Raw genomic sequence first — 113,733 nt, 5'->3', positions numbered from 1 at the left:
CTGGAGTTCAGACGTGTGCTCTTCCGATCTTTAACTCTTATATATAGAACAAATTACTACATAAAAATGATTCTTGGATTTATAGCTCCATCAACATTTGGCTCTTATTCAACATTTGGATATGCAGCACCCGCTCTTCCATTAATTATAATTCTTTTTACAATGAAAGATAAAATTGCTAAACAGATAAAAATATTCCTTTCCATAGGAATAATATTCTTTCTTTTTCCAGTTTTCGGATGTATATTCAATGGTTTTTCATATGTTTCAAACAGATGGGGATTTGCATTCAGTTTTGTTATTGCAATAGGTATTGTTTATGCAATTCCAATAGCTACAAATTCCAATTTCAAGGAAATAAAAAATATTCTTATCACTTGTTTTGCCATCAGTTTTTTTGTTTTTGCTCTTTCACTTGTAAGCAAAGATGTTCGAGAACAGTTTTTTCTGGCGTATATTGTTCTTTTTTTATGCACTTTACTTCTATTTATCTTCTATTATTTTAAGAAATCAACAAAAGTACTCTATTTTGTGATGATTATATTTTCTGCAATTTTTCAAGGAAATTTCAGATATGCACCAAAAGGTTTGGATTATCTGCATAACACTCCAACTCAAAAACAATTTTCCCTATTATTACAAGAATATACGACTCCTATAAAAACAAATGACAATGACTTTTATAGAATTGAAACCTCGAATTTACAAAGTCCAAATGTTCCTGCCGTTATCGGAATAAAAGGAACAACATACTATTGGTCTATAAATAATGGACTTTTATATGATTTTTATAAAGAAAAGAATTTAACTGGAAATGCATTAAGTTCACACGGTCTTGAATTACATTCAGAACTTTTCAAGCTTTTCAATGTAAAATATTATCTCGTTCCAGAAAACAAGGAAAATGAAATCCCGCAATTTTTTAAAGACACTGGAGAAAAATATCTTGAATATAAGATATTTAGAAACACAGAATTTTCGCCGTTTGGCTTGGCTTTAAGCGGTGAGCATATTGAAAATGTAAAAATAGGCTGCAACACACTTGCTGCAGAAGCAAATTTCTCAAATGACAGCAGTGTTTTTCTTTCTATTCCATATTCTAAATTCTGGAAAGCAAAAATTGATGGAAACAAAGTTGAAATAAAACTTGCAAAAACAGCTTTTATGGAACTTGCTATACCAAAAGGAAATCATAATATAGAATTAACTTATACAAATAATTATTCTATTTTGGGGGCAATTGTAACTGCTATAGCATTTTTTGTTTTTTTGATTTTAAATATAAAACGAAAAATAAAGGTTAATAAAAATTATGAAAATCATTCTACTAATTTTAAAAAAGAAACTCTTCAACAAACTTTCTAAAATATGTAGCTTCATAATCCCAAATTCTGTAATAGAAAAATTCATTGAAAAAGATTTTTCAGCAATTATAGAAAAATACAGGAATCATACAGAAGAAAGCCGATTTTTTATGAAAGAAAAATTTTCTGAAAATGTTGGTAATATATGGATATTCTGGTGGCAGGGCTATGACGCCGCGCCACTTCTTGTAAAAAAATGTATTGACAGCATAACAAAAAATGCAAAAAATCATCCAGTTGTTTTAATCACAAAAGAAAACTGGAAAAATTATGCAGATATTCCCGATTACATCATAGAAAAATTAAAAAAAGGCATTATCACCCTTACCCATTTCTCCGACATTCTCCGTATGGCTCTTATTTCCAAAAATGGCGGGCTTTGGCTTGATGCAACAATTTTTGTGTCGAGAGAAATTCCTGAGTATTGCTTTGAACTTCCGTATTTTTCAATTCACTATGAAAATTCAACAAGCAAAATCGCGAAAGGAAAATGGACAGGTTTCTGCCAAGCCGGACAAAAAAATTCGATTATACACAGTTTTTGCCGCGACATATTCTTCTCATATTGGGAAAAATACAGCAAGCTGATTGATTATTTTTTCATTGACTATGTAATGCTTACCGGATACAACAATATTCTAGATTTCAAGAAACTTGTAGATTCCGTGCCGCTCAACAATCAAGGCATAAAAGAACTCGACAAACATTTTAATGATGAATATTCAAAAGAACTTTTAGACAATATTCTATCCAAATCCACCTTTTTCAAACTTAACTGGAAAAGGGATTATAAAAAAGAGATAAACGGCAAAAAAACTCTTTACGGATATTTTTTAGAAGAGAATGAAACAAAACAGCCTTTTTCATGTTACAATCCTGAATAAGTGAAGAAAAATCCCAATAAAATCCATTTGGAAATAAATCATGCAAAACGAACCATTAGTATCTGTAATTATTCCGACTTACAACAGAAGAAATACAATTTTAGCCTCGGTAAACTCTGTCTTGAATCAGACTTACAAGAATATCGAGCTGATTGTCGTTGACGACTGCTCGACTGATGATACAATCAGTATTCTTGAACAAATCAATGACAAAAGGCTGAAAATTATCAGACACTCTGAAAACAAAGGGCAAAACGCGGCAAGAAACACTGGCATAAAAGCAAGCACTGGAGAATATATCGCCCACCACGACAGCGATGATATATGGCGTTTAAATAAACTAAAAGTTCAAATAAATAAGTTGAAAGAAGTCAACGCTGATGTTCTGTGCTGTCAAACTGCTGTAAACGATGAAGATACTCACAAATATTTATATAATCATCCAAATGAGAAATTAGTAAAGGAAGGTCTTATTTCATATAAGCAATTATTAAAATACAACTGTACTACATCCCAGACAATCATTGGAAAAGCAGAATGTTTTAAATATGTTCTATTTGATGAAAACCAACCTAGATTTACAGACTGGGCACTCTCCCTTGATTTAGTAAAAAAATATAAATTATATTATCAGCAAGCAGTTCTTGTTGATGTCTACCAGCAAAAAGATTCCATAACAAAAAATCCTCAAAAAGGTGTAAGAGGAATGGAAATGCTTTTTGAAAAACACAAAGAGGCAATTCTTTCTGACCCGGAAATTGTCGAAAGTTTTTTTAGGAAAAAAGCATCTTTTGTCTGCAAAACAAGGAAAAATCCAAAAGATGAGATGAAAATAATTTTCAAATATAATCCAAATGCTGCAAACTTTGCAAAATATTTGCTGGCTGTTTTTAACCTTTATAAATTACTTTTTAAAATTAAAAACAGCTTATAAGATTTTTATTGAAGTTTTTGAATCATAGCCCAAAGGCTTTCAGCTGAATTGAAATTTTCAGGAATAATATCAGCTGGCGTAATTTCAATATCAAACGCATCATTTAGCTGAGAAATCAATTGGACAATGTCAAATGAGTCAAGAACAGCATTGTCAATAAGATTTTTTTCCGTAGAGAAATCTACATCAGGTTTAAGCTCTGTAAGAATTTCAAGTAATTTTTCCATAAATCAACCATCCTTATTATTATGAATTTATTTTATATGTTTCAAAACTTTGTCTTAAAATTTTATATTCCATTTTATCATAGGAAATCACACACGGCAACGCATGGCTTAAAAACAAATAAATGCCTTCTGTAACAGAATACGCGCCAATGTTTTTAAAAACAAGGAAATCGCCTATAGCAGGAGAATCAAGCGACAAACATTTTGTAATCACATCAGCTGTTGTGCAAAGAGAACCGCAAATTTCAAAACTGGCACATTTATCAGATTTCGCGTCAGTATTATTTTTTACAAGAGAAACAGGCGGAATTTTCATTCCCATTATCTGGCCATAATAATTCAAATGATTTATGCCGCCATCTATCAAGCAATAATTTACATCATTTGTAGATTTTATATCCATTATCTTTGAAACATAAAATCCGCAGGAAGATGCGATAAAGCGTCCTGCTTCAATTGTAAATTTATATTTTGATTTTTCCAATAAATCTGCAACAACATCAAAATCATTATAGTTTTCAGAAAAATCTAGCTGCGCAAAATAATCAAATGAAAATCCAGGACCATATTCTATTTCATTGAATTCAATTCCGGACATTTTTTGAAGGTTATCGCAATAATCCTGAATATATTGAATTTCACTTTCTATTTTTTTTAATTTTTTTTGAGTGCCAGAAAAATAATGAATTCCTCTAAATTTTACATTTTCAATATTTTTCAAAATTTTCAGTGCAGACAAAACATCATTTTCTGACATTCCGAACTGATTTCCGCTTGAAAGCCTGATTAAAACATTTTGAATATAATCGCCTTTTTCTTCTTGTGCAACTTCACTTAAAAATCGGCAATGTTCAAGAGACTCCAGCGTTATTGTGTTAACGTGCATTTTCCACGCAGTTTTTATATCTTCTTTTGTTTTTACTACGCCGGAAAAAACAATCTGCATGGGATTTACTTTGTATTCACGGCAAATAGAAAGTTCCCCAGGAGAACAAACTTCAAAAAGAATTCCTGAATCCTTTAAAGCCTGAATTAAAAAAGCGTTAGATTTTATCGCATAGCAAAGATCGGCATTTTTAGGAAGCTTATTATTTAACAGTCCAATTCGATTTTTTAATATTTCAAAATCAAAAAGATAAAAAGGCGTTCCATATTTTTTTGCAAGTTCCTTAAAATCATGATTTTTCATTTATTAATCCTTTTAAAACATTTTTATCAATTTTTCCATTTTTTGTTACAGGAAATTCTTCAATAAAAAGAAAATCAGCAGGAATCATGTAGGCAGGAAGAATTGACTTCAGTTGAGAAACTATTTCTTTCTTTTCAGTTTGAGTGCCTGTATAAAAAGCCGTTATTTTATTTTCAAAGAAAATACAGCAAGCCCTGGATATTGTGCATATTTTTTCTATTCCTTTTTCAATTTCAGACAGCTCAATTCTGTGTCCCATATGTTTTATCTGGTTGTCTTTGCGGCCAAGATAATAAAGATTGCCGTCTTTTCCATAGCGGCCAAGATCGCCTGTTTTATAGATTCTTTCAAAATATTTTTTATTCAACGGATTCTGAATAAAAACTTCATTCGTTTTGCTATTATTTATATAGCCAAGTGAAACACAAGTTCCGCTCACGCAAATTTCACCTTTCGTTTCAGTGTCATTTTCTGCTATAAGATTTTCATTTTCATCAATGAGCAAAATTTTTTCATTAGGAAATGCTTTTCCGATTGGAATATCATAATCATCTGGTATTTCATCTGGAATTATAAAATATGAGCAGTTGCAGGTTATTTCTGTAGGTCCAAAAAGATTAACATATTTCGCATTGGGAATATATTTTTTCCATATTTTCAGCTGTTTTATAGGCATAACTTCACCTGAAAACATAATTTTTTTTATTGATGTTGGGACTTTATAAGAAAATCCATTTAAAGTTGAAATTATGCACAAAGCAGAAACTGCCCAAATAAGAGTTGTAATCTGATTTTCGCAAAGGAAATCCAAAAGTTTTACAGGAAATGAAAAATACATTTTCGGAATAAGATAAACGGAAGCGCCTGTAAAAACTGCAGAAAAAATATCTTTTACTGAAACATCAAAATCAAATGGGGCTTGATTAGCAATTCTGTCATCTGAAGTTATTTCAAAAATTTCAGTAAAACAACTTATAAAATCAATAACAGAACGATGGGAAACGACAACAGCCTTGGGAACTCCAGTTGAGCCAGATGTAAAATTTGCATAAACGGGTTCTACATCTATTATATTATTACGTCTTTTTTCATTATAGCAAATATTTTCCGCCAGCAAGTCTTCTATAAAAAGCGGCTGTGCACAAAGGTTCTGAACTTTTTTCTCTCTTTTTTTATCTGTTAGAATGAATGGAGTTTCAAGAGTTTTTATCATTAAATTTAAACGTTCATCTGGAAATGAAAAATCGAAAAAAGAATAAAAACAGCCAGCATATAAAGCAGCAAAAAATAATTTCACTGTAACAACTGATTTTTCACACATGACAGGAACAGCTGTTCCCTTTGGAAAATATTTTGCAATTGCACCAGAAAGAGATTTTGATTCATCAACAAGAGATTTCCAAGTAATAGAATAATTAACATCTGCAAACGCAACTTTATCAGGATATATTTCAGCTGTTTTTTCAAGATAATCAAGAACTGTATATTTCATTTTACAAGCATCCTTATTTTATTAATTTCAGATTAATACTGCGCATACATAAACACAGGATTTGACGGAGAAAATGACATAGAAAGAATAACGAGTATTAACGGAACATAATATGCGCTCCACCTAAATGCAATGTTTTTCTTTTGTATCGCAGTATACAAATCGACTTTATTTTCCTTTAGAAAACTTGTTATAAAAACAATAATCGAAGCTGAAATTATTAAAACAAGTTCAGATTCTACATATCTAAAACTACCGAAAACACTTTTTAAATAAGCTTGTGATTTGTAAATTTCTAAAGTGCCAAAATTAAAAAATGTCCGCTTCAAATACAAAAAGCATTTTTTAACATCTGTTATCCTGTCAAAATATGCGCCTATGTTAACAACTATAAAAGTTCTGACTATTTGAAAAACAACAAAACTTTTACTTTTTACATTAATATGAAGAATAGAAGATAATTTTTCAAAAGCCGGCTTAAACAAATCACTAAAAGCAATTACAAGACCATTATACAAGCCCCATAAAACAAAATGAAGTTCCGGCCCATGCCAAATTCCAACAAGAAGAAAAACCACAATATTTGCAATTCCAGCAGGAACAGTGCGCGCTAAATGCTTGCCAATTTTTTTGCCGCCATGCGCAGAAAAAAACTTTCCAATGTTCTGCATAAAATGAGTTAATGCAAGCGGATAAAAAACATAGTCTTTCATCCATAATCCCAAACTTATATGCCACCTTCTCCAAAAGTCCGCCAGGTTTCTTGCAAAATACGGCTGCTTAAAGTTCGGGTGCATTTCAAGCCCAAACAATTTTGAAATTCCTAGAACCATATCTATTCCGCCAGAAAAATCAGCATATTGATAAATTGAAAAAGCTAAAATTCCAAAAGCAATCAAGCTGCCAGGAAAATTATCATAAGGATGATCAAGAACAGAAGAAATTCGAGTATAAAGCAAGTCAGCAATGCAATATTTTTTCATTGCACCAAACAAAATCAAAAGCACGCCATGCTTGATATTTTCAAAATCAAAATTATGCTCTTCTTTAAGTTGAGTTCCAAGCTTATCAAAACGATTGATTGGTCCCATGATAAGCTGCGGAAAAAACGAAACAAACGTAAAATATTTCAAGAACTTCTTTTCATTTTCATATTTTCCATTATAGACATCCATAAAATATGCAGTTGTCTGAAACGTATAAAATGAAATTCCAAGAGGAAGAAGAATGCCTCTAAAGCCGGAAAATTTCAGGAAATCAAAATTAAGTAAAAAACAATTGCCCAAAAAAGAAACAAATGCGTTCCAATATTTTAAATATGCCAAAAGACCAATATTTAATATTAGAACTATCAAAAGAACAATTCTTTTTATATGTTTTATATTTTCTCTTTCAACTTTAAAATCTTCTTTTGTTAAAACAGATTTTTTTTCTCTAAGCAAAAGATTGTATGATGTTATTTTTTTAGCTCCATAAAAAGTTAAAAAAGAACTAAATAAAATAAAAATAAGATTTACAGCTCCACTAAAAGCATAAAAGACAACGCTGGAAATTAAAATACAAATCCATTGAAATTTCTTTGGAAGTTTATAATAACAAAAAAGTGAAATTACAAGAAAAAAACAAAATGACCAAGTTCTAAAATTCATAAAATTTCCAAATTAAAAAGCTGTGTAGTCTTCTATAATAGTGTTATTAAGGATTCCGTCATAAAAACTTAAAATTTTTATTTTTCCAGAAGTTGCGGCAGGATAAACTATAATATTGTTGCTAGAATTTTCAAAAAGAATCTCTTCTTTTCCATCGTACAAAGCATAAACTGTATAAGTCACAAGCCCTCCCTCATGATTTATAACTGGTTTTATTTCGATTGATTTTTTATCAGGAGATTCTTTCAGCATTAAACCATAAATTTTTGGAAGCTGATTTTCAATTTTTTCAGAATAAGTTTTATAAAAAAGTTTGTCAGTTTCTATTTTTCCATTAAAGAAATCGCAAAAAACAGATGTAAATTTTTCTATTCCTGTTTTGTTCAGGTGATTGTCATCGCTGAAATCACAGTCTTCAAGATTTAAAAATTCTGGATGGCAAAGATTAAAATCATAATAGTCGTAACCAAGTTCATTTAAAAAAGAGCGTAAAAAAGAAACATATTCATCGTAATTGCCTTTTTCCATAAGGTAAAAATCGCTGCTTGGATTTGAATAGAAATCAATGCTTATATTGTTTTCTTTGCACAATTTCACAATTTTTCTAATAGTATTTTTCCATTCATTTGAAATATTTTTAACAGGGATTGGTTTTTCAAATCCAGACGAAAAAGTTCCATTGGCAATAACTTTTCTATCAAAAATACAACCTTTTCCTGTATAAAAATCTTTTCCAGAATATTCATACCGATAATAAGAGCCGTCTACTTTTGACTTTACTGTTTTAAAAATAACTGAAGGATTTAAATCCAGCAGCTTGTCTTTTCCAATTGGCAAAAGTGAATTCAAATAATATTTAGGACTTGTTACAGTAAGAAGATATTCAAGTTTTACCAATGGATCTTTCAAATATTCCGAAACTAAATAAGCGCTTGTAGAAGGTGTTTTCTGAAAAAACGGAGTTTCACCTCTGCCGGCCACAGCAAAATCCATTTCCAAGAAAACTTTTTTTATTTTATATTTTCTTACTGCCGCGGATAAAATGGCATAAGTTCCATCTATGCCTTGAGAAGGTGTTCCTGTGCAAAATGTATTCAAATTGAATTTTTCATCAGCTAATTTTGGATAAATTCCGTGGCTTACATGAGATGCGCCGCAAAAAATCACATCAATATTTTCTTGATTATTGAATTCATGCATAAGAATTCGAGTATAAGCATCAGAATCATTCTTAATAAAAAAAGCTATTATTGAAGACAAAACAAAGAAAATAATTCCGAACAAAACAATTTTTACTGAAAGGACAAAGCGTCTCTGCATAATAGAAGAAATTATAACACATTTTTCATTTATATAAAAGAGCAGAGCATTTTTAATTTTCTAATAATTATCCCACTTGAAATCGTCAAAATCTTTTATCTGAACTTCGTATTTGTTGCGGAAAAATTTTTCTATGCTGCGGATTGAAAGCGGCGTTTTGTTTTTGTAATTCGGATTCAGATAAATGTAGGCGGAATACAGGCTCTTGTAGTATTTTGAGCGCACGCTGTTGTCATCAATAAAAACAATTCCAGCAATGCTTTTTGAAACATCGCAGACTTTTATTTTTTCAGTTTTATAGGCGGAAGAGTAATCTTTTGCAGGAAAATCATTTTTTGCAAGTTCCATAAAAGTGCGGCGGCTTAACGAGCGGTAAAAAATATTGTTGAAATTTCCAAAATCCACGGTTTCTTCGTTAAACCAGGGATTTTTTACCATTGTTATAAGCGAATATTCGTTGTCCACAAGCTTGTTTCCGTAGTCAAGAAATTTATATCTATAAGCCTGAGCCATTGCAAACGGAGAATAGTCTTTTACAGTCAAAAGTTCGCCCGGCCAGCTGATTCTAAAATTAAACGCCAGTCCTGAGTCAGAAAAATACGAAACAAAATTCTGATTTTTCTTCACTGCATTTTTCAAGATCCGCTCAATCTCGTGCCGCTTTGAAACAAGAGAATTTTTCACATCAAGATAATCAAGACTTGAAAGGTTGTCCACACCTATTAAAATGCTTTTCTTAAATTCTTTTGCAGCATAACTTTCAACCGCTTCAAAAATCCGATCAAAAATAATCTGATGCACGCAGTTGAACGACTTGACATCAGTAAAAAGCTTTTCACTTTTAAGCGAAAGACACAAGTCAATGTCGATTTTTTCCTTCTGTCCGTTTATAGCCGGAATGCTTTCTTTATGTCGCTTTATTTCAAGAAGATTTATATAAGAAATTCCAAGGAATTCTGAAAACTGCGAATAAAAGTCCAAAGCCACAAGCTCGCTGTAAGGTCCTGCCCAGCCTGAATCTTTCGCCTCGCCAAGATTTTTTACACGCTCGCAGATTGTGTTCAGCGCGATTTTGTTGTCCTTGAATTTTTCATTAAGCCGGGTAAGACGATTTATAAAATTAAAGGCAAACATATTCAGCGGATAAATATTGAGAGGCTGAATGCATTTGTTTGTGTTCCGCTTTTTCTTGATGATTTTTCTTACGCCAAAAATATCGCGGATTATTTTTTCAAGATTCTCAACATCTGTCATAATAAAATCCTGTACCCTAAAACGCATTTTGTCAAACAAATTATTTTGAACATTCAAGAACAGAAGAATACAAAAAAGCCCCGGAATCTTTCCAGGGCTCAAAAATTATCTTGCGTATTCAATAATGCGGGTTTCGCGTATCATTGTAATTTTGATTCTTCCAGGATAACGCAAGTCAGTTTCAATCTGCTTTGCAATCTGCTTTGCAAGATCTTTTACCTGCTCATCTGGAATTTTATCATTGTTTACAAGAATACGAAGCTCACGTCCAGCCTGAATTGCATAGGCCTGCTCTACTCCGTGGAATTTCTTTGCAGTTTCCTCAAGATTTTCAAGACGTTTAACATAGTTATCTACAGTCTCACGTCTTGCTCCAGGGCGGGCTGCGCTTATAGCATCGGCAACCTGAACAATAACAGCTTCTATTGTCTGAGGCTCGCAGTCATTGTGGTGCGCCTCAATCGCATTGACCACACGAGGATCTTCGCCCATCTTGCGTGCCATTTCCGCACCGACTTCCGCATGGTTCTGGTCGCTGTCATTTTCCGCGCCTTTTCCAATGTCATGTAACAAAGCAGCACGTTTTGCAAGTTCCCTGTTCGCGCCAACTTCAGCGGCAAGAAGGCTTGCAAGCTCAGCAACTTCCTTTGAGTGCGTAAGAACATTCTGTCCGTAGCTTGTTCTAAAGTAAAGGCGGCCGATAGCTCTTATCGCTTCCTGGCTCATGCTGTGCAGACCAAGCTCAAACAAAGCCTTTTCACCTTCCTCATAAATCTTCTGCTGAATTTCGCGGGTAACCTTCTGAACAATCTCTTCTATACGAGCCGGATGAATTCTTCCGTCGATAATAAGACGCTCCAAAGCCACACGCGCAATTTCCTTTCTTACAGGATCAAAGCAACTGATAACAACGGCTTCCGGCGTGTCATCAATAATAATATCAACGCCAGTCAAAGTTTCCAAAGAACGGATGTTGCGGCCTTCGCGTCCAATAATGCGACCCTTCATTTCGTCACTTGGAAGAGAAACTGTCGCGACTGTGATTTCGCTTGTAGTTTCTGTTGCAATGCGCTGAATGGCGGAAACAAGAATTTCCTGCGCTTTTTTTTCTGCATTAAACTGAGCTTCCTGATCAATCTTGTTCAGCAAAGACTGAGCGTCATGGCGGGCGTCATTTTCAAGGTTCTTGATTATAAGAGCCTTTGCTTCTTCCGCAGTAAGCCCCGAAATTCTTTCAAGCTCCACCCGAAGCTTTCCTTCTTCTTCAGAAAGAATAGCCTCGCGCTTGTGAAGCTCCGCTACATTTAAAGCAAATTCCTTGTCGCGCTTTTCAAACTCCTGATTCCGTTGTTCCAGAAGCTCTTCTTTTTTGTTTACACGGCTTTCATAACGCTGTAGTTCTGTACGGCGTTCACGGTTCTCCCTTTCCTGCTGATTACGGTCCTGAATGAGTTGTTCTTTTGCCTGAAGAAGAATCTCTTTTTTCTGAGCTTCCGCTTCTTTTATTGCATCTTGTTTAACGCGCTCGGCTTTTTGCTCCGAGGCGGAAAGTTGAAATCTGGCATAAACCCAGCGAATTGTCCATCCAAGAAGTATTCCTGCTACAGGGAGAACAATGAACAATATCAAATTCATTGACATTTCATTTTCTCCTATCATTTAGTTAGAATAATTGATTTATTATAGTAATATATAAGAAAGAGAATGTCAAATACTATAGTTTATTATATAGAAGAAAATAACTTTTAAAAGCCAAATAAATCTTGAAAATCTTAAAAAGACGAATTCTGAATTTTATACTTTACTGTCATTATCTGGCTTGACCCGACAATCCCATAGAACTAAAGATTCCCGTGTCAACGTCCGCCTTGCGGCGCACTGCACGGGAATGACAGTCAAGTTAAACAATGGTTTTTAATAAAACTCAACTTTCAGACTAACTATTTTAGTTGAAGTGAGAAACTCCATCGCCGCTTTCGCAGTCAAAGAATGAAGCTTCGTATCCTACAACTTTCTTGTATTCAGTCTGGACATTTTCAACAAACTGCTCAACTTTGTCTTTATGAACAAGCGCAATTCCGCAGCCGCCAAATCCAGCTCCAGTCATTCTTGCTCCGATGCATCCGTCCTGTTTCTGGGCAGTTTCCGCAAGAGTATCAAGCTCAATTCCTGTAACTTCATAGTCATTTTTGAGGGACTCGTGGCTTTCGTTCAGGAGTTTGCCGAGTTTTTCAAGATTTCCGGCTTTTAATGCGCTAACGGCGTCTTTTACACGCTGATTTTCATAGACACAATGCTTTGCGCGGCGGACAAGAAGTTCATCTTTTATCAAAGCTTTTAAATTTTCCAACTGCTCTGGAGAAAGCTCGCACAACGCGGAAATTTTCACGCCTCCGTCCTGAAGAATCTTCAAGGCCTCCTCGCACTGGCTTCTGCGCTCGTTGTACTTGCTGTCTGCAAGACGGCGCTGCTTGTTTGTGTTCATGACAACAAATCTGTAGTCTCCAAGCTCAAGCGGAACATATTCATATTCAAGCGTGTTGCAGTCAAGGACAATTGCTGTATTCTTTTTTCCTGTGGAAATTATAAACTGATCCATAATTCCGCAGTTTACGTTCATAAAATTATGCTCGCTCATCTGGCCAAGCTTAGCAATTTCAACACGGTCAATTCCAAAGCCAAAAGTTTCGCTTACAGCATAGGCAAAACCGCATTCAAGGGCAGAAGAAGATGAAATTCCGCCGGCCGCAGGAACATTGCTTACCATGAGAATTTCAAATCCGCAGTCAAATTTAAAGCCTTTTTCCTTCATCTGGGAAAGAATTCCGTTTAGATAGTTTGCATATCCGTTTTCCTTGGCATATTTAAAATCGTCATTTATGTCAAATTCATATTTTCCAGGAAATTTAAGGTCGTTGTAGACAACTTTTGTGTCATTGCGTTTTCTGATGGCAACATAAAGATAGCGGTTTATAGCAGCAGGGAAAACTTTTCCGCCGTTGTAGTCAATATGCTCGCCTATAATGTTAATTCTTGCTGGTGAAGAAAAAATCTTTACAGAATCTTCTGTTCCGCCGTAAAACTTTACAAAATCAGCAGGAAGCGAATTTGGATTATACAATTCAGCCATTTGAAACCTCGCAATTCAAAAATTAAAGTGAGTTCTTAAAGATGACTTTATGATAACAAAGAATTTTTCAGTTAGCAAGTTAAAGGAAAAAGCAAAGAGCAATCAGTTGCGCAAAATGAACAGAAGTATTTTTTTTACAATGAAACTGCGCCATAAATGCTTTTAACTCTTGAATTTACTGAATCTTTTCACTAAAATGTTAGTTCACACTGTTTAGTGTGGAAAACTCATATCGGAGGAAAAAATTGGTCAAAATCAGACTAAAGAAGATGGGCACAAAAAAACGCCCAGACTACCGCATTGTCGTCCTTGACGCAGCAAAACCACGTGATGGCGCAACAATCGAAGAAATCGGACAGTACCATCCAATTGCTGCAGAAGGAAGCCAGACTTCTTTCAATGAAGAACGCGCCAAATACTGGATCAGCGTTGGAGCTCAGCCTACAGAAATCGTAAAAAAGATTTTCAGACAGGGCGGATTGGCTGCTGACGGAACAAAAATCACCAAATAAATTACAGGGAGCACAACATGGAAAAAGACCTGATTGAATTTATTGCAAAGTCATTGGTCGATGATCCAAATGCAGTCTCTGTAACGGAAACCGAAGGCGAGCGCGGACCTGTTCTTCAGTTAAGCGTTGCACAAGGTGATATTGGCAAGGTTATTGGCAAATACGGTCGTATTGCAAAAGCTCTGCGTACTGTTTTAAGCGCAACGTCAAATAAAGACGGAAAGCATTACAGCCTGGAAATTCTGGACTGATGGCATCGAATGCGATGACAGAGCGGTTTGTAGTTGGCATTGTCCGCGGTTCCCATGGAATAACGGGCGAATTCAAAGTAGAAAGCACTTCCGGCGAGTACGGGCATTTTGCAAGTATGGAAGAAGTGGCTTTGACAGACGGAACAGCTGAAAAAACTTTCAAAGTTGAATCAACAAAGGAAGCGGCGTCCACTCTGTACATGAAACTAGCTGGAATAAATTCACCTGAAGAAGCTGCAAGATACAACAGGTGGAAAATCGTAGTTCCACGCAAAAATGCTCATAAACTGCAGAAAAATGAGTGGTATATCGAGGATTTAAAAGGATGCTCGGTATGGTATAAAAAGGAAACGGCGGATAATACCGCACCGGCAATTGACGAAAATTCAGTTGTTGGAACAGTCACAAACGTAATGGAAGGCGGATCAGGTTATCTCGTTGAGATTTTGCTGTCCGAGGCTTGCAGTTTTTTGGACGATTCGGTTAAGCTGAATAAAAATGGCAGAGCAAGAACAGTTTTTGTTCCATTCAAAGACCAGTTTATTGGCAAAGTCGATATTGAAAATAAAACTATGCAGCTCATGCACCTCTGGATTCTGGAGTAATTCCTATGAAATTTACTGTGCTGACCTTATTTCCTGAAATTCCGCGCGCTTTTTTTACAAGCTCGATCATGGCGAAAGCGGTAGAGAAAGGAATTATTGCCTACGATTTGGTCAATATCAGGGATTTTGCCTTTGATAGACACCACACTTGTGATGACGCTCCCTACGGCGGAGGCGCTGGACAGCTTTTGCTTCCGGAACCTCTAGGACTGGCATTGGACAGTGTAGAAGCATACAAAAAGACGAAGCATGTTATTTATGTTACGCCAAGCGGAAAGCCTTTTACACAGAAAAAAGCCCAGGAACTCAGCCGGAAAGATGAAATTGTCCTGATTTGTGGACGATATGAAGGTATCGACCAGCGGATTATTGACTGCTACGTTGACGAGGAAATCTCCATAGGAGATTACGTAATGTCCAGCGGAGAAGTTGCCGCTACAGTTATTGTAGACACGGTTTACAGGCTTGTTGACGGCGTAATAACCAGCGAATCTTTGGATGAAGAAAGTTTTTCAGGCAGCCTTTTGGAATATCCCCAGTATACAAGGCCGAATGTATACAAAGGCATGGAAGTGCCGTCTGTTTTAAGCAGCGGAAACCATGAAGAAATCCGAAAGTGGCGGCTTTTTAAGAGCCTTCAGAAAACCTTGCGGAACAGACCAGATCTGATTCAAAAGGCAAGAACTGACGGTACTCTTACAGAAGAAGCAGAAAAAATGATCGGGACGCTTACGGACTTTGTAACATACAAGAACGACCGCAAGCAAAAAAGCAAGCTGCGTTATGTTCAGTCAAGAACAAAAGACAGCGGCAAATAGGAGATAAAAATGGATCTTATAAAGACTATTGAAGAACAGCAGAAGAAACCTAACGCAGAATATTTCAGCGTAGGAGACACTGTAAAAGTTCACTTTGAAATCATCGAAGGAAAAACAAAACGTATTCAGATTTATGAAGGTCTTGTTATTTGCTTCAAGAACTCAGGAATTTCAAAGACATTCACAGTTCGCAAGACTAGCTATGGCGTTGGAGTTGAGCGTGTATTCCCTGTAAACAGCCCGCGCATTATCAAGGTTGAAATTGTTCGCCTTGGAAAAGTTCGCCGCTCAAAGATTTACTACGTTCGCGACAAGGTTGGAAAAGCTGCAAAAATCAAGGAGCTTCTCGGACCAAAGGCAAACGCAAAACTTGCAGCAGCTAAGGCAGCAAACGCAGCAGAAGACAAAAAAGAAGCTGCAATCAACGCAGAGCACAAGGCAGAAGAAGCCGCAGCATCTGCAGCAGCAAAAGCAAAGAAATAAGATTTTTAAGGAATTTTACATTCTTACAGCTTAATTCAAGGGAAGATACATTTTGTGTCTTCCCTTTTTTTGTCAATATTTATAAAATTAATGAAATGTCCTCAGCAATCGAAAGCATAAAAAATGCCTACATTCAAAGTCAGAACATTCCGCAGAAAAAATTTGCCGCCGGAGACGAAGTTTCTGTAAAAGTTATAAAAAATCTTGGAAACGGAAACTACACAGTTTTTCTGCAAGGCGCAAAAATCAATGTAAAAAGCAAAATTCCTCTTTATGAAGGAAGCTCATTCAAAGCCACACTCGAAATAGGCGCAGATTCAAAAATCATTCTAAAGACAGTTTCAGAGCAAAAAAATGCGGATTTTTTCCCACGCACACTATTAGAATTTTTAAATTCAGCAGGAATTGAAGCGGATTCGGTTGTGTTAAAAATTGTCCAGCAGATGATTCAAAGCGGCGTAAAACTTGACAAAGCAATAATCAGAAAAGCAAAATCAGTTTCATCTCTATTTCCGGGAAAAGAAAAACAAGCGGCGGAAATTTCTGCAATGCTAATGGAAAAAGGAATCGAGCCGGAAGAAAAATTAATAGAAAAGTTTTTGATTTTAACAGAACCCAGCAATTGGAAAAATTCCGGCAACAGCGAAAAAAACAGTGCAAAAAGCGACGAAAACTTCTTAAAGAAAATCTACCAGGAAATTCCAGAAAACAAAGGCGGAATTCTTACGCTCGCAAACCATTTAAAATCAAGAGACGGCACGGGAAAGCACTGGATAGTCCTCCCCTTTTTGTGGCAGCTTGAAAAAGACGAAGCAAAAGGCCTAATAAGAATTTTAATTGATTTTAACAAAAAAATAACAGAAAAAATACAAATAAATTGCGAATTTGAGTGGAAAAAATTTTTTTTTGTGTTATATTTAAATAAGAGCAAGGTTACGGAAGTGCGGTTCTGTACATTACCGTCGCTTTTGACCTCTAACATTCATTCTGAGGAAGAGCGGCTTGGAGAATTGCTTTGTTCCGGCATGAACGGCGATTCTGTGACAGTAACCTATTCCGCCTTGGCTTTTTCTGACAGTCTTTGCACTGATTCAGAACTTTTCCTGCCATTCAAGGATTCTGCTGTATGAAACAGATAAGAAATTTTTTCGCAGTATCCTTAAAATATCCTGAAAACGCAGACGCGCCTTTTATTTCAGCCAAAGAAAGCGGAATTCTCGCAAAAAAGATGGTCGAAATTGCGCATGAAAACAATATTCCAGTTATAGAAAACGACATTGCGGCAAATGTTCTTTCAATGCGGCAGATTGGCGAATGCATTCCAGAAAGCACATGGGAAGCGATTGCAGAAATTTTCGCTTTTATAAAAAATATGGAAAAAGCCCAGTGAAAGAATCCACGCGGACAAAAGGAATAACAGGCGAAGAAAAAGCCAGGGATTTTTTAATCCAAAACGGATATTCAATTCTTGACAGAAATTTCAGAATTCGGGAAGGAGAAATCGACATAATAGCGGAAAAACAGAATTTTTTAGTTTTTGTGGAAGTAAAAAGCCTTCCGCTTGGAAATGCTGAAATTCTTGCGCATGAGCTCAATTCAATAAAACGAAAAAAGATTATTAAAACTTCTAAATGTTACCTGAAAAAACATCGACAATATAATAACAGATTCATACGCTATGATGTAATAGCAATTGATGTTCCGGGGCTGGATCCGGTTTATCATATTGAAAACGCTTTTTCGGAGTAAATAATGCAGGCTGTAAACAATGCAACGCCAAATTCAGCACTTTCTCCCCGCATAAGGGAGCTACAGAAAAAAATTCAGGATGAAAACTATATAAATTCAGCCGTAGACAGAATCGCGCTTATAATGAGCCGCCATATTGTAGAATTTCATATAGAAAAAAAATTGTAATTGAACTATAATTCATGCCATGCGAAGAGACAGACATTCAAGAAAACACATTGGAAACTGGAAAAACAATAGTAACAATAGAAGGGATTTTGACGAGCGGAAAAATTTTCAGCCTCCGAAGCCAGTATTTCGTCCTACAATAAAATCTGTGTCGCCGGAACAAATTCAGCATGATGAAGAAGCCATAAAAAAATTCAAATCGGCAAATCAGCCAGTATGCTCAGTCTGCGGACAAATTATCCGGGATATTTCGACCGCAATAAACAGCAAAGGCGCGGATTCTTTAATTCACTTTGACTGCGCAATTGAGCTTATTTCAAAAAATGAAAAAATTGAAACTGGCGACAAGCTCACGTACATCGGGCAAGGCAGATTCGGAATTGTTCATTTTGCAAGTCCAAGCGACACAAAGCATTTTTCAATAAAAAAAATAATCGACTGGGAAGAAAAAGACAAGAAACCTGAATGGCGCAGCGAGATGGCTGACCTTTACAGCAAAATCAAATAATTTTTGAATATATTCAGCCAGAAACTGTTTTTGCGGTTGAAAGAACTTTTAGAATTCTATATAATATTTTGCGTCGCCGGGATGGTGGAATAGGTAGACACAAGGGACTTAAAATCCCTCGGCAATTTAACCTGCCGTGCCAGTTCGATTCTGGTTCCCGGCAAACAGCAGGCAGCTTGAAAACTTCAGGCTGCTTTTTTTTTCGAGGTTTAGAAATGTTTTCAGACACGCATTTTCACTTTCATTATCTGGTTGAAAATAACTCACAAGAATTCGGAACTGAAATTCTTGAGCAGATGGCAAAAAACAGAATTTATTTCGGGCTTGACATTGGCACAAAATGCTCGGACTTGGCTGAGCGCGCGCAAATTCTTGAAAACTGCCTGGAAGAAATTCCGGATGTGAATCTGCAAAGCAAACTGAAAAAATCGATTTTCTTTAGCTCAGGAATTTGGCCTGATCCAGATTCAATAAAGGAAAGAGAATCGTGCCTGGAAGAGCTTAGGGACAGCATTGAAGAATTCAAGGAAAGTTCAAGTTGCTTTTCATCTCATCTTGCGGCGATTGGCGAAGGCGGAATTGACCATCATTGGAATCCAAGCGGACCAGACGGACGCAACGAATCGGACTTTGACAAGGAAATGTTCTTTGGCGAAAAAGAGCTTTTTGAAATGCAGTTGGAACTTGCAAAGGAACTGGATCTTCCGTTTATTGTGCATTCACGGGACGGATTTGAAGACACGGTCGATGTGCTCCGCACGGCAAATTACAACAGAGGAATTATCCACTGTTTTTCTTACGGACTTAGCGAGGCAAAAACATTTCTTGACTTGGGCTGGTATCTTGCATTTGGAGGCGCAACCACATATACAAAAAAAGCAAAAATGGACGAGCTTATAGAACTTTTGCAATATGTTCCAAAAGACAGAATTCTTCTTGAAACAGACTCTCCATATCTTGCGCCAGTTCCGATGCGCGGAAGCGAAAATAATCCGCTTTTAATAAAATACACTTACGAATTTATTTCTGAAAAAATAGGATTAAGCGTAGACAAGCTGAATAAAATTGTAGACGACAACTGCAGCGAGCTTTTCAAACTGAAAAAATAAAAAACGCCGGAAGAATCGCAATGAAATTTTCCGGCATTTTAATCAGATAAGTTTTGAAAACTGTCTCTTACTTTATGAGAAGCTCTGCATAAGCTTTCAATGCGCCTTCCATTTTTCCTGAAAGAACTGATTTTGCAAGAGTTTTTCCGAGCTGAACACCTTCCTGGTCAAAACTGTTTACATTCCAAAGGAATCCCTGGAACATAACTTTGTTTTCATAATGAGCCAAAAGCGCGCCAAGAGTTTTCGGGCTAACCTGCTTTCCGTAAATCAAGCTAGAAGGACGTTCTCCGGCAAAGAATTTGTTTGGATTCTCGTCATTTTTTCCGCAGGCAAAAGCAACAATCTGAGCTACAACATTTGCGCAAAGTTTTGTCTGGCTTGTGGAATCTTGAATGACAACATCTTTTCCAGTTTGATTTTCTTTAAATGCGATAAACTGAAGCGGAATTATATTTGTTCCCTGATGAAGCAGCTGATAAAAAGAATGCTGACCGTTTGTACCAGGCTCACCGAAAATTACAGGACCTGTTACATAGTTTATTTTTTCGCCAAAACGGTTTACGCTTTTTCCGTTAGATTCCATGTCGAGCTGCTGAAGGTGAGCAGGAAATCTTGAAAGCGCCTGAGAATATGGAAGAACAGCTGTTGAAGGATATTCCTGAACATTGCGCTCATAAACTCCAATCAATGCGTCCATCAATGCAGCATTTTTTCTTACATCTTTTTCAGTTGCAAGCTTATCTTCTTCTGCTGCACCTTTTAAGAAATCATCAAAAACTTCAGAACCAAACGCAAGGCTCAAAATTGCTCCGCCGACTCCAGAAGAAGAAGAATAGCGTCCGCCGATATAATCGTCCATAAAAAATGCTTCAAGATAATCCGGGCTTTTTGCAAGCGGAGAAGTTTCGCTTGTTACAGCAATCATGTGCTTGCTTGGATCTAGGCCGGCATTTTTCAAGAAATCCTTTACGAAAGATTCATTTGTCAAAGTTTCAAGTGTAGTTCCGCTTTTTGAAACGAGAATAAAAATTGTCTTTGAAAGATCTATAGACTGAAGAACAGACGCCGCGTCATCAGGGTCAACATTCGAAATGAAGTGCGCATCCATTTTGAAATTTCCAGTCTGCTTTGCCCAGTTTTCAAGAGCAAGGTAAATTGCGCGAGGTCCCAAGTCCGAACCGCCAATACCAATCTGACAAACAGAAGTAAATTTTTCGCCCTTCTCGTTTACAATTTTTCCAGAATGAACTTTTTCAGCAAAGGCAGCAATTTTTTTCTGCTCGTTTATATAAAAATCACGCTTATTAACGCCGTCTGCAACAACATCTTTTCCGAGCTGTCCGCGAAGAAGCTGATGAAGAACCATTCGTTTTTCGCCAGTGTTGATTACATCTCCGTTGTACAAAGCTTCAAATTTTTCCAAAAGCTGGCTTTCTTTTACAAGCTCTTCAAAAATTGAAATTATCTTGGAGTTAACTTGCTTTGCCGCATAATTGTAAACAAGTCCGTCTGCCATCTGAATTGAATATTCAGCGACACGCTTTGCAGCTTCTGCCCCTGAAAGCTCTTTTGCAACTGAAACACAGCCTTTTAAAGCCTGAAGTTTTTTAAAGCTTTCCAATGTGTCTAAGTTATTCCATGCAATATTTGACATGATGATAGCCTCTTAAAAAAATGGTTTGAATCCAAGTATACCAAAAAAAAAAATTATATGCTAGAATGGCAAAATCTTAATTCACAATAAACAATTGTCAGTTCTGGAGAATTAGTTAAAAATGAATTTCTGCAATATAAAAAAAGTATTTTTGCTCACAGCAATTTTTTTTGTTTCAGCTTTAAAAATAAATTCACAAGACGCAAGCGGATTTCTTCCTGATGAAATTTTTTTAAGAACAATGACACAATCCTATTGCAAGTATTTTGATTTTACAATTATAGATGGAAGAATTTATGCAAAGAAACCAAGCGAAAAGAAATGGAAACTTTTTCTAAAAACCGGGCTGCCCTATTCTAAAATGGACACAACAGACCTTGACGAATTTCCAGTTCCAGAGCGAGTTACAGAAATTTCCGCAGATGGAGACAGCCTTTATGTTTTTGACAACAACGGAATTCTTTATACAGTTTTTTTAGACAGAAGCGCACCGGAATCGCCTTTTAAATGGAAAAGAGCATTTGGATTTCCAAAAGGAGAAAACGGATTTTTAAAGCAAGATGAATTCACAAAAAACAAACGGGCATGGTCAATGGGCTGCCGCAGAAAAGACGTTTTGTACCACACAGATATTTACGGAAACGAACATCACTACGGAACAATGGGACTTGAAACAATTTACTTTTTGACAGAAGACGGACTGCACATAAGATTCACAGACAGCGGTCTTCCTGCTGATTTTAGCCGGCAACTTCAAGTTCCTCAAAATGGCAGATTTATTTCAGAAAGTTTAAGTGCTTCCGCAGACACAATTTTTTTAATCGGCGCGAAAGGAACAATGTATACAAGGCTTGTAGACTTTGACACAATGGGCTGCGATCCAATGTGGTTTCAGTATACTTACGATAAACTTGAGCAAAAGAAAAAGGGAAAGAATTATTTTTCAAACTATTCACCATGGGCATTGCCAGCGGAAGACTGGTTTGAACAGCCAAAAATTCAAACTGAAGGAAAAAGCAGAATTTCAAAAATAATAAGCATTGCGCAAAACGGCCAAGGAAACGGAGCTAGAATTTTAAGAGTCGCAGGAACAGACAAAAACGGCAACACAGGTTTTTATGAAAAAAATATTTTCGCCTCTGAATGGAAATTTGTTGAAAAAGAAATTTTTTTAGAAGAAAGCGATTTTCTGGATTCATCAAAAAGTGAACTTGGAGAAGAAGCTGAATTTTCATACACAGGAAATCTCATAATAAATGATTCAACAAAAGAAAATTTCAAATGCAGTTTAAAAGGCATTTCATTGATGAGCGAAGACAAATGCATTTTTGAAATCAGCGATGGCGAACAGACATTTTCATGCACGCTTTTTCCTTTAGAAAAATGGACTTATCCAAAAAGAAAAAATCCAGGATTCGATGGAACTCCAAGAAATTATTTTATAACCGCAGAATTTGACGAATCTGAACTTGAAAACTATTCCGGGGAATTCAAAAAAATAATAGATGAAATTTTTAAAAATAAAAACCACAATCTTTTTGCATTTACAGGCGAAGGCACAAAAGAATATTTTGAAATCGGCATAAATACGAAAAGACCTAAGCTGTTAAAAAAGCCATTTTCATCAAAGTCTGCAAAATACTTTTTTATAATGAACCGGGAAGGAATTGAAGAAATTCCAAAAATTTCAGAATTCGCATTGCCGCTTTTAAAAGATTTCAAAAACGAAAACCTGCTGCTTGAACAAGGACGAACTTATTCAATACAAGAAAGAAGTCTTATCCAAAGCAAAATAAATGAAAACATAAAATACAGAGAGCTTTTAAACTCTGATTTAGAGCAATTTGAAGAACTGAAAAAAACTGCACGGCACACTAGATGGGGATATTCTGCGCTGGATTTTATAACAACAATAACTTTTTTGAATAAAATAAATTTTCCCAAAATAAAGCAGCTTTCAACTTACGGAGCAGATTTGCTTGCGACAAATTTTTCTTCATTTGAAGAACTTGTTCAATATAGAAATTTTGTTTATAGAAGAGTCATTGAGCTAATTGATCTTAGGATTGAAAACTACGAAAAACTAATTCAAGATTTTGATAGCAATGAAATATTCAGCATCTTAAATTCGAATTTAAAAAATTCCTTTGCAGAATACTTCGACGAAGTTTCGCTTCCTAAAAAAATGGAAAAGAAAATCACAGAAAACAATATTATGATTGAGCAATTCAACGATGTTTCATATTTGCCTGCGTATTATTTGAAAACCCAAAACGGAACAATTGTAACTATAGTTTTAAAAGACAGCGCAAAAAAAATTTTAGAATTCTTAGTTAATGAAAAAAAATTTTCAAATTCTCCATTAGTGCTCAATGCAGAATTTATTTCCGCAGAAATTTCAGAAGCTGATTTAAAAGAAAACAAGGCATTCAAAAAAATTTCTGATAAAAAAGGAACAATTGAATGGAATGGAAAAACTCTCAAAATTCTCGCCGGAAAAAAAATTTTATTTGAAGGAACATTATAAAAAAATACCTTGACACAAAATGTATATTTATTCATACTTATGCATATTCCGAGGTGCATTTTGAAAGACAGACTTTTGAGACTAAAGACAATTCGAAAATTAATAAAAAACAACAGAATAGAAAGTCAAGATGAGCTTTTAAATCATTTACAGAATGAAGGATTTGAAGTTACGCAGGCAACACTTTCCAGAGATTTAAAGCTCATGAAAGTTGGAAAAATAAGCGACGGGCATAACGGATATGTCTATACAATTCCGGAAGATGAGATTGAAAAAGAAAGCGAGCAAATTTATATACGAGATTTTTTGCGCGGATATGTAAGCATTGAAACAAGTGGAAACATAGTTGTAATAAAAACTTTTGGCGGACACGGAGACAGTGTTGCAAACGCGCTTGATGCAATGAATCTCAATGAAATAATCGGAACAATAGCAGGAGAAAACTGCATCTTTGCTTGTCTTAGAGAAGGTGTACAAGCAAAAAATTTTCTTGAAAAACTGAAGGAAAAAATTCCAGAACTTGAAATTTAAAAAAGCTCCACATAAGTTTTTCCAGTGCCGCCCTCTTCCGGTCTTGCAAAATAAAATTCTTTTACAGAAGAGCAATGATTTAGATAATCACTTACAGCCTGTTGCAATATTCCATTTCCTTTTCCATGTATAACAGAAAATTTTTTAAAGTTATTAATCACACATAAGTCAAGCTGATGCTCAAGAGATTTTATGGCATCTTCAGCTCTCATTCCTAGAAGCCTAAGCTCAAATTTTGGAGACTCGTTATTTTTTTCATTTTCGGAATCTCGTTCAATCACAACAGAAACACTTCTATCAACAATTTTATTTTCCAAAGGAATAATCTGGCTCTGCGGAAAATTCATTTTCATAGAACCAAACTGAATTTGCCAAATTTCATTTTTAACTTTTCTGACAAGCACACCTTTTCGTTTTTCATTTCCTACAAGAACTTCTGTGCCTTCTTTTAACGGCTCTTGTTTTTTGATTTTTTTTACATTGGAATTTTCAACTTTTAAAACAGACGCATTTTTAAATGCTTCAGAATTTGAAAGCCTGCTTTTTGTTTTTTTATTTTTAGAAGAGAATGATTTTTTTTCTTTTAAAGATGAAAGCTTAATTCCATTCTGCAGAATTTTATTTTCTTCATTTTGAAGTTCAGAATTCTCTTTTTCCAAAAGAAGTTTTTTATCTTCTATATTTTTTTCTTGCTCATCAATTTCTTTAGTCGCATCAGAAATAAATTTTCTAACACTCAAAGTTTTTTCACGGGTAATTTCACCTTCTCTTAGAACTCGTACTAAATTTTCAAGCTTGCTTCTCATTTCCTGCAAGAATGCAGAACTTTGAGAATGTTCAAGCTGATTAAGCTCAATTTCTTTTTGGAGCATCTTTATTTCACGTGAATGGATTTTCAGTTCTTTTAAAGAAAGTTCTTCCTGTTTTTCTTTTTGACTTTTTATAAGCTCTTCAAGTTCAATGTGCTTTTCAGTCAAACCTTTTATCAATGAACTTACATCTGCCTGCTGATTTGAAATGTAGCTTTTTGCCTGCTCAACAATTTTTTTCGGCAAGCCAGAATTTAAAGCTATATCAATCGCATGGCTTTCCCCAGACATTCCAACAAGAAGCTTATAAGTCGGGCGCAAAGATTCAGCATTAAATTCAACAGAAGCATTAACGCACTTTGAATTTGTGTATCCGTAATTTTTTAAAACTCCGTGATGCGTTGTAACAAGAACAAAAGAATTCTTTTCAAGCAAAGAATCAAGAACCGCCATCGCAATCGCTCCGCCTTCAAGTGGATCAGTTCCTGTACCAAGCTCATCTAACAGCACGAGACTTTTTTCATCGGCGTTCTCCAGAGCAAGCGCAATATTTTTCATGCGGCTAGAAAAAGTACTCAAAGATTCATCTATTGATTGCTCATCTCCAATATCTGCAAAAATAGAATTGAAAAAAGGAAGTCGTGTGTCTTCATCAGCAGGAATAGGAAAACCAGCCTGATTCATCAATGAAAAAAGCGCGACTGTTTTTAATGTTACAGTCTTTCCGCCTGTGTTAGGACCTGTAATAATCATAACATTTTTTCCAAACATAAAATTAATTGTTACAGGAACAGCTTTTTCTGCCAGAAGCGGATGACGGGCATTTAAAATCAGCGGAGGCAGTTTTTCAGTATCACAGTTTTCTGCAAAAACTCCATGGATTTCAGATTGATATTTTGCAGCGGCACAAGTTGAATCAAGCAGCAGCATTGAATCATGGCTTAAAACAAAATCAGAACAATATTCTCTTAAACTGTCTGAAAGCTCTTTAAAAATTTTATTAAGCTCAGATTGCAAATTAAATTCTTCCTGAACAAGCTGATTGTTTGCCCGCACAATTTCTTCAGGCTCGATATAAAGAGTTTGCCCGGAAGCGCTCACTTCATGCACAATTCCTTTTATAGAACCTCTGTGATCTGAACGGACAGCAAGAAGCTCACGGTCAGCTTTTAACGCCGGAACATTATTTTGCAATGCTGAATTCAAAGTTGAATCAGAAGTATATTTTTTTAATGCATATCCAATTTCCTTGTGGAGCGATGCAATTTTTTTTCTGATTTCCCTGATGGCCGGCAAATCTTTTACTTCGCCAGTTGAAATATCGATAACAGAAAAAATTTTATTTCTAGCATTTTCCAAGGAAGGCATTGACTGCGTAATTTTTAAAAGTTCTGGAATTTCAAGTTCAAGCGCAGCAGTTTTTATGCAGTTACAAGTTTCATCCGTGTAAGTGCAAAAAAGTCCAAGCGCAAAAATTTGCTCATGTGAAAGAGATGCGCCTTCAACTTTTAATATTGAAAAAATTTCTTTTACAGGCGGCCAAGATTTTAATGCGGAAGGAAATCGTGAATTTAAATAATTATTCCATTCACGTCCCAAAGATTTCAGTTTTGAAACTTTATCAATATCAGAAGAACTTTCCCTTGAAAGCAAAAAAAATTTGCCTTCTTCACTTGCCGCAAGAGACGCAACTTTTTCTCTTATTCTATAAAAATCAAAATCACGGGCAACCTGCCCTTTCAAAAAAATATCTTTTTCGCAACTCATAAATATTTTAAGATTTCTTCAGGTTTATCAGCAAGTTTTTGCGCTCCGGAATTCAAGAGAAAATTTCTGTCTCTAAATCCCCAAGTTACACTTATGCAAGGAATCCCTGTATTTTTTGCAGTCTTTATATCAACATCAGAATCGCCTACGTAAACAGTTTCATCTTTGCCAACTTCAAGAATTCTCATAACTTCCAAAACAGAATCGGGAGCAGGTTTTCTATTTCTGCCTTCAATATCTCCGACCGCAGTTTCACGCTTTATTATGGAAGAAAAATAGTATTCCGCAAGTTCTTTTACTTGAGCGTCCGGCTTATTTGAAACAATTCCTGTTTTTATTTTCAAGTTATGCAAAGTTGAAATCAAATCCAAAATTCCATCATAAGGGCGGGTTTTGTTCTGCCAGTTTTTTGCGTAGTTTTCTTTCATTAGCAAAACTGATTTTTCATATTCAGGATTTTCTTTTCCACAAGGAATTGCAAGTTCCATAAGTTTTGCGATTCCGTTTCCTACAAACTGCCGGACTTCATCTATCGAGCGCAATGGAAAATTCAACTGGCGCAAAGTTTCATTGCAGCTGTCAGCCAAATCATCAAGAGTATTAAGGAGAGTTCCGTCCAAATCAAAAATTACAGCTTTTGTCATTTTAACTATTCTTCTTCAAAAATGAAATTATAAAGCAAACTAAAAAAAATGCGGCGTTGACTAAAACAATTGAAGCTCCGCTAGCCGAGCCAGTATAATACGAAAAGCAAAGTCCTGCAATTCCGCCAGCAAGAGAAATCAATTCAGAGACAATCAGATAGCGTCTTGAAGTTCTGCTAACAAATCTAGCCGAAGCAGCCGGAAGCACAAGCATACTGTTAATCACGAGAAGTCCGGTCCATCGTATGCACACAGAAACAATCACAGCTGTAAGCAAAGCAAAAATTTGTTCTATAAAAATTGTTTTTATTCCGCGGCTTTTTGCAAATGAAGAATGAAGGGAAACAATCAGCATTTTGTTGTAGAAAAAAATCCAAACTGCAAGAAGTGCAATTGCGCAAAAAAATAAAAAAAGAATTTCGTTTGGCTGAATGCTAAGAATGTCGCCAACAAGATATTTTTGATACTTTGAAAAATTTCCGCCGGCAGACAAAAGCACAATTCCAAGCGCAACTGACGTTGAAGAAAAAACTCCAATAATCGTGTCGCTGGAAGATTTTCCTTTTGACTTCACCATGATTATAGAAAATCCGAGCAACATAGAAAATAAAACCATGGAAATTGTAACATCACGAATTCCCAAAATCACGCCAATCGCAATTCCAGTCAAAGCGGAATGTCCAATCGCATCGCTAAAAAAACTCATTCTATTTGAAACAACATAAGTTCCCAATGCGCCAAAAAGCGGACCTGCAATAACAATGGCAAGCAGAGCATTTTTCATAAACGCAGGAGACAGCCATTCAAAAGGAAAAACAAAATCCAAAAAAGAATAAATCAGCTGCATAAATTTCACTCCGATTTTTCATATTCATCAGGAAGCATAATGTGCCCGAAAACTTCCATAAAATCTTTTTGATGGTAAACGTCTTTTACAGTTCCAACAACTGCGCTGGCATTATTTATAAAAACAACTCTGTCAGCATGGCGCGCAACCAAATCCAAATCATGGCTTATCAAAAGAATCGTTATGTCAAAATCACGGCGTATCGAAGAAACAAGCTCATAAAAAGATTTCAGCCCCACTCTGTCAACTCCGCTTACAGGCTCATCTAAAAGCAAAATATCCGGCACAGGATTTATCGCAAGCGCAAGCATGACACGCTGAAGTTCTCCGCCAGACAAATCACAAACTCTACGTTTTAAAAGCTGATGGGAATTTGTGCATAAAAGAATTTCAGAAGCGGCTTCAATATCTTTTTGTCTATGCTTCATCCAGACAGGTCTTTTAGAAGTGCAAGCCAAAACTAAATCTTCAACACAAACCGGGCTTCCCGGCTCAACAGAAAGAGTCTGAGGAACATAGCCAAACACAGGTTTAGTCGTAGTGTAAGGAATTCTTTTTCGGCAAGTGCAAAAACGGTCATGGTCAGTTGTGTGATCCTTTCCGCAATTTCCAGCGCACCTTTCGCCTTCAAAAATTATATTTCCTGAATGAGGAATTGTATTAAGCAGCGCCTTCATAAAAGTTGTTTTTCCCGCGCCGTTTCTTCCAACAATCGCAGTAAGCTCGCCGCAATGCAAATGAAGATTTATATCTTTTAAAATATATTCACCGCCAGCTTTTACACTTAAGTTTTCTATCCGTGTGCAGCAGACATGAGATTTTCCAACAAGGCAAGGCATTATTTTTTTTCCTCTGAAAAAGCATTCATCAAAACTGAAAGATTTTTTTCCATGCCTTCAATATATGCGTTTTTTTCCAGCTGGCCATTCACACATGGATCAAGCTCATAAACTGAAAGCCCGGTTTCCTTTCCAATGATTTTAGCTGCGCTGGAAGAATACTGAGGCTCTGCAAAAAGAGCGACATCCTCGCCTAGGCTTGCAACAGATTTTATTCTTTCAATTATTTTTGCCAGTTCCTTTGCGCTCGGAACAGTTCCCGGCTCTTGCTCAATAACTGCTGAAATTTCAAAACCGAATTCTTTTGCAAAATAAGGAAACGCTTCATGGAAAGTTATAATTTTTTTTCCGGCAAAAGAAGCCAGAGAGCTTTTCATTTTTTGTTCAAGAGCATTTAATTTTTCTATATACGCCAAAGAATTTTTTTTGTAGCTTTCTGAATTTTTTGAATCAAGCGCACAAAGTCCTTCTGTTATTTTTTGCACTTCGTAAATCGCGCCTGAAACGCTCACCCAGACATGAGGATTTCCGTCCAAAAGCTCAAAACCATCAGAAGCGACAATAAGCGAATTTTTTTTCATGGAAAAAGCCTTGTCAAAAAAATCTTCCATTCCGCTTCCGTTCACAACAAGAATGTCGCATTTTTCAATAAGCTTCATGTCGCCAGTTGTAAGCTGATAATCATGCAAGCAGCCAGTTTCAGCAGGAGCTAAAAGCGAAACTTCAACATTGTTAATTCCGTCCGTCAAATTCAAAAGCATTATATAAATCGGATAAAAAGATGCCGTTATTTTTATTTTTTCAGAATCAGCCGAAGCAGAAACCTGTTTTTCCGACAAAGAAATTTTCCAAACTGAAAAAAAGGAAACAATAAACACAAAAAAACATATTGTAAAAATTAAGGTTATTTTAAGAGATTTCTTTTCTTCCATAAAGTATATTCTATCTGAACTAAGCATTATTTACAATAAGACAAAAAATATCTATAAATAACAATTTGTTTTTCAGAATAGCTTAAATTTTAGTTGACGTATATATAATTTCAGTTCATAATAAAATTGAATCTTTGAGGAAAAAAATGTCGAATCAAATTGTCACAACAGGAATTTCGTTTTTCGGAGCAGGCACTTTAAAAAATTTCAATGAAGAAATAAAAAACAGCGGTTTTCAAAGAATTTTTATCATAGCAAACCCAGAATTTCAAAGTGCATTAAAAAAAATTTCCTCAATGCTTGCAAAAAATAGAATCGTATACAGCATTTTTGACAGAGTAAGCCAGGCGGCCTCTCTTTCCGACACCAGAGCCGCATTGAACGCAGCAAAAACGCTCAGGGCAGACGCAGTAATTTCAGTGGGCTCAAAATCAGTTTCAGATATTTCAAAAGCAGTATCGCTTCTTCTTTCAAATCCTGAAATTTCAGATCCAAGAAAACTGGAAGGAAAAGCAAAATCAAAAAACAAAGCAATTCCGCTTTATATGTTTTTTACTTCAATCGGAAACGCATGGGACTCTAGCCACGTTTTTATTTTAGAAGATGAATCACAGCGGAAAAAAATCGAATGTTCAGACGTAAATGCAATTCCAAAAGCAGTTTTTTTTGACACGGAACTTGCTTCCATTGCGGACAAAAATGATTTTTCAATTTCGGCAGCTTCACTTTTGATTTCTTCCATTGAATCGCTTATCTGCAAATCTTCATGGGAACTAACCGACTTTTTTGCATTAAAAGCAATAAAGTTGATTTCGGAAAATGCAATTTTGGCTTCAAAGGGAAATTCAAAGGCAATAGAAAATATGCTTTATGCGCAGTACTACACTGGCATAGCTTTTGCAAACGGAGGCGCGGCATTTGCAACAGCAGCTTCACTTTCTATAGAAGCGGCATTAGGCATTTCTTTTTCAAAAGCCATAGTTCCAATATTCAAGGAAACAATGGAATTCAACGCAGCTTCAACAGGACAAAAATACAAAGACATCGCAGTAAATATGGGAGCAAAAGTTTCATCTTCGGCTTATCCAGAATCATTTAGAAAAACCGCGATAACTTCTGTTGAAAAATTTTTCAAAGAACTTTCTGTTGCAAAAAAAATTGAAGAAGTAAAAATTTCAAAGGAAGACGTTTCGTTTATTCAAGAAAATATTTTAAAAAACAAATATACAGAACTGAATCCAAAAACTGTAACAAAAAAGAAAATTGCGGATGTTTTAAAACTGATTTCCTAGAAAATAGCAGAAAAAGAATTTTTGCAGTCATTGATAACTTCAATAAATGGCAGCAAATCATTTTTGTCAGTTTTCATTGTTGCTAAATAATCTTCTGGTTTTAAAATTAAATTTTCAGGCTCAGACTTTGATAAAATATAAAAAGTTCTGGCAATGTCAAATTCTTTGGGTCCTTTGCAAGAAAAAAGAAAATTCGAGGCAAACAAATTTTTATTTTCATCAATGAAAATATTTTCCGGACAGAAATTTCCGTGGCAAAAAAAGTTTCCATCTGGAAGTTTTTTTAATTTTCTTATAACAGAAGAATTCTCTTTTGAATTTCCGCCCAAAATAAAAAGAAGCAGTTCTTTATAACTTGCAAGGCTTTCCGCATTTAAACTCAAAAGTTTTTTATGAAGCAAAACAAATTTGTCAGAAAAAATATTTTTATCAGCTTCATGCAAAATTTGTGATGGAAATTTTGCACTGTAATTTTGAAAAACAATTCCAAAGCATCCGCTTATTTTCAAAAAATCACAAGGCATAAATTTTGAAATATTTTGATTGTATGCAAATTGGGAATTTCTAAAATCCATCAATGCAAATTCTTTAAAAACATTTTCATTGAAAAGCTTTAAAATCCGCTTCTGGTCAATTTTAAAAATCTTAAAATATTTTTTTTCTTCAATAAAATTTTCTTCTGAAATAAAATTTAAATAATCAGTTTTAAATTTGCTGACAGAAATTCCGTCTCCGGTTTTATAAAATTCAGTTGAAAATTCTATATTTTCTTTTAAAAAATTCACATAGCGTTTTATTTTTCTAACAAGTTTTTTTGTGCTATAGCTTTTTGCAAGATTCTGATTTTCAACAATTCCATGAAACAGCAAATTGTCGCTTATGATTGCACCGTCTGGATTTAAATTTGCCTTGAACTTTTCAAAAAATTTTTCATACTGAGCTTTTGCCGCATCAATAAAAATCAAGTCAAATTTTTCATTTATATCGCAAGAAAGAGCATCGTTGTTTATAATTTTTATTCTGTTTTTTAAACCGCATTTTTCCACATTTTGGATTGCCTGAATAGTCCGGTCTATGTCGATTTCAATTGTTGTAACTTTTATGTTTTCATCAACAAGCGCAAACTGAATAGCAGAATATCCAACAGCCGTTCCAATTTCCAAAACTGATTTGACATTATGACTTTTTATAAAACTGCAAATAAATTCAGACGTTGCATCCTGCATAATGGGAACGTTATTTTTATGCGCAAGAGATTTTATTTCAAGCAAGAATTCCGCTGACATTTCTAAACTGCCCTTCCAAGTCTTTATAAATTTTTACATCCCTGAATCCCGAATCTTCCATTATTTTTTTAGTTTGCAAAGCATTGTATTCGCCAGTTTCCAAAATCAAAATTCCGCCCGGAATCAAAAAATCAACTGACTGAAAAATCAAGTTCCGTATAATTTCAAGACCATCGTCAAGATTTGTAAGATTTCCATTTAAATCAATGTCGCCGCACAAAGCAAGTGAAGGCTCTCCTCTTCCATCTTTTAAGAGCTCAACAGTTTGCGAATACGGAATGTATGGCGGATTAGAAACAATGACATCAAAAAGACCTTTTCTGCTATGCCCCAAATTTTCAAAAAGATTGCTTTGAACAAAGACAGTTTTTTCAAAAGCGAATTTGCTAAGCAAACGCAAAGAATTTTTTTTTGCAATATCAAGAGTATTTTTGCTTATATCCGCAAAAACAAGTTTGGGAAGCAACGGCTTGGGAATTATTTTTTTTTCCTCGATAAACTTTAAAATGCTGATTCCAACACAGCCGCTTCCAGAGCACATATCGCAGACAGAAGGAATTTTGCAATCTGAAGATGCATGAAATTTTTCTTCAATAAAGTTAACGGCATTTTCAACAAGCAGTTCTGTATCAGGTTTTGGAATAAGAACATTTTGGTCAACTTCAAAATCATATCCAAAAAATTCTTTTATTCCTGTAATATATGCGACAGGCAAGCCAGTTTTTCTTTTTTCAATTGAAGAACAAAAAAATTCTTTTTGCGGTTCAGAGAGTTCTGTTTCAGAATGAAAAAGAATAAAAGTCTGATCACATTTCAAAATCCATTTTAAAATAACATCAGCATCAAGGGCAGGACTTGGACTGGATTTTAATTCTGATAATGCAAACTTTCTGGCTTGGCTTATTGTCATGTCTTTAAATTTCAACTTACAAGATCAGAACTGTCTTTTAACTGCTCCTCTTTTGCATAGACATTCAGCGCATCAAGCATTTCATCCATGTTGCCCATCAAAAATGAAGGCAAATTGTGCAAGCTCAAATTTATGCGGTGATCTGTAACTCTATCTTGAGGAAAATTATAAGTGCGGATTTTTTCACTGCGGGCACCGCTTCCAACCATGCTTTTTCTTGCATCTGCACGTTCTGACTGACGCTTGCTTTCTTCAAGATCGAAAAGACGTGCACGCAAAACTCTAAACGCCTTGTCTTTGTTTTTATGCTGGCTTTTTTCGTCCTGCTGAATAACAACAATTCCAGTAGGAATATGAGTCAAGCGGACTGCGGAATCTGTTGTATTAACACACTGACCGCCCGGACCGCCCGCACGCATAACGTCAACACGGACATCTTCTGGCCGAATTTGAATTTCAGTTTCTTCCGCTTCCGGCAAAACGGCGACAGTTACTGTTGAAGTCTGAAGACGTCCCTGGCTTTCTGTTGCAGGAACACGCTGAACACGATGAACTCCGCTTTCCCACCTTAAAGTTCCATAAACAAATTTTCCAGCAATTGATGTTACAATTTTATTGAATCCGCCAACTGCAGTTTCCTGAGCTTCCATCGTTTCCGTTTTCCAGCCTTTGCGTTCTGCAAGGTGCATATACATTTCCCACAAATCACGGACAAACAAGCTAGCTTCATCTCCACCAGCAGCACTTCTAATTTCAAGAATAATATTTTTTTCATCAAGAGGATCTGGCGGAATCAGCTTAAGTTTTATTTCTTCTTCCATTTTAGGCTTTTTTTCTTCAAGCTCTTTCAGTTCTTCTCTTGCAAGCTCCTTCATGTCGCGGTCTTCCTCTTCTGTTATGAGGACAGTCGCATCTTCAATTCCTTTTAAAATTTTTTTATATTCATCATAAAGCGACATAAGTTCTGTAAGCTGCTGATGCTCGCGCATTGTTTCTTTGTATTTTTTCTGATCCTTAATTAAAGAGGCATCTCCAACAAGTTCTGAAACTACATTGTAACGGGCAGAAAGATCTTCAAGTTTTTTTATCAAATCCATAGTCTATAAAATATATCGAGTTTCCGTGAAAAAAGCAATGAACTGTAAAATTTGAAATGCAGCAAAAATGTTTATTTAAAATTCAAATTTTTTATGTAAAGGCCTTCAAATGATTTATCCTGCGCAAGATCTACATGAACTGAATTTTCTGCAAGCTCGCAAGCGGATTTTCTTAAATCTAAATTTAAAAGCAAAATTGAAGCTCCGCAAAGAGAAGCATTTCCAGCGGCAAAAGTTTTTTCAGAAAGAAAACTTGGAATCATTTTTACAGCGCAGGCATCCTTTATATCAAGAAGCGAACCGAAGCCTCCAGCCAAATAAAGAGTTCCAGATTTGCATCCTGATTTTTCAGAAAGGATTTCAAGTCCAGTCAAAACAGCTGATTTTGCAAGCTGAAAATTTCTTATATCTTTTTGGCAAATATAAATTTCGTCCTTAAGAATTATCTTTTCTCTTTCTGAAACAAACGAACCAAAAGAATCTATTATTCCGCTTTTTACAAATTCTGAAACTGCGCTTAAAATTCCAGTTCCGCAAATTCCAATTGCTTTTCCATTTCCAAGAATATAGGATTTTATTTTTTTGTTTTCGAGAATTTCAATTTTTGCAATCGCACCTTCTTGCGCAGGAATTCCGCATTCAATTCCATAGCCTTCAAATGCCGGTCCTGCAGAAGTTGAAGCGCAAAAAATTTTATTTGAATCCGCAGAATAAACGCAAAGCTCGCAGTTTGTTCCAATATCAGCAAGAAATTTATTTTTATCTTTTTCCAAAAATCCGCAGGCAATCATTGCGCAAACCGTGTCGCCGCCAACAAAAGATTCAACGGCAGGTGCAAAATAAAAATCGCAGTCAAGTGGAATGGTTTCAAAATTCCAAAGCTCATTTGCCTGAACTGAAAATCCAAATTTACTTGGAAGTGAAAAAGGAAACTGAGCAAGTGAAGCCGCGGAAATTCCAAGAACAAAAGATTCCATTGCGGTGTTCCCGGAAATTACAATGCGCTTTAGCACTGCCCGTCCACGTCGATTTTCAACAAAAAAATTTTGAGATGAAAGAATCAGTTTTTTTGAAATTTTTTCTATTTGAGATAAAATTGATTTATGAAGTTTTTCCAAACCAGAAGGCGAACTTGAAAATGAAATTCTTGAAACAACATCGCTTCCAAATTCAACCTGGCAATTTTCTTCTCCAGCAGAAGAAACAAGAATTCCATCTTTTAAAGTAAAAAGATTTGCAGCTATAGAAGTCGTTCCAATGTCAAAAGCAATTCCAACAAAATTCAGCGGAAGAGAATTATCACCTTTTAAATTTTCAAGACCAGAAAAATCAGCAAGGACAGAAATATTTTTCTTTGATTCCGAGCCTTCACATAAACCGCAGTGCCGGCAAACTGAGCAAATCACTTAAAAAAACAAAACTCCAAAAACTGCGCCAAAAGCAACAACTACAACAGGATGAACTTTTGTTTTAAATAGCACAATCAATGAAACTGCAAAAATAACAAGAGCCGGCAAATTGAAAATCTGCAGAAATCTAGATTCAGAATTTTGAGAGCCTAAGTTTAAAATCGCCAACGTAAAAACCTGAACAAGAACGCACAAAACAAGTCCGCTTGTAACTGGCCGCAAAGTTTTAAATACTGATTTCACCAAAGGCTTTTCCTGAAACTTTGAAAAAAATTTAGCAATCAAAATAATTGTAACAATCGATGGAAGAACTTCACCAATCGTTGCAATGATTCCGCCAGAAATTCCATAAAGTTCTGTTCCAATATAAGTCGCAATGTTTATTCCAATCGGACCAGGCGTGCTTTCGCTGATTGCAAGCATGCTATAAAATTTTTCCGCAGAAATAAGTCCGTACTGATTTACAAGAACATTTTGCATAAAAGACGCCGCAACAAGTCCGCCGCCAATCGCAAAAAATCCAATATACATGAAAACAAAAAACAATTGCAAAAGAGTCATTTTTGGATTCCTTCACCTGAATTAAATTTCTTTGAAACTGCAAAAGCAACAGCGCCAATAAAAGCCGCGCTCAAAATAACTAAAACTGTATGCGCATGAAAAAAATAAATTGAAACAAACGAAGCAAAAAACAGCAAAACGCTCCAAAGACTTTTTAAATTTTTTTTGCAGAGATTAAAAACAGCGTAAGTAAGCAGAGCCGCAACCGCAGCATTGATTCCCTTCATTGCTTTTTGAACCCAGCTGATTTGCTCAAAGTTCGAAATGAATTTTGCGATTATAGTTATTATGATTACTGAAGGCGTTACCATTCCAAGCGTCGCGAAAATTCCGCCGATAGTTCCAGCACGCTTATGTCCAACAAAAGTCGCCACATTTACCGCAATGATTCCCGGAGTTGTCTGTGCAATTGAATAGTAATCAAGAATTTCATCCATGGAAACCCAGTTTTTTTCGTTAATCAGTACACGTTCCAAAAGAGGAAGCATTGTAAGTCCGCCGCCAAAAGTTACAATTCCGATTTTAAAGAAAGTAATAAACAAATCTACAAGTTCTTTGAACAAAGCCATAATGTTTTTATAATATAAAAATAAACATGAACTGACAAGAAAAAAGCTGCCCTTTTGCTTTTTACAGCCATAGGACAGCTTTTGCAATGCAGAAAAATTAGCACTCGCAGATTGGAACGAATGTTTCAGCTTTCAAAGAAGCTCCGCCAATCAAGCCGCCGTCAATATCAGGCTGAGCCAAAAGCTCTGGAGCATTTGAAGCTTTCATTGAGCCGCCATACTGAATTATAACTTCATCGGCAACTTTCTGATTGTAAAGTTTTGCAATGTATCCACGGACAAATTTGTGGATTGCCTCGGCATCTTCTGGAGTTGCAGTTTTTCCAGTTCCTATTGCCCAAACAGGCTCATAAGCGATTGTAACACGCTTCATCTGCTCTTCTGTTACGCCAGCCAAATCTGCAGAAAGTTGGAATGCGCAAACCTGCTCTGCGTTTCCTGCCTCACGGTCAGCAAGAAGTTCTCCAATGCAAAGGTCAACTTCCAAGCCTTCATTTAAAGCGCGACGAACTTTTTTGTTGATAAGCTCATCAGACTCACCAATTTCGTGGCGGCGTTCTGAATGTCCAAGAATTACACACTGAACTCCGAGATCCTTGAGCATTTCTGTTGAAACTTCGCCTGTGTGAGCTCCGTTTGCAGTCGCAGCGCAATCCTGAGCCGCAAGAATAATGTTTGATCCTTTTACAACCTGACTTACAGCATCAAGGTAAACAAAAGGAACACCAATCATAAATTTGTTTGTCTTTCCTTTCAATGCGGAAACCAAATCCGATGCAAGTTTTACAGCTTCCGCTTTGGAAGTGTTCATTTTCCAGTTTCCGGCGATATAATGAGTACGTGCCATAATCAAACTCCTGTCTAAAATTTAATGACAATAATTTTACACCAACAAAGAACTAAAATCAATTGCATAAAGATGAGCATTTGCAGTATCGGAAAAACCATGTGTTTGAGCGCATAATGAAACAATAAATTGTTTTCAGCGGCGCTTTTATTCAAATCATCGGGCTACGACTTTGAGTCACAGGAACATTCAGCACGTAAAAGCGGAAACTATGATTTCTCATTTCAGATTGCCTCTGAATAAAAAAACTCCGTCTTAAAATCTCAATTTCAAGACGGAGGCTCGCTAAAGCAAATTTAAGATGAATACGCCTACTTACTCTGTCGGGCGTTTCTTAAGTTTCTTGCTTTTAAGAACAGCCTGACCTTCACCAACCTGCTGCTCCATCATAGCGCGGACTTTCAACGGCAAGCCAAACAAAGTAATAAAGCCCTGGGCATCTTTGTGGTCATACAATTCACCAGTCTTGAACGAAGCAATGCTTTCATTATACAAACTGTATTTTGAATAAGAGCCAGCTCCACGGATTGCGCCTTTACACAACTTGAGTTTTACCCAGCCAGTAACAGTTTCTTCTGTCTTGTCAACAAACGCCATGCAAGCATCAAACAAAGTTGTAAACCATTTTCCATCGTAGATAAGTTCTGCAACTTTTATAGAGAGCTGCTGCTTGTAATGGTATGTGTCGCGGTCCAAGCAAAGGTGCTCAAGCATTCTGTGCGCAAAGTAAAGAATTGCTCCGCCTGGAGTTTCGTAAACACCGCGGCTCTTCATTCCTACACAGCGGTTTTCGCAAATGTCAACAAGACCAATTCCGTTTCTTCCGCCAATTTTATTAAGCTCAAGAAGAAGCTTAAGAGCATCCATTTTTTTGCCGTTAACTGCAACTGGAATTCCTTTTTCAAAATCAATCTTAACATATTCGCCGGCTGCAGGAGCTTCTTCAGGCACAACTGTATTTTTAAGCATGTGCTTGTAGTTAGGCTCATTTTCTGTTTTTTCAAGCTCAAGACCTTCATGGCTCAAGTGCCAGATATTTTCATCGCGGCTGTAAGACTGATCCTTTTTCATAGGAACTTCAAGCTTGCGGTCTTCAAGATATTTGATTTCAGCTTCGCGGCTGTCCATGTTCCATTTTGGATCACGCCATGCAGCAATAACTTTCAAGTCTGGAGCAAAAGCCTTGATTGCAAGCTCAAAGCGAACCTGGTCATTTCCCTTTCCGGTTGCTCCGTGGCAGATTGCAACAGCCTTTTCCTGACGTGCATATTCAACAAGAATTTTTCCAATAAGAGGACGCGCAGTAGATGTTCCAAGAAGATATTCATCTTCATAAATTGCATTCGCCTTCAAAGCCGGCCAAACATATTCTTCAATATATTCCTGACGAGCATCTACAACATAGCAAGCGGAAGCTCCAGTTTTCAAAGCGCGGGATTTTATAGCCTTCCAGTCATCGCCCTGTCCAACATCAATGCAGACAGCAATAACATCATAGTCATAGTTTTCTTTGAGCCACGGAATGATAACAGTTGTATCAAGACCGCCTGAATAAGCCAAGACAACCTTGTCCTTTTTTGATGCCGCAGATTTTGCAACTTTTGTTGTTGCCTTTACAGCTTTTTTCGCAGTGGATTTTACAGCCTTTGCTGCTTCAGAAACTTTTTCTTTAACTGCCATAACAACGCCTCTTATAAAGAATTTTTCAGTAACTTTATTTCAGTTTAAACAATCCTCAAACAAAATTACCGTATGCATAGAATATACATTTTTATGAATAAATATGCAATATCAAAATGAATAAAAAACGAATGCGGCTTGAACTGTAAAGTGCTTTTGTTTTTCCTCTAAAGGCAAATCCTGCGGAAGCGATGATGTCTGCCGTCTAAAAGAGCCGTACTTAAACGCTCCGTTTTCCTTAAAGCAGCAAGTGCATTCTTTGCTCACAAAAATATTTCCATCTGGAATGCCGATTTTTCTTAAAAGATAGAGATTCGCATCCGTAAGGCTCAATGAATATTTATTCCCATCAATTGAAGAAACGCAGCTGCTTCCAAAGTTTTCTGAAAAATATTCAGCGCGTTTTTTATCAATAGAATAACAGCAAGAATTTATATGCGGTCCCAAAACAAAGCACAAGTCATCAGGATTGGAACCATATTTTTTATTCAGCATATAAAAAGCTTCTGCCGCAATTCCAGTTCCTTTCCAGCCGGAATGGAGAACGCCAAAAACATTTGAATTTTTATCATAAACAAAAACCGGCATACAGTCCGCAACAGTTACAGCAGGAACAATAAATTTATTTGAAGTAAGAATTCCGTCTCCCTTCTTTTGAAAAATTTCATCTGCGCTAGAAACTTCATATACAGTTTTTGAATGAATAAGCTCCGGCTGCAGGGCTTTTCTTTTTTCAGCGCAAATAGAAGAAAAAAATTTTTCACGCACTGGATTGGTTTCGTTCCATCTGAACCGCATATTGCCAGATTCCAAAACCGACATTCCCCATAAAGGTGCAGATGCCAATGGCTTTCCGTTATAAAAAAAATGTCCTGTTAAAAAGTTCATACTGAAATATTTTCCATTTCTATAATTGCCTGCAAAACTTCAGACGCAAATTTTATGCTGTGCGCAAATTTTTCAAGATTTTCCTTGAACTCCTTATTGTCCGCGCCCATTATCTTGTTTAAGTTCGCAAGCGGTCCATAGTAAACAGTTGACTTTTCGCCAAGCATTGCAAACAAAAGGTTTTCAAAGCCAGTAAGAAATTTTGCAAACGAATCCGCCAAGTCCAAGGCATTTCCTTCAATTTCAAAAAGAATGCTGCGGAGCTTTTCCTTGTCCGGCTCTTTTTCAGAAGAAGCATAATGCGCAATTTCAGAACCGTATTCTCCAGAAGACGAAAGACGCTCAACAAGAAAATCATTTTTTGTGATAATAGAATTCAATGTGGAAATCATGTCAGAAAACTCATACATATTTTCCTTTATTGAAAATTTTCCTTCCAAAGTAATTGTGCTCAAAAGCTGCTTGTATTTTGGAAACTCATTCTTCAAATAATAACTCAAAAAGCCAATCGAGCTTTCATATTTTTCTGTGTAGTCTCCGCTGATTTTTTTCCATGGACGCGAAGGATATTTTGGGAAGTCTTCAAGTGAAAAATAAACTTTGAGTTTTTTCTTTACCTCCGATTTTTTAAAATCCTTGTTCCACATTTTAAGCCGCTTATCTAAAACAACTTTCCACTGCTCCTTGAATTTTTGAAACCACAAGTCGCTGTAGCTCAATGGTAGCGGAGCATAAAGGGAATTTTCAAAAATCACTTTTCCAAATTTTTTAAGCGGAATTTTTTCTGCAAACATATTCAGTAAAGAAATTTCCGCGGACGACGATTTTACTTTTTCTGCAATTTCCTCATAGGAAGAAGCCGAGCAATTCCATAAATCTTTCTGCGGAGTTCCTGTAATAAAAAGAACTGAAAGCGTAGTGTCGGAACATTCAAAACGTCCCAAAAGAATTCTTGCAAGACTGTCAAAATCATCTTTTATCTGTGAAAAAGAACAAGTGCGCCCGGAAGAGCCGGAAGAAAATTTTGACATGACAGTGCCAAGCGGAATTTTCACAAACATTCTAAGCCGCTCAAATTCACGCGCGCAGGAAGACATTTGAATTTTCTTTTCAGAAGGAATTTCAGAAATTATTCCATCAAGCTTTGTAAAAAGAATATTTCTTATGTCCGCGGGCAAAGGCTTTTCAAAAGAATAGCTGTAAACATCGCATGAAGATTTTATCTCTTGAACAACTTCCGGCATTACATTAAAACCAAGCAAAAAATAAAACAAACCTGTGTCCTGCTCAAGCGAATCAAAAGAGGGCTTGAAAAATTCACGCACACGCTTTAAATCCAAAAGACCGGAATAAAATCCAGAAAGAAGAAGCTTGTTTTTGCAGTCAATTACATCAGGAAAATCGTGCTCCAAATTTTTTGAAAGCGAAGACACAACAGAATTATTGTAAACAGTTTCAATGCTGGAATTCAAAAACAAAGATTTAAGCCATAAAATGAATCTGAACAAAAGTGGTTCCTGCCTAAGTTTTTCTGAAAGAGTCAGCTTGTCCTCTCTTCGCTTTTCTTGTTCAAGCTGATTGTCAGATTTTTCAGAAGGAAACGAAACGTCAAGTTTGTCCTGCTGAATCTGGCTCAAAATATCAGAGCGTTCTTCTTTTGAAAGATTCGACGCAAGAACTTCAAAATTGCTTTTTGCTGATAAATTTTTATTTTCCATAATCTAATTCTATTCTATGAAAAGAAACAGGAAATGTAAAGATTTTATTTTCTATAAGAATATCTAAAAAAACGCTCCCAAGAATGCAAGGGAGCAATGATAATGATTTTTTATTTATTTTTCAAGAACTTCTTTTATGATGGCAAGACCTTTGTCAATTTCCTTGTAGCCAATATTCAAAGGCGGAACAAGGCGCAAGACATTTTTTCCTGCTGTAGAAAAAAGCACACCTTTTTCAAGGCAAAGTTTTTCAACTTCCACAGGATTTTTTGAAACCTGAATTCCAATCATAAGACCTTTTCCGCGAACATCTTCTATGCAAGGCAGATTCCAGTTTTTTACAGTGTTCTGAATATATTCGCCTTTTTCAGAAACAGAAGACAAGAATCCGTCCTTTAAAAGCTCATGCAAAACCACACTGGCCGCGCTGCACGCAAGAGGATTTCCGCCGAAAGTTGACTGATGATCTCCCGCCGCAAAAACATTTCCTTTTCCACGGTAAAGACAAGCACCCATTGGAATTCCACCGGCAATTGCTTTTGCAAGCGTTACAACTTCCGGTTTTATCTCAAGCTGTTCGCTCGCAAGAAGCGTTCCTGTGCGTCCCATTCCTGTCTGAACTTCATCGCAGATTACAATTGCGCCTGCTTTTCTTGCAGCTTCCGCAGCAGTCTTTGCCCATTCCTTATCAAGAGGAAAAACACCGCCCTCGCCCTGAACACATTCCATCATCAAAGCGGCAGTCGTGTCATCAAAAGCATCTTTCAAAGAATCATAATCGTTTGGCTTTATAGTTTTAAAACCTTCAACATAAGGCGCAAAAGTTTCCGGGTGAAAAACATCCTGACCAGTCGCAGTAAGAGTTGCCATTGTGCGTCCGTGGAAAGAATGCTCCAGCGTTACAATAGTTTTTCTTTTTGCGCCGCCGCTAAGCTGACCAAATTTGCGGGCAAGTTTTATCGCAGCCTCGTTTGATTCCGCGCCGCTATTTCCAAAGAACACGCCTTCAAATCCTGTAGCATTCAAAAGCTCATCAGCATACTTTACGCCGATGTCGCTAAGAAAATAATTGCAAACATGAATCTGCTTTTTCGCCTGACTAGACACAGCTTTTATAAGAGGCTTAAAATTATGTCCCAAGCTATTCACTGCGATTCCTGCAAGAAAATCAATGTACTTTTTTCCATTTATATCTGTAAGAACAGAGCCTTTGCCGCTCTTAAAAACAACATCAAAAGAACCGTAGTTATTTAAAACCTTTTTGCTTCCCATTTTAACCTCTAGTAAATCATAGTTCCAATTCCGCGGTCGCTGAACATTTCTATTAAAAGTGAATGCGGAACACGGCCGTCAATAATATGAGTACGCGGAACACCGCCATTTCGTGCAAGCATACAGCACTCAATCTTCGGAATCATTCCGCCTGCAATTATTCCTTGTTCTATATATTTTTCAACATCGCCAATATGAATCCGCTGAATCAAAGACTTTGGATCATTCACATCTTTTAAAACGCCAGGCACATTTGTAAGCTGGACAAATTTTTCAGCATGAAGAGCCACGGCAATTTTCGCAGCGGCAGTGTCTGCATTTATGTTGTAACGGACATTGTCTCCATCGCAGCCCAAGGCAACAGTAGAAACAACAGGAATAAAATTCTGCTCCAAAAGCGACTCAAGAATTTCCGGGTTCACTTCTGTAACTTCCCCGACAAAGCCCAAGTCCTGCCCGTCTTTTTGAATTTTCACAGCCTTTAAAAGTCCGGAATCAACTCCGCTCAAGCCAACAGCCTTTCCGCCGTTTTCAAGAAGAAGAGCAACAATGTCCTTGTTCAGTTTTCCAGTCAAAACCATCTGAACAATTTCCATTGTTTCCGCGTCAGTGTAGCGAAGTCCATTTATGAATTTGCTTTCCTTGCCGACTCTTCCAAGCATATTGTTGATTTCAGGACCGCCGCCGTGAACAAGCACAACATGGATTCCGATTGTGTTTAATAGAACAATATCTTCCATTACGTGCTTTTTTAAGTCAGCATTAAGCATAGCGTTTCCGCCGTACTTTACGACAACAACTTTTCCGACCCAATGCTTAAAATACGGAAGAGCCTGAACAAGCACATCAGACCAATGCGCATTGTCAAGCCGAGGATCAATTTCTTCTATATCAACTTCATTTGTATTCAATTTCTTGCTCCATGTTTTAGGTTCTGTAATCGCCATTTATTTTAACATATTCATAAGTCAAATCACAGCCCCAGGCAGTTCCGCAGGCAGTTCCGTCCTGACATTCAATGTTGATTTTTATTTCCGCTTCCTGAAGAACTTTTTTTGCCACTGCCTCGTCAAAGTCAAGAGGAACTCCGTTTTCAAAAACTTTAAGCGAAGTGCGTTTTCCTTTCTGCTCGCCGATAAAATCAGTTGCTCCAGTACGCATTGAATTTTCCGCGCTTTCAAATGTTATAGAAGTTTTTTCAGGTGAAAAGTCAAATCCTGAATATCCCATTGCGCACAAGAAACGCCCGAAGTTCGCATCACTTCCGAAAATAGCAGCTTTTGCAAGACTTGAACTTATAACGGCTTTTGCAAGACCACGCGCAGTTTCAATATCTTTTGCCCCGGAAACATTGCATTCAATCAGCTTTGTCGCGCCTTCTCCGTCTCCTGCAATTTTTTTTGCCATCTGAGTGTTTATAGCATTCAAGGCTTCATAAAAAAGATCAAAGTCTTTTCCTTCGCAAGTGATTTCATCATTTCCTGCCATTCCGTTTGCAAGAACAGTCAGGCTGTCGTTTGTGGAAGTATCGCCATCAATTGAAACACAGTTGTAAGTTCCGGCAACAGATTTGCGAAGAGCTTTTTCAAGCATCTGGGAAGAAATGGCGCAGTCAGTTGTCATAACGCTAAGCATTGTTCCCATGTTGATATGAATCATTCCAGAGCCTTTTGCCATTGCCCCGATTCTTACAGTTTTTCCGCCGATTACAGTTTCTACAGCGCATTCCTTGTAATGAGTGTCTGTTGTCATTATTGCAGTGCGGGCTTCTTTGTGCCCTTCCTTAGAAAGTCCGTCTTTTAAAGCCTGAATATTCTTTTCGATTTTTTGAACAGGAAGCTGCTTGCCGATTACACCTGTGGAATAAACAATAACATCGCTAGGATTTATTCCAAGAACATCAGCCGCAAGGTTCGCCATTTTGCGTGCAACCTTCGCGCCCTGTTCTCCTGTGCAGGCATTTGCGTTTCCTGAGTTTGCAATAACAGCCTGAGCTTTTCCGTTGGCAATATTTTCTTTTGTAAGCTTTACGCTTTCTGCCTTGACTTTATTTTGTGTAAACTCGCCGGCCACATTGCAAAGCTTTTCGCTAAAAACAAGCGCAAGATCGTTTTTTGTGCTGCTTTCCTTTATCTTGCAAAGCATTCCATTTGCTGTAAATCCTTTAGGAGCTGTAACTCCGCCATCAATAAACTGCATTTTTATACACTCCTTTTACAAAGTTTTGCATAATTATAAACTTTTTCAGCACAATGTCAATAAAACCAGCAAGCGCACAAAGAAATAAAATTATAGAAAATATCATATAGTTGACGAAAAACCGTTTTCGTTAGATACTAGCCCAAATAAAATTCTCTAAATCACATTTTATCGAGTTCAACATGACAAAAAATCTAAACACACAGACTGGAAAATACCGTTCAGTAATTTCCGTAGACAAAGAAAAATGCGTAAACTGTCAAAGTTGCATTGCGGTTTGTCCTGTAAAAATGTGCAACAACGGAGCAGGAGACCACGTTGCCTTTGACGAAAAACTTTGCATAGGATGCGGTTCTTGCATTGAAGCCTGCACTCACGGAGCAAGAAAAGGAATTGACGACGCAGAACTTTTCTTTGACTCTCTTAAAAAGGGTGAAAAAATCGTGGCGATTGTTGCGCCTGCCGCAATAGTCAGTTTCCGCGGAAAAGATCTTGAACTGAACGGATTTTTAAAGTCGCTTGGTGTTGAAGCAATTTTCGATGTAAGTTTTGGCGCGGAACTTACAACAAAATCTTATGTTGAATATATAAAAAGTAAAAATCCAGACTGCGTAATTTCCCAGCCTTGCCCTGCGCTCGTTTCGTTCATTGAAACTTACCGTCCAGAACTCATAAAATATCTCGCCCCTGCCGACAGTCCGATGCTTCACTGTGCAAAAATGATAAAAGAATTTTACACAAAATACAGCGGATACAAAATCGCGGCAATTTCACCATGCTATGCAAAACGGCGTGAATTCGATGAAACCGGAGTGTGCGACTACAACGTAACAATGCGCTCAATCCAGAAATATATGGAAGAAAAAAAACTTAAGCTCGACTCGTTCCCAAAAGTTGAATACGAAAATCCTGCCGCTGAACGTGGAGTTCTTTATTCAACTCCGGGCGGACTTATGAGAACGGCAGAACGCTTTGTTCCGGGCATTTCTGAAAAAACACGCAAAATTGAAGGAAACCCAAAAGTCTTTCATTACCTTGCAAAATTTTCAGAAACGAATAAAAACAAAAAGCCTTGCTTTACTTTAGTTGACTGCCTTAACTGCGAAAACGGATGCAACGAAGGAGCTGGAACTACAAACCAAGGAATGCACCTTGACGAAATGGAATCCTTTGTAGAAAACAGAATGCAAGAGCGCCGTTCGTACTGGGAGAAAAAAGGACACAGCAAAAAATCCGCTCTAAAAAAACTGAACAAGGCAATCGATGAATTCTGGAGACCTGGACTTTACGACAGAACTTATGTAGACAGAAGCGCGTATTTCCGACAGACAATCAAAGAGCCTTCACAGGAAGATATTCAGAAAATCTACAAAGATATGCACAAAAAAACAAAGGCGGACATTTTAAACTGCGGCGCCTGCGGATATGAAGACTGCGAACAGATGGCAGTTGCAATTTACAACGGACTGAACCGCCCTGAAAACTGCACTCATTACACAAACATTTTAAAAGATATAATGAACGAGCAGCATCAGGACGAAGTAAAGAGATCGGTACGCAAAGTTGTTGAAGCTGGAGCAGAAAAACTTACAGAAAACGGACGCGATGTTCAAACTTTAACAGATGCCGCGCGGGACATGACAGAAAGCGTTTCAACTTCATCTTCCGCTGTTGAAGAAATGATTGCAAACATAAATTCTATAAACACAATTCTTGAACACAACGCAGAATCCGTTGGACTTCTTGACGGAGCAACAAGAAAAGGAATGGCGGGAATTGAAAACGTAGCCGAGCTTGTTTCGCAGATTGAAGAGAACTCAAACGGACTTAGCGAAATGAGCAGCGTTATTCAGAAAATTGCAAGCCAGACAAATCTTCTTGCCATGAACGCCGCAATCGAAGCAGCGCACGCCGGAGATTCTGGACGTGGATTTGCAGTTGTAGCAGACGAAATAAGAAAGCTCGCTGAAAGTTCAGGCTCACAAGCGCGCAAGATTTCTGATGTTCTAAAAAATGTAAAGCAGCTGATCGATGCAACATTCAAGGACACTGGAGATGTTCAAAAAGAATTTTCCGAAGTTGTGCAGCTTTCTGGAACTGTTGTTGAGCAGGAGCAGACTGTGCGCCGGGCAATTTCAGAGCAGAACGAAGGCGGAAAACAGCTTTTGCAGGCGGTAGGAACGATGCGCGAGCTTACTCAAACAGTAAAGGAACGCACAGAAAAGCTTCTTACCGACACAAACGCAATAAAAGAAAGCATTTTGGAACTAGGAAAGTAAAACTTTCTAAATCGAATGCCGAGGGTCTTGTGTTTTACTGTCATTATCGGGCTTGACTCGATAATCTGCTGAAAAGAATAACTTCTGGGCGATATTCAAAGTGCATATTGTCCCAGATTGCCCACTTTCCTCCCCATAAAAATCCGTTGCTTTCAAAAATTTCAATTACCTTTTGCGGCGACATCCATCTTCTTTCAAGCGGAAGCTTCATCCAGTTGTCGCCGTCAATGTCTCGCCTCCACGCCCAGTATACATTTTTCTGTTTCCAGCCTCTTGGGAGCAAATCAAGCGCAAGTCCAAGACTATGAAACGAACGATTACCAGAATCGCTTATATTCCGCCAAGAATAGCTGTCCGCGCTTAAAAGTGTGTCTAAAAATTTTTTTACTTCCGCGTCAGACTTCGAAACCTCAAGAATTTCCTTTTCAACTTTTGCAAGAGGTTCTCTAAGGCGTTCATGCGCATTTGATCTTTTTCCAAGAAACGGAATTTTTTTTATGTGCTGCTCAAGTGAAACTCTTGTCTTGCAGTCATACACAAAGTCGTAAAAAAATGGAGGCGTTCCCTTGCCGCTTGTTCTGTTTTCTGGAGAACTGAACCGCCGAATTCTTTCAATGTCCTCGTCTGTAAAATCCGCCGGATCACGCAGAACAAAGTCGTATTTATATAGAAAAGAATTGTACAGATTTTTATTTTCGATTTCTGATTCAGGCAAAAACATTCCGTCCGCCCAGAAAAATTCCGCAGTCCTCTCGCCAAGCGAAAGTGAAATTTTCCAGTCGCCTGCAAACGCATTGTATTCGCTTTTAAACTGAATATCAGGATAAGCCTTTTTAAATAATGAAAGCAGCTCAGGCTCTTCATATTTTAAATTAAACGCAGAAAACGAAAATCCAAAGCAAGGAAAAAACAAAAGCAAAAATAAAAAACAGCGGATAAAACAACTAGAAGAAAATTTCATTCTTAAAATTTAGCATTGAAAATACCGGCAAGTCAACTAAAAAAATATGTGGAAAAAAGATTAAAAAAATTTCAATCTACAAGCATTTCTTTTAAAATCTTTTTTACTGCCAAAATTTCTTTTTTTGATATTTGTCCAAGTCTTTTTACAAGACGGATATTATCTACAGTTCTTATTTGATCCAAAACAATCCAGCCATTTTTTCCTTCAAATTTCACAGGAATTCTTGTCGGATATGAATGAGATTTTGTTGTCATAGGAGCAATAATTACAGTGCTGATATTATTATTCATTTCATCTGGAGAAATTACAAGGCAAGGACGCGTTTTTTTTATTTCATGCCCAACAGTTGGATCTAAGTTTACAAGATAAACATCATATTGATTTATTACCATTCCCATTCAAACTCCGCTGAAAAAGGAATATCATCCATTATGTCATCTTCATTTTCGTGCATTTTGCAAAATGCTTCCGCCCAACCTTCACGAGGATTTTCTTTTATTGGAGTAAGCAGGATACCTTTGTCTGTTACTTTCATATCCATTTTATCTTTCACTAAAAATTTATCCAATATCATTTTAGGAAATCTTATTCCACGAGAATTTCCAATAGGAACTACAGAAACTACCATAAAAACCTCCCTGCAAAACCAATGTAATTATAAAGTAATAACTGCCAAAATGTCAAATTTCTACCATACAAATAAGTCGGCGCAGTTGCGTTCCCCTCCGGAAACATCGATTGCCTGCCCTGTGCAGAATTTATTTATCGCAGTCATAAAATAAATCCAGTCAGCGGCTTCTTCCGCAGTCGCCCAGCGTTTTAGCGGAGTTACGTCCAAGATTTTTTTCCAAAGCGATTTATTCTGAACAACAGGCTCATTAAGTTCCGTAAGAATTCCGCCAAAGCACAAGGCATTGCAAGTTGCCCGGTATTCATTTGCAAGCCGAATCGCGCAGTTTTTCATGTAGCCCACAACTCCAGCCTTTGACGCGGCATAAGAAGCAAACTCGTTCCCTGTAAGCGCTGAAACGGAAGCATTGAATAAAACAGATTTTATTTTTTTCTGAAACGCATATTTTTCTGTAACCGCTATTGTTCCAATAAGATTCACTTTTATATCATCAAGACTGAAATTGCTGGCAGTTTGAATTCCAGCATTGTTCACAAGAATTTCAACACCATTTATTTCAGGAAGAGAATTTTCTTTTGAAATGTCGCAAACAAAATGTTTATAGCATTCAGCATTCTTTACAGAAAAATCGCCGCTTATTGAGTCAGGGCACACATCAAGTCCAATGACTTCATTTTTTTCAGCAAGAAACTTTAAGGCGCACGCTCTTCCGATTCCCCTGCTCGTTCCTGTGATTAAAACTTTCATTTTGCATTAGCCTTTTTGTATTCAATATATTCCTGCCCGACTCTTTCTTTTTCCCACTGGCGGACAACTTTATATCCCAAGCCGGAAAAAAACACTTCGCCCAAAAGCTCAAATCCAGCCCCAATCGCCGAGCACACAAAAACTTGAATCCAAGTCCAGCCAAAGAAAACTTTTGAAACAATTGTGGCAAAAATAAAATTGTCAACAAGCTGGGCTATTGCGGTTGAAATATAGGAGCGAGATGCAAATGAAAAAAATCCGTCTGACTTAAAAAGGCTTCCGATTGCGCAGTTAAGAAGAGCATTTACAACTGACGACGAAACAAACGCGACAGACGAGCCAAGCACAACATACCAAGATCCTGCAAAAGTCGCATTGAGCGCGTCATTAACAAGTGAATTCTCAGAAGCATAATATTCGCCCCACTTTCCCGGAGTCTTTGCAAGCAACGCAAATGAAACGCAAATAAAAAGATTCACAGCAAGAGCAACAAGGGAAATTTTTATTGATGCCTTGGCGCCCCATCTTTTGCAGATTACGTCCATGCACAAAAACATAATCCAGCTGAATGCAAATCCGCAGTCAAGCGCAGCATACTTAAAAGTTACAAGTTCTTTGTTCGCCATAAGATTTGCACAGACAACGGACAAAATAAAAATTGAAACTGTGAGTGAAGGAATGTTTCTCAAAAGAATTTTAAAGTCGTCAGCTTCACGGGAAACAAAAGAAAGGAATTTTTTCATAAAATGTCAGCGGAAACAAAACCGCCAGCCTCCATAAGAATTTTAATTTATAAAGCGCAGGAGAGTTATGAGGAATCATAAACTGCGCAACACAAATGTAATATTTTTCTACAAAAAATTCAAGGCACATCTAAAATACAATTGCCACAATTTCTATTTCCGCTTCATAAATTCGTTAACTTAAACTGTCTATATATAAACAATAACAATTTTTCCTCTCACCATACCGCTGGTGATTTTTTGATGACCGTTTGCGAGTGATTTTTGTTTACACAGGATTTTTTTGTGGTATCTTAAAAGCGTAAACGCAAGGCAAAAGAAAAATGACAGGCGCAAAAAAAATTGCAGTTATTTTTCAATCCGGTCTTGCAAAATCTTTGGAGGTCTATATGCAGTTGAAATTTTATTATTGCAGACACTGCGGAAAAATCATCGCCATTGTAAAGGACTCTGGAGTTCCAACAGTTTGCTGCGGTGAAGCCATGCAGGAACTTGTGCCAGGAACAACGGACGGCTCTACAGAAAAACACATTCCTGTAATTAAAGTTGCGGGAAACACTGTTTCTGTTACCGTAGGCTCAAAGCTTCATCCATCGGAAGCAGAGCATTACATCGAATGGATTTTGCTTCAGACAGACAAAGGAATTCAGCAAAAATGGCTTCGTCCCGGAAATTCTCCAAGCGTAGATTTTGCAGTTATGACAGGAGAACGAGTTGAGGCAGCTTATGAATATTGCAACATTCACAGGCTTTGGAAAGCGGAATATTAATTTACGGAGGATTTTTATGAACACAACCACAACTTTAACTTCAATGCTGAACACACAGATTCAAAAAGAATTTGAATCAGCTTACATTTATCTTGGATTCGCGGCTTTTTTTGATATGAAAGGACTTGCAGGATTTTCTGAATGGTACAAGCAGCAGGCAAAAGAAGAGGAAGAGCATGCAATGAAAATTTATGACTACCTGTGCAAAGTAAATCAGCCGGTAGAACTCATGCCGATTGGCGCGCCAAAGAACAAGCCGGAAACAATTTCTCAAGTTCTAAATCAAAGCCTTGAGCATGAGGAGTACGTAACAAATCTTATAACCACGCTTTATTTTCAAGCTGAAAAAGAAAAAAACTTGTTTGCAAAAAATTTTCTTAACTGGTTTATAAACGAACAGCTTGAAGAAGAGCAAAAAGCAAAGGAGCTTATAGACAAGTACAAAATGTTCGGCTCAACACCAGAAGGTCTTTATGCGCTTGATAAAGAACTTGGCGGACGGCAATAAAAAGATGCAGCATGGAAACTAAATCTGGCGAAATGTTTTTTCTGAAGATTTTCTTCCCATGCGCTCTTTTTTGAACAAATCTATTAGCTGCTCACGGGTAATGTTTCCGTTGCGCTCACGAGCCGCCTTGAGTTTTCTGTACACGGTGTTTTCGCTAAAGCCTTCAACTTCTTTTTGATATACTTTTCCATCGCAAAGCTGCTCAAGAATTTTAACTTCATCTTCATAAAGAACAAGCCGCTTGCGCTCAAACTGATTTTCAAGAACAAAGAAAACGCTTCCAACAAACCAAATGCTGCGGGCAATATGAATCAAAAAATGAAACACGCTTTCACCGTTTATAGAAAAAGCAACACATACTGCCGCAAAATAAAGAGACATTGCAATATATTTTATCTGCGGTTTTATCATAATTACGATGCACACAATAAATAAAGCCGTAAAATTATTGAACAAAAATGTTTTTTCAAAAGCAATCATAAAAACAAGAATCGTTGAATAAATAAGATAAAAGTAAGAAAAACATTTCCGCTTGAAAAAAGCCGCAGTTGGAATATAAAGAAAATTCATAAGGGCAACAATCCAAGTTCCGGCGAAAAATCCTTCGTTAAAACCTTTCCATACATAAAGCGCGCAAAGAACTCCGGAAAGAATGCTTGTAAACAAAACAAAATGGTCGTTCAGAAAATCAGTGAACACGCTGGACTTCATAATCCCTCCCCAATAAAAATGGCAAATGAACAGTAAAAAAGATTCGCGCTCAGTCCTGAATAAGACACAGAAAAAAACAGTAAATCTGAATCACTACCTAAAAAATCTTCTATATTATTATACTTAAATAATAGCACTTTGCCATAAAAGTTCAAGGGAACAAATGCGCAATTCAGAAAACTTTATAAAAAAATTTTTTTCTATTCACTTTGTCCAGCGGAATTTTTTATCAGCAGTTCAATTTCTGCACGGGAAGGCATTACTGAAAGCGAGCCTTTTTTTGTTGTTACAAGCGACGAAGCTGCATTTGCAAATACAAGCATTTTTTTCAGACGCTCTGCAGAAAAAGTTTCATATCCACCGCAAAGAATTTCGTGCAAAACACAAGCGCAAAAAGTGTCCCCAGCTCCAGTCGTGTCGATTGTCTTTACATTTGAAAATGTTTCGGCTGATTCATGCAAGGAAATTTTTCCGTCAGAGTAAAATGCTTCGCTTCCGTCCTTGCCCTTGGTAACTGTAATCAGCGGAATATTGAATTTTGAGCGGAGCCAATTTACGCCATCAAAAATAGATTTTTTGCCTGAAACAAATTCAAGTTCTTCCGCCGCAATCTTTAAGATTTCACATTCTGAAAGTCCGAATAAAATTTTTTCTTTTGCCTGATTTTCATCTTCCCAAAGCAGAAGCCGCAGATTCGGGTCAAACGAACGGAGCACGCCGGATTTTTTTGCTGTCTCAAGCGCAAACTTTGTGGCATCAAAGCAAATTTCATTTGTCATTGATAAAGTTCCAAAGTGAAATATTTTCGCATCAGAAATCAACTCTGGTTTTAATTCAGATTTTTCAAGCATTGAATCCGCGCCTTGATTTCTATAAAACGAAAAACTTCTGTCGCCGTCATTTGAAGTGTGAACAAAAGCGAGCGTCGTTTTGTATTCTTTTGAAAGCACAAGATTTTCAGTTCCAATTCCAAGACTTGCAATTTTTGACTGGAGCATTTTTCCAAACATATCGTCTCCGACTTTTCCAACAAACGAAACTGAATGCCCGAGTTTTGCAAGCATCGCAAGAACATTGCACGGAGCACCTCCAGCGTTCGCTTCCATAAGCCAGTTTCCCTGCGCACTTATCCCGTTCTGAGTAAAATCCACAAGAAGCTCTCCCAACGCAACAACATCGTAATTTTTCATTTTGCAAATCTCCATAATTTAAATTTTAAAAACTTTATATTCCGCGCGGATATTTCCAGAAACTGACATTTCAAGCACCGCGGAATTTTCAGAGCTAACAAAAGCATCTGGAATAAGAAAGAACGCATTTGTAAATGCCGACTCTCCGCCATTAACAAAAACTTCAATGGAGCAAGTATCGATCAAAATTCGCATGTAAATCTTTTTTCCGTGAACTGATTCTTCATGGCTGAACGAAGACGGCGGAAGCTTCATTTTGCGGAAATTTATTTTTCCTCCTCCGTCAACAGAATTTCTTCGGTCAAAGAAAAGAGTTTGTTCCACAAAGTCGCAAGTGAATTCCACAGAAAACTTTTTGCCGGCAACTTTTCTGCTTAATACAAGAGAAAATTTTTCATCTTGATTTTTGCAGTCAGCTGAATTTTCAAAAGCAGAAAAAAATTCAAGTTCAATGTCGCCATGGGAAAATCCATTTTTTATAAAACTAGAAGTTCCAGAGACAACACCGCATTCGCATTTCTTTCTATATAACAAAAGCTCGCGCACAGGATTCTGAAAAAGTTTTCCGTTTTTAAATTCAAGCTCTCGGGGAAAAGTCATCATTCCAGACCAAAGATAATTTTTAGGTGTAATGTACGATTCCCAGTTTTGCATCCAGGCAATCATTATTCTTCGTCCGTCAGGAGCAAGGCAAGTTTGCGGTGCATAAAAATCAATTCCGCCGTCAATCTGCGCAAAATTAAGAGAATTTTCAGTCCGCATTTCGCGCTCAAAAACAAATTCCGGTCTCTTAAGAATTCCTGTCATGTAGACACTGTTGTTTCCGTCGTGAAGCCCATTATCAAAATCAGCCTTCATTTCCTGCGGAGAAAAAATCACAACGTCTTTTCCGCCCAATTTAAAAATATCAGGACACTCCCACATTCCGCTTTTTCCGCTGCTCTTGTCAATCACCGAAACAAATTTCCAGTCAAGAAGATTTTCAGAGCGGAAGCAGACAAGCGCGCCTTTTCCGTCTGGCAATTTGAGAACGCACGCCATGTAAAATTTTTCGTCCTCGCGCCACAACTTTGGATCTCGGAAATCTCCTTTCTGAAATTCAAATGGAACATCCGCTGCGGAAATTACAGGATTATGAGGAAATTTTTTGTAGCAAAGTCCATCGCCTTCCGCCAAGCACTGGTTCTGCAACGTTTCGCCTTTTGCATTTTTGGAAACTCCTGTATACACAAGAATGTGCCGGCCTTCAAATTCAATCGCAGTGCCAGAAAAACAGCCCTCACAATCCGAAGCAGAATCAGGAGCAAGAGCAGGCTCAAGAATTTCCCAGCGCACAAAATCCGAAGTGCAAAGATGTCCCCAGTGCATCGGTCCCCACTGCGTTGAATACGGATGATACTGAAAAAACAGATGGCACTTTCCGCCGAAAAACGAAAAGCCGTTCGGGTCGTTGCACCATCCCGCTGGAGAAAACGCATGAAAAGCAGGAAGCAAAAATTTCTGCTGCTGGGATTTTAAACTTTCCTGAATTTCATTTTGTTTTTTTGCGGCAGCTTCAAGCGTATAATTTTGCATGGGGCAGCTCCTGTAAAAGAGAGTTGTAAATTAAATTTAATGACATTATTCCTACTGAACAAGATTCCCGCGTCAAGCATGAAAATGACAGTTAAGATAAATATTATTATAACATCGTTCAGAAAAAATTTTCTATAAATTGTATGGCAGATGAAAATTGAAAACGTCCGGTTCCCCACAACGAATCATGAAAGAACCGGGCGAAAATTGAGGTTCCTACAACGTTGTTATTCTTTTATTTTTACAGCGCTGCTGACGGACTCCAAAAATTCCTTGCGGGTAACGCTTGCGGAAATGTAGTTTGTTTTTATTACAACTTTGTATTCTTTAGAAGAATCCAAAGTTTGCGGCACAAAGAAATTCAGTTCTGCAGGCTTGTTGCGGAATACTTTTGAATCGTCAATTCTTGTCCAAGTGGAAGAATCTTCCAATTTTTCATCTGAGCTAATAGCCGCAAAATAGATTCCGCTTTCTTCGCTACCAAGCTTAAGGTTTGCGCCGGTTATTTTTGCCGGTGCACCTAACGAAAGAACATTCTCTTCTTCAGTGCTGATGTCTGCCACAGAATCAATTTCAGGAGACTTGTCGTTGTAGACGATTTTATCAATGCTAAGATTCTGCAAAGAAGAGCTTGTAAGTTTTGTAGGAGAAAACCTTACCTTGAACTTTCCGTTTTGCGAAACTTCAGTTTTTGACTTTGCAGAAACTTCCATTGCAATGTACATAGTTCCAAGGTCAAGAATGTTCACGGCTTTCCCCTGTTCAAGAAATTTTAAGATTTTCTTCTGCAGAAGAATTGCGCAGTACTGCAGAATAAACGGGTCAATCCCTTTGTTTTCTTCCGCAATCTCTGAAAGAATGTTTCTGAAGCTTGCCTTATTGCGCGTTACAGTAGCGTAATAAGTTCCGTCTTTTTTCAATTTGTTTTCTTTTAATGTTATGCTCACCAAGGATGAGCTGTTTTCTAATGTAGAAATATTTTCCATTTATATATCCTTCTTCAACTTATGGCGTGAAGAGCCTTTTGATTTTTTTGCCATGCGGCAATGTTTTAGCCGGCAATTTTAACAATCTAATTTTACCGGCACGCTGTTCTGGCTCTTGCAAAAAGACAGAATAAAAAGTAGGATATACAAAGTTATTTTTTAGTTAGGCATATCCTGACTTAATATTGCAAAGCTTGAATCTATTGGCGTAGGTTCAAGTTTTTTTTTGCAAGAGCACCGGCAATTCCATTGTGCATCCGCTTCCTCCTTAAAAAACAATATTTCTTTTTCATTTTAGACCGCCTCCAGGAAGTTCTTATTTAAGGCAGGACTTTTTGCATTTTCTTCCTTTAGCAAATTCAGGAACTGTTTTCCTACATTCTTTATCAGAATGAAAAGAAGCGAAAGAACTGGCTTTAGCACATACTCGTCCAGAACCTCCTCCTGTGTTCTGCCCTTTGTGATTTCTTCCGGAGAGAACAAAAGCCGCATTATCGAATCAGTCTGAAACTCATGCTCCTGAATCTGCTCAGCCTTGATTTTTGAAAGCTCCTTTTTGAATTCCGCGCACTCAAAAATTCTAATGAATCTCAAGATAATCGACTGGATACAGTGCACTACCTCATGCGCAACCGTAATCACGTCGATATAGCTTCCATTCTGCGCACCTTCGTAGACATCGCTTCTTATGACAATCACGTTCTGAGCCGCATTGTAAAAAGCCGCAACGTCTTTTCCATGATTCCACAAATCCTGCGGCTCAATAAGATAGTTGAAAGTCCTGTCAAAACGGGGAATTATGTTTTCCATTACAAAGAGCGGGTCAAACTTCCTGTTCGTGGCGGCCGTGCAAAGCAGGTGGCTCCAGAAAGAAGCTATTTTAATCTCGTTTTCAGAAAGAACTAAAGTTTCTGAATATTTTACGTCTTTTAATTGTGTCTCATACTGCACCACTTCCATTTTTCTCTCCCGAAGATTCCGCCTGAAACTTTTCAAGCAGCTCTTTCATCAGCTTGACCTGCGCTTCTGTAAGCTTTGAAAAATCCTTGGCAAACATTACAGCTGTCTCAAGATATTCGCTTGAATCCTTCTGCTCGCCAAGGGGAACATTCACACTGCCCTTTGACTGCGCCTGCGCTTCTTCAAGCTCCTGTTTTTCTGCCTCTGAAAGACCGTATTCCTTTGAAATCTTTTCAACAAAAGAGTCCGGAATTTCACGCAGACCGTTTTCAATTGAAGAAAGGTAAGCCGCGCTTACATCTAGCCGCTTTGCCATATCTCCAAGAATTTCCGAAGAATCAATTCTTCTTTTTCTCAAAATTTTTCCAAATGCCGTTACTCCCATAAATGTACCTCTCGTTCTAAGGCTTTAATGAACCTTTTGGATTCTTTCTCGTTTAGCATCTAAGTAAAATATATATCAGTTTTATAAATAAATCAAGCAATTTATAAAATATTTTTCACAAATTTGTAAATATTATTAAAAAAAGAAACCTTTTTAACTACAGACAAACTGTACAGCAGCTACAGACTGACTGTATAGCAAGCCCAGTCAAACTGTATAAGCGGCACAGACAAACCGGGGCGGCTATACAGTATGATTGGGGCGTAAGCACAATCTGGCTGGGGCTCTTATACAGCCAACCTGGGAAATATGTACAGACAGAATGGGAGATGGAAATCGGTCATAAAAAATAATAAGCCCTACTTTAAACCAGCAGTATCATCAAAGCAATTCTTAAAGATTGAAAACTTGGCATTTTCATCAAGTGAAAAATAATTTCTGAATCCAAGTTCTGCATTATATCTTTTTATTACAGAGCGAAACATTTCTCTTTCATTTTTTATAAGAATATTTCTGGAAAGCTGCGCAAACCATTTTGAAATTTCAAAAATATGCTCTGGCAATCCTCTGCTTCCAGAACGTTCATACAATTCTGCAATTTCAGCATCATTCAGTTTTGAATAGATTTTTAAAGATTCTTCTGAATCAGAAAAAAGATAATATCTCCACCATTGTGTCCCAAGATAATTTCTTCTTTCTGAGTAAAAATGTTCTTTTGAATTTCCCCAACGCCAAAACACGACATCAGGCAATAATTGCAAATTTAAAAACTGCCACATAGGAAGTGTTGCAGCAACAGAAGGTGTAATTTTCATTTTTTCATAAATTAAGCTTCCAAGCTCTTTATCAAATTTCAGTTTTAAAGAGTTGCCAACATTATGATTAATATCACCAAAACCGTATTTTCTAGCAAGAGCAATTACATTCTGCCGCAATAAATCAAGTTCCTCATACAAAACCATATCTCCAACTCCTGGAGGAACAAGCTTGTTTTCACTTAATTCTTCAAAAACAAATACTCTGCTTTCTAATTTTTCATATATTTTTTCCGGCTCGTCATCAATTACAGGATAAACTCTGATTATATCTTCGTCATTCATCTTATTCATCTCCAAAAACATATTCCTGAATTGCCGTATACAGAGAATTTCTTTGCTCTTCGCCTTGATTTACCATTTCTTTTAAGGAAGCCAAATTCTTTTCTGGAAAGTACCTTTCTTTTACTTCATTCAGAATTTTTGAATAAACAGCGCGTAAAGTAAAAGCATTTTCCTCAAATGACTCTGAAAGCTCATCAAGTCCGTGTTCCTTATCAAGAGCATCAAAAACAATAGTTCTATACACATCAAACATAATCATTTTCAACAGATAATTTGCGGCAACATCATTCTCTAAATCTGAATTTATCTTTTTGAAAAGCGGATGTTCTATATTAAAAAATAAAGTGTATGCCGCATTAAAATTGCTGTCCAAATCAATATATTTTTTGCGGAGATAATACAAGGCATTTCTTGCAATTCCAGAACGCTCCTTAAAAGAAACTGCTTTTACAGGAAAAAGAGCTTGACCGCCTTCAAGATACAAGAGCACAGAAGTTCTGAATATAACCGATCCTTTTTCTGTTGCAAATTCTGACTTTTTCTCTAATTTATCTTCAGAAGAAATTGCCAGAACCAAAGAAATTTCTGTGTCGCCCGCAATTTTAGTTCCTGGAACAATGCAAGAAAAATTATATTCTTTTACGTTTTCGTTTCTTTTATTTTCATACTTTTGAACAAATGCGCAGCCTTGCAGTGAAGTTCCGTTTCTTCCCGATAAAGAGTTCCATAAAATATAAAATGAAGCTTCTGCATTTTTAGAAATAAAAGAATCAAGCTCTTTTGCTGAAACATATAGATTACAGTTTATTTGTAAATCCGCGTTTTTTTTCCAGGATTTTATTTCGTGTGACGCAGGTATTGGACGCCCGTAAACCTGCCATTCAGCCTGAATTATTCCAGATTCCAGAGAAACAGTTTTATAAGTATATATTTTATTGTGCATCAACTTCCTCCCAGTCAATTTTTAAATCAAACGAACAGTCTTTCTGGCATCTTATCTTAAAATAACAAATTTCTGGAAATTTAAATATCTTTGGAAACCTTGCATCTGTCATAGAAATCGTGCCATCTTTATCTTTTTTATATGTTCCGGAAAACTTTAGGTAACTTCCATTATCCTCAAAATAGTCTCCAGCATCTAAAGTTTCTATTTTGGGAACTATATTACTTATCTTGACAGCCTTATCCTTTAAAACATTTATCTTGTATTGAACATAAATATATTTTTCGTTTGTTTTTGAATCGATTTCAATATACGAATTTCCAGTTTTAGCAATTGATGATTTTTTATTTGATGCCTTTGCTTCTATTTGAACAGCAGGCTTCAAAGTTTTCTTTGCTCCGCCAACGGGCAATTTATATGGAAGAAGTTTTGCTCCTAAAGTGCGTTGAATCATAACTGAAATATTTGCCGCAGAATCATCAATTTCTTCAAAAAGACAATTCGACCTTACAAGAAGGTCAATTTTATTTTCAACAGTTTTCAAATAATTGTGAGGAAACATATCATTTTTATGTTCCCAACGAGTATGTGTTTGGTTTTCTATTCCACGAAAATACCGATCTATTTCGCCTTCGGTTTCTCCATTAGAAAAAGACTTCGTGTCACAGGCAAAAACTCCAAAACACGTTTCATTAAGGTTCTCTGGTCCGACGGTATACTTTCCATAATAAACAATATTTCCAATTCCTCTCATGAAAGCAACAAGTGGCTGTGAAGTCTTTAAAACTGGTATCAATTCTTCATATTTAGATTTTTTTGGCGCAGTCTTTTCAATGCATGCAATTCCAAGCTTTACGCTAGGCCGTTCCTGAGAAATTTCAATTCCTCTTTTTCCATCAGCTTTTATCTCTTTCTTTTTTATTGCGTTAAGTCTTTTATAGGCATTTATAAAATATTTGTAAGGATATACTTCATATGGATTATCAAGCTCTATCTTTTCATTTTTATAGGCAATATCAAAAATAACTTTTTTCGCAATTATTTTGTTCCAGTACCAATGAACTAAATACTGAGGAATGTCGTATCTGAATATATCATCGATTGTTTTTTCGTTACCATTTTCGTATTGAGGAAAAAGCCGAGGACGGGAATTTAAAATAAGAATTTTTGTTCCTGTCTGCATTTCGTTAAAGACATTCATGCCGATTGCTTCAGCAATCTCATCTGCAAGTTTTCCTAAAATTGGAGACGCATAAACTCCGCTTTCATTATCACTTTGTTTTTTTTCTCCCCACCAGCATCTATTATCTATTCTTTCATCCATCGAAACAGCAATAAGCCGGGATTGATAATTCGAGGTGCTTTCTGATTTTATTCTTGTATAAATTATTATTGTTCTGGCTTGAGAATATAAAAAGAACGCCGCTTTTCCAAACCCGTACGAGCCTCCGTCATTTGAATCAAGCGATTTGTCATTTCCTGTAAAATAGACAAAATTTGCAAAATTCTGATTTTCCTTTTTCTCTGTAATTCCAGGAAAACCTATTAGACCAGTAGTATTAATATCGCTTATCTCAATATTTAGAGAAGATGTTTTTATATATTTCTGTACATTTTTGGCATAGTACGAATCTGAATTTTCTGAATTAAACAGCTTTTGTATGAAAACCATTTGGTCTGAAGAGAAACTGAAAGCCCGAATTGAAAAATTCAGGGGCAAATATTTAGATACTGGCGTTCCTGTTTTTTCATCAAATTTTCTTTCTTTTAATCGGCTATCAAAAGAATTTTGAACTGCTTCTCTTAATAAGATTTCTGTATCAGTCAAAGAAGAACCGTTTAAAGTCTTGGATGCTCCGCTTGCGTTTATAGTTCCCATTCCTCGTCTGAACGGAACTTCATCAAACTTAAAATCAATCATGCTCCACTCCATCTAACGAAATTGTCATATATGAATTTAATTCAATATTCTTGTCTTTTGGAAAAACAAGCGTTATTCCGATAACGTCTTCTGCCGCATCCAATGGCAGTCTGCCTGTCTGATTTGATTTTGGCTTACTGTCTTTATCAATCGGGTATATAAGCAAAAGCCCAGGCTCAGCGATTCCTTTTTCTTCAAAATATTTATGGCGCTGAAGAAACATTTTTAAAGGCCTGAATTCATCTTTTTCAGAATCAGGAATATCTGTATCAACAAGCATATTCTGCGGTTGACCCAAAACTTTTATGTTTGCTATTGAATCATTCTTGCTTTTCGGATCCAGACGGCTGCGGTTAACAAGATGAACTTTTAGCTTTGAACAAATCTGGTATTCCCGGCCTTTTTTGTTTTGAATTATTGCGACATTCCAGTTTTGCAAAAAGTTTTTGGAATTGATTTTTTCGAAATATTTCAAAATTAAATTTTTTCGGCAAGCATTGTTGGACTCACAAATTTTATATTTTTCAATAAACTGCCGGATTTTAGAAATTGGAATATTCGAATAAATAACACCCCCATTTTTTTCTGTTGGAGTTTGAGCTATTCCATCAAGAAATTCTCTTGTGGCAATCTGATTATGCAAAAGCCATTCTTTATTTGTGCGCTCAAAGAATAAAGTCGATGGTCTTTGTCCTGCATAATTTATGCCAGTAATTTTTGCATTCTGCATTGCTAATTTTCTTGTGATTTGAAGAAGAGGAAGAACTCGTATTCTGGGAGCTATCTCAGCAGGAGTAAGACCGTTGCCATAATCTGTGAACTGTTCCTGTAATTCGTCTTCCACATCTGCAAGCAAAGAAAAATTTTTTGCTATTTGTTCTGTTGTCCAGATTCTTGGCAAATCTTCATAGCCAATTCTATATCCAAACCAGCGCCCCATTTGCAGCAATGTGTCATATAATTTTGATGTTCTGTAAAAATAGCTTACAATAAGTCCTTCAAGGGTAAGACCACGAGAAAGAGTATTTCCACCAATTACAATATAAACCTTGCTTTCATCATCAGGATAATGAAGCCTCTCTTCCAAAGGTACAGAACTATTGTCAACTACGGTTTCGATTTTATCTGCGACCTCTAAAATAAAGTCTTTCAGCCGGTTAAAATCAGGAATCTTGTATTTTTCTTTATCTTCTTCTGAATAATTAAAAAGCTGTTTTACAGTTTCAAATGAAACTCTGTCTTTTTCAGAATTCCAAACTTTCTCCATATAACTAAAAAAGTCAGATGGATTTTGTTTTATATTCTCTATAAAAAGCTCAACAGATTTGTTTACGACAGCATGCGTGGAAATTTTTAAATCCACATGGATAAGCATTGAAGAGTGCTTGTTGCTGAAACCACGATAGTATTTGCATGCTGTGGCTAAAATAAAGTAAAATATTGCATTCTTTAATGATTCAGGAACATCTGCATAGTCATTGGACTTTGGATTTATCTCTTCTGTTTCTACAAAATTCACAACATCAAGCAATGGCTCGGGATTATCAGGATTATCATTTGACGAGCCAAATAATTTTCGCGCGCTATAATATTTAGAGCTTATAGTCAAAGGATAAATAAAGTCTTCTGGATACAGGCTGTCTTTTCCAGGCTTTTCATTAAGGACATTTGCAAATGGAGTTGCCGTAAATCCTACATAGCAATACTTATCAAAAATATTTAATACGTCTGTAATCAACGAATTGATAGAGCTTCTTTTTCCTGTTGCAAAACCATCATTATCAAACTGCTTTGCAACATTCATGGAAGCATTGTCACATTCGTCATCAATGACAAGAACTGTTTTATTTTTCCAAAATGTATCGCTATTTATATTCTGTAAATACTCTTTTAGGCGGCAGAGAACATGAGGATTTTTTTTGAATACACCAAGAACTGGATTGCTGCCGTTTATTTTTCCTTCTATGCAGACATCGTCTTTTCCTAATTTTTCCTTAAGCAACTCCCAGCCACCCATTTTATCAATTCCTAAATCTTTTCTAAAACGGCTTTGAGTCTGATTCCTTAGAGAATTTGTTATTCCAGAAAAAACAATGAAAAACCTGCATCCGCAAGATGCGTACATTGAAATAATCGAAGACATCTGGGCAGTCTTTCCGGACTGAACGTGTCCATAAACCAATCCTTTTCTTGTTGCATCTTCTTTTGAAGTATCGAACCTCCGCGGATTTGAAAGCTGGTTTATGATTTCAATTGACTGTTGCTTATTTATTTCAAGACGATTTTTATCCCAATTTTCAGATTTCATCTGCTGCTCAAAATGGCTCCAGTATTTCGAGTCATACAGTTCATCAAAAGAGAACCAGCGTTCGTGTTTTGCTGAAATTCCATGAAAATCAGTTTTTAATTCAATTATTCTTCTTGCCTCTGAAATCCATTTTTCTTTTAAGTTTATAAAATCTTCAGGATAATTTTCCTTAAATTCTCTAGCGTTATCCAAAACAATGAGTAAGCTTTTGTCAATAGATTCCCAAGATTCTTCAGGGCGTCTTAATTTCCATGCAACTATTTCTTGAATTAAATTTTCTTCTTGCTGTCTTTCAAAATCATTCATTTTCATTTCGTCTCCGGACATCTATTTTGAAATTTTCTGAATCGATTTTTGTAATAATCACGCTGTCAAAACCAAAGCGATTGAGCTTTTCCATTGTCAAAAGCTCGCCTTCTTTCAGGTGAAGAACATCACGCAAAAGCCATTTTCCTAATTCTTTATTCGGATTTGACATCAAGGCTTTTCCGCCGTCCTGGCAGATTTTTGCAGACATTGAAGAACCGTTTGGAAGATGAAGCGTAAATGAAGTATCACGCGGAGGGAAAAAAGCTGGAAAATCATGGTGAATAGAAAGAGGAATCGGAATATAAACCTCATTTGCATCCCTAGCCCTGCCACCTGCGTTCCATTGGTTCAGGCCAGATTTTAAGGGAACTTCTTTTAGCCTTTCTGAATAAAGTGGCAGATATACATAGTCAATTCCAAAACTTAATTGCTTTTTGGAGCTTGCGACTTGCTCGTGGATTACTTTATGAATATTGTAAATATCTGTGTATTTGCCTTCGTAATCCTCTGTGTCAATAAGTTTCCGCAGAAGCTCATAAGGATCTTGAATAATAGAAACTGAAATTTCTTGTTTTTCTTTAGAATCTTCAGGAACTTCAAAATGCTTGAACAAGGTGCTTTTTGAATAATTAAAATTATAGAACTCTTTTCCGTCATCAAATTGAAGCGATTTTTCTGTATCTTTTATCACATGAATTTTTTCTGTATTCAAAAGAGAATAGGAAGAGTTAAAAACCGTAAGACCATTCTCAACCCGTCCTATAATGTGATAGCAACCATCTGAAATGCCATAAAGCCGCTGGCCCAACATCATTCTTTCATTGCGTGCGACTGCAAGCTGATAGGCTAAATCATAGCCTTTATATTTTTTCAATTCTGAACTTATTGAATTGAATTCCGCGACTTTTTCAGTGCTTGCATTATTTGTCAAAGTAAATGTTTTTATTCCAACTCCAAACGAGCCAGTTTTTGCATCATAAGCTGTATCTGAACGCGAAAGATTTTCCGCTTTATAATATTTACAGAAAAGATTTTCTGTAACTCTGTAATGCAAGAATGGAATTGAGCTGTCGCTAAAAAGATTTGAAAGGCGCGCCATGAGTTCGAGCAAAGAAAAATATTCCTTGTTTTGTTTCCATTCATCCACAAAACTCATCTCTCATTCTCCCGCACAAATTGAATTACGTTTCTTGCTACGCGTTCTATCAGCGGTTCTGTTACGCTGTTTCCTGACTGCTTGTATTTTTTGCTTTGTGCAATTGTCTTCGGAAATCTAAAAGAATTTTTAATATTGACAGGAAAGCCTTGAAAACCTAAACATTCTTCTGGCGTCAACTTTCTTATTCCTTTTGAAGTGCGGACAATCGGAACATTGTGTCCACCCTCGCCCATATTCGCTGTCAAAGTCGGGCATACTCCGCTTTTATTCTCGCGGATATAAACTCTTCTCCACTGATAAACTGTGTCCGGATTTACTATCACGTCTTTCATCCTGTCGTAATAGATATGATTTTCTTTGTAGAAAAAATTTTCTGATTCAACAGAATCATCAATCACATCATGAATGTCTTTTGTAAGCTCAATTTTTTCTGGAAAAGGAAAATCAAACTGTCCATTGTGAAATTTTTCTTGCGGAATCTCAACTTGATTCGGATCAAAGCCGACTATAAAAATTCGTTCCCGGTTCTGAGGAACATTCGCATATTCACACGGATTCATGATCTTTGAGCCAACAATGTATCCAAGCCGATTTTGCAGAACATCCATAATCTTTGCAAAAGTCCGCCCTTCGTCATGCGATTTCAAGTTTTTTACATTTTCAAGATAAAATGCTTTTGGGCGATGCTTTTCCAAAATATCCGCGACATCAAAAAACAGCGTTCCGCGGACATCGGCAAATCCTTTCTGATAACCAGCAATCGAAAAAGCCTGGCACGGAAAGCCAGCGCACAGCACATCAAATTTTTCAGGAATAAAATCTTTAGTTTCCGGCTTTGTAATATCGCCGAACGGAACTTCTCCGTAATTTTCAAAATAAGTCTGCTTTGCGGCATCGTCCCACTCGGAAGAAAAAACGCACTGCCCGCCACAGGACTGCATCGCAAGCCGGAATCCGCCTATGCCGGCAAACAAATCAATAAAAGTAAACGATGGATTTTTTGGTGTACCAAACGGAACATCAAGTTTTGCATTGAAATCATCTGTTTCTGGAAACTTTGAAACATCAAGTCCGTTTTGCTCAAGAATCTTACGATATTTTTCGCCAGCAATAGAATCTTGAAGCTGAATATAATGACTTGCAAGTGCATAATTTTCATCAAAAATTTTTCCGTCTGTAAATTCATCTAAAACTGCATAATTTGCCGTAGATTTTCGTGGGGTTTTAGGGGCGTTGCCCCTAGGCGAAGGGGAAGCAAAAGACTGCCCGGCAGGCTGAAGCGAGGGGAAGACCTTCCCCTTTGTATCCTTTAAACGGACGTTTTTTGTGCTGATATTTTCTTCGTTTTTTTGTGATGTTTGCATTGTATTCATATTTTTCTCAAAACTGAATTATAACAAGAAAATGCCCTTGCGTCAAAATCGTGAAGCAATATCATGAAACCCGGTTCAGATGCGGCAAGGATAACACTCGCAAACCTACGGTTTGCTTACGAGTTTTCTTACAAAAACTCGCATAAAAACAAATCCGTTAGCGAAGTGTGGAAAGCCTGATTTTTTCGGAGCGGAACGGAGTGAAGCGAGGAAAAAAGCCGCCCGGAAAAAATTTAGCCAAGGAGCTGAAGTGTTCTTGTTATATTTTCTGATGAATCCAAGCGTCTTTTTGAAATGAATTTTTGGACGGTTTTTCGGTGGACGCCGTAAAGATTTGCAATACGGTTTATGGAGATGCCTTGAAGAAGCATTATTGTTGTGCCGAGTTCCGCGCCGTCGAGTTTTGAGGAGGCGTTTTCTGTTCCGAGCGGACGTCCGAGTTTTTGTCCTTCCGCTTTTTTCCGTTCAAGGGCTTCTTTTGTGCGCTGGCTGATAAGATTTCGTTCGATTTCTGCGGAAAGCCCGAATGCGAAGGCCAGAACTTTTGACTGGATGTCGTCGCCAAGCCTGTAGCCGTCTTTGATTGTCCAGACGCGCGCGCCTTTTTCCATAAGTTTGTTCAAAATCGACATTATCATAAAAAGGCTTCTTCCGAGCCGCGAAAGTTCGGAGCAGATTATGAGATCGCCTTTTTGGATTTTTTCAAGAAGTTTTCCAAGCTCGCGGTGTTCCGGCGTAATCGTTCCGCTCGCTGTTTCTTCAATCCAAGTTTCTACAGAAATTGAGTTCCGTTTTGCAAATTCCTGAATCTCGAACCGCTGGTTTTCTACAGTCTGCCTGTCCGTGCTTACGCGAATGTATCCGTACGTCATTATTTGAGTATACTTAAAATTTGGAAAATTGTGGAGAAAAATATTTTTTTAGGAAAAATTTCAACGGCAGTGGTATTTGAAGCGTTCGTTTTTTGAGGCAGAAGTGTTTTCTATATCTGATTTTTCCATAATAATCTTTGAATATAAAATTATAGTAGATAATTCTGTATTTTTCAAACTTGGAAAAACGTCTTTCTCAAGTCCCCTTAAACCCATTCAAAATACCAGAAGGCAAGATAAAGCGGCACATTCACCATCCGTTCCTGTTCGCGGTAGTCTGACATGGAAAAACGGATTCCGGTTATTTCAGTGTTTGCCTTTAGAATTGTGCTGAGCGATTTTGCCCTTAGATTTTCTTCAGCCTTTACTTCAATCGGAAAAGCATTTTCTTTTTGAAATACAAAATCAATTTCCAATGTGGAATTTTCATTAGAATAATAATAAAGAGGCAAAATATATGTTGAGCTCAATGCGGAAAAATACTGCTGTGCCACATACTGTTCTGTAAAAGCGCCTTTATATTCGGTCATCAGTTTTGTGCTGACAAGGATTTCTTTTGCAGGAACATCAGAAAGGGCGCCGAGCAAGCCTACATCATTAAAAAATAACTTGAAGGCCGAAAAATTCTCATAGAACTTGACCGGCAACTCGATTTTTTTCAAACGCGGAACTTTGTGGACAAGCCCTGCATCAATCAGCCACTGAACCGCATTCTCAAATTCTTTTGCACGCGCCCCCTTTTTTAATGCGCCCCAGATGAATTTCTTGTTTTCCTTTGCAAGCTGGCTTGGAATTGAATTCCAGACTGCTGTGACTTTAGGCAGCTCCGTATTTGGAATATGCTTTGAAAAATCTTCTTCATAGTCTTGCAGAATATCTTTCTGAATCCGCCGGACCTCTATCAAATCCTGATTTTCAACGTATTTTTGAACCACCAGCGGCATCCCTCCTGTAAAATAATATTGCCGCAAAAGTTCAGTCAATTCAGTTTTTAGGGCAGAATATTCATTCCATTTATGCTCGTCAAGATACTGAACAAGAATATCTTTGTTCATTGCAAGAAGAAACTCCTTGAATGAAAGAGGATGAAGAGTCAGATGGTCAACTTTTCCGACCGGAAACCCGGTGCCTTCGTGCATTTTTACACCGAGAAGTGAACCTGCTACCGCAACGTGATATTCATTTGCATTTTCACAAAAATATTTAAGGCTGGTAATCGCCACCGGAAGAATCTGAATTTCATCAAGGATGATAAGTGTTTTTTTTGGCAAGATGTTCTGCCCGCTGAGTGCAGAAAGTGAACGAATGATTCTTTGCGTGTCATAATCTGAAAACACATTTTTTACGGATATTTCTGTCTCACAGTTTATATATAGAAAATTTTCATACTCGTTTTTTGCGAATTCCTTTAGGAGCCAAGTTTTTCCGACCTGACGTGCGCCTTCAAGAATAAGAGGCTTACGGCTGCCTGAATTTTTCCATTTCAGCAAGTCTTTATACAGCAAACGCTTCATAAAATGATATTACACTTTTCTGGGGGAAAAGTTAAGGTAATTTTACATTTTTCTAGGGGAAAATAAGAGAGTTTCCACACTTTTCTAGGGGAAATTTCTGATATTTGTAAAAACAAATGAACTTCAGTCGTGATAATGTGTTCCGCACTGAACAATTTCGATGATGTTGTTTTCTATTTTATAGACAATTCTGTTGTAGTCGTCAATGCGGCGGCTGTAATAGCCTGAAAGATTTCCTTTTAACGGTTCGGGCTTTCCGATTCCGTCATATCCGCCACGTTCAATGTCTTTTAGAAGTGCGTTTGCTTTCTTGAGAAGTTTTTTGTCGTTTTGGAGCGTCAAATAGTCTTCCCAAGCCTCGTCTGTCCATGCTTTTTTCATATTTTAAACCTCAATAAGTTCGTGTTCTGTAAGTTTTCCTTCTTTTGCGTGCTGAATTGAAAGTTCAAGCCGTTTCTGGTTCTCCTCGCTGTAAAACGGGTCTTCGGAAGAAATTTCAAACGGAATGCGATGCTCTCGGATTACTTTTTTTGCGAACAGATTGAACGCTCCGGAAATTGAAAGCCCGACATCCTTGCAGAATTTTTCAAACTCCTTCTTTGTTGTGTTATCCATCCTTACGCTTACATTCATCATAAAATCACCTCAAAATAAGTCAATATAAGTTATCTATACTTAAAATTTACATTTTTTATTCTGTTTGTCAAGTTTTTTATATAAAAACTATTCTGACTTGTCAAAAAAAATCATCCGTTATGGACACCGCAAATGGGGAAAAGTGATATGTAAAACGTCCGTTTTTTGGAGCACTTTTTCAGCACAAAATAAAGGTTTCGGCGATATTATGGAAGAATCTTTCCTTATAACAAACGGACCTGTCCGCAGTTTTTACAATGAGCTTGTTGAAAACCTGAATGATTGTTCTCAGTTCAAAATCAGTGTGGCATTCATCACTTACGGAGGATTGCAGGTTCTGCTTGAAACGTTAAAGGCTCTTGAAACGCGCAATATTCACGGCGAGATTCTTACAACAACTTACAAGGAAATGACAAGCCCGCAGGTTCTTGAGCGGCTTTCCAAATTCAAAAATATTCATCTTAAGATTTATGTTCCACCAACGCAAAACGACGGCTTCCATGCAAAAGGCTATCTCTTCCACAAGAACAGTCCTGAATCAGAAAAGTGGACTGTCATAATCGGCTCTTCAAACATAACAGGCCGGGCGCTAAAAACGAATGTTGAATGGAACGTCCTTCAAAATGAAAAATGTAGCGAACAGCAGGAACCTGGAATTTTTACAAAATCCGTTCTTGACGAATTTGAAACGCTCTGGAAAAGTCCGTGGGCAAAAGAATATTCCGATGATTTTTTGATTTCTTACCGCGACTATCTTTCAAAAGTAAAACGCCAGCAAAAACAGGAACAAAAACTTTTATTTTCATACAGCAGTTTTACAGACGAAAAATCTCCGTCCATAATCCAGCCGAATGAGATGCAAGCCGAAGCGATTGTAAAACTTGACCGGCTCAGAAAAACCGGCGCAAAAAAGGCTCTTGCAATCGCAGCAACCGGAAGCGGAAAAACATATATGTCAGTTTTTGACGCGCTGCAGGTAAAGCCTGAGCATCTGCTTTTTATTGTCCACCGTGAGGACATTCTAAAAAAGTCGAAGGAATCTTTTGACACAATCTGCTCTGCAACAGAAGAAAATTATTCATCAGGATTTTTTACAGGAAATCAGAAAGACAAAAACTGCAAGTATCTTTTTGCGACACGCGACACTTTAAGCCGCCATTACAAAGAATTTGCAAAAGATGCCTTTGACTATATTGTTTTGGACGAGGCCCATCACGCTTCAAGCGAAAGCTACAAAAATATTCTTGCGCATTTTACGCCTAAATTTCTGCTTGGACTTACCGCAACTCCGGAGCGAAGCGACAATGGCGACATTTATTCAATTTTTGACAACAATGTCGCAGTTGAAATCCGCCTGCGGGACGCACTTTCGCACGATTTGGTCTGCCCTTTCCATTATTTTGGAATTACCGACGCAGAAGGAATCGACTATTCAAAAATCAAGGCTGAACCAGGCACAAGCAAATATATAGAAGAAATTGCAGATATGCTCATGGTGAACCGCCGCGTTGACTACATAATCGAAAAAATGAATTTTTACGGACACGACGGCGAAAAAGCTAAGGTTCTGGGATTCTGCGCAACTGTAGAACACGCAAAGTATATGGCGCAGGAATTCAACAAGAGACTTTCAAAAAACAACGGGCAAATTGCCATAGTCCTTTCAGGAGAAGACAGTGTTGAAATCCGCGAAAAATATGCACGTCTTTTGGAAGATGACAATTCTCCGCTTCAATACATTTTTTCAGTCGATATTTTTAACGAAGGAATTGATATTCCATCAGTAAACACAGTCTTGCTGCTGCGTCCTACTGACTCTTCAATAATTTTTATTCAGCAGCTTGGACGAGGCTTGCGCAAACTGGGCGGCAAAGAATTCGTAACAGTTCTGGACTTTATCGGAAACTACAAAAAGTCTTTCTTGATGGCGATTGCCCTGAACGGAAAGCAGGATTACGACCGCGATTCATTGAAGCTTGAAGTTGCAAATGATTTTGCGGACTTGCCGAACGGAACTTACATTCACATGGACAAAATCACAAAGGAACAGATTCTGCGCCAGCTTGAAAATGAAAAATTCATGTCGCTTAAATATATGAAAGAATCATATTTTTCGTTTAAGCATGTATGCGGCGGAAAAGTCCCGTTTCTTGTTGATTACTTAAAGCATGACGGAAGCATTGATCCTGTGCGGTTTACGGTTTTCAGCCCGAACTACAAGACGTATTTCGATTTTGCCGCATACATTGAAAAAGAATCGCATCCTGAATTTTCTCTGATTAACGAAGATGAATCTTTCAGCCAGATTATGCGGCTTCTAAGTTTTTACTCGCCTGCGAAACGCGCTGAAGAATGGATTATTGCGGAAACAGTCTTTAATTCCGAAAAATATTCAGCTTCTGTTGATGAAATTTCTGAAAAGGCAAAAAAATATCTTTCTTTTGTGAATAAAACTTCTATCGCTCACGCATGCCGGACGTTAAGCGGAGCTTATTTTGATTCAAGCGAAAAAACACGCTACGAAAAGGCGATTTTTGATTTTGACGGTGATTCAGTTTCGTTCAACCAAAATACAGTCAACTCACTTGAAAACTCGGAATTTTCTGCACAGAAAAAACTCTGGCTTGAAGATTTGATTCAATACAATCTTTTGCGTTATCAGAACGAATTCGGTTTGGACGATTATTCTGAAAGCGGAACTTTGCCTTTTCTAAAACTCTATCAAAAATACACGATGCGCGACGCGGCGCTTTTATGCAACTACACAAAGATTCATTCCTCATTCCGCGGACAAGGACTTATAACTTCCGCAAAGCCGGATTATTTTCTATTTGTGAACCTGCACAAGGATGCGGACATAAAAGATTCAATCAACTACGCGGACAAATTCATAACGCCGGAACATTTTCAGTGGCAGTCGCCAAACAGCACAACGCAAAATTCTGAAGTCGGGCAGAATCTTATCCGCAACATCGAAAGAAAAATCCGACTTCATCTTTTTGTACGCAAATTTGAAAAAGTAGAAAACATAACCCAGCCGTTCATTTATCTTGGTCAGGTTTCAACTTTTCCGGGCAGCGCGGAAGGCAACAAGCCAATCACAATGAAATTCGCGCTTCATAGCCGTGTTCCTGACGAGCTTTTCAACGACTTTATAACACGCACTGACAAAATGGGAAAAAACAGCGATAATTGACTTTACAAAAAAAGGACTGAAAAAATGAACAACGCAAATATAACAAAAAACGATTGTAAAATCCAAACCACACCGCTCAAGAAAATCCATGTTTCGGCGGCGGTAATTTTCCGTACTGCGGCTGGCGGCGAAAAAATGGTTTTTGCGACGCAGCGTGGCTACGGTGAATGGAAGGACTGGTGGGAGTTTCCGGGCGGAAAGATTGAAGATGGAGAAAGCGCGGAACAGGCGGTTGTGCGGGAAATACGCGAGGAGCTTGCGACGGAAATCCGGGCGGAACGCAAGATTTGCACGGTTGAATACGACTACCCTGCTTTTCATCTGACAATGGAATGTTTTTTGTGCTCAATTGTTTCCGGGAAGCTTACTCTGCTTGAGCACGAGAACGCGGCATGGCTTTCCGAGGAAAAGCTTAAAAGCGTAAAATGGCTTCCTGCGGATGTGGAAGTTCTAGAAAATCTAAAGGAACTTTTTTAGGCGGATGCGGTAGCGCTGGGAGCAATGCCGGAGGCAGTCCGAACAAAGTGAGGACCGCGCGCAGCAAGTTGCGGACATAGCGACGGCAAGCGCCACAGGTGATTGCCGGACCGCCCATAGTATTCTGTTAAAAAAAATGCCGCAACTTTTTCAATGCAAAGTTGTTTAGTAAATATAATCTGAAAAAATTTTATGCTGATTTTTTGGATGCAATTTATTATATTTAAAGCATAAAACATTTGGAGGAAAGAATGAAAGAACTAAAGGCATTTATTATGGCGGTGTCGGTTTCGCTTGTGGTTTCCGCGGTGATTGTTTCCGTGGGACTTTCAAAAATCGCAAGACCTGACAGAACTGTTACGGTGCGCGGACTTGCAGAAAAAGAAGTCGATGCAGACCTTGCGCTTTGGCCGCTCACATTCACACTTGGAGCAAACAGCCTTCCACAGCTTCAAAAGGACATTCTCGCAAAAACTCAAACCGTAAAGGAATATCTTGCAAGCCACGGACTTTCCGAAGCCGACTACACGGTTCAGTCGCCTAGCATAACGGACAACACAATCAATCCGTACATGGACAAGGACAAAATTCTTTACACTTACCTTGCGCAGACTGTGGTTCTTGTGCGCTCTTCAAAAGTTGCGGAAGTAAAAAAAGCGCAGGACGATTCCCTTGACTTGATGAGCAGCGGAATTGCAGTTTCAAAAGACTACAACAGCAAGATTTCTTTTGAATTTACAAAGCTGAATGAAATAAAGCCGCAGATGATTGCAGAGGCAACAAAAAACGCGCGTACAGCAGCAGAACAGTTTGCGCATGACTCTGGAAGCAAAGTCGGAAAAATAAAAACTGCGACACAGGGATTTTTCAGCATAGAAAACGCAGCCGAAGATCTTCAGGAAAAAAAGACAATCCGCGTTGTAACTACAGTTGAATATCTGCTGAAATAAAACAAAATCCGCCGAGAAAACAAGACACACTTCGGCGGATTATTTTTTTTCAATTATTTTCTGAACAAAAAGCATTCTTCTTCATGCAAAAAACCTATTTCCAACCTTCCCAGATTTTCGGCTCAAGTCCGCATATGGCGGCATTTTTTCCGTTCCGGCAAATAGGAAGTCTCATCAGAAGCTGGTTTTCAAAAAGTTTTTCTTCCTTGTCAGCGTCATCAAGATATGCGAACGAGGCATAGTCCTTTGATTTTTTATCCACCAGAAGCTCAAGCGCATCCGCACGTGAGCCAGCCACTCGTGCAACTGAATCCACAACGCTTTCAAATTCGCCTCGGCTCATCTCTTTTTCCTTTAAGTCAATAAACTGAAAAGGAATGCGCCGTTCCTTGAACCACATCTGCGCCTTTTTTGTGTCGAAATTCTTTGTTGTTCCAAAAATCTGAATCATAAAAAGATTGTAGCAGAAATCCGGCGGAAGATACAGAACTCGCGTAACAAGCCGATTGTTTCTAAAGCCACAGTTTTTCGCTATAATCATTCTTATGAACACAAACGAAAATCAGAATGAAAATAAAACAACACCGGCGGAAAATATTCCGGAGATTTCAAGCCAGACGGAAAAGATAATCGCTGAGCTGCTCGCCTCTCACCCGCAGAAAAAAGGCTCGTTTTTTGTAATCGGCTGCTCGACGAGCGAGGTTGCGGGCGGCTCAATCGGAAAGGACTCGAGCGCGGAAATCGGAAAGGCGATTTTTACGGCTGCGGAGAGGATTTTGACTGAAAAAGGAATTTTTCTTGCTTGCCAGTGCTGCGAGCACCTGAACCGCGCGCTTGTGGTTGAGCGTGAGTGCGCTGAAAAATACGGTCTTGACGAGGTGAGCGTTGTTCCGTGGATTCACGGAGGCGGCTCGTTCGCGACTGCGGCTTACTACGCTTTCAAGGAGCCGGTCGTCGTGGAGCATATAAAGGCTGCGGCAGGACTTGACATCGGAAGCACGCTGATTGGAATGCACTTGAAGGAAGTTGCGGTTCCAGTCCACCCAAAGCAGAAATTCGTGGGCAAGGCTTACGTTACTGCGGCTTACTCACGGCCGAAGCTCATTGGCGGCGAACGGGCAAGATACACGGCGGAAAGGTAAAAAATGTAACGCTTTGCAAAATCACTTGCAGACAGCAAACGTTATAATAACGTTTATCAAAACCATTTGCGGGCAATGAACGTTATTTTAACGTTTTATAAAAGTACGTGCGGTCGGCAAACGTTAAAATAACGCTGTCTGAAAGTGCCTGCGGACAAGAAAAATCAAAATAACGTTTGAAGAAATTGCGTCAGGTCAAAGAACGTTACCGCAATGTTTGAAAAAATCATGTGCAGTCAGAAAACGTTACGGCAACGCATAGAAAAATCACTCTCGCCTCACAATTTTTCCACAGATATTTTTTCTTCCGCGTTCCGTTTTGCAAGATACATCACGACAATCACAGCAATGCCGACGGCAAACGCGACCAAATTAAACGTATCAAGCGAAAGCGGCGGCTGAGGCTCAGACAAAGTTGCAGGCCCTTTGTAAATCGCGTAAAGAGAGCCGGTCATAAGCCCAAGCACAAGATAGATAATCGGGGCGCGGTGTTTTTCAAGAAGATTTTTTAAAAGGCGAGCAGTTCCGGCAAGTCCGACAAGAACGCCAAGACCGAAAAACGCGACCGCAGGCAAGAACGCAAAATGCAGGTGAATCAGCTCCTTGACCGCGTTTATTACCGGCAGATAAAGCCCCATAATCAGAAGAAGCGTGGAGCCGGAAATGCCCGGAAGAATCATCGCGCTGATTGCGATAAATCCGGCGGCAAAAAGAATCAGCCAAGTCGCGATGCTAGGAACTGCAAGGTCAAGCGACGAGAAAGCCGCAACCGAATTAAAGCGCGAGGCAAGCACAACGAGCAGAAGCCCCGGAACAAAAAACGGCACGGCACGGAAATTTTTCACGCAGGAAAGCTCTTCCGCCGCAACAACAGGAATCGCCGCAGCCGTAAATCCCAAAAACAGCGACGACATCACGTAAATATTTTCGCTGAACATTTTGGAAATCAAAACCGCGCAGACTCCGAATCCGAGCGCCCAGCCAGTGCCGAGCCGCAGAAGATACAAAAGCGCAGGCAGTTTTTCCTTTTTTCCGCAGAACACAAGGGAATCAATTGCGCCGACAAAACGCTCGTAAAATCCCATCAAAAAAGCAACCGTCCCTCCCGAAACTCCAGGCACACTGTCAGCGCACGCCATGCAAAGCCCGTGGAATCCGTCATTCAAAAAATTTGAACCCTTCATTTTGTCCTCCAAAATAATTTTTTATATTTACACTTAATACTGCCAACCGATTCCGATGAAAATCTCGTAGGAGGAAAGGCTGCTTCTCCAACTTGTGTCGTAAGAAGTTCCCGGGATTTTTGAAAAAATCAGGTTACCAAAATCCAAGCCTAGACTCGCGCGCACAACGATGCTTTTCCATTTTTCAGGATAAACCAGAACTTCAAAGCCGCCGGAATACCAGCCGTCTTTCGGGCTGAAAAAGTTTCCGGTCGTGCTGTTTTTTGTCAAGGCAAAATCCACAAACGGCGCGAGCTGCACTTCAAATCCAAAATCCTTTATGCGGGAAGTTTCTTTTGGATGAATTGAAAAAAGATGAAACGGAAAATCCAAGCTCAAGCAAAGAGCGGTCGGAACGTAAAGAAATCTGTCCGCAAGGTTTTTTGACGAAAGCTCCGGCGTGTCCCTGATTCCGCGCAAAAAAGTTCCAATCGGACGTTCGTTTTTGTCCTGAAAAAAGTTCAGCTGCGAGGCGATTCCGAATTTTTCCCAAGCCCTGAACGCGTTCACCTGCGCCGAAAAATACGGAACAAATTCATTTCGCCTAAAGTCAAATCCGCTTCCGCCGTCAAAAATCGCGCTGATTCCCTGCCGGAAATTTCCGAGCCAGTCAACGCGGCCGAATTCAAAAGAAAGCCCGGTTTTTGCAAGCGGAGAAGAAAGTTCCGTGTCGTCAAAATTAAGTTCGCAGTCGCTCCAGCAGTAAAAAAAATCTGTGTATGGTGTGAGCGTCGAATCCGCAAAATTCAATTTTATCGGCAGCGAGATTTTCGCATATTCTGAATAAAAAATATCGTTTCCAAAAAGCGCGTGCTCCTCGTCGCCCCGCACCAATCCTTGAGAAAAATCTAGAACAAGCTGGCGCATTTTATTTTTTTCAAGCGGAAAAACAAACGAAAGCCCGGCGTTTATGTCATAAGAAGGAATTGGAGAGTCAAAAGTGAACTTTACAGAACTATCTGTAGTCGCAAAAATCCCAAATGACTTGTAAAAAACAGGATAATTGAAATTCAACGCAAAACCAGCGTTGAAATTTTCAGACGCAAACGAAGAAAAATCAGAGATTCCGCCAAAAACTTCACCTTCAAGGCGCGTTATTGTGCCGCGGAAATTGTCGTCACGCATTTTAAGTTTCAGAACCGCACCGTCGTTCGAGCTATACTTTGGATAAGGCAAAAGCAGAAAATGCTTTGAATCTTCCGTGCGGATTTTAAGGTGAATCGGAATAATTTCTGCAGCAACTTTAGATTCCGCAGGCAACGGATTTTTTTCAATTTCAATGCTCACGTCAGAAAAAATCCGAAGATTCAAAAGCCGCGTTTTGCAGTCGGCGATATATGCATCAAGCTCCTCTTTTGAAGAAAAAGTTCTTTCCGTGTCAATCAAAACTTCGTCCCGCAAAAACTTTTCCTGCGTCTGCCCGGAAATTTCGCAGTCAACTTTTTCAATTTTAAAAGTTTGGGAAAACAAAAAGTCAAAATTAAGAGACAGCGTAAAAAGCAAAGCCAAAAGATATTTTCCGCAAATTTTAAAGGTGATATTCAATCCTCGCATACGAAAGAATATATGCGGAAAAATTAAAGCGGCGATAAACGAAAGTTAAACTTTTTATAAACGGGAAAATCTATATCCCGCGCCCCAGACGGTTTCGATTTTGTTTGTGGAGGCGGAAAGTTTTTCGCGCAGGCGGTTTATGTGCACAGCTACGGTCGCGATGTCGCCGCTGGATTCGTCGCTCCAGAGCCGCTCGTAAAGCTCTTCCTTGCTAAAAACGCGGTCGGGATTCTGCATGAAAAGCATGAGCATATCGAATTCTTTTTTTGCGAGAATGATTTCCTTTTCCGAGACAAAGACACGCCGGGATTTTTGAACGAGCCGCAAGTTTCCAAAAATGATTTCCGCAGATTCTGATTCGGCGGCTCGTGCATTTCCGCGCGAAGTTCCGTTTGCAATTCTTTCGTAGGCGGCGATGTGAGAGCGGACTCTTGCCACAAGCTCGCCCGGCGAAAACGGCTTTACAACGTAGTCGTCCGCGCCAAGCCCCAGCCCGCGGATTTTGTCGATGTCGTCCTTTCGGGCGGTAACCATGATGATTGGAATGTCGAGCTTTTCGCGGAGCGTGCGGCACAGCGAAAATCCGTCGATTTCGGGAAGCATCACGTCCAAAATTATCAGGCTGAAAGAGCCGTTCAGCGCAAGCTCAAGCCCGGCTTTTCCGTCAGAAGCTATTTCCACCGCAAAGCCCTGAATCAAAAGATAGTCGCGCTCAATTTCGGCAATCGCCTCGTCGTCTTCAACAATCAGGATTTTTTTCATATTCACCTCAAAAAGTTTTCGTTCTGCGCCATTGTGGTCATTTCGACAGGCTCAATGACCGCAAATCTTTTTCCATGTCCACATTTTTATGCCAGCGGCAGGCGAATTGTGATTTTCAGTCCGTGCAGCTCGTCTTTTTCCGTCGCGTTTTCTGCAAAAATTGTTCCGCCAAAATGCTGGCAGACTTTCGCGGTGATTGCAAGCCCCAAGCCGCTCCCCTTTTTTCGCGGACTTCTCGCGGAATCTGTCCGGTAGAAAACATCGAAAAGTTTTTCAAGCGCGCCGTCTGGAACTCCTGGACCGTTGTCCAAAACTGAAATTTCAGCAAATCCGCCGCGCCGACCGCAAGAAATCTTCACAACACATTTTTCCTTTCCGCAATATTTCAGGCTGTTTTCAACGATGTTCGCCAAAGCGTTTCTGAACTGAATCTTGTCAAAAACGATTTCCGCATTTTCGATTTTCGTTTCGCTTCCGTTCTCGCAATCATTCTCGCCATAAGAAAAATCTGTTTTAATGGAAAGTTTCTCGCCGTAATCGTCAGAAAACGACTGCACAATCTTCTTGATTTCCGCCGCCACATTCAGTTTTTCCGTGCTGAACGGATATTCGTCCAAGTCGAGCTTTGAGAACATAAAAAGCCGCTCGGTCATCGTGATAATCTCGTTTGTCTTTAAAAGAATCGTCGCCATGTATTTTTCGCGTTTTTCGTCCGTGTCCGCAACGCCGTCCCATAAGCCTTCAACATACGCCTTAATCGAAGTGAGCGGAGTGCGCAGATCGTGCGAGATTCCGGCAATCAGCTCGCGCCTGTTTTTCTCGTCCTTTTTCTGAGCCTCAGAAAGCTCAGCAAGCCGCACCGCCATCGAGTTGAACGCGCTGCAAATCGGAAGAAATTCGTCGTCGGCAGAATAATTTATTCTATATGAAAGATTTCCGTCACTGATATTTTTTACGCCGTCTTCAAGAATTTCCAAAGGCGACTGAACTTTTTTTACGATAAATCGCGTAAGAAAACTGTTCGTGGCAAAAACCGCCATAAAAACAAGAAGAACAACTCCAGCCAGAAGAGTTTTGAAAACCGCCTCGTTGCCCTTGTCCTCGTGCCAGTCAAAAGTTCCAAAAATAAAGAGAGAATAATTTTCGCCGTGAACTGAGAGTGGCTCTTTCACGAAAAACATTCCGTTTATATTCAGGGAAAAAGCTCCGTTTTCAGTATTTACAGTTGAATCAGGAATCCAGTCAGAAGCAATCGAAGATGAAGAATCGCTTGAATCTTCAAGAACAGAAGAAGTCTCAAAAAGCACCGAAAACTTATTTTCAATCCGGCGGAAATCATCAGTTTCATTTCCTGCTGAAAACAAAAGCTCGCCGTTTTCCTTATTCATCTTGATAAAAATTCCGTGGCTTTCCGCAAAATCCGAAAGAGAAACAGCTGCCCTGCCCTGCGCGTCTCCGCTTTCAAGATACGACTCAACCTGCTTTGAAATCATCTTGTAAACGAGCGGCAGCCGCCTGTCTTCAAGCGACTCGTCCATATACTGAACGTAAACCACGCGCCAGAACGCGAACGCAGCCCCGAACGCAATCAAAGCCGCAACCGCCGCTGGAACAAGAATCATCACGATATTCGAAATAAAAAGCCTGCGTTTTATGGTCATGCAAAAATTATATCAGAATTTCTGAAAAATGCGGAAAGATTTTTGATGAAATGATTTTGCTTGGTGAAAATGATTTGGGCAAAAATGAAAACTCACACCACCACCGAAAAACACACGCACGCTTCGCCTTTTTCATCTTTTTCATTTTGAACTTCGATTTTTCCGCCGTGGAGGTTTGCGATTGCCTGCGCGATTGAAAGTCCAAGTCCTGAGCCTGCCGTGCTTCTTGAGCGGTCGCCGCGGTAAAGGCGGTCGAAAACGTGGGGAATGTCGTCCTCTGAAATCGCGCCTGTGTTCATCACGGAGATTTTCACGCGGCTTTCAGGAGTTTCTTCCGTGCAGAGTGTAACTTCGCCGTCTTCCGCCGTGTACTGGAACGCGTTCTGCAGAAGATTCGAGACGCACCGCATAAGAAGAAGCGGGTCTGCCGTAAAATCAAAATCTTCCGCGCATTTCTTCTGCACACTGAATTTTATCTTCTTTTTTTCCGCAAGAAGCGAGAAGCGCAGTGCGACATCGTCCGTAAACTTGAACGCGTTCACTTTTACTGCGGAAATTTTCATCTCCGGGGACTCAAAGCGGCTCAAGTCCTGAAGATTCCACACAAGCTTTTCAATCAACGTAAGTTCGGAATAAAGAGCGGCGAAACGCTCGGCCGTCGCCTCAAGAACTCCGTCGTTCATTCCCTCAACCTGCATTTTCACCGCGGTTAATGGAGTGCGCAAGTCGTGCGAGATGTCCTGCATCCACTGCCTGCGCAAAGTCTCCTCGTGAAGAAGACGGTTTTTAAGCTTTTTAACCGAATCCAGAATCCTGTCGAACTCGTTCACGCCGAGCGCGCCAAGTTCTGTTTTCATCAGGTCGGGAGACGAGATGTAGTCTGCAAGAGTCCGCGCCTTTTTTGAGAGCATCGTCGAAATCAGCACGGAAAGCGCAATCGTGATTGAGACCGCAAGAACGATTCCGGCGAAAAGTCCTTTTTCCATTGTGGAGACAAAAATTCTGTTCGCCTTGTACGCCAGAAATCCCACGTTGTCCGCGCAAAGATAGCCGATTGTGTCGTCTCCGTCCTTTATCTGAACAGGGGAATTTAGCGACAAAAAAGTTGAAAGAGAGCCGACCGATTTTTCCACGTCGCCTTGCGTGCTGACTTTTCCTTTTTCAAGAAGAAGAACCGGCTTTTTGTTTCCGTCAAAAATGTAGATGTAAAGGGAATCCGTAGTGTAAGGCATTACGGCTTTTTCAAGCTCGGAGGCAGAAAGACTTCCCGTGAGCCTGTACGTTTTTGAGATTGCCGGAAGAATCAGAGCCACAAAGTCGTCTTTTTTGTCCGTGTTCCAGTCGTTTATCGAGCGGCTCACCGACACCGTGAAAATAACGGACATTGCGGCGATTACGGCAAAAGAGGCGGCGATAAATCCTGTAAGAATCCGGGCAAAGATTGACTTCATACTTTATTTTTTTACCTTTTGGAATCCGGCTTTATTCCGCTGAATCTGTAGCCGAAGCCTCTTACGGTTGAAATCCACTGCTGCCCGATTTTTGAGCGCAGGTTTGCCATGTGAGTGTCTATCGTGCGTTCAGAGCCTTCAAAAAAATAGTTCAGGCACTCGCCCAAAAGCTGCTCGCGCGAGACAACCTGTCCCGCGTTCGACGCAAGATACAAAAGGATTTTCCATTCTGTTGAAGTAAGCTCCGCGGCGTTTCCGTCAACGCTGATGCTGTGCTTCGCCTCGTCAATAAACACGGTCGAGTTTCCGCTCTGCCATTCGCCTGAGGCCGCGCTTTTTCCGCTTTCTGGCTTTCCGCTTCTGCGCAAAAGCGCGTGGACACGGAGAACAAGCTCCTTCGCCGAAAAAGGCTTGCAGATGTAGTCGTCCGCGCCAAGCTCGAATCCCAAAATTCTGTCAGACTCTGAATCCTTTGCGGTCAGAAAAATCAGCGGAATGTCGCTTGCTGCCCTGATTTCCTTTGCGAGCGCGAATCCGCTTCCGTCGGGAAGCATAACGTCAAGAATCGCAAGGTCAGCGGTCTCCCTTTTTACCGCGTCCAGAACGCCCGAAACTCCGCCGAATTCAAGCGTCTTGTAGCCGTCGAGCTTCAAGTAGCCAGAAACCGCGTCGCGAATCAGCGAGTTGTCCTCAACAATTATCACGCAAGCCATTTTTCAGTTTTCCTTTTTTTCAGATGAAGTCGAAGTATGACTTGAAACCGGCGAGTTGTACTGGAAAATCCGCAAAGTGATTCCAGAAGCATTTTTTTCCATAGCGACGTTTCCGTTCCAGTCGTAGAAGAATTCTTTTTCAGAGACGATTTTTCCCTCCGCGTTTTTAAGAACTGAATGAATCATATTTCCGGCAGAAAAAGTCCGTGTTTCCTCTGTCTTTAGGCTTCCGTCCGCGCCGAGCGTTCTTATTGAAGAAGCCTTTCCGTTTGAATACGAATAGTTCACGCTCTCGTAAAATCCGCCTGCGTCATAGTTTTTTTGCTGCGCCAAAGTGGAGTCCGCGTTGTAAAGATACTCGACGCGCTTGAAAAGTTTTCCGTCGGCATAAAACGAAGAATAATCCTTAATCCGTCCGTCCTCGGTGTAGATATATTTTTCCGTGAAATTCAACGCACCTGCCACCGAATAAGTCTTGCACTCCGAAACTTTCGACTTTGCGTTGTACGAATATTCAGCGCGCCACTCAACCTCGCCGTTCCCTGAATAGGAAGTCTCGCTTGCAAGAAGCCCTTTTTCATCGTAGCCGTATGAATATCGCCACTTCACATTTTTTGAGGAATCAAGCCCGGTGATTTCTGAAATTTTTCCGTCATCAAGAAATTTTCTTTCAACAAAAGTTTTTTCTGCGCCGTCCTCGCCAAACTGCCGCTCCCTAAAAATCCGTCCGTCCGCAAATTCAATAAGACTGTATTTTTTAAGACTGTCTGGAGAAGCTCCCCTATATTCTGTGACGGAAACAGGCGAACCTTTGAACTTGGGCGGTTCGGACAATGTGTTTTTTACTAGTGAAACCGAGTTCTGCGAAAAAACTTCCGTGCCACCCCAAAAAAGAACGGAAGCAAACGCCAAACAAAAAAGACGAGATGATTTCATTTTAATCCTCAAGTACGTGATTTTCTTCTATTATATACACACAGAAAAACGGTTTCAAGATACAGAAAGTTGTTGGAAAGATTGGGAAAAGATGAAAGAAAATGTGAGGAGGTATAGTGAGTACGAAATGAAATAACAACGAGGAAAAATCAAACTCACGCTGTCACTAGCACTTTTGGAGCTTTCTGTATAACAAGAATATTTTCACTATGCAAATTTTGCTCTTGCTTTTCTGAAATATTAACAAATTCAAAATCGTTCTTAAAAAGCGTAGCATTTTCTTCAGCCAGTTTTTTTCTTGCAACTTCTATCGCCTTTTCGGACTTGTCGATTCCAATCCAGCGTCTGCCAAGTTCTTGTGCGGCAACCAAAGTTGTTCCCGAACCGCAGAAAAAGTCCATAACTAAACTTTCGGGATTTGAGGAAGTTTGGACAATAAGTTTTAGCAAGTCAAGATTTTTTTCTGTTGGATAAACCGGATACTGGTAATCTTTAAAATCCCAAATGTCCTGAAGCTTTTTGCCCTTTTGTTCATCTGCAAAAATTTTCCTGCGGGGAACCCCATTTTTTGACCATTCGATTAAGCCTTGCTCGTCAAGTTTTTCAAGTTCCGCAGGGGAAGTACGCCAGTGTCTGCCTTTTGGCGGCAACATTCCTTTGAAAGTTCCGCCTGTAACTCCATCTTTTGTTTCGCCCGGAGCATGAAGCGGAACTGTTGTGTAAAATCTGCCTTGCTCATCAACCTTTTTGTAAAGACGGGCTTTATCTTCTTCTGAAAAAGGAACAAAAGGCTCATTCCAAATCGGATTATTAGTCTTTGAATAAAAAAGAATCAAGTCTTTTATGTTTCCGTAAGCTCTTCGTGAAAAATTTTTTGGATTGCACTTTATTCTTGTGATGTCGTTTCTGAAATTTTCAGCTCCAAAAATTTCATCCATTATGATTTTCACGTAATGTCCGATTTTGTAATCAATATGAAGATAAATAGAGCCGCGTTCGCTTAAAAGTTCTCTTGCTAAAATAAGGCGCTCCCGCAAAAATTCCAAAAAGTCCTCGCCAAGAAGATTGTCTGTATAAGCGATTTCATCCTTTTTGCTTGAGCTTATTGTGCTTGTGCGTTCTTCGCTGATTGTGAAAGTTCCGTTAGTCGCAAAAGGCGGGTCAATATAAATTAAGTCAACCTTGCCCTTTAGATTTGAATTGTGAACAAGAATCCTCAAAGCTTCCAAATTATCGCCGTTAATTAAAATGTTTTCTTTTTCTGAAACCGGCTTTGAAAAGTCTGACTGCGGAAGAGTTTCTAGAATTTCTTTTTTTGATTTTTTGCCGTTGTAAGTAAGTTCCATTTTTTCGCTCCTTACAGACTTTTTATAAAATCTTTCAAAAGCAATGCTGACATTATATTTTCTTCGCAGTGTTCTTCAGTTATCGCCTTATACATTTTGTTGTTAGTTTTTAACCAGCAAACACCATCAAGAATTGCTATTTTTGTAGCTTTTACATTTTGAGTTGTCAGAGTAAGAATTGCATCTTCTAGTTGAGCGTCTTGATGTCCTCCAAAATCAGACAAAAATTTTGCCTCTCCAATTAAATATTTGCCATTGAAACGACCTACAAAATCCAAGCCTTTGTTTCGCTTGTAATTTACTGTCCTAAAAGCCCAGTCCATCATTTCTTTGTCAGAAGCATCTAAAATTGCATCCTCTTTTGTTTTTTCAAAATCTGTTACTGAAAGAATTTTTGTTTCATTGAAACTATTTTTACACCATTTTTTGAAAAGCGGACCAATTTGCCTGTTCGTTTCTTTTGGCTCTGTGCATTTTTCACGGATTTTATCTAAGCCCATTTCATAAAGTCTATTGCAAAGTCGTTTTACAGTTTCTGGATTGTTTTTGAGTGCGTTTGCTGTATCTCGTCTTAGAAAAGGAATATAAGAATCCTTTATTGGAAACAAATCAAGATAAAGAAGATATTTTATTAAGCAGTTATCGTCTTTATTATTGAATGCCTGAACAATACTGTCCCAATATTCTTCATTTATTTTTCGTATTTTATTTGGAGTCATCGGATAAACATCAAAAAGTTTGTCGAGATAGTTTTTATTATTTGCAAGTTCGATACTGCGTTGCATCCAAACATTCATAATTTTATCCTCCAAAAATAATTAACGTTTACAAAATTACTATACACAATTTCTGCCAAAACTTCCATAGCTTTCCGCGTTAGGGATAGTAGGGGCACGCCGCAGGCGTGTTCCGAAGCGCAGCGAAGGAATGAAGCCGAAAGGCGTAACCCCCGGAAAGCCCGGCGGCGCGAGTTTGCGAAGTAAACTCGTGAAGCAAAACAAAGTTTTGCGGCGAACGCCCGAATAAAAAAATCAGCAGAGTCGGAACTGGAGACTGAGTTCTGCCCTGCTGAAAAAAGGATGGATTTTTGTTGTATTTAAAGATGATTTCTATTCCGCAGCCGGAGCAGAAACATCGTTGTTCTGTGGAACTTCTTCCTGAACGGCGGCTGGATTTTCTTCCTGCAAGGCGTCCTGTCTGGAAAGATTTTCTTCTGCCGGAGTTTCAGCCGGTACTTCTGTCTGAGCCGCGCTGTCCAATTCCTGCTGAACTTGAGATGTCTCATCCGAAGCTGGAGCGTTCTTTTTTGTTCCGGCGCAAGAGAACATCATTGCGGCGAAGGCAATCATTGATACGGCGATAAAAGCTTTCTTTGTTGTTTTCATAGTTTTCCTCTTATTTATATTTTCTTTTGTCATTGTCTGACATATTACTTTGTCATTGTCGGGCTTGAGCCGGCAATCATGTTTCCCGATATTTTTTTCTACTCTGCAAACGCTACAGAAGTTGCTTCACTGAAGTTGTTTGCAAGGCGGAGAACCGCAACTTTGTCATCCGCACTGTCAGCAAGTCCCGCAACCTCAACATTGTTTATAAGAATCGCAGAATCCTTTACTTCAACAGGAAGCGTTTTTCCAGAAAGTGTCTGAACGGAACTCTTTGCCTCAAGATTTTCCTTTGTGAGCTTTTCAGGAACGATGTAGTCGGAAATGTTCTGTGTGATTTTTCCAGTGTCGGCGATTGCGTCAATCGGAGCAAGAACTGTAACGCCTGTGTCAGAATCAACTTCCTGGATTTTGTCGGAAGAATTTTTGAGGATGTTCGCGAAGATTTTTATTCCGTCAACTTCCTCAATCGATTTTGAGATTTCCTGAGCCGAAAGAGTTTTGTCCTCCGCGTTTTCAGAAAGAGCTTCCTGATTTGCAGTTGCCTCAACGTTCGCATTTGTGTTAAGCTCGCCGAGCACCGATGAAGAAAGATTGAATTCCTGCGCAAAAACCGAAGCCGCAACCAAAGCCGATACACCCAAAGTAAAAATTGTCTTTTTCATATTATGTCCTTGCCCAAAAGCAGACGGATTTTCTGACGGACTTTGACGCACAGGCATCTATTCCGCTCCCCTCTCTGCTTTTGACATCGCCATAATAGAATTCGCGTTTCAAGATTTTCTTTCGGAAATGTCAAGATTGTGTGAAGATTTTGGAATAGTGGAAAAGAGGCTTTGAGATTTGCATAACTGACTGTATGCTACGAGTTTTTGCAACGCAAAAACTTGGTAGTGAGCAAAGTCTGTGTAGCAGACTTTGCGAACGTATAGCTTAGGGCATGAAAGTCCGAAGTTCTGGAGCGGAACGAAGTGCAGCGGAAGAATGAGCGTTAGCGAAGGCTGGAACGCCCGACGGCGGCGATCGGAATGTAACGAAGTGAAATGCAGTCCGCAGCCGGAAGCCCCGAAAAAATAGGAAAACGTTATGTTTACGCACGGTTCAGTTTAAATCAAACCCAGCATCTCTTACTTGACAACTTTCTGTAAAAGAAATACTAATAAAGGCACAAAATAACATAATGTTTTAGGAGTTTATTATGAAATCAAAGATCGTATTGATTTTGCTTATGGTTGCAGCTACTTCTTGTTTCGCACAAAAATAGAAAGGCCTTGTAAAAGGAATTGAAGGCAGAGTCGGCGGAAACAACAATTCGCAGACAACTGAACAAACTCAGGCAATCGAACAAACAGCGCAAAGAAAAATACTGCAAAACTTTCAAACAATCCTCAAGTTCAGAAAGTGGCGGCTTATCTTACAAAAGCTGAAATCGCGCTCAACTCAAAAGACTATAGAACTGCCACAGAAAACTACAATAACGCTGCAAAAGTGAAGCTGCCGAAAAATGTTGAGAAATCTGACGCAGACATACTTAACGCCTGGTCTGCAGAAATCTACTCAAGAATTCAGTATCACAATATCAAAAGTTTTACAAACAGATAAGTTTCAGCAAAAAATCCCGCAAGGCAAAACCGCGTGAAAATGCCAAACGGGATTTTATTTCTACTCGTGGATTTTCCAGCCGTTTATCATTTTTACAAACGCAGGATCGGAATGGTTCACGATTTCGCTGTGTCCGATATCGAGCGCGGCGATTTTTTATGATTGATGTAACGCGCAGTCATAAAACGCGAAATTGGAAGTTATAATCCACAAAGAATTTATCACACAGGAAGCAAACGGCTTTCATATTATGCAAAAGAGGAGCGTGAGGCTCCTCTTTTTTTATGCTACTCCGTGTCAGTAATGAGCTTCTTGTGGGTTCCGTCAAGATTCAGCTCGAACGGAAAATTCGCCGTCAGAACCTCGACCTTGCTGTGGACATGGGTGGCCCGGCTTGTCATCGGGCAGTGCATCCTGATTTCCGCGGTGTGCCAGCCGTGTGCGGCTATTCTCTCGTTCAGGCTTCTGTTGCGGTATGAGCTTAGAAGGAACTTGCCTTTTATCTCCTCCAGCAGGGAGAGCAGGCTGTCGAAGTCCTCCTGCGTGTAGCCGTCGTAATGCCCCTGGTCGGCTCCGACATACGGCGGGTCGATATAGAAGAATGTGTCCTCGGTGTCCCGGCTTCTTATGATGCGCAGCGCGTCGCAGTACTCAATCTGGACGCGGCTCAGCCTCTTTGCATACTCCTCCGTGAACGACCTGCGCTTGTTGTCCATCTTCTTGCTCATTCCGCCTGTCCTGTCGTAGCCGAAGCAGCCGTCGAGCTTGCAGCCGTATGAGCAGTTCGCTAGCATCCATACAGCCCATGCCCTTTTCATGCGGCCGAACATATCAGGATTGGTGTAGACAACCTCGGCCTGGCGGTGCATATCGTGGCTGTGAAGCGAGAGGCTGATTTCATGCTCCAGATCTGGAAAGCTGTCCCTCACGACCTCGTAGAAGTTTATAAGCTCCCTGTTTGTGTCGTTAATGACCTCAACCTCCGACGGATTCTTGGCGAAGAACACAGCCCCGCCGCCGAAGAAAGGCTCGCAGTAGATTCTGTGCCCAGAAATGAGACCGACAATAAGCGACGAGAGCGACTGCTTGCCGCCGTAGTAAGAAATAGGTGTTTTCATATTTATCCCCTCGAAAAATATTAGGGACTAAACCTTTAGACTGGAAAGACACGCGGTGGTTTCAGCACAACAAGGAGACAGAGCAGACGCCGCGAGAAGCGGCGGCAAAGTGTGGCTTTGCTGTCGTGTTTGAGCCGGGTGCGCACCCGACCCAATGTAATGCAAGCCGACTGTGGCGGTTCAAGTCCGTCCTGCCCCATAAATCCAGCCGCAAAAGCGGAAGGAGGTGAAACAATGAAGAAATGGACTAAATGCCTTTTAAGCTTCTGGCTTTGGATTGCCGTGGTTCTTTTGTCGTTCATGCTGGCTGTCGTATCAGCCGCAGCAAGCTCTGTCCCGCGGCTCGCGGTAGCGATTTTCGCTATTGTAATTTTCGGGCTTTCTGTCGCAGTCCCGGTTGTCAATCCCGGAATCTTCGCGAAGCTGAACACCGCAGCGACCGGCTCATAGAGCCTGTTTCTGGCGAGAAAAGAAAAAACGCCTGCCGCCTAAAAAAACGGCGGGCTAGTCAAGAGAGGTCAAAATTGAAAGTCTACATCGCGGGAAAAATAACAGGGCTTGATGAAGCCCTTGTATTCAAGAAGTTCAACGAGAGCAAACTCCAGCTCAGAAAGCAGGGCTGCGTCGTAATGTCTCCGGCTGTTCTTGCGTCGAACGAGGGCTTCGCGCATTCCAACTATATGCACATCTGCTTCGCGATGATTGACGTGTGCGACGCTGTCTATATGCAGAAGGACTGGCAGGACTCAAAAGGCGCGCGGACACGAAAGTCGAACATCAATGAAAGAAAGACGCTCGAGGCTCTGGACAGGAAGCCCTCAGAGGATGAGATTGCGCAGGCTTTCCTCACGCTCACATCAGGGGAGAGACGGAATCTCGCTCTCTTCGGCATGACGGCGATTCTTCAGGACACGCAGTCCCTCAAAGGATTCTATGAATTCCTCTCCGGCTGGAAAAAATGAGATATTCAGTTCTGGTCTGCTATAAGAAATATGGCTGCCCCTCCCGCAGGTGCAAGGCTGATGTCGAGGCTGTCAATGAGAGCGAAGCCACCGCGATGGCGGTCGGCTATGTCATGCTGAGCATCTCTGACTCCAGCCCCTATGTGAAGATTCTCTGCACAAAAATTCTGCCAGCTGTGAACTGAAATCCAGCCAGAAATGCCTCTGAAAAAATCACACACTATGAAAAGGCTTTGCACTATGTTCCCGATAAAAACCGCCTCTTCCCGGAAAATCCCGCATTATAACTTCCAAATCCCTAAAATATAACTGCTTTATTCATATAAACACATTAAATTTTTTAACAAAAAAGGAGATATTATGTTTTGTCAAAATTGCGGTAATGAAATCTCTGAAGAAACAAAGTTTTGTCCTTCTTGTGGACGGCAAACGTTATGGTAACGTTTTACAAAATCACGTGCGGACAAAGAACGTTAAAATAACGCTGCACGAAAGCGCTTGCGGTTAATGAAAATCAAAATAATGTTCCTAAAAATCATCTGCGGACGGCGAGCGTTAAAATAACGTTTGAAGAAAGCACGCCAGTTCAAGGAACGTTATGGTAACGCTTCAAGAATTTACGTAAAGTCGGCAAACGTTATGAAGATGCAAGGGAAACTGTCCGCTTATTTCCGAGCATTTCTCAACGCAAGTACGGCAAAAAGCGCGATTCCGCACAATGCGACAATCACGCCGAGAAGCGCGTCCTGTTTGCTAAGGTCAAAGAACGCCTCTCCGCCCGCAACATTCGCAATTCCGTCAACACTCCACATTATCGCCGCCGCCCAAAAAGCAAGCATCGTTGTAAAAACAGGCTGACTGAATTTTCTTAATCCAAAACCGTGTGATTTTTCCGCGCTGTCAGTTTTTTTTGAAACAATGAACAGCACGGAAAACACAGCCGCCATAAAAACTGTGATTATCAGACACATCAGACAGCAGCCCCCGGAAAGTCCAAGCACAGAAGATTTTTTCTTCAGATTTTTAGCCAATGCCGCAATTCCGATTCCAGCCGCCCAGACCGCAGTTGTAAGCAGAGCCATTCCAACTCCAACGGTCGCCATTTCGTGCAGCATCTCAGGAATTTCAGCAGGATTTTTCATCGCCGTAAGGAATGGCGGAACAAAACTGATTTCTCCGTGGTACAAATGCTCGACTGCAAGCAGGAAACTTCCGCCGTAAAGCATTTTTTCAAGGATTCCGAGCTTTTCTTTCAGCACTTCAATTTTGTGATTTTTCGCCTCTTCCGCACTTTTGATGACAGAATCCGCATTGTGCCTAAAAACAATTTTCTTTGCGACTGTAAGAACAACAGCCTCAGCCAATGGAACAGTAAAACACGCCATAATTTCCTCCAAAAAAACTCAATGAGAAAATTTCAATTTTCGATTTGAGTTTTTTAGTTGTTTCGCAATGAAATGAACTCGCAACGCAAGTTTCCAGCGGAAACAACAGTTAATATAGAAAGTTTGCAACGCAAACTTGTAAACAAAAACTTTGACGCTATCTTTGGCAAAGTTTTTGTTATTCCTCCAAAAAAATAATATTATTCAGTGCAAGCGCACTCGCTCACAATTTTATTGTAGACTTCGCCGAACGGCTTTTTTATCTTCCGCGCAATCCGCGAAACGCTTTCGTATTCCGGGTAAAAACGCTTTTCACCGTACACGTCCACAACTTTTACATCCGCGCTTTCTCCAAAAACTTCCACAGAAACCGCCGAACGTACAAGGCAGGTGCGTTCCATTTGCGCCTTTCTGATTCCGATTGTCGTTGTGTGCGTAAAAATGATTTTTTCCATTTTCGCCGCATCTTCAACTTTGCAAAGCACAACCAGAAGCCACGCCGGGCGGTTCTTTTTCATAAAGCACGGAAGATATTGAACATCGAGCGCGCCTGACTCAAAAAGCTCTTCCATCACAAAGCCCAAAGCCTCGCCGGTTGAATCGTCGATGTTCGTTTCAAGTTTTACAATCTTGTCGTGCAAAGCGGACGTAAGCTGATTTTCAGAATTGATTTTTTCAGCCGTTTCAATCAACATTGCACGCACAATGTTCGGAACGCCGTAATCCCTTTTTCCAGCACCCATTCCAATTTTTTTAAGCACAAAATCTTTCGGCAGACTGAAATCTGTTGCAACCGTGGCAACAAAAGCTGCACCGGTCGGAGTAACAAATTCGCCACACTCCCCGATTATTTTTAGCGGAATGGAAAAATCCTGAACGATATTCGCAACCGCCGGAACTGGAACAGGAAGAATTCCATGCTGACATCTCACCGTTCCACTTCCCTCGCACAAAAACGGAACAAAAACTTTTTCAACATAAAGACTGTCAAAGCAGACCGAAAGCGCAATTACGTCAACAATCGAATCAATCGCGCCGACTTCGTGAAAATGAACTTCCTCAACCGGCTTTGAATGAGCCTTGCTTTCCGCCTTTGCGATTATCTCAAAAATTTTATGCGCAAGATTCCGCGCATTTTCTGTCATTTCCGTTTTGTCGATTATTTCAAGAACGTCATGCAGATTTCGGTGCTCGTGGTGATGAACTTGTTCATAGTGAACTTGGCCACCGTGTTCTCCGTGATGATGTTCATGCGAATGTTCGCAATGCTCGTGGCAATGTCCGTGGTTCTCGCCGTTATGAAAACCATCGTGATTATGTTCCGCGTGCTCATGCCCAAAAAGATAATCCATGTCGTGGTCGTGGTTTTCGTGTTCTGAATCCAAAATCACATTGAAGTCAAGACAGGAAACGCCGTTTTTTTCCACGCGCTTTATTTCAGTTTTAAATCCTTTTGCCGGAATGCTCGCCAACGCTTTTTCAAGAGCCGCTCTGTCCGCGCCCGCATCAAGCAAAGCCGCAACCACCATATCGCCTGAAATTCCGTAGTTACATTCAAGATACAAATCGCTCATTTTTCACCTGCCTGATTTTTTACACTTCCGCAGACTGCAAAACGGTTTATCTGCGTTGCAATGTAGCCTGCGCCGTAGCCGTTGTCTATGTTCACAACGCTGATTCCGTTCGCGCAGGAATTTATCATCGCCAAAAGAGATGAAAGCCCGCCCAAGTTCGCACCGTAACCAACCGAAGTGGGAACCGCAATCACAGGAACGCTCACCAATCCGCCAACAACGCTTGCAAGCGCACCTTCCATTCCAGCGACCGCAACAACAACATTCGCCTTTTCAAGTTTTTCAGTCTGGGAAAGAAGCCTGTGGATTCCGGCAACGCCAACATCAAAAATGCGTTCCACCCGCGAGCCAAAAAATTCAGCAGTCTGGGCAGCCTCTTCCGCAACAGGAATATCCGCCGTGCCAGCCGTGCAGACTGCAATGTTTCCAATAAGATTTTTCTTTTCGCCCTGAACTTTTATGACTTTTGAAATGCTGTCGTAAGCCGCCTGCGGAAGAATTTCCTTTACAATCTCAAACTGCTCTTGTGTGGCACGAGTTCCAAGAACTTCGCCGTTCTCTTCAAAAAGTCTTGTAAAAATATCTTTTAAAAATTTGTCGTCCTTTCCATGACAAAAAACAACTTCGCTGAATCCAGTGCGTTCTTTGCGTCCCATGTCGAGTTTTGCAAATCCCAAGTCGCAAAAAGAATCTTTCATTTTAAAACCTCGTTCATCGAGCCGGTTCTGTAGCCCTGCAAGTCAAGCGAAACGTACAAAAATCCAAAGCTTTTAAATGCATTCACAATTTCTTCCCGGAGCAAAAATGCCTTTTCCATTTCCGCCGGGGAAACTTCGATTCTTGCAAGATTCTCGCCGTGGATTCTTACCCTAAGCTGACCAAACCCTTTATCGAGAAGAAACTGTTCCGCCTTGTCTACCATTGAAAGTTTTTTCTCGCTGATTTCTTCTCCATAAGGAAAGCGCGAAGAAAGGCACGCGAACGACTGTTTTTTCCAAGTCGGAAGATTCAGTTCTTTTGAGAACTCGCGGATTTCAGCCTTGTACAAATTGCAGTGGCGCAGCGGACTTTTTACACCGAGTTCCGCGACTGCCTGCAAGCCCGGACGGTAATCTCCGTTGTCGTCCATGTTGCTTCCCTCGCAAACAAAGGCGATTTTATTTTTTTGTGCAAGCGAAATAATTTTTGTAAAAAGCTCTTTTTTGCAGAGATAGCAACGGTTCTTTGGATTGTGGCGGAATTCAGGAATATCAAGCTCTTCTGAATCCACGGTAAAATGGCGGATTCCTTCTTTTTTGCAGAACAATTCCGCCTCGTCCGCCTCGCGCTTTGGAAAGCTGCATGATTTCGCCGTAACAGCAACCGCATTCTCGCCAAGGACATCGTGCGCAACTTTCAGCAAAAATGTCGAGTCAACTCCGCTAGAAAACGCAACCATCACGCTTCCAAGCGAACGAAGATAATTTTTTAGATTTTCAAATTTTTCGTGAATTTCTTCAGCCATATTGTTTTCCTTGTCCTTTATCGGCATTTATAAAATCAGATTCACAATAAATCCTGTCAAAAATTAAAACAGAACAACGTATATAATATAGAAGAAAAAATGCTTTGCTCCAAGCGCAATTTTAAGCGCGCCAAGATTCGTGATTTTTGTTGAAGGCCCCGTAAGCATAAAAGCCGCCGCGCTTCCCGCGCTCATTCCTTCACTAAGCCATTGCTGCAAAAGAAGAATCGTGCCGCCGCCGCAAACGTAAAGCGGAACTCCGACAGTCGCCGCCATAAGAACGCCGAACGCCTCGTTTCCTTTTCCAAAAATTTTCGCCATCGCGTCCGCAGGAACATAACGCTGAAAAACAGCAGAAAGCACAATTCCAAGCAAAAACATCGGAGCGGTCGCCTTTACGTTGCGCCCAAGATTTTTTACAAGCCGAAAGAAAATGTTCGGGTCTATGTCGTGATTGTGCGGCTCGTCAAAAGATGAAAAATCAAAGTAGGAAGAGCGTTCATTTTTGCAGTAAAAAACACGGACAAGAAGCCCGGCGACAATTCCCATCAGAAAACAGCTTGCAATCCGCACGAAAAGCATTGTCCGCCCAAGAGCCGCCGAATAAATAATCAGCTGAGGATTCAGAAGAATCGAGCTCATCATAAACGCGGCAAGAAAATCGTCCTTTATTCCCTTTCGTGAAAAAGCAGCGCAGATTGGAATTGTTCCATACATACAGAGCGGGCTTGCGATTCCCAAAACAGAAGCGAAAACAATTCCAGCAATTCCCGGAACTTTTGCGCCAAGAATTTCCGCCGCCCTATGAATGTAGTTTTTCGCAAAAACCGATACCGCAGAGCCAATCAACATTCCAAGCACCCAGTACCAGAAAATCTGACGCAGCTGCAGGTCAAAATAATACCAAAGATAAACCGCTTCTCGCTGAATAATTTCTAACATTTATTTTTCCGCTTCCACATTCACAATGCCTGAAAGATTTTTTATATTCTCCGCGCCGCTGACAGATTTTCCAAGAATAAAAAGTCCGGGATATTCATTGAATTTTCCGTAAAAAAGAACGACATTTCCCCAGGGTGAAAAATACGCCAACGTTCCTGAATCGCCTGAGCCTTCAACTCCGTTTTTTAGCGGAAGTTTTTCTTTCGGATAAAATATTTTTTCGTTTGTGCTGTAGTTTTCAATCTGTACTTCAAGCGGAAGCTGACTGTAAAGCGATTTGCTCTGCTCGCTTGAGTTCAGTTCATAAATGATTTTATTTTTTCCGTCTGAAACGCTGATTTTCATGATTTCCCCATTTACGGTTACGGCATTTTCCGCAAAGGCGCACGAGCTCGCCGCCAAAGCAGCACCGAATAAAAATAAAAGCAATTTTTTTTTCATACGTTGCGCCTCCAAACTCCATGTCATTATCGGGCTTGCCCCTGTGATGTTTTTAAAAGAAACTCGGCCGATAATCTAAATACATACGTTTATAGATTGCCGTATCAAGTACGGCAATGACATTTTGAACCTTATTAAACCACTATTTAATCTCAACAAGCCTGTAGTTTCTTGTGCCTTTTCCAAGTCCGATTTCCGCGGCGTGCTCCAAAGCGTGGCGGCCGTTTCTCTGTTCAATTCTGTTTATGAGGGATTTTGCGGAATCTCCTTCCTTGTTCTTGTAAGTGTAAATCATATCGATTGCAGCCTGGTCAATTGCAAGCGGGTCTGTTGAAGCAAGAATTCCGATGTCTTTCATTTCTGGCTCGTGAGGACGGCCGTTGCAGTCGCAGTCAATTGAAATGCGGTTCATAACATTCACAAATGCGATTCCTTTTTCGTTTCCCATGTAGTCGCAAACGCCTTTTGCAGCTTCCGCCATGCTTTCAGTGAACAAATCCTGATTCGCAGAGCCTTGAGTAAATCCCCAAAAGCCGCTGTCCAGACTTCTTCCGCCTGAATGAATCAAAGCCTTGCCGGATTTTTTTGATGAAGTTCCGCTTCCAAATCCGATTGAAAGATTCTTGATTGCGCCGCCGAATCCTGCCATTGCGTGTCCCTTAAAGTGCGACAAAACCAAATACGAATCGTAATTCTTAAAATGCGAACCGACGTAATCGACTTTCAAGTTTTTTCCGCCGTTCACAGGAATCTCCAACTCTCCGTCCTCGTCAAGCAAATCAAAAGGCGCGATGTCCAAAAATCCGTGGTCTTTCACAACCTGCTTGTGCATCGCATTTGATGCGCGGCTTCCGCCGTAGGCTGTGTTACATTCAACGATTGTTCCAGAAAGCTCGTCCTTTACAAGTTTTCCAATCAAAGAAGGACGAAGATAATTTGAAGCAGGAGGCTCGCCAGTGCTGATTTTTACACCGACTTTTCCGTGCGGCTGCCAGCCCATCGCCTTGTAGACTTTCACAAGACTTTCAGGCGTAATTTCGCACGTAAAATAAACAACCGGCGCGTTTTTATCCGAAGTTTCATAAGTCTTGTAGTTTTCAGCCTGAGCAAAAAGCGCAACTGCAGAAACCAAAACCGCAAGCAAAGAAATAATCCGTTTTTTCATGTTTTTCATAATTCCCCCAAAGCGTGGTAAAAAAAATCTGTATAAAAATAGAATGAATTAAAGCCGAATTAGTTACAAACTGTAACTAAAAATATATTTAATACAATTAACGTAAGTTGTCAATAATCTAAATTGATTAAATAAATTGAAAAATCACTTGCTGGTCAAGAGAATTACAGTAACGCAAGGAGAAATTGCTTACGGACAGCGAGCGCTATTATAACGTTTTATGAAATTATGTGCGGTCGGTAAACGTTAAAATAACGCTGAATGAAAATGCTTGTGGTCAAAGAAAATCAAAATAACGTTTGAAGAAATTGCGTCAGGTCAAGAAACGTCATTTTAACGTTTTATAAAATTACGTGCGGAAAGCAAACGTTAAAATGACGCTGAATAAAAGTGCTTGCAGTCAAGAAAAATCGCTTCTTCCCCTACTTCCGTTTTACAGGAATCCAGATTGCGCTTTTGTAGTCCTCGCCGTTCATCGAGTCGCAGTCGTACCATTCGATGTTGTAGCCTGCCGACATCTCGTAGTCGGGATTGCCAGGAAGCCATTCCCTGAAGATTCGCGTGTTCACGCTCTGAAGGGCATTCGGCACCGGGCCGACGCAACTGAACTTTGCCCATTCCAAGTCCGGGAACTCAAAGAGCGTCATTCCGGCCGGAACTTTGCCGCCGCAGTATTTTCCTGCAACCAGATAGCGGAACTTTCCGCCGCCGATGTCGTCAATGCACACTCCGTACTCGCCGACGCAGTTTTCCTTGACCGCACGCCCAATCTCCGACAAGTCCTTTTTTCCGCTCCAGACCGCGCCAAGATATTTCTCGCGAAGCTCGTCCCAGAATTTCGGAATCTCGGAGTATGAAGTTTCCGGGTCAAAAATCCTCTCAAAGCCAATCACCTTGAAGCCGAACATCGGGCTTACCGCAAAGTCAAGTTTTTCCATTTTGTTTCCTCCTGTGATGGAAATCGTGATTTTCAGCGGAAGAAAAACGTGAAGCGACTCAGGCGAATTTTTTAACTGAACCGGCGAAACTCCGTGAAATCTCGTGAACGCGCGCGTAAAGCTTTCGGGAGTCTCGTAGCGGTACTTGAGCGCAATGTCAATCACTTTTTCCTTTCCGCCCAGAACGTCAAGAGCCGCAAGATAAAGCCGCCTGTTCCTGATGTACTCGGCTGGCGTCATCTCGGTCAGAATCTTGAATCCGCGCTGAAAGTAGAACGGAGACATAAAGATTTCCGCCGCAACGTCATCGGCAGAAATTCCGTCGCAAAGATGAGCCTCCATAAAAGCGATTGACTTTTTCATCGCCGTAAGCCATTCCATTTTCTTCCCCTAAAAAAGTTTTTTTATGTGCCGCGACATTCCCCAGCCTTGCCGATTCGCGGCACATCATCAGGATAAATCAGAATCAAAATCCGCTCCTGACATTTTCTGCACAGTTTTGTCATGCGTCAAGGGGGGGGCAAATACGGAATCGCAATAATTTTACAAGGAGAAAATGCGTTGGGCGACTTGTGAAAACTTAGTTACACAATATATTTTTCTGTCTGAACTGAAAGTTCCTTTGCAAACTTTTTGTTTTCAGAAGCCATGCCGATAAGTTTGTCCGCATTGGAATTTATTATTTGAGTAGATTTTTTTATTTCGTCAGTTTTTGAAGACAAATTTTGAGCGGCGTTTTCAAGTTCCTTTACTTGTGCAACGACATTTTCAATTCCTGAATTCATTTGCTTTGAATTTTCAATTATAGTATGCGTTGTATCCTTTATGTTTCCGAGAGCATCTACAATCTGCTTGCTTCCGATTGACTGCTCTTCCATAGATGAACGAATTTCTGTGATTAAAGAATCATCGCTTGAAATTTGATTTACGATTTCACCAAATGTAAGACCTGCGCTACTTGCCGCATTTGTAACTTCGTCAATGTTTTCAATTACGGAAGAAAGCGTCTGCTTTATGTAATGCGACTGCTCCGTTGTGTTTTCAGAAAGCTTGCGGATTTCTTCAGCGACAACTGCGAAACCTTTTCCTGCTTCACCTGCGTGCGCGGCTTCGATTGCGGCGTTCATGGCAAGAAGATTTGTTTGCTGGGCAACAGACTCAATTACTTTGTTTGTGTCCAAAAGTTTTTTAGATTCAGCTGAAACAGAATCTATGAGCTTTATTACATTTTCTATTTTGTTTTTTCCGTCTTCTGAATCCGAAGAAAGCTTGTTGAAGCTGTTGCCGAATTTATCAATGTTTTCTGTAATTGACTTTATGTTTGAAATCATTTCCTCTACAGCCGCGGAACTTTGGGAAAGAGCATCGTTTTGATCATGAATCTGCGCGGAAAGCTGATTTGTAATTGAACTCATTTTTCCCATTGTGCCGACTGTAAGTGAAACTGTGTCCAGCTGCATTTTTGCCTGGTCTGCAAGTTCTAAGGAATTGTCAGAAATTTGCTTTATCTCTGATGAAATTCCAGAGCTGTTTTCGTTCAGATTTTCAGCAACTTGGTTTAGCGAAACGATGTTCTGCTTTGAAACGGCGACCATTTTGTTTATTGATTCTGTGAAAGCGTTTATGCTGCGCCTCATTTTGCTGATTTCATTTTTTCCTTTTTGTGTTGAAAGTCTAAGCGTAAGATTTCCAGCTGCCATTTTTTCAAGAATGCGCGCGGTTTCTTCAATCGGCTTTGAAAATTTTTTGGAGAAGAAAAGGCTTACAAAAATTGCGGCGACCAGCACAACTGCCATTGTTTCAAAAATGTAAAGCAGAAGTTTTGAAAAGTGCGTTCTGACTTCATTTTCAATTTGCTGAAGCTCAACGTTTATGTCGTCATAATAATTTCCGCTGCTCACAATCCAGTTCCATGGCTTGAACAGCATTGAATATGTTCTTTTTGGAGCGACTGTTATTCCGTCCGACTTTGTAAAATAAAATTCACTGAAGCCGCCTTCTTCGCTTGCATTTACAACGCTGAGAATTTTCTGAATTATTGTTACGCCGTTCTTGTCTGTAAGATCTTTGCGGTTCTGTCCTTCGTTCTGCGGAAGAATCGGATGGGCAATCAATGTGCAGTCTGTCGCGTCAATCCAAAAGTAGCCGGAACTGTCGTCTCCGTAGCGGATATTTTTTATAACTTTGATTGCTTCTTTTTGAGCCTGTTCATGCGAAAGAGTTCCGTTTTGCTCTTCTTCATAAAAAGTTTTTAAAATTGAAACTGCATTTTGAATTTGAAATTTCACAGAATCATCGTAGCCTTTCATGCGTTCTGACCTTACGCTTTCTGTGCTGAACTTTTGGATTTTTCCAATTCCGATTTTTAAAGTGCTGATTATTCCGATGCTGGCAACTGCTATGAGAGAAATGCAAAATGCAAGAACTATGGTTTTTATAGATTTCATTTGTAAATCCTACCTTCAAAGTTGATAATATATCTTGTCAATATTTTTGTAAATATATTTACTGAATAGAATTAAAAAGTTCTAAATTGTATAATTATTTATAAGTATCTTCATAATTTGTTAGCTTTTTATTAATGCAATGTTAAACAGGAGTTTTATTTTGAAAATCGCACTTATTTAGGGAAGCTAGCAGAAAGACAAAATCTCTTGATTTTATAACGTTGGAATATTTATAATCTTTCACTATGGAAAAAAATCTTACTTCGGGCAGCGTTTTTAAAAATGTTGTCTGTTTTTCTTTGCCTTTTCTTCTTTCATATTTTTTGCAGACTCTTTACGGAATGGCGGATCTTTTTATAATCGGGCAGTTTGGAGGTGTGGAGCAAACTACTGCTGTTTCAATAGGAAGCCAAGTCATGCACATGATTACGGTTATGATTGTGGGACTTTCGATGGGTTCTACAGTTATAATTGCAAGGGCGGTTGGCGCGGAAGATAAAAAATCTGCCTCACGCACGGTTGGAAATACCGCAACGCTTTTTATGCTGATTTCTGTTGCTCTTGCTTTGACTCTGCTTCTTTTTGCGCGTCGGATTGTTTTTGCAATGTCTACACCTGAACAGGCAGTTAATGGAACTTTTCTTTATCTTTCAATTTGCTTTGCAGGGATTCCTTTTATTACAGCGTACAATATAATCAGTTCGATTTTCCGTGGGCTTGGAGATTCAAAAAGCCCAATGTATTTTATTGCGGTTGCTTGCGTTGCAAATATAATTTTCGATTACATTTTTATGGGCGCGCTGAAACTTGGACCTGCTGGAGCTGCACTTGGAACAACACTTTCTCAGGCTGTAAGCGTGGCGATTGCGTTGGCTGTAATCATAAAACGAAAACTTATTTCTGTTGAACGCAGTGATTTTGTTTTGCGCCGTGAAATTGTCTTGCCTGTTTTGAAGATTGGTTTTCCTGTTGCAATGCAAGATGGATTTATTCAGATTTCTTTTATTTTGATTACCATAATTGCAAACAGACGAGGACTTGCAGATGCCGCCGCTGTTGGAATTGTTGAAAAAATAATGAGCTTTATGTTCCTTGTTCCTTCGTCAATGCTTTCAACTGTTTCTGCGCTTGCTTCTCAAAATATCGGAGCAAAAAAATATGACCGTGCAAATTCCACGTTGCGCTTTGCATCTTTTATTGCAACCGGATTTGGACTTGTGATGGCTGTTTTGATTCAGTTTTCAGCTTCTTCTTTTGTAGCTCTTTTTACTGCGGATTCTGTTGTAATTGCTTTGGGTGCTCAATATTTGCGCGGTTACATCTGGGACTGTTTTCTTGGCGGAATACATTTTAGCTTTAGCGGATATTTTTGCGCGCTTGGAAAATCTGGAATTTCATTTTTGCATAACTTGCTTTCGATTGTGCTTGTCCGTGTGCCCGGCGCATATTTTATGTCAAAACTTTTTCCTGAGAACTTGTTTCCGATGGGAATTGCAACGGCGTGCGGCTCTTTGCTTTCGGTAATAGTTTGTGTAATTGCATTTTGCATTCTTAGGAAAAGAAACTTTAGATTATAGTGTAATTCCCATGGCAGCAAGTTTGTCATCGTTTTTTTTGTCATTGCCGTGCTTGACACGGCAATCTTTCCAATGGATTATCAACCGAGTTTCTTTCAGAAACATCGCAGGGTCAAGCCCGATAATGACAGTCTGGCAGTCTTTTTGGGATTACATTTTTTCCGTCGGTTTTGCGCTGCCAATTTCCGTTCTGTCTTTTTTCAGATAGAAGAGCGTGATTGCAAGCGTGAGGATTTCCGTTGCGGGCGAGGTGAGCCACACTCCGTTCATGCCGAATAATGCCGGAAGAACAAAGATTGCGGCAAGAAGAATCACAAGTCCGCGTGCACTTGAAATCACCGCCGACTCTTTTGCTTTTCCGATTGACGTAAAGTAGAACGAGGCGATTGCGTTGAATCCGCACAGAACAAAGTCCCACATAAAAATCAGAATTCCGCTTTTTATCATCTGCTGAACCGCCGTGTCGCTCACAAAAATTCTGCTGTACCAGCCTGAGCCGAATCCGACAAACGCGACTGTCGCGCATCCTGCCGCAAGCACAAGAAGAACTGTCCGCGTAAAAAGATTTCGTGCCAAAAGTTTTTCCTTTGCACCGTAGACAAAGCTTGCAAGCGGAGCCATTCCCTGTCCGAATCCGCAGACAATCATGCTGAAAACGTAAGCCGTGTAGCCTACGACCGTGAACGCTGTAACTCCGTCAACTCCAATCCGCTTCATAATCACAAAGTTGTAAGCCGCCATGCTGATGCACATTGAAAGTTCGCCGATGAATTCCGAAAGTCCGTTGAGCATTGTGCTTTTGAAAATCTTGCGGTCAAAACGGAACTTGACGAATTTGAACACACGCGCCTTTTTCGCAAAGTAAGCCACAAGAAAAGCGAATCCCAGAACTGCCGAAACAAGAGAAGCCGCCGCAATTCCGCGAACTCCAAATCCGAATACTGCCGTAAAAAGCCAGTCGAGCAGAATGTTCAGCACACAGGTGAAAGCCGTAACGCCCATGTAGAACTGCGGACACCCTTCCGCACGCACGAACATTCCAAGCGAGGCGTTCACGGTCATAACCGGAAGCTCAAAAAGAAGAATTGCATAATATTGAAGAAAATATTGCGCGACATCTCCTTTTGCGCCAAGAACGGCAAGAATCGTCCGCAAAAGAAAAAACATGACCACGCTCAAAAGAACGGAAGATGCCGCACAGGTTGCAATCGTCTGGCTGAAAACAGAACGGCAGCTTTTTTCGTCCTTTCTTCCCATCAACATTCCGGCAATAACCGAGCCGCCCACCGAAACCATAAGCCCAGTCGCAAGAAAAAGATAGATAATCGGAAGCCCCAGATTCACCGCCGCAATCGCGTCCTTGTGGATAAAGTTTCCCATAAAAAATCCGTCCGCCACATTTATGAGCGAAGTGAGCACCATGCTGATTATCGCCGGAACAGAAAAAGCCAGAATCGCACGAGTTTTTCCCGCGCGGATTAAGTCAACGTTCATAGAATTCATAAATACCCCTAAGTAAAAAAGAGAAAATTGTTTGAATTGATTTCCGCGCGCCGGAATCGTTTATGCTTCTTATATTACAGAAAAGAATAATTTTATACTTATGAATTCTTGCTTTTTTAGAATGGATTTGTGAAATAGAAGTTGAAAATGCGGTGGTTGAACTTGTCGTAGCTTGAACCTATAGGGTAACCACCGGATGTAATGGATGTGCTCATTTCGACAGGCTCAATGGGCAGTTTTTCATACAAATCATGGCAACTCTTTTTACACTTCCGCATTATTTTTGACTTTATTGCTGCTAACCGGATGCATGACAGAGAAAGACGGCGACTCTGAAAATCAAAGCTGCCGTTTCAAATGGGTGTGTCAAGTCATCTGTGGTACGACGACTTTTTTTTCTTTTGCCGTCGTGCAGCAAAGTACCTCTTATCGAATAGAAAGGAAAGTTACTCTTTTTCTTCTGCGGGAGCGACCTTAGCGTATCCGTCCCAAGCAAATAGCGCTTCTTTGCTTTCGTCGGCAAGCATCTTGTCGATGTTGCAGAGGTACAGATAATGATCGCCGGATTCCACAGTTTTCTCCAGCGTGACCTCAAAGGCAATGCGGCTATCTTCAGGGATCTGAATATCCGTCCCCTCAATGCTCTGCAAGGCAATAGGCGTTTGGGCCAGTTTGTCCTTTTTGCCGCCGTTGGCGCTGCCGTAGGCCATAACTGCGTCTTTCAGGCTGACACCGGGGGCGGCCAAAACAGCCTTGCCGGTTCTGCGGATGTTTTCACCGCTGTTGGCTGCCTTGCCCATCGCAAAGGCCAGCATAGGCGGATTGAAAGAGGCATACATGAAGAAAGATAAGGGTGCCATATTCAGTTTGCCGTCCTCTTTCTTTGTGCAGACAAGCACGAGCGGATCAGGGGAGGTCAGAGCCGTTGCCTGACCGATGTTAATTTCGTTCATAGTAAAACTCCTTATATTTTTATTGCCGAAACGCTTGATTTCGTTCGGTAGTCTTATTATACTAGGATAGTTTTATAAATCAAGTACGCAGATTATTCTGACTGAGTACGAAATATCATACTAAAGGAACGATTCAATGAGCAAAGAAATGTCTTATGCGGAATATATGGAGCTTGTTCATAACGGCATTACCACGCAGGCTGGAAACTGCCCTGTGACACCGCTTTTGGAAATGCTGCAAGGCCGCTGGAAGTTTCAGATCATTTATGAGCTGTGCATCCAAAGCCCAATCCGCTTCGGAGAGCTGAAAAAGGCGCTGGGCGGCATTACGAATACCATGCTGACTTCCTCTCTGCGGGAATTGGAGCAGGACGGTTTGGTTGACCGGGTACAATTCAACGAGATACCGCCCCATGTGGAATACTCGCTTTCTGACAAAGGGAAAGATTTACTGCCGGTCTTTTACGAAATGACAAAATGGGGCTTTAAGTATTTGGAGTAAAACAATGATCAATAAAATGCTGATTCGTGGAGCGAAAGTCCACAACCTTAAAAACATTGATGTAGATGTTCCGCTAGGTAAAATTGTAGGAATTGCGGGTGTGTCCGGCTCCGGCAAATCCTCACTGGCACTGGGTGTACTGTACGCTGAGGGATCACGCCGCTACCTCGAAGCTCTGTCCACCTACACCCGCCGAAGAATGACGCAGGCATCCAAAGCCAGCGTAGATGAGGCACTGTATGTCCCTGCTGCACTGGCGCTGCATCAGCGTCCCGGCGTACCGGGTATCCGCAGCACTTTCGGCACAGGGACAGAGCTATTGAACAGCCTGCGGCTGATGTATTCCCGCCTTGCCAACCACCGCTGCCCGAATGGGCATTATATGAAACAGTCATTGGCTGTCGCCGCAGGAAAAGAACTCATTTGTCTGGAGTGCGGCGCTCATTTTTACGCACCGTCTGCCGAGGAATTAGCGTTCAATTCTCAAGGCGCCTGTAAGACCTGTGGTGGCACAGGCCGCGTCCGAACCGTAGATATGGCAAGTCTTGTGCCGGATGACACACTTAGCATTGACGAGGGCGCAGTCGCTCCGTGGAATAGACTGATGTGGTCGCTGATGACCGATGTGTGCCGTGAAATGGGTGTGCGTACCGATGTGCCGTTCCGTGATTTGACCGCAGAAGAAAAAGAGATCGTCTATCACGGGCCGGCTGTGAAGAAGCATATTCTTTACAAAGCAAAGAACTCCAATCAGGCGGGAGAACTTGATTTCACCTACTACAATGCCATTTACACCGTGGAAAACGCACTTGCCAAGGTCAAGGATGAAAAGGGTATGAAGCGGGTAGAAAAGTTTTTGAAAGAGGATATTTGTCCGGAGTGCCACGGCACACGCCTTTCAGATACTGCCCGTGCTCCGAAACTGCGGGGGATTTCTTTGGATGAAGCCTGCACAATGACTTTGTCCCGGCTGGCAGAGTGGGTGCGGGGTGTCCCAGGAAGTCTGCCGGAAGAAATGCGCCCGATGGCTGAAAGTATTTGTGAGGCGTTCCAAAGTACCGCCAAACGGCTGATGGATCTGGGGCTGGGCTATCTGACGCTTGACCGTTCTGCGTCTACACTTTCCACCGGTGAGCGCCAGCGGATGCAGCTTGCCCGTGCTGTCCGCAACCGTACAACAGGGGTTTTGTATGTGTTGGACGAACCATCCATCGGTCTGCACCCAGCCAACATTGTAGGACTGACCGGTGTGATGCACGCTTTGGTAGCGGACGGAAATTCCGTCATTTTGGTAGATCATGACACCCAGATTTTGAAAGAAGCCGACTGGATCATAGAAATGGGACCGGAGGCAGGTGCAAAAGGCGGTCATGTGATTGCTGAGGGGTCAATTCCAACCATTGAAGAAAGCCCGGTTTCGCAGATCGGACCATTCCTCTCCGGCAAGGCTGAAACAAGGCTGCGCACCCGCGCCGCAGAAAATGATCTGTTTGCAAACGGAACGATTCATCTGTCTACCTCTCAAATCCATACGGTCAAACCGTTAGAGGTAGATATTCCAAAAGGGCGGCTCACTGTTGTGACCGGTGTGTCCGGCTCCGGCAAGACAACAATGGTGCTGGAAAGTCTTGTTCCGGCGCTGGAAGCAAGCATCAACGGCAGCGCTATGCCTGAGCATATCCGCACGGTCAACGCCGAGGGTATTCAGCATATCAAGCTCATTGATGCCACACCAATCGGGATCAATGTTCGCTCAACCGTTTCCACCTATGCAGGTGTTCACGATGAACTGCGAAAGCTGTATGCAAAATCTGCTGACGCAAAGGAAAAAGGTTATAAAGCAAGTGACTTTTCTTATAACACCGGCTCTCTTCGCTGCCCCGGCTGCGACGGAACAGGTGTTGTCAGTTTGGATGTTCAATTTCTGCCGGATGTCAACATTCCTTGCCCGGATTGTCGAGGCTCACGCTATGCAAGAGCTGCTTATGATGTGAAGCTCACAAATAAAGCTGGCAAATGCGTTTCTTTGCCGGAGTTGATGGATATGGATGTAAATTCCGCTATTGACTTCTGCAAGGACATGAAAACCGTCAGCCAAAGGCTGAACATTCTGAAACAGCTCGGCCTCGGCTATCTGACACTCGGCGAAGAAACACCGAGTTTGTCTGGCGGTGAAGCGCAGCGTTTGAAGCTGGCAAGTGAGATTGGCAAGACACAGGAAGATTCCGTTTTTGTGTTTGACGAGCCGTCTATCGGCCTGCACCCGCTGGATGTACGGGTATTGCTTGGTGTTTTTCAGGCACTCATTGACAACGGTGCGACCGTCATTGTTATCGAGCATGACCTTGATGTGATCCGAAACGCCGATTATGTAATCGACATGGGACCGGGCGGAGGTGAAGCAGGCGGACAAATCGTGGCCAGCGGAACTCCGGAGGAGATACAGAATAATGAGGGGAGCATTACCGGGAGGTATCTATAAAAACGGCTGAAAAGGTGAATATTGATACCAGGTGTCTTGCTTTTTTGAAATTCTATTCAATCGGAAAGCACAGGTCGATTTCCATGTAGGTTGCGTCGTCGTTCACGTAAATGTATTTGTCGAATCCCATGCGCTCTGCGAATTTTGCGCTGGTTTTTGGAAACCACACGTTGAACATATTCTGGTACGCTGCGTAGATTTCCTTGTGGCTTCCCTTAAAGTGGTAGACCGCGAATTTTCCGCCCGGAATTACGCACGTGTTCTCAAGCGGGCAGTCCTTTTCCGCCTCGATGCACAAATCGTAAAGGCAGCGGTTCTCGTCCGAAACTGAAGGATCGTCAAAAGTCCTCTCAAAGCAGATTGCGCCTTTTTTCGCAACCGGCTGATATTTTTCCATGAAAGTGCACCAGTCGTCTCTCATGTCGTGGTAGTTCCCGATTTTCCGCTCGTAAATTACAAAATAATCCGGAAGATTTTCAACCGTCACCTTTGCAGAAACTTCCTCAAAACTTGCAAGCCGTGCCTTTCCATTTTTTCCGCCGGAATCCGCCGCAGCATGAAAAAAATCGTGCTCAACCGACCGCCTCGCAAGCTCCTTCCTAAAATAGAACGGCGAAATTTTCTGCTGCTTCTTGAACGCCGGCACAAAGTTCGAAGGGCTGATTCCGTAGTCAAGGCAGATGTCGCTGATTGTTCTATCGCCGGTCTTTAGCTTCATCGTAATCTGTTCAAGGCGCATCCGCTTGATGAACGAATGGACGCTCTGCCCCGTGTACCGCTTGAATTCCCGGCAAAAATAAAATTTCGACCAGCCGCAGAAAGCCGCCACATCGTCAACCGAAATCTGGGCTGTCAGGTGAAGAAGAATATAGTCAATCGCCTTGTTAATTGTCTCTCGTGGAATCATGACAAAAGATTATAGCAGATATTTGCGATTGAGAAAGTGGGAGAACGTGGCGCGGAATTATTCCGTTTGTTGAAAGCGCATAATTTCTTCTTATGAAATAATTTCATTCGTTGCCCAACGCATTTTTTGGTCGTGAGAAAACTTTTATGCGCCGCCCAACTCGTTTTCTGCTCGTGCGAAAATTTTTACGGTTTGCCCAACGTGTTTTCTACTCATGCGAAAAATTTCACGAGCCGCCCAACGCATTTTCTGCTTATGAAATTTCTGCATTGCCCGGCAAAACGTGATTTCTTATTATGAAATTATTTCATCAAAACTTGCAATTTTTCTAAATAAAAAAAATACCCTCCACTTGATTTTTTTATGACGGGGGGGGTAGTATGTATTTATAAAACTATTCTAAAAGGAGTTTATTATGGCAAACGACAATTTTTGGCTCGGAGTCATGCTTGGAAGCTTATTCTCGAAAAACGGGAACAACGGAAAACAGAAAGGCGGATGCCTCGGAAAAATCATAGGCATTCTGATTGTTATCGGCATAGGAAATCTTGCTGTAAAGCATTACGGAATAAAAGGAATCCTAATACCAATCGCAATTCTGATTGCAGCTTTTGCATTGTTTGTCTTTCTCTCAATCAAAATGAGCTATGCAAAGGACACTGCGGCTTCCTTTTTTAATCTTTACAACGAAGGAAAGTATACCCAGGCGATTGAGTATATCGAGCAAGAGCCAGAAGCAAAAATTGAAAAAGTATTCAAGAAATATCCAGATGTAGCATTGGCAGCAGGCTTGTCCTACAGATTTGGCAGAGGCTGCGATGTAAATAAACAAAAAGCATTCGAGTATTTTGAAAAAGTCAAGGACAAAAGCAATGAGGCGGCAGGCTGCTATGGAGCAATGCTTATTACCGGTGAAGGCTGCAATGCCGATGCAAAAACAGGACTTATTTATTTAAAAAACGCAGTTGTAAGAAATGTTCCTTATGCCTGCTATGAATATGGAAAACTTTTATTCAACGGAGATTTCCTTGAGAAAAATGAAACTGACGGAAAAAAATTTCTCCGCATAGCTTCTGAAAACGGCGTACAGGAAGCAACGGACTTTCTTAACAATATATAAAAATGACGGAGAAAAAAATGAAGAAAGCAGCACTGCTGGCAGCAATAACAATTGCAATGGCGGCTCTCACAGCGGAAACTTTGCCGAACGGACAGAACGCACCAGTCCTGAAAATCACAAATGATGAGGAAGGAAACAAGGCGGCAGTGCTTGCCCAGCCTTTCGAGATTGAAACAAAATACGGAAACCTGACAGCTCCGGCAACTTCCACAGTCACTTTCTATGAGAACGGAAATGTAAAGTCAATGCAGCTTGAAGGCAGTCAAGAGATTGAAACGGAAGCCGGGAAATTCGCGGTAAACACAAGAGCTGAATTCTACGAGAGCGGAATCATAAAGCTCACTTTTCTTGAAGGCACTCAGCAACTTGAAACAAAAGCCGGAACATTCAACATAGCCGCAACTCCAAGCAGCGGAGCAGCACTCGCAAAAGACAAGCCTCTGATTTTCCACGAAAACGGAACTGTAACGTCAGCGTATCTTTACGGCTCGTCCGCGCCAGGCGAAAGAACAGCGACTGCAAAAACTCCAGACGGAGAAATGGAGATAAGAACAAGAAATTTCATAATATTCTATGAAAGCGGAAACCTTGAGAGCGCAGTTCCGGCGGACGGAAGCACCGCCGCGTTTCTTACAAAGCTGAAGTCAAACGCAAAATTCAACTCCGGCTCAACGCTGACTTTCTATGAGTCAGGAAAGCCGAAAAGCTTCACTCCGTCATCATCCTTAAAGCACCAGCTCGGATTCAGCACAAAGGCAAGAAGCGAGGTTGTAATCTCAGAGGACGGAAAAATAATCTCATGCATTCCCGACAGAGCCTCGACCTTGAAATTCAACGGAGAGTACTGGCACTTGTCTCCAAGCATGCCTTTCAAAAACTTTGAAGACAATTTCCCGGAAGAAATGACAGTTGACATGACTGACAAGCATTTTCTTTTCGGTCTGGAGCAGGCTGGAATTTATTTTGACCTTGAGGAGGGAACTCCAGTCATGCAGGGGAAAACAGTAAAAAGACCGGAATCAAGCGGAAGCGTTCCATACGGCGTAATCACGCTGAAATTTTTCAGCACAAAAACATTGAGAAGCGCGGTGTCGAGAAATCCATTTGTAGTCAAAGTCGGCGCAAATGGAATTTCCACAACGAATGTTGAATTCAATGAAAATTTCAGCCTGAAGAAAATTCTCCTGTCGCCTTATGCGGAAGTTCCGATGGAGACAACGACAGTGCAGGTTTCAACCGCTGAAAATCCAGATGTGAAAGTCGCGCGCAAAAAATACACAAGCTGCATTCTGCAGAAAGTCTAGTTCACAAACGGTCGCATAGGCTGCGCAATCGGAAGCTACTCGCAGGTTCTTCAGGGAAACAGTAAATACTACAGGCCTTTGAACTGCATTGCTCTTTTTGAGAACGGGAAAATAAAGGACATTGTTGCAAAAGGAGCAGAAAGCCTTACAGCAGCATCCGAACTTGTTTTTGACGAGAGCGGAAATCCTGCTGCCTACACTTCAAAAGACAGCCTCGGCAATGAAAGAACTTTTGAAATAAAATAGAAGCTAAAAAATGAATCTCCACAGATAGCAATCTGCTGTCCGCGGAGATTTTAAATTTATTAATGCATCAATCTTTCTATTATACAACCATTTCTTCTCCTGCTTTCATCACTTTCATGTCTTTTGTGAAAATCATTTTTACGGAAAATTTGAGCCATCTGGAGGGCGTTATTCCGTATCTGCGGCAGGTGATTTTCTTTGAAAGGAATTTTGAGAAAGCCGTTTTTTCTTTTTGCGGGATTTCAGTTTTTTTCACTTCTTTTTCTTCCGAATAGCCGAATTTGGCAAGCAGTTCCGGTGCGATGAATGACGCTATGCTCGTCGTAAAATCTTTTTCTTTTGTGCGGTTCGCCTCAAATCTCTTGGAGATGACGGTTTCAGTGTATGCTGACAACTTCGGCAGATTTTCAATTGAAGATTTGTCCGATTCCTGCATTTTGAAAAGAATTCTTGCCGTGTTGAATGCGTCCGCCAACGCGTTGTGTCTTTGACCTTTGAATTTCAGGTGGCAGAGTTTCATCGCCGCATCCAAAGAAAGAGTTTTTTCCGCATCAAGTCTTTTTCCGAAAGCAAGCTGCAGGTCGGCAAATGTCTCTAGAAATTCCCTGTATTCATCATGATTTTTTGCCTTCACATAAATTTCGTTCCAAAGCTGCTTGTAATCGCTGTCGCTCCAGCAGAAAGTCGTTATATCGTCTTTTCCAGCCCAAGAATAAAGTTTATAGAAAGCAGTTGAAAAACTGTCGGCGTGGGCAACCGTTTCGTCCGAGATTCCTGTTAGCTTTGTGATTTCTTCCGTAACGTGGCTGAAAACCGGCTTTACGTAAGATGCGAACTGGCTTATGCAATTAAAATTCTCATCAAGCATGACCGCTCCAATCTGAATCACTTCTCCAGCCATTCCTTTTACGGATTTGCGTTCCTTTGATGTAAGCTCGTTCATTTCAAGGTCAATGCAGATGTAGCGTTTTTTCTTTATTACAGGTTCTGCCTTTTTTGCCGATTGCATGTTTTTCCTTGTTGTGTCGTGAAGTTTTGCTGCAGCTTCCTGTTTTTTTAGCTTCTTGTCCATTTTTAGCAATGAGCGTTCGACCCAAAACTGATGGCTTGTCTGCCTGATTAAGGCGTCGCACTGTTTTCCGAGGCAGTTTTTTGTCTTGAGCTGCTTTGCTGTCAGATATGCTTTGTGAAATTCGCAATATCCGACACATCTGCAGAAATAGCTTTCTGTATTATACAGGCACTGGCAAATCTCCATAGGATCTGACGGAAATACAAAATCAGCCATAAAACCTCCGTTAAAACACCATTCAGCTTTGCAAACTGATTATAACCGGTCAATGCGACAAGGAATGTCGGTGGGGATTAAATTATCAGCTGAAATATCACATTATCGGAAGTAAAAATTAAATCAAATAATTAAAAAATGCACGAACTTTTATCTTGGAGTGTTGGCTTCCTCATATTCAACGACAATCTTTCCATCAATCTCTTCAATTTTATTTATGAAATATTTATCGTAATTTGTAGCCATTCGTTCCTTGCCGCTTATAACCATCATTCCATAATCAGCAATAAGCCAGTGGTCATAATCAGTCCAATTTGAAAACTCTTTTGTCATATTGAAATTATACATATTTAGCGAAGTAAATCAAGCGGGCTTGACGGCGCGGGACGCGCCCCCACTGGCGAAAAGAAAGCCCCCTCCAGTAGTCTGGAGGGGCATCGGGAGATGTATGAAAGAA

Annotated in this window: 109 protein-coding genes and 1 tRNA gene; 35 read left to right on the top strand and 75 right to left on the bottom strand. The window is 39.7% G+C overall.

The genetic code is table 11. The annotated features are described in order from the left end of the window. From Q0N70_RS06065 to Q0N70_RS06055, 3 genes are all read left to right on the top strand, one after another. Positions 1-1,365, top strand: a 1,365-nt coding sequence (locus tag Q0N70_RS06065) for a YfhO family protein (RefSeq protein WP_294014933.1), incomplete at its 5' end; no start/stop codon positions are given. After that, positions 1,313-2,248, top strand: a complete 936-nt coding sequence (locus Q0N70_RS06060; protein ID WP_294014931.1) for a capsular polysaccharide synthesis protein — start codon at positions 1,313-1,315, stop codon at positions 2,246-2,248. The genes Q0N70_RS06065 and Q0N70_RS06060, both read left to right, overlap by 53 nt. A 40-nt stretch (positions 2,249-2,288) precedes the next feature. Further along, a complete protein-coding gene (locus Q0N70_RS06055) occupies positions 2,289-3,182 on the top strand; it encodes a glycosyltransferase family 2 protein (RefSeq protein ID WP_294014929.1) in 894 nt (297 codons plus the stop codon). Between the two features lie 5 nt (positions 3,183-3,187). Here Q0N70_RS06055 and Q0N70_RS06050 read toward each other — a convergent pair whose 3' ends face one another. From Q0N70_RS06050 to Q0N70_RS06015, 8 genes are all read right to left on the bottom strand, one after another. Further along, positions 3,188-3,409, bottom strand: coding sequence for an acyl carrier protein (locus tag Q0N70_RS06050; protein WP_013701215.1), 222 nt, complete (start codon positions 3,407-3,409; stop codon positions 3,188-3,190). 19 nt (positions 3,410-3,428) lie between these two features. Next, a complete protein-coding gene (locus tag Q0N70_RS06045; protein WP_294014925.1) occupies positions 3,429-4,598 on the bottom strand; it encodes an alanine racemase in 1,170 nt (389 codons plus the stop codon). Further along, entirely contained in the window at positions 4,585-6,090 is a 1,506-nt protein-coding gene (locus Q0N70_RS06040; protein WP_294014923.1) for an AMP-binding protein, read from the bottom strand. Before Q0N70_RS06040 ends, Q0N70_RS06045 begins: the two co-directional genes overlap by 14 nt. 32 nt (positions 6,091-6,122) lie before the next feature. Continuing rightward, the gene (locus Q0N70_RS06035) at positions 6,123-7,739 is read right to left on the bottom strand and encodes an MBOAT family protein (protein WP_294014921.1); all 1,617 of its coding nucleotides are present in this window, start codon (positions 7,737-7,739) and stop codon (positions 6,123-6,125) included. A gap of 12 nt (positions 7,740-7,751) precedes the next feature. Beyond that, a complete protein-coding gene (locus Q0N70_RS06030; protein ID WP_294014918.1) occupies positions 7,752-9,059 on the bottom strand; it encodes a hypothetical protein in 1,308 nt (435 codons plus the stop codon). A gap of 60 nt (positions 9,060-9,119) precedes the next feature. Continuing rightward, positions 9,120-10,313 (bottom strand): hypothetical protein, encoded by a 1,194-nt coding sequence (locus Q0N70_RS06025; protein ID WP_273354688.1) that lies wholly within the window; start codon positions 10,311-10,313, stop codon positions 9,120-9,122. A 105-nt stretch (positions 10,314-10,418) separates the two neighbouring features. Beyond that, the gene (gene rny / locus Q0N70_RS06020) at positions 10,419-11,948 is read right to left on the bottom strand and encodes a ribonuclease Y (RefSeq protein WP_294014939.1); all 1,530 of its coding nucleotides are present in this window, start codon (positions 11,946-11,948) and stop codon (positions 10,419-10,421) included. Positions 11,949-12,258: 310 nt separating this feature from the next. Continuing rightward, a complete protein-coding gene (locus Q0N70_RS06015; RefSeq protein ID WP_013701208.1) occupies positions 12,259-13,443 on the bottom strand; it encodes a galactokinase in 1,185 nt (394 codons plus the stop codon). Between the two features lie 245 nt (positions 13,444-13,688). Between Q0N70_RS06015 and rpsP the strand changes: the two genes are divergently transcribed. From rpsP to Q0N70_RS05955, 12 genes are all read left to right on the top strand, one after another. Next, a complete protein-coding gene (gene rpsP, locus Q0N70_RS06010) occupies positions 13,689-13,955 on the top strand; it encodes a 30S ribosomal protein S16 (RefSeq protein WP_013701207.1) in 267 nt (88 codons plus the stop codon). Positions 13,956-13,972: 17 nt separating this feature from the next. Then, a complete protein-coding gene (locus tag Q0N70_RS06005) occupies positions 13,973-14,206 on the top strand; it encodes a KH domain-containing protein (protein ID WP_013701206.1) in 234 nt (77 codons plus the stop codon). Beyond that, positions 14,206-14,811, top strand: coding sequence for a ribosome maturation factor RimM (gene rimM / locus Q0N70_RS06000; RefSeq protein WP_294014914.1), 606 nt, complete (start codon positions 14,206-14,208; stop codon positions 14,809-14,811). Before Q0N70_RS06005 ends, rimM begins: the two co-directional genes overlap by 1 nt. Positions 14,812-14,816: 5 nt before the next feature. Beyond that, on the top strand, positions 14,817-15,629 hold the full coding sequence (trmD, locus tag Q0N70_RS05995) for a tRNA (guanosine(37)-N1)-methyltransferase TrmD (protein WP_294014911.1): 813 nt from the start codon (positions 14,817-14,819) through the stop codon (positions 15,627-15,629). A gap of 9 nt (positions 15,630-15,638) precedes the next feature. Continuing rightward, a complete protein-coding gene (gene rplS / locus Q0N70_RS05990) occupies positions 15,639-16,112 on the top strand; it encodes a 50S ribosomal protein L19 (RefSeq protein ID WP_294014909.1) in 474 nt (157 codons plus the stop codon). 95 nt (positions 16,113-16,207) lie between these two features. Further along, positions 16,208-17,242, top strand: a complete 1,035-nt coding sequence (locus tag Q0N70_RS05985; RefSeq protein ID WP_294014907.1) for a hypothetical protein — start codon at positions 16,208-16,210, stop codon at positions 17,240-17,242. Further along, the gene (locus Q0N70_RS05980) at positions 17,239-17,502 is read left to right on the top strand and encodes an EscU/YscU/HrcU family type III secretion system export apparatus switch protein (protein ID WP_294014904.1); all 264 of its coding nucleotides are present in this window, start codon (positions 17,239-17,241) and stop codon (positions 17,500-17,502) included. Before Q0N70_RS05985 ends, Q0N70_RS05980 begins: the two co-directional genes overlap by 4 nt. Then, positions 17,499-17,861, top strand: a complete 363-nt coding sequence (locus tag Q0N70_RS05975) for a YraN family protein (RefSeq protein ID WP_294014902.1) — start codon at positions 17,499-17,501, stop codon at positions 17,859-17,861. The genes Q0N70_RS05980 and Q0N70_RS05975 overlap by 4 nt, the downstream gene beginning before the upstream one ends. A 3-nt stretch (positions 17,862-17,864) precedes the next feature. Next, positions 17,865-18,029 carry a hypothetical protein gene (locus tag Q0N70_RS05970; protein ID WP_013701199.1) on the top strand — a complete coding sequence of 55 codons (165 nt, stop codon included), beginning with the start codon at positions 17,865-17,867 and terminating at the stop codon, positions 18,027-18,029. Positions 18,030-18,048: 19 nt separating this feature from the next. Further along, entirely contained in the window at positions 18,049-18,537 is a 489-nt protein-coding gene (locus Q0N70_RS05965) for a hypothetical protein (RefSeq protein ID WP_294014900.1), read from the top strand. 75 nt (positions 18,538-18,612) lie between these two features. After that, positions 18,613-18,700, top strand: a tRNA-Leu gene (locus tag Q0N70_RS05960). Positions 18,701-18,752: 52 nt separating this feature from the next. Further along, positions 18,753-19,646, top strand: a complete 894-nt coding sequence (locus Q0N70_RS05955) for a TatD family hydrolase (RefSeq protein ID WP_294014898.1) — start codon at positions 18,753-18,755, stop codon at positions 19,644-19,646. A 67-nt stretch (positions 19,647-19,713) separates the two neighbouring features. On the opposite strand, the gene Q0N70_RS05950 is transcribed toward Q0N70_RS05955, so the two are convergent. After that, complete coding sequence (locus Q0N70_RS05950) at positions 19,714-21,294, bottom strand: glucose-6-phosphate isomerase (protein ID WP_294014937.1); 1,581 nt, start codon at positions 21,292-21,294, stop codon at positions 19,714-19,716. 130 nt (positions 21,295-21,424) lie between these two features. On the opposite strand from Q0N70_RS05950, the gene Q0N70_RS05945 reads away from it, so the two are divergent. Together Q0N70_RS05945 and Q0N70_RS05940 are read left to right on the top strand one after the other, a co-directional pair. After that, positions 21,425-23,830: a hypothetical protein gene (locus Q0N70_RS05945; protein ID WP_294014895.1), complete on the top strand. Its 2,406-nt coding sequence runs from the start codon at positions 21,425-21,427 to the stop codon at positions 23,828-23,830. Between the two features lie 60 nt (positions 23,831-23,890). Next, entirely contained in the window at positions 23,891-24,361 is a 471-nt protein-coding gene (locus Q0N70_RS05940; protein WP_294014892.1) for an ArgR family transcriptional regulator, read from the top strand. On the opposite strand, the gene Q0N70_RS05935 is transcribed toward Q0N70_RS05940, so the two are convergent. From Q0N70_RS05935 to Q0N70_RS05915, 5 genes are read right to left on the bottom strand one after another with little or no spacing between them, the layout of a single operon-like run. Continuing rightward, a complete protein-coding gene (locus Q0N70_RS05935; RefSeq protein WP_294014889.1) occupies positions 24,358-26,937 on the bottom strand; it encodes a Smr/MutS family protein in 2,580 nt (859 codons plus the stop codon). The two genes, Q0N70_RS05940 and Q0N70_RS05935, sit on opposite strands and share 4 nt — an antisense overlap. Beyond that, positions 26,934-27,581: an HAD family hydrolase gene (locus Q0N70_RS05930; protein ID WP_294014886.1), complete on the bottom strand. Its 648-nt coding sequence runs from the start codon at positions 27,579-27,581 to the stop codon at positions 26,934-26,936. Before Q0N70_RS05930 ends, Q0N70_RS05935 begins: the two co-directional genes overlap by 4 nt. 1 nt (position 27,582) lies before the next feature. Next, the gene (locus Q0N70_RS05925; protein ID WP_294014883.1) at positions 27,583-28,428 is read right to left on the bottom strand and encodes a metal ABC transporter permease; all 846 of its coding nucleotides are present in this window, start codon (positions 28,426-28,428) and stop codon (positions 27,583-27,585) included. 5 nt (positions 28,429-28,433) lie between these two features. After that, the gene (locus Q0N70_RS05920) at positions 28,434-29,267 is read right to left on the bottom strand and encodes a metal ABC transporter ATP-binding protein (protein WP_294014880.1); all 834 of its coding nucleotides are present in this window, start codon (positions 29,265-29,267) and stop codon (positions 28,434-28,436) included. Beyond that, the gene (locus Q0N70_RS05915) at positions 29,267-30,199 is read right to left on the bottom strand and encodes a metal ABC transporter substrate-binding protein (protein ID WP_294014877.1); all 933 of its coding nucleotides are present in this window, start codon (positions 30,197-30,199) and stop codon (positions 29,267-29,269) included. Before Q0N70_RS05915 ends, Q0N70_RS05920 begins: the two co-directional genes overlap by 1 nt. Positions 30,200-30,345: 146 nt before the next feature. Here Q0N70_RS05915 and Q0N70_RS05910 point away from each other — a divergent pair, with 146 nt between their 5' ends. Further along, positions 30,346-31,491 (top strand): iron-containing alcohol dehydrogenase, encoded by a 1,146-nt coding sequence (locus Q0N70_RS05910; protein WP_294014874.1) that lies wholly within the window; start codon positions 30,346-30,348, stop codon positions 31,489-31,491. Here the strand turns inward: Q0N70_RS05910 and Q0N70_RS05905 are convergent. From Q0N70_RS05905 to argJ, 13 genes are all read right to left on the bottom strand, one after another. Then, complete coding sequence (locus Q0N70_RS05905) at positions 31,488-32,777, bottom strand: O-methyltransferase (protein ID WP_294014872.1); 1,290 nt, start codon at positions 32,775-32,777, stop codon at positions 31,488-31,490. The two genes, Q0N70_RS05910 and Q0N70_RS05905, sit on opposite strands and share 4 nt — an antisense overlap. Then, the gene (gene prmC / locus Q0N70_RS05900; RefSeq protein WP_294014869.1) at positions 32,755-33,687 is read right to left on the bottom strand and encodes a peptide chain release factor N(5)-glutamine methyltransferase; all 933 of its coding nucleotides are present in this window, start codon (positions 33,685-33,687) and stop codon (positions 32,755-32,757) included. The genes Q0N70_RS05905 and prmC overlap by 23 nt, the downstream gene beginning before the upstream one ends. A gap of 11 nt (positions 33,688-33,698) precedes the next feature. After that, positions 33,699-34,778: a peptide chain release factor 1 gene (gene prfA, locus Q0N70_RS05895; protein ID WP_294014935.1), complete on the bottom strand. Its 1,080-nt coding sequence runs from the start codon at positions 34,776-34,778 to the stop codon at positions 33,699-33,701. A gap of 77 nt (positions 34,779-34,855) precedes the next feature. Further along, positions 34,856-36,190 carry an ASKHA domain-containing protein gene (locus tag Q0N70_RS05890; protein WP_294014865.1) on the bottom strand — a complete coding sequence of 445 codons (1,335 nt, stop codon included), beginning with the start codon at positions 36,188-36,190 and terminating at the stop codon, positions 34,856-34,858. Continuing rightward, positions 36,191-36,754: a chromate transporter gene (locus tag Q0N70_RS05885; protein ID WP_273352585.1), complete on the bottom strand. Its 564-nt coding sequence runs from the start codon at positions 36,752-36,754 to the stop codon at positions 36,191-36,193. Then, positions 36,751-37,323: a chromate transporter gene (locus Q0N70_RS05880; protein WP_273352582.1), complete on the bottom strand. Its 573-nt coding sequence runs from the start codon at positions 37,321-37,323 to the stop codon at positions 36,751-36,753. Before Q0N70_RS05880 ends, Q0N70_RS05885 begins: the two co-directional genes overlap by 4 nt. 97 nt (positions 37,324-37,420) lie before the next feature. After that, complete coding sequence (tpiA, locus tag Q0N70_RS05875; protein WP_013701181.1) at positions 37,421-38,170, bottom strand: triose-phosphate isomerase; 750 nt, start codon at positions 38,168-38,170, stop codon at positions 37,421-37,423. A gap of 315 nt (positions 38,171-38,485) precedes the next feature. Next, the gene (locus Q0N70_RS05870; protein ID WP_294014858.1) at positions 38,486-39,850 is read right to left on the bottom strand and encodes an argininosuccinate synthase; all 1,365 of its coding nucleotides are present in this window, start codon (positions 39,848-39,850) and stop codon (positions 38,486-38,488) included. Between the two features lie 111 nt (positions 39,851-39,961). Then, positions 39,962-40,738, bottom strand: coding sequence for a polyphenol oxidase family protein (locus Q0N70_RS05865; protein ID WP_294014855.1), 777 nt, complete (start codon positions 40,736-40,738; stop codon positions 39,962-39,964). Further along, positions 40,735-42,456, bottom strand: coding sequence for a DUF5312 family protein (locus tag Q0N70_RS05860; protein ID WP_294014852.1), 1,722 nt, complete (start codon positions 42,454-42,456; stop codon positions 40,735-40,737). The genes Q0N70_RS05865 and Q0N70_RS05860 overlap by 4 nt, the downstream gene beginning before the upstream one ends. A 114-nt stretch (positions 42,457-42,570) precedes the next feature. After that, a complete protein-coding gene (locus Q0N70_RS05855; RefSeq protein WP_294014850.1) occupies positions 42,571-43,728 on the bottom strand; it encodes an acetylornithine/succinylornithine family transaminase in 1,158 nt (385 codons plus the stop codon). An 8-nt stretch (positions 43,729-43,736) separates the two neighbouring features. Beyond that, positions 43,737-44,639, bottom strand: coding sequence for an acetylglutamate kinase (gene argB / locus Q0N70_RS05850; protein ID WP_294014849.1), 903 nt, complete (start codon positions 44,637-44,639; stop codon positions 43,737-43,739). Between the two features lie 16 nt (positions 44,640-44,655). Next, positions 44,656-45,927: a bifunctional glutamate N-acetyltransferase/amino-acid acetyltransferase ArgJ gene (gene argJ / locus Q0N70_RS05845; protein WP_294014846.1), complete on the bottom strand. Its 1,272-nt coding sequence runs from the start codon at positions 45,925-45,927 to the stop codon at positions 44,656-44,658. Between the two features lie 182 nt (positions 45,928-46,109). Here argJ and Q0N70_RS05840 point away from each other — a divergent pair, with 182 nt between their 5' ends. Further along, positions 46,110-48,206 carry a [Fe-Fe] hydrogenase large subunit C-terminal domain-containing protein gene (locus Q0N70_RS05840; protein ID WP_294014843.1) on the top strand — a complete coding sequence of 699 codons (2,097 nt, stop codon included), beginning with the start codon at positions 46,110-46,112 and terminating at the stop codon, positions 48,204-48,206. A 43-nt stretch (positions 48,207-48,249) separates the two neighbouring features. Here the strand turns inward: Q0N70_RS05840 and Q0N70_RS05835 are convergent, their stop codons facing one another. The 5 genes from Q0N70_RS05835 to Q0N70_RS05815 all read right to left on the bottom strand — a co-directional run bounded on the left by Q0N70_RS05835 (position 48,250) and on the right by Q0N70_RS05815 (position 51,291). Continuing rightward, positions 48,250-49,167, bottom strand: a complete 918-nt coding sequence (locus tag Q0N70_RS05835) for a M15 family metallopeptidase (protein WP_294014840.1) — start codon at positions 49,165-49,167, stop codon at positions 48,250-48,252. A 71-nt stretch (positions 49,168-49,238) separates the two neighbouring features. Further along, entirely contained in the window at positions 49,239-49,568 is a 330-nt protein-coding gene (locus Q0N70_RS05830) for a type II toxin-antitoxin system PemK/MazF family toxin (RefSeq protein ID WP_294014837.1), read from the bottom strand. After that, positions 49,556-49,798, bottom strand: a complete 243-nt coding sequence (locus Q0N70_RS05825) for an AbrB/MazE/SpoVT family DNA-binding domain-containing protein (protein WP_294014834.1) — start codon at positions 49,796-49,798, stop codon at positions 49,556-49,558. The genes Q0N70_RS05830 and Q0N70_RS05825 overlap by 13 nt, the downstream gene beginning before the upstream one ends. Positions 49,799-49,858: 60 nt before the next feature. Beyond that, a complete protein-coding gene (locus tag Q0N70_RS05820) occupies positions 49,859-50,548 on the bottom strand; it encodes an SDR family NAD(P)-dependent oxidoreductase (RefSeq protein ID WP_277078235.1) in 690 nt (229 codons plus the stop codon). Continuing rightward, on the bottom strand, positions 50,545-51,291 hold the full coding sequence (locus Q0N70_RS05815; protein ID WP_273352563.1) for a VUT family protein: 747 nt from the start codon (positions 51,289-51,291) through the stop codon (positions 50,545-50,547). Before Q0N70_RS05815 ends, Q0N70_RS05820 begins: the two co-directional genes overlap by 4 nt. A 389-nt stretch (positions 51,292-51,680) precedes the next feature. On the opposite strand from Q0N70_RS05815, the gene Q0N70_RS05810 reads away from it, so the two are divergent. Then, the gene (locus Q0N70_RS05810) at positions 51,681-52,061 is read left to right on the top strand and encodes a desulfoferrodoxin family protein (RefSeq protein ID WP_294014827.1); all 381 of its coding nucleotides are present in this window, start codon (positions 51,681-51,683) and stop codon (positions 52,059-52,061) included. A gap of 16 nt (positions 52,062-52,077) precedes the next feature. Continuing rightward, positions 52,078-52,569 carry a ferritin gene (locus Q0N70_RS05805; protein WP_294014824.1) on the top strand — a complete coding sequence of 164 codons (492 nt, stop codon included), beginning with the start codon at positions 52,078-52,080 and terminating at the stop codon, positions 52,567-52,569. 18 nt (positions 52,570-52,587) lie between these two features. Here Q0N70_RS05805 and Q0N70_RS05800 read toward each other — a convergent pair whose 3' ends face one another. The 16 genes from Q0N70_RS05800 to Q0N70_RS05725 form a co-directional block, all read right to left on the bottom strand. Continuing rightward, on the bottom strand, positions 52,588-53,280 hold the full coding sequence (locus tag Q0N70_RS05800) for a hypothetical protein (protein ID WP_294014821.1): 693 nt from the start codon (positions 53,278-53,280) through the stop codon (positions 52,588-52,590). Positions 53,281-53,480: 200 nt separating this feature from the next. Further along, complete coding sequence (locus Q0N70_RS05795) at positions 53,481-54,470, bottom strand: carbohydrate kinase (RefSeq protein WP_294014818.1); 990 nt, start codon at positions 54,468-54,470, stop codon at positions 53,481-53,483. Positions 54,471-54,488: 18 nt separating this feature from the next. Continuing rightward, on the bottom strand, positions 54,489-56,045 hold the full coding sequence (locus Q0N70_RS05790) for a glycoside hydrolase family 32 protein (RefSeq protein WP_294014816.1): 1,557 nt from the start codon (positions 56,043-56,045) through the stop codon (positions 54,489-54,491). Between the two features lie 227 nt (positions 56,046-56,272). Then, positions 56,273-57,031 (bottom strand): DUF4469 domain-containing protein, encoded by a 759-nt coding sequence (locus Q0N70_RS05785; RefSeq protein ID WP_294014813.1) that lies wholly within the window; start codon positions 57,029-57,031, stop codon positions 56,273-56,275. A gap of 294 nt (positions 57,032-57,325) precedes the next feature. Next, a complete protein-coding gene (locus Q0N70_RS05780) occupies positions 57,326-57,991 on the bottom strand; it encodes a hypothetical protein (protein WP_294014810.1) in 666 nt (221 codons plus the stop codon). Further along, positions 57,972-58,376: a helix-turn-helix transcriptional regulator gene (locus Q0N70_RS05775; protein ID WP_273066254.1), complete on the bottom strand. Its 405-nt coding sequence runs from the start codon at positions 58,374-58,376 to the stop codon at positions 57,972-57,974. Before Q0N70_RS05775 ends, Q0N70_RS05780 begins: the two co-directional genes overlap by 20 nt. Positions 58,377-58,735: 359 nt before the next feature. Beyond that, positions 58,736-59,476, bottom strand: coding sequence for a hypothetical protein (locus Q0N70_RS05770; protein WP_294014801.1), 741 nt, complete (start codon positions 59,474-59,476; stop codon positions 58,736-58,738). 1 nt (position 59,477) lies between these two features. Further along, the gene (locus Q0N70_RS05765; protein ID WP_294014799.1) at positions 59,478-60,419 is read right to left on the bottom strand and encodes a hypothetical protein; all 942 of its coding nucleotides are present in this window, start codon (positions 60,417-60,419) and stop codon (positions 59,478-59,480) included. Further along, complete coding sequence (locus Q0N70_RS05760; protein WP_294014796.1) at positions 60,409-62,247, bottom strand: hypothetical protein; 1,839 nt, start codon at positions 62,245-62,247, stop codon at positions 60,409-60,411. Before Q0N70_RS05760 ends, Q0N70_RS05765 begins: the two co-directional genes overlap by 11 nt. Before the next feature lie 85 nt (positions 62,248-62,332). Further along, complete coding sequence (locus tag Q0N70_RS05755; protein ID WP_294014793.1) at positions 62,333-64,960, bottom strand: Z1 domain-containing protein; 2,628 nt, start codon at positions 64,958-64,960, stop codon at positions 62,333-62,335. Next, positions 64,947-66,113 (bottom strand): restriction endonuclease PLD domain-containing protein, encoded by a 1,167-nt coding sequence (locus Q0N70_RS05750; RefSeq protein WP_277300321.1) that lies wholly within the window; start codon positions 66,111-66,113, stop codon positions 64,947-64,949. The genes Q0N70_RS05755 and Q0N70_RS05750 overlap by 14 nt, the downstream gene beginning before the upstream one ends. Next, positions 66,110-67,489 (bottom strand): DNA (cytosine-5-)-methyltransferase, encoded by a 1,380-nt coding sequence (gene dcm, locus Q0N70_RS05745; RefSeq protein ID WP_294014788.1) that lies wholly within the window; start codon positions 67,487-67,489, stop codon positions 66,110-66,112. The genes Q0N70_RS05750 and dcm overlap by 4 nt, the downstream gene beginning before the upstream one ends. Before the next feature lie 233 nt (positions 67,490-67,722). Continuing rightward, a complete protein-coding gene (locus Q0N70_RS05740) occupies positions 67,723-68,361 on the bottom strand; it encodes a master DNA invertase Mpi family serine-type recombinase (protein WP_078931157.1) in 639 nt (212 codons plus the stop codon). A gap of 206 nt (positions 68,362-68,567) precedes the next feature. Continuing rightward, positions 68,568-69,875, bottom strand: coding sequence for an AAA family ATPase (locus Q0N70_RS05735; protein ID WP_294014781.1), 1,308 nt, complete (start codon positions 69,873-69,875; stop codon positions 68,568-68,570). A gap of 123 nt (positions 69,876-69,998) precedes the next feature. Then, positions 69,999-70,256: a Txe/YoeB family addiction module toxin gene (locus Q0N70_RS05730; RefSeq protein ID WP_277300325.1), complete on the bottom strand. Its 258-nt coding sequence runs from the start codon at positions 70,254-70,256 to the stop codon at positions 69,999-70,001. Between the two features lie 3 nt (positions 70,257-70,259). Next, complete coding sequence (locus Q0N70_RS05725; protein ID WP_277300324.1) at positions 70,260-70,511, bottom strand: type II toxin-antitoxin system RelB/DinJ family antitoxin; 252 nt, start codon at positions 70,509-70,511, stop codon at positions 70,260-70,262. A 208-nt stretch (positions 70,512-70,719) separates the two neighbouring features. On the opposite strand from Q0N70_RS05725, the gene Q0N70_RS05720 reads away from it, so the two are divergent. From Q0N70_RS05720 to Q0N70_RS05710, 3 genes are all read left to right on the top strand, one after another. Next, positions 70,720-73,707, top strand: coding sequence for a DUF3427 domain-containing protein (locus Q0N70_RS05720; protein WP_294014778.1), 2,988 nt, complete (start codon positions 70,720-70,722; stop codon positions 73,705-73,707). Positions 73,708-73,731: 24 nt separating this feature from the next. Then, positions 73,732-74,184 (top strand): (deoxy)nucleoside triphosphate pyrophosphohydrolase, encoded by a 453-nt coding sequence (locus tag Q0N70_RS05715; RefSeq protein WP_294014776.1) that lies wholly within the window; start codon positions 73,732-73,734, stop codon positions 74,182-74,184. A gap of 251 nt (positions 74,185-74,435) precedes the next feature. Continuing rightward, positions 74,436-75,134, top strand: coding sequence for an SIMPL domain-containing protein (locus Q0N70_RS05710; RefSeq protein WP_294014774.1), 699 nt, complete (start codon positions 74,436-74,438; stop codon positions 75,132-75,134). Positions 75,135-75,228: 94 nt separating this feature from the next. Here Q0N70_RS05710 and Q0N70_RS05705 read toward each other — a convergent pair whose 3' ends face one another. Beyond that, positions 75,229-75,675 (bottom strand): ArsC family transcriptional regulator, encoded by a 447-nt coding sequence (locus Q0N70_RS05705; RefSeq protein WP_294014771.1) that lies wholly within the window; start codon positions 75,673-75,675, stop codon positions 75,229-75,231. A gap of 4 nt (positions 75,676-75,679) precedes the next feature. On the opposite strand from Q0N70_RS05705, the gene Q0N70_RS05700 reads away from it, so the two are divergent. Then, positions 75,680-76,276 carry a TIGR01440 family protein gene (locus Q0N70_RS05700; RefSeq protein ID WP_294014768.1) on the top strand — a complete coding sequence of 199 codons (597 nt, stop codon included), beginning with the start codon at positions 75,680-75,682 and terminating at the stop codon, positions 76,274-76,276. 278 nt (positions 76,277-76,554) lie between these two features. Here the strand turns inward: Q0N70_RS05700 and Q0N70_RS05695 are convergent, their stop codons facing one another. The 11 genes from Q0N70_RS05695 to Q0N70_RS05645 form a co-directional block, all read right to left on the bottom strand. Then, the gene (locus Q0N70_RS05695) at positions 76,555-77,460 is read right to left on the bottom strand and encodes a DUF368 domain-containing protein (protein ID WP_294014765.1); all 906 of its coding nucleotides are present in this window, start codon (positions 77,458-77,460) and stop codon (positions 76,555-76,557) included. Between the two features lie 33 nt (positions 77,461-77,493). Then, positions 77,494-79,053 (bottom strand): hypothetical protein, encoded by a 1,560-nt coding sequence (locus Q0N70_RS05690; RefSeq protein WP_294014762.1) that lies wholly within the window; start codon positions 79,051-79,053, stop codon positions 77,494-77,496. A gap of 54 nt (positions 79,054-79,107) precedes the next feature. Further along, positions 79,108-79,815: a response regulator transcription factor gene (locus Q0N70_RS05685; protein WP_294014760.1), complete on the bottom strand. Its 708-nt coding sequence runs from the start codon at positions 79,813-79,815 to the stop codon at positions 79,108-79,110. 86 nt (positions 79,816-79,901) lie between these two features. Then, positions 79,902-81,476, bottom strand: coding sequence for a HAMP domain-containing sensor histidine kinase (locus tag Q0N70_RS05680; protein ID WP_294014758.1), 1,575 nt, complete (start codon positions 81,474-81,476; stop codon positions 79,902-79,904). Between the two features lie 92 nt (positions 81,477-81,568). Beyond that, on the bottom strand, positions 81,569-82,927 hold the full coding sequence (locus tag Q0N70_RS05675) for a cell wall metabolism sensor histidine kinase WalK (protein ID WP_294014755.1): 1,359 nt from the start codon (positions 82,925-82,927) through the stop codon (positions 81,569-81,571). Positions 82,928-82,938: 11 nt separating this feature from the next. After that, on the bottom strand, positions 82,939-83,640 hold the full coding sequence (locus Q0N70_RS05670; protein ID WP_294014752.1) for a response regulator transcription factor: 702 nt from the start codon (positions 83,638-83,640) through the stop codon (positions 82,939-82,941). A gap of 3 nt (positions 83,641-83,643) precedes the next feature. After that, complete coding sequence (locus Q0N70_RS05665; protein ID WP_294014749.1) at positions 83,644-84,576, bottom strand: hypothetical protein; 933 nt, start codon at positions 84,574-84,576, stop codon at positions 83,644-83,646. A 155-nt stretch (positions 84,577-84,731) separates the two neighbouring features. Next, positions 84,732-85,922 carry a DNA methyltransferase gene (locus Q0N70_RS05660; protein ID WP_294014746.1) on the bottom strand — a complete coding sequence of 397 codons (1,191 nt, stop codon included), beginning with the start codon at positions 85,920-85,922 and terminating at the stop codon, positions 84,732-84,734. Between the two features lie 11 nt (positions 85,923-85,933). Beyond that, on the bottom strand, positions 85,934-86,719 hold the full coding sequence (locus Q0N70_RS05655; RefSeq protein ID WP_294014743.1) for a restriction endonuclease: 786 nt from the start codon (positions 86,717-86,719) through the stop codon (positions 85,934-85,936). A gap of 312 nt (positions 86,720-87,031) precedes the next feature. Then, positions 87,032-87,307, bottom strand: coding sequence for a hypothetical protein (locus Q0N70_RS05650; protein ID WP_294014740.1), 276 nt, complete (start codon positions 87,305-87,307; stop codon positions 87,032-87,034). A gap of 98 nt (positions 87,308-87,405) precedes the next feature. Next, positions 87,406-87,972, bottom strand: coding sequence for a fasciclin domain-containing protein (locus Q0N70_RS05645; RefSeq protein ID WP_294014737.1), 567 nt, complete (start codon positions 87,970-87,972; stop codon positions 87,406-87,408). Between the two features lie 736 nt (positions 87,973-88,708). Here Q0N70_RS05645 and Q0N70_RS05640 point away from each other — a divergent pair. Next, positions 88,709-88,909 (top strand): hypothetical protein, encoded by a 201-nt coding sequence (locus Q0N70_RS05640; protein ID WP_294014734.1) that lies wholly within the window; start codon positions 88,709-88,711, stop codon positions 88,907-88,909. 287 nt (positions 88,910-89,196) lie between these two features. On the opposite strand, the gene Q0N70_RS05635 is transcribed toward Q0N70_RS05640, so the two are convergent. Then, entirely contained in the window at positions 89,197-90,027 is an 831-nt protein-coding gene (locus tag Q0N70_RS05635) for a DNA adenine methylase (protein ID WP_294014731.1), read from the bottom strand. Positions 90,028-90,138: 111 nt separating this feature from the next. Here Q0N70_RS05635 and Q0N70_RS05630 point away from each other — a divergent pair, with 111 nt between their 5' ends. The 3 genes from Q0N70_RS05630 (at position 90,139) to Q0N70_RS12300 (ending at position 91,430) form a co-directional block, all read left to right on the top strand. After that, a complete protein-coding gene (locus Q0N70_RS05630; protein WP_294014728.1) occupies positions 90,139-90,477 on the top strand; it encodes a hypothetical protein in 339 nt (112 codons plus the stop codon). A gap of 74 nt (positions 90,478-90,551) precedes the next feature. After that, on the top strand, positions 90,552-90,989 hold the full coding sequence (locus Q0N70_RS05625) for a DUF4406 domain-containing protein (RefSeq protein WP_294014725.1): 438 nt from the start codon (positions 90,552-90,554) through the stop codon (positions 90,987-90,989). 360 nt (positions 90,990-91,349) lie between these two features. Then, positions 91,350-91,430 (top strand): zinc-ribbon domain-containing protein, encoded by an 81-nt coding sequence (locus Q0N70_RS12300; RefSeq protein ID WP_366774722.1) that lies wholly within the window; start codon positions 91,350-91,352, stop codon positions 91,428-91,430. Positions 91,431-91,654: 224 nt separating this feature from the next. Here Q0N70_RS12300 and Q0N70_RS05620 read toward each other — a convergent pair whose 3' ends face one another. The 9 genes from Q0N70_RS05620 to Q0N70_RS05580 form a co-directional block, all read right to left on the bottom strand. Next, positions 91,655-92,374 carry a hypothetical protein gene (locus tag Q0N70_RS05620; RefSeq protein WP_294014722.1) on the bottom strand — a complete coding sequence of 240 codons (720 nt, stop codon included), beginning with the start codon at positions 92,372-92,374 and terminating at the stop codon, positions 91,655-91,657. A 200-nt stretch (positions 92,375-92,574) separates the two neighbouring features. Next, the gene (larC, locus tag Q0N70_RS05615; protein ID WP_294014718.1) at positions 92,575-93,948 is read right to left on the bottom strand and encodes a nickel pincer cofactor biosynthesis protein LarC; all 1,374 of its coding nucleotides are present in this window, start codon (positions 93,946-93,948) and stop codon (positions 92,575-92,577) included. After that, positions 93,945-94,646 carry a nickel pincer cofactor biosynthesis protein LarB gene (gene larB / locus Q0N70_RS05610; protein ID WP_294014716.1) on the bottom strand — a complete coding sequence of 234 codons (702 nt, stop codon included), beginning with the start codon at positions 94,644-94,646 and terminating at the stop codon, positions 93,945-93,947. The genes larC and larB overlap by 4 nt, the downstream gene beginning before the upstream one ends. After that, entirely contained in the window at positions 94,643-95,452 is an 810-nt protein-coding gene (larE, locus tag Q0N70_RS05605; RefSeq protein WP_294014714.1) for an ATP-dependent sacrificial sulfur transferase LarE, read from the bottom strand. The genes larB and larE overlap by 4 nt, the downstream gene beginning before the upstream one ends. 63 nt (positions 95,453-95,515) lie before the next feature. Further along, positions 95,516-96,394, bottom strand: a complete 879-nt coding sequence (locus Q0N70_RS05600) for a permease (RefSeq protein ID WP_294014711.1) — start codon at positions 96,392-96,394, stop codon at positions 95,516-95,518. Next, complete coding sequence (locus Q0N70_RS05595; RefSeq protein ID WP_294014708.1) at positions 96,395-96,835, bottom strand: cyclophilin-like fold protein; 441 nt, start codon at positions 96,833-96,835, stop codon at positions 96,395-96,397. It abuts the gene before it with no gap. A gap of 142 nt (positions 96,836-96,977) precedes the next feature. Continuing rightward, a complete protein-coding gene (locus Q0N70_RS05590; protein WP_294014705.1) occupies positions 96,978-98,009 on the bottom strand; it encodes a DUF362 domain-containing protein in 1,032 nt (343 codons plus the stop codon). Positions 98,010-98,431: 422 nt separating this feature from the next. Then, a complete protein-coding gene (locus Q0N70_RS05585; protein WP_294014701.1) occupies positions 98,432-99,328 on the bottom strand; it encodes an AraC family transcriptional regulator in 897 nt (298 codons plus the stop codon). A gap of 203 nt (positions 99,329-99,531) precedes the next feature. Next, positions 99,532-101,394 carry a methyl-accepting chemotaxis protein gene (locus Q0N70_RS05580; RefSeq protein WP_294014698.1) on the bottom strand — a complete coding sequence of 621 codons (1,863 nt, stop codon included), beginning with the start codon at positions 101,392-101,394 and terminating at the stop codon, positions 99,532-99,534. Positions 101,395-101,639: 245 nt separating this feature from the next. Between Q0N70_RS05580 and Q0N70_RS05575 the strand changes: the two genes are divergently transcribed. Next, positions 101,640-102,971, top strand: coding sequence for an MATE family efflux transporter (locus tag Q0N70_RS05575; RefSeq protein ID WP_294014694.1), 1,332 nt, complete (start codon positions 101,640-101,642; stop codon positions 102,969-102,971). Positions 102,972-103,121: 150 nt separating this feature from the next. Here the strand turns inward: Q0N70_RS05575 and Q0N70_RS05570 are convergent, their stop codons facing one another. Further along, positions 103,122-104,474 (bottom strand): MATE family efflux transporter, encoded by a 1,353-nt coding sequence (locus Q0N70_RS05570; protein WP_294014690.1) that lies wholly within the window; start codon positions 104,472-104,474, stop codon positions 103,122-103,124. Positions 104,475-104,920: 446 nt separating this feature from the next. After that, the gene (locus Q0N70_RS05565; RefSeq protein WP_294014658.1) at positions 104,921-105,427 is read right to left on the bottom strand and encodes a flavin reductase family protein; all 507 of its coding nucleotides are present in this window, start codon (positions 105,425-105,427) and stop codon (positions 104,921-104,923) included. Positions 105,428-105,563: 136 nt separating this feature from the next. Here Q0N70_RS05565 and Q0N70_RS05560 point away from each other — a divergent pair, with 136 nt between their 5' ends. Both Q0N70_RS05560 and Q0N70_RS05555 read left to right on the top strand, forming a co-directional pair. Beyond that, complete coding sequence (locus Q0N70_RS05560; RefSeq protein ID WP_294014655.1) at positions 105,564-105,929, top strand: helix-turn-helix domain-containing protein; 366 nt, start codon at positions 105,564-105,566, stop codon at positions 105,927-105,929. Positions 105,930-105,933: 4 nt separating this feature from the next. Beyond that, entirely contained in the window at positions 105,934-108,411 is a 2,478-nt protein-coding gene (locus Q0N70_RS05555; RefSeq protein ID WP_294014652.1) for an ATP-binding cassette domain-containing protein, read from the top strand. Between the two features lie 52 nt (positions 108,412-108,463). Here the strand turns inward: Q0N70_RS05555 and Q0N70_RS05550 are convergent, their stop codons facing one another. After that, complete coding sequence (locus tag Q0N70_RS05550; RefSeq protein WP_294014649.1) at positions 108,464-109,318, bottom strand: GyrI-like domain-containing protein; 855 nt, start codon at positions 109,316-109,318, stop codon at positions 108,464-108,466. 415 nt (positions 109,319-109,733) lie between these two features. On the opposite strand from Q0N70_RS05550, the gene Q0N70_RS05545 reads away from it, so the two are divergent. From Q0N70_RS05545 to Q0N70_RS05535, 3 genes are all read left to right on the top strand, one after another. Beyond that, positions 109,734-110,438: a hypothetical protein gene (locus Q0N70_RS05545; protein WP_294014646.1), complete on the top strand. Its 705-nt coding sequence runs from the start codon at positions 109,734-109,736 to the stop codon at positions 110,436-110,438. A 17-nt stretch (positions 110,439-110,455) separates the two neighbouring features. Then, a complete protein-coding gene (locus Q0N70_RS05540; protein ID WP_294014643.1) occupies positions 110,456-111,742 on the top strand; it encodes a hypothetical protein in 1,287 nt (428 codons plus the stop codon). A gap of 78 nt (positions 111,743-111,820) precedes the next feature. After that, on the top strand, positions 111,821-111,988 hold the full coding sequence (locus Q0N70_RS05535; RefSeq protein WP_294014640.1) for a hypothetical protein: 168 nt from the start codon (positions 111,821-111,823) through the stop codon (positions 111,986-111,988). Between the two features lie 79 nt (positions 111,989-112,067). On the opposite strand, the gene Q0N70_RS05530 is transcribed toward Q0N70_RS05535, so the two are convergent. Together Q0N70_RS05530 and Q0N70_RS05525 are read right to left on the bottom strand one after the other, a co-directional pair. Then, entirely contained in the window at positions 112,068-113,276 is a 1,209-nt protein-coding gene (locus Q0N70_RS05530) for a 3'-5' exonuclease (RefSeq protein WP_294014638.1), read from the bottom strand. A gap of 150 nt (positions 113,277-113,426) precedes the next feature. After that, on the bottom strand, positions 113,427-113,609 hold the full coding sequence (locus Q0N70_RS05525) for a hypothetical protein (RefSeq protein WP_041611977.1): 183 nt from the start codon (positions 113,607-113,609) through the stop codon (positions 113,427-113,429). Between the last annotated feature and the right edge of the window lie 124 nt (positions 113,610-113,733).

Origin of the sequence: uncultured Treponema sp., from assembly GCF_945873775.1 — a bacterium.
GTDB lineage: Bacteria > Spirochaetota > Spirochaetia > Treponematales > Treponemataceae > Treponema_D.
Note: the sequence above shows the minus strand (reverse complement) of the source record. Positions and strands in the feature narration are given on the sequence as shown.

Bases quoted from the DNA above. Each gene is read 5' to 3' on its own strand.
- Q0N70_RS05650 (WP_294014740.1), bottom strand. From the start codon at position 87,307: ATGAAAACAACAAAGAAAGCTTTTATCGCCGTATCAATGATTGCCTTC.
- Q0N70_RS05785 (WP_294014813.1), bottom strand. From the start codon at position 57,031: ATGGAAAATATTTCTACATTAGAAAACAGCTCATCCTTGGTGAGCATA.
- Q0N70_RS05540 (WP_294014643.1), top strand. From the start codon at position 110,456: ATGAAGAAAGCAGCACTGCTGGCAGCAATAACAATTGCAATGGCGGCT.
- Q0N70_RS05715 (WP_294014776.1), top strand. From the start codon at position 73,732: ATGAACAACGCAAATATAACAAAAAACGATTGTAAAATCCAAACCACA.
- Q0N70_RS06030 (WP_294014918.1), bottom strand. From the start codon at position 9,059: ATGCAGAGACGCTTTGTCCTTTCAGTAAAAATTGTTTTGTTCGGAATT.
- Q0N70_RS05740 (WP_078931157.1), bottom strand. From the start codon at position 68,361: ATGACGTACGGATACATTCGCGTAAGCACGGACAGGCAGACTGTAGAA.
- Q0N70_RS05935 (WP_294014889.1), bottom strand. From the start codon at position 26,937: ATGAGTTGCGAAAAAGATATTTTTTTGAAAGGGCAGGTTGCCCGTGAT.
- Q0N70_RS05905 (WP_294014872.1), bottom strand. From the start codon at position 32,777: ATGTCAGCGGAATTCTTGCTTGAAATAAAATCTCTTGCGCATAAAAAT.
- argJ (WP_294014846.1), bottom strand. From the start codon at position 45,927: ATGCAGTTTATTGATGGCGGAGTTACAGCTCCTAAAGGATTTACAGCA.
- Q0N70_RS05690 (WP_294014762.1), bottom strand. From the start codon at position 79,053: ATGCGAGGATTGAATATCACCTTTAAAATTTGCGGAAAATATCTTTTG.
- Q0N70_RS05965 (WP_294014900.1), top strand. From the start codon at position 18,049: ATGCGAAGAGACAGACATTCAAGAAAACACATTGGAAACTGGAAAAAC.
- Q0N70_RS05705 (WP_294014771.1), bottom strand. From the start codon at position 75,675: ATGATTATAGCGAAAAACTGTGGCTTTAGAAACAATCGGCTTGTTACG.
- Q0N70_RS05980 (WP_294014904.1), top strand. From the start codon at position 17,239: ATGAAACAGATAAGAAATTTTTTCGCAGTATCCTTAAAATATCCTGAA.
- Q0N70_RS05840 (WP_294014843.1), top strand. From the start codon at position 46,110: ATGACAAAAAATCTAAACACACAGACTGGAAAATACCGTTCAGTAATT.
- Q0N70_RS05725 (WP_277300324.1), bottom strand. From the start codon at position 70,511: ATGATGAATGTAAGCGTAAGGATGGATAACACAACAAAGAAGGAGTTT.
- Q0N70_RS05685 (WP_294014760.1), bottom strand. From the start codon at position 79,815: ATGAAAAAAATCCTGATTGTTGAAGACGACGAGGCGATTGCCGAAATT.
- Q0N70_RS05575 (WP_294014694.1), top strand. From the start codon at position 101,640: ATGGAAAAAAATCTTACTTCGGGCAGCGTTTTTAAAAATGTTGTCTGT.
- Q0N70_RS05550 (WP_294014649.1), bottom strand. From the start codon at position 109,318: ATGATTCCACGAGAGACAATTAACAAGGCGATTGACTATATTCTTCTT.
- Q0N70_RS05620 (WP_294014722.1), bottom strand. From the start codon at position 92,374: ATGGCGTGTTTTACTGTTCCATTGGCTGAGGCTGTTGTTCTTACAGTC.
- Q0N70_RS06040 (WP_294014923.1), bottom strand. From the start codon at position 6,090: ATGAAATATACAGTTCTTGATTATCTTGAAAAAACAGCTGAAATATAT.
- Q0N70_RS05675 (WP_294014755.1), bottom strand. From the start codon at position 82,927: ATGAAGTCAATCTTTGCCCGGATTCTTACAGGATTTATCGCCGCCTCT.
- Q0N70_RS05660 (WP_294014746.1), bottom strand. From the start codon at position 85,922: ATGGAACTTACTTACAACGGCAAAAAATCAAAAAAAGAAATTCTAGAA.
- Q0N70_RS05580 (WP_294014698.1), bottom strand. From the start codon at position 101,394: ATGAAATCTATAAAAACCATAGTTCTTGCATTTTGCATTTCTCTCATA.
- Q0N70_RS05720 (WP_294014778.1), top strand. From the start codon at position 70,720: ATGGAAGAATCTTTCCTTATAACAAACGGACCTGTCCGCAGTTTTTAC.
- tpiA (WP_013701181.1), bottom strand. From the start codon at position 38,170: ATGGCACGTACTCATTATATCGCCGGAAACTGGAAAATGAACACTTCC.
- Q0N70_RS05835 (WP_294014840.1), bottom strand. From the start codon at position 49,167: ATGAAATTTTCTTCTAGTTGTTTTATCCGCTGTTTTTTATTTTTGCTT.
- Q0N70_RS06035 (WP_294014921.1), bottom strand. From the start codon at position 7,739: ATGAATTTTAGAACTTGGTCATTTTGTTTTTTTCTTGTAATTTCACTT.
- Q0N70_RS06050 (WP_013701215.1), bottom strand. From the start codon at position 3,409: ATGGAAAAATTACTTGAAATTCTTACAGAGCTTAAACCTGATGTAGAT.
- Q0N70_RS05885 (WP_273352585.1), bottom strand. From the start codon at position 36,754: ATGACTCTTTTGCAATTGTTTTTTGTTTTCATGTATATTGGATTTTTT.
- Q0N70_RS05645 (WP_294014737.1), bottom strand. From the start codon at position 87,972: ATGAAAAAGACAATTTTTACTTTGGGTGTATCGGCTTTGGTTGCGGCT.
- Q0N70_RS06060 (WP_294014931.1), top strand. From the start codon at position 1,313: ATGAAAATCATTCTACTAATTTTAAAAAAGAAACTCTTCAACAAACTT.
- Q0N70_RS05735 (WP_294014781.1), bottom strand. From the start codon at position 69,875: ATGAAGCGTTTGCTGTATAAAGACTTGCTGAAATGGAAAAATTCAGGC.
- Q0N70_RS05790 (WP_294014816.1), bottom strand. From the start codon at position 56,045: ATGCAAAATTATACGCTTGAAGCTGCCGCAAAAAAACAAAATGAAATT.
- Q0N70_RS05665 (WP_294014749.1), bottom strand. From the start codon at position 84,576: ATGAAATCATCTCGTCTTTTTTGTTTGGCGTTTGCTTCCGTTCTTTTT.
- Q0N70_RS12300 (WP_366774722.1), top strand. From the start codon at position 91,350: ATGTTTTGTCAAAATTGCGGTAATGAAATCTCTGAAGAAACAAAGTTT.
- Q0N70_RS05985 (WP_294014907.1), top strand. From the start codon at position 16,208: ATGTCCTCAGCAATCGAAAGCATAAAAAATGCCTACATTCAAAGTCAG.
- Q0N70_RS05770 (WP_294014801.1), bottom strand. From the start codon at position 59,476: ATGAATGACGAAGATATAATCAGAGTTTATCCTGTAATTGATGACGAG.
- Q0N70_RS05680 (WP_294014758.1), bottom strand. From the start codon at position 81,476: ATGACCATAAAACGCAGGCTTTTTATTTCGAATATCGTGATGATTCTT.
- Q0N70_RS05670 (WP_294014752.1), bottom strand. From the start codon at position 83,640: ATGGCTTGCGTGATAATTGTTGAGGACAACTCGCTGATTCGCGACGCG.
- Q0N70_RS06015 (WP_013701208.1), bottom strand. From the start codon at position 13,443: ATGGCTGAATTGTATAATCCAAATTCGCTTCCTGCTGATTTTGTAAAG.
- rimM (WP_294014914.1), top strand. From the start codon at position 14,206: ATGGCATCGAATGCGATGACAGAGCGGTTTGTAGTTGGCATTGTCCGC.
- Q0N70_RS05555 (WP_294014652.1), top strand. From the start codon at position 105,934: ATGATCAATAAAATGCTGATTCGTGGAGCGAAAGTCCACAACCTTAAA.
- Q0N70_RS05970 (WP_013701199.1), top strand. From the start codon at position 17,865: ATGCAGGCTGTAAACAATGCAACGCCAAATTCAGCACTTTCTCCCCGC.
- Q0N70_RS05805 (WP_294014824.1), top strand. From the start codon at position 52,078: ATGAACACAACCACAACTTTAACTTCAATGCTGAACACACAGATTCAA.
- Q0N70_RS05910 (WP_294014874.1), top strand. From the start codon at position 30,346: ATGTCGAATCAAATTGTCACAACAGGAATTTCGTTTTTCGGAGCAGGC.
- Q0N70_RS05750 (WP_277300321.1), bottom strand. From the start codon at position 66,113: ATGAGTTTTGTGGATGAATGGAAACAAAACAAGGAATATTTTTCTTTG.
- Q0N70_RS05795 (WP_294014818.1), bottom strand. From the start codon at position 54,470: ATGAAAAATTACGATGTTGTTGCGTTGGGAGAGCTTCTTGTGGATTTT.
- larE (WP_294014714.1), bottom strand. From the start codon at position 95,452: ATGGCTGAAGAAATTCACGAAAAATTTGAAAATCTAAAAAATTATCTT.
- Q0N70_RS05700 (WP_294014768.1), top strand. From the start codon at position 75,680: ATGAACACAAACGAAAATCAGAATGAAAATAAAACAACACCGGCGGAA.
- Q0N70_RS05600 (WP_294014711.1), bottom strand. From the start codon at position 96,394: ATGTTAGAAATTATTCAGCGAGAAGCGGTTTATCTTTGGTATTATTTT.
- Q0N70_RS05730 (WP_277300325.1), bottom strand. From the start codon at position 70,256: ATGAAAAAAGCATGGACAGACGAGGCTTGGGAAGACTATTTGACGCTC.
- Q0N70_RS05920 (WP_294014880.1), bottom strand. From the start codon at position 29,267: ATGCCTTGCCTTGTTGGAAAATCTCATGTCTGCTGCACACGGATAGAA.
- Q0N70_RS06045 (WP_294014925.1), bottom strand. From the start codon at position 4,598: ATGAAAAATCATGATTTTAAGGAACTTGCAAAAAAATATGGAACGCCT.
- Q0N70_RS06005 (WP_013701206.1), top strand. From the start codon at position 13,973: ATGGAAAAAGACCTGATTGAATTTATTGCAAAGTCATTGGTCGATGAT.
- rny (WP_294014939.1), bottom strand. From the start codon at position 11,948: ATGAATTTGATATTGTTCATTGTTCTCCCTGTAGCAGGAATACTTCTT.
- Q0N70_RS05800 (WP_294014821.1), bottom strand. From the start codon at position 53,280: ATGAAGTCCAGCGTGTTCACTGATTTTCTGAACGACCATTTTGTTTTG.
- Q0N70_RS05755 (WP_294014793.1), bottom strand. From the start codon at position 64,960: ATGAAAATGAATGATTTTGAAAGACAGCAAGAAGAAAATTTAATTCAA.
- Q0N70_RS05765 (WP_294014799.1), bottom strand. From the start codon at position 60,419: ATGCACAATAAAATATATACTTATAAAACTGTTTCTCTGGAATCTGGA.
- Q0N70_RS05710 (WP_294014774.1), top strand. From the start codon at position 74,436: ATGAAAGAACTAAAGGCATTTATTATGGCGGTGTCGGTTTCGCTTGTG.
- Q0N70_RS05590 (WP_294014705.1), bottom strand. From the start codon at position 98,009: ATGAAAAACATGAAAAAACGGATTATTTCTTTGCTTGCGGTTTTGGTT.
- Q0N70_RS05565 (WP_294014658.1), bottom strand. From the start codon at position 105,427: ATGAACGAAATTAACATCGGTCAGGCAACGGCTCTGACCTCCCCTGAT.
- Q0N70_RS05570 (WP_294014690.1), bottom strand. From the start codon at position 104,474: ATGAATTCTATGAACGTTGACTTAATCCGCGCGGGAAAAACTCGTGCG.
- Q0N70_RS05880 (WP_273352582.1), bottom strand. From the start codon at position 37,323: ATGGCTTTGTTCAAAGAACTTGTAGATTTGTTTATTACTTTCTTTAAA.
- Q0N70_RS05585 (WP_294014701.1), bottom strand. From the start codon at position 99,328: ATGGAATGGCTTACGGCGATGAAAAAGTCAATCGCTTTTATGGAGGCT.
- larB (WP_294014716.1), bottom strand. From the start codon at position 94,646: ATGAAAGATTCTTTTTGCGACTTGGGATTTGCAAAACTCGACATGGGA.
- rplS (WP_294014909.1), top strand. From the start codon at position 15,639: ATGGATCTTATAAAGACTATTGAAGAACAGCAGAAGAAACCTAACGCA.
- trmD (WP_294014911.1), top strand. From the start codon at position 14,817: ATGAAATTTACTGTGCTGACCTTATTTCCTGAAATTCCGCGCGCTTTT.
- Q0N70_RS05525 (WP_041611977.1), bottom strand. From the start codon at position 113,609: ATGACAAAAGAGTTTTCAAATTGGACTGATTATGACCACTGGCTTATT.
- Q0N70_RS05855 (WP_294014850.1), bottom strand. From the start codon at position 43,728: ATGGGAAGCAAAAAGGTTTTAAATAACTACGGTTCTTTTGATGTTGTT.
- Q0N70_RS05955 (WP_294014898.1), top strand. From the start codon at position 18,753: ATGTTTTCAGACACGCATTTTCACTTTCATTATCTGGTTGAAAATAAC.
- Q0N70_RS05775 (WP_273066254.1), bottom strand. From the start codon at position 58,376: ATGGGAGTAACGGCATTTGGAAAAATTTTGAGAAAAAGAAGAATTGAT.
- Q0N70_RS05825 (WP_294014834.1), bottom strand. From the start codon at position 49,798: ATGGTAGTTTCTGTAGTTCCTATTGGAAATTCTCGTGGAATAAGATTT.
- prmC (WP_294014869.1), bottom strand. From the start codon at position 33,687: ATGACAATAAGCCAAGCCAGAAAGTTTGCATTATCAGAATTAAAATCC.
- Q0N70_RS05830 (WP_294014837.1), bottom strand. From the start codon at position 49,568: ATGGGAATGGTAATAAATCAATATGATGTTTATCTTGTAAACTTAGAT.
- Q0N70_RS05945 (WP_294014895.1), top strand. From the start codon at position 21,425: ATGAATTTCTGCAATATAAAAAAAGTATTTTTGCTCACAGCAATTTTT.
- Q0N70_RS05545 (WP_294014646.1), top strand. From the start codon at position 109,734: ATGGCAAACGACAATTTTTGGCTCGGAGTCATGCTTGGAAGCTTATTC.
- Q0N70_RS05915 (WP_294014877.1), bottom strand. From the start codon at position 30,199: ATGGAAGAAAAGAAATCTCTTAAAATAACCTTAATTTTTACAATATGT.
- larC (WP_294014718.1), bottom strand. From the start codon at position 93,948: ATGAGCGATTTGTATCTTGAATGTAACTACGGAATTTCAGGCGATATG.
- Q0N70_RS05560 (WP_294014655.1), top strand. From the start codon at position 105,564: ATGAGCAAAGAAATGTCTTATGCGGAATATATGGAGCTTGTTCATAAC.
- Q0N70_RS06055 (WP_294014929.1), top strand. From the start codon at position 2,289: ATGCAAAACGAACCATTAGTATCTGTAATTATTCCGACTTACAACAGA.
- Q0N70_RS05530 (WP_294014638.1), bottom strand. From the start codon at position 113,276: ATGGCTGATTTTGTATTTCCGTCAGATCCTATGGAGATTTGCCAGTGC.
- Q0N70_RS05655 (WP_294014743.1), bottom strand. From the start codon at position 86,719: ATGAATGTTTGGATGCAACGCAGTATCGAACTTGCAAATAATAAAAAC.
- Q0N70_RS05860 (WP_294014852.1), bottom strand. From the start codon at position 42,456: ATGGAAAATAAAAATTTATCAGCAAAAAGCAATTTTGAAGTTCTTGCG.
- Q0N70_RS05925 (WP_294014883.1), bottom strand. From the start codon at position 28,428: ATGCAGCTGATTTATTCTTTTTTGGATTTTGTTTTTCCTTTTGAATGG.
- Q0N70_RS05815 (WP_273352563.1), bottom strand. From the start codon at position 51,291: ATGAAAAAATTCCTTTCTTTTGTTTCCCGTGAAGCTGACGACTTTAAA.
- Q0N70_RS05820 (WP_277078235.1), bottom strand. From the start codon at position 50,548: ATGAAAGTTTTAATCACAGGAACGAGCAGGGGAATCGGAAGAGCGTGC.
- Q0N70_RS05695 (WP_294014765.1), bottom strand. From the start codon at position 77,460: ATGAAGGGTTCAAATTTTTTGAATGACGGATTCCACGGGCTTTGCATG.
- Q0N70_RS06025 (WP_273354688.1), bottom strand. From the start codon at position 10,313: ATGACAGATGTTGAGAATCTTGAAAAAATAATCCGCGATATTTTTGGC.
- Q0N70_RS05595 (WP_294014708.1), bottom strand. From the start codon at position 96,835: ATGAAAAAAAAATTGCTTTTATTTTTATTCGGTGCTGCTTTGGCGGCG.
- dcm (WP_294014788.1), bottom strand. From the start codon at position 67,489: ATGAATACAATGCAAACATCACAAAAAAACGAAGAAAATATCAGCACA.
- Q0N70_RS05870 (WP_294014858.1), bottom strand. From the start codon at position 39,850: ATGGCAGTTAAAGAAAAAGTTTCTGAAGCAGCAAAGGCTGTAAAATCC.
- Q0N70_RS05865 (WP_294014855.1), bottom strand. From the start codon at position 40,738: ATGAACTTTTTAACAGGACATTTTTTTTATAACGGAAAGCCATTGGCA.
- Q0N70_RS05810 (WP_294014827.1), top strand. From the start codon at position 51,681: ATGCAGTTGAAATTTTATTATTGCAGACACTGCGGAAAAATCATCGCC.
- Q0N70_RS05635 (WP_294014731.1), bottom strand. From the start codon at position 90,027: ATGAAAACACCTATTTCTTACTACGGCGGCAAGCAGTCGCTCTCGTCG.
- Q0N70_RS05780 (WP_294014810.1), bottom strand. From the start codon at position 57,991: ATGGAAGTGGTGCAGTATGAGACACAATTAAAAGACGTAAAATATTCA.
- Q0N70_RS05930 (WP_294014886.1), bottom strand. From the start codon at position 27,581: ATGACAAAAGCTGTAATTTTTGATTTGGACGGAACTCTCCTTAATACT.